The organism is Arthrobacter sp. E44, from assembly GCF_041877125.1.
Taxonomy (GTDB): Bacteria; Actinomycetota; Actinomycetes; order Actinomycetales; family Micrococcaceae; genus Arthrobacter.
This window is the reverse complement of the sequence record NZ_JBHDJA010000010.1, coordinates 1-112,183: the sequence shown is the minus strand read 5'-3', so window position 1 is coordinate 112,183 and position 112,183 is coordinate 1. Positions and strand designations below refer to the sequence as shown.

The window sequence follows — 112,183 nt, the reverse complement described above, 5'->3', positions numbered from 1 at the left end:
GCGGTGGTGACGAGCTTCTCACTGAGCGCGTCGATCTCGCGCAGGAGGTCGGTGGTGTCCTTCTCCGGGAGGTACACGCCCCGGCTAAGGCACTGCTCCACGGCGGGCTGCATGACGCGCATGTGGAAGATCTCCATCAGCAGGCCCGAAAGTGCTCGGCCACGGAAGCGGGGGGAGGAATTGCGGGTTCCGGCCTGCAGCTCATCAAGCTGCTGCCGGTACAGCGCCAGCATCAGGTGCGTGGGCGACGGAAAGTAGCGGTAAAGGGTGCCCAGCGGTACGTCTGCTTTTTCTGCGACCTGGGAGAGTTCCACACCGTCGAGTCCCGTGCGGGCGAACCCTGCAGCTGTATCGAGGATCCGCGTGTAGCGGAGGCGCTGGCGTGGAGCGGAAGGCCGGGCGGCCATGGGCGGATGGTCTGAAAAAGTCTCGGGCATCAGCATTCCGGGGTTGTGTTTTAGCGACTGCGGCCAGGAGCGCCCCCACTTCCGTACCGCCCTGCAGCCGGGTTCAACTATACGGCACGGAACCATGCCCTAATTTGTCAGCCAGCCTTACTATCGGTACCTCCAGGGTTAGCTGACGCCCTTGATTTTCACCACGAAGACGGCGCCCAGCAGCCCAATGACGGCTGCCGTCAGGAACAGTGTCCGGTAGCCGCCCCCGTAGGTCACGGCCAGCAGCGCCAGCGCCGGGGCGACCACCTGCGGCAGGGAGTTGGCCACGTTGATGACGCCCATGTCCCTGCCGCGGCTGACGGCGAAGGGCAGGACCTGGGTGAGCAGTGCGAAGTCCACGGCCAGGTATGCGCCGAAGCCGATGCCGAGCACGGCGGCGCCGGCAAGGGCGCCCGGCCACACAGGGAAGAACGCCATGATGGCGCCGGCCATGGCAATGGTGGCGGAGGAGCCGATGACGAAGGGCTTCCGTCTCCCCATCCGGTCGCTCCAGGGCCCCGCCAACACTGCGGTGATCATCACCATCACGGCATAAATCCCCGTCAGGACCAGCACGCCGGTGGCCGGATCCTGGTATTTGATGATGTCCCGCAGGAAGAAGAGCAGGTACACGATGGTCAGCTGGTTGCCAACGTTCACCAGGAACCGCGTCAGCCAGGCCCAGGCAAAGTCAGGGTAGCGCCGGGGGCTGATCCAGAATCCGCGCAGGAACCGGCCAAGCCCGAACCGTCCGGCAGCGTCCTTCGGCAGTGCGGGGTCGTTGCTACGGAACAGGTATGGCAGCACGGACACCAGCAGCGCCCCGGCGCACAGCCAGTAACCCACCATGAAGTTGCCTGACACCACGGCACCGAAGACGGCTCCGGTGAGGATTCCAAGTGTCTGGCCCATGGCGGCAAGCCCGCCCACTCCCCCGCGCTGGACCACCGGTACCCGGTCGGGGACGGCGGCGGTGATGGCAGCATAAGCGGCATTCGCGCCAAGCTGCACCAGACACCAGAACAGCACCATCAGCGCCACGGCACCGGAGAAGGACATGGCCAGCAGCGCCGCAGTGGCCAGCACCGCACCGGCCAGCACCCATGGCGCGCGCCGCCCGAAGCGGGAGGTGGTCCGGTCCGAGAGCGCACCGAAGAGTGGATTGGCCACCAGGGAGACCGCCGCGCCACAGGCCGTGACCAGCGAAAGGATAGCCTCCTTGCCGGGCGCGTCGATGCTGATCGCCTGCTGGCCGATAAACACGTTGATGGGGCCGAAGAACGCCGCGTTGATGCCCACGTTCACCAGCACCAGGCCGGTGACCCAGCGGGCGGTTACTTTGTGCACCGGTTCGGCGAGCGCCGCCGTCGTACTAACACCTTCGGAGGTGCCACCCGGCGGCACGGGCGTGTGGAACGGACTCATTGGCTTGGCTCCCCCTGCTGCGGCCGGTTGGCGGTGGGATCAGACTATCGTGGGCGGTAGCCGGCCGCCCGGGCAATTGGCGGCCTATCGCCCAAGGAACAACGTTGGCAAGGACAAAGGAGACCCAGATGAGCGCACCCACCCCGGCAGAAGGCACAGCGGTGAACACGGCAGACCTTTACGATGAGCGCGGGGACGAACTGGCGTCCGTCTCCCTGCAGTTCCAGTCCCTGGGCGGCCGCTCGCACTTCAGCGGTCCCGTGCGCACCATCCGCTGCTTCCAGGACAACGCCCTGGTGAAGTCGACGCTCAATTCCCCAGGCAACGGGGCCGTGCTGGTGGTGGACGGCGGCGGTTCGCTGGGCACCGCGCTGATGGGGGACATGATCGCCGAAAGCGCCGTGGCGAACGGGTGGGCCGGCGTCGTCATCAATGGGGCCATCCGCGACCGACTGGCCATCGCGCGGCTGGACCTGGGCGTCAAGGCCCTGGGCAGCAACCCAAGGAAGAGCTTGAAGGCCGGCGCAGGCGAGGTGGACGTGGATGTGGTGATTGACGGCGTGACCTTCCGCCCCGGAGCCACCGTCTGGTGCGACCCGGACGGAATCCTCGTGGAGCCGTAGCGGAAAAGTCCGCAGGGCGGGGAATAGAAAGAGCGGGTAAGATAGTTACTGAAAGCAACTATCGCTGCTTATATCCTTTTCTTTCCCTTGGAGCACCCATGTCCAAATCCACGGCCGCGCCCGGCGCGGGAGAAACCCTGACGCGACGCCAGATCGTCACCGTGATGGTGGGCCTGATGCTGGGCATGTTCCTGGCGTCCCTTGACCAGACCATCGTTTCCACGTCCATCTACACCATCGCCAATGACCTGGACGGGCTCTCGCTGCAGGCGTGGGCCACCACGGCTTACCTCATCACCTCCACTGTCAGCACCCCGCTGTACGGCAAGCTGAGCGACATCTTTGGCCGCCGTCCGCTGTACCTGACCGCGATCGCCGTCTTCCTGGTGGGCTCCATCTACGCCGGGTCCGTGCACTCGATGACCGAGCTTGCCATTGCCCGCGGCATCCAGGGCCTGGGCGCCGGCGGCCTGCTGGCCCTGGCGCTGACCATCATCGGGGACATCGTTTCCTTGAAGGACCGCGCCAAGTACCAGGGCTACTTCATGTCCGTGTTCGGCATCTCCTCGGTCCTGGGCCCGGTGGTGGGCGGCGCGTTCGCCGGCTCCGCCAACATCCTGGGCTTTGACGGCTGGCGCTGGGTCTTCTTCATCAACGTGCCCATCGGACTGGCCGCCCTGGTGGTGGTGTTCCTGTTCCTGCACCTGCCGGCGAAACACCTCAAGCAGAGGATCGACTACTGGGGCGCCGCCGCCATCACGGTGGCCATCGTTCCGCTGCTCCTGGTGGCCGAACAGGGCCGCTCGTGGGGCTGGGCGTCCACCAACTCGTTCCTTTGCTACGGGGTGGGCATCCTGGGCATCGCGTGGTTCCTGCTCGCCGAGAAGCGCGCGGGCGACTATGCCCTGATTCCGCTGCGGCTCTTCAGCAACATCACGTTCGGGCTGTCCTCGCTGCTGAACTTCATCATCGGCATCGGCATGTTCGGTGCCATCGCGATGCTCCCCATGTACCTGCAGCTGGTCAAGGGCCTCACCCCCACGGAGGCCGGCCTGATGATGATCACCTTCACCGTCGGCATCCTCTTTGGCTCCATCACCGCCGGCCGCACCATTTCGGCCTCCGGCACATTCCGCATCTTCCCCATCATGGGCACCGGCATCCTCACCGCCGCCGCCCTGGTGATGGGCTCGGTCCTGAAAGTGGACACAGGGTTGTGGGTTCCCGGCCTGATCGCGGTGTTCTTCGGCGTCGGCCTGGGCTTCTGCATGCAGCCGCTCACCCTGGCCATGCAGACCTCGGTGCCGCCGCGCGACATGGGCGTGGGAACCTCCTCCGCCGCCTTCTTCCGCTCCATGGGCGGCGCCGTGGGCACCGCCGTCTTCATCTCCATGCTGTTCAGCCTGGCCGCTGACAGGATCGCCGAGGGCATGAAGTCCGCCGCCACGGATCCTGCCTATTTGGCCGTCCTCAAGGATCCCGCGGTGGCTTCGGACCCGGCCAACGCCAAGCTGTACGACTTCTTCAAGAACGGCGCCTCCAACGATTCGCTGAACGACACCAGCTGGCTGCACACGGCCAACAGCACGCTGACCCGCCCCATCACCGAAGGGTTCGCCACGTCCATCGACACGGTGATGCTGACGGCTGCGGCGCTCACCGGCCTGGCGTTCCTCATCAGCTTCGCCCTGCCGCGGAAGAAGCTGACAGACCAGAAGGCCTCGCCGCAGGACAAGGACGACATGCAGATCCCGGCACACTAGCCCGGGCACTAAGACCAGACGACGACGGCGGCACGGCCCGCCGTCGTCGTCTTCTTTTTGGCGCGCATCACCGCTTGGGCGGGCCCCCTAAGTGGATCGGGGAGCCATGGCGTGGAACACTACCGTAAGTACACTGGCCATTCGGCCGGTTCTGCAGCCGACGACGTCCGCACCGCTTCCACCCATTCCAGAACCCAGGGAGAACCATGCCCACTGCACAGGAGCAGACCAACACCGGGATACCGCGGCGGGTGATCTGGCTGGCCCTCGCGGGGGCGGTGGGCGGATTCCTCTTCGGGTTCGACTCGTCCGTGGTCAACGGTGCCGTGGACGCCCTGAAGGGAGAATTCGCGCTGTCCGAGGCCGTGACCGGCTTCGCCGTGGCCGTCGCCCTCCTGGGCTGCGCGGCGGGCGCCTTCCTGGCGGGCAGGGTGGCGGACCGCCATGGCCGCATCCCCGCCATGAAGCTGGGCGCACTGCTCTTCCTGGTCAGCGCCCTGGGTACCGGCTTCGCCTTCGGCGTATGGGACCTGGTGTTCTGGCGCTTGGTGGGCGGGCTGGGCATCGGCCTGGCCTCCGTTATCGCCCCCGCCTACATCTCCGAGATTTCACCCCGGAAGGTCCGCGGCCGCCTGGCCTCGCTGCAGCAGCTGGCCATCACCACCGGCATCTTCGCGGCACTGTTGTCGGACGCGCTCCTGGCCACCAGCGCAGGCGGTGCGGACCAGCGCTTCTGGCTGGGCATTGAAGCGTGGCGCTGGATGTTCCTTGCCGCAGCAATCCCCGCCGTCGTCTACGGCTGGATCGCCTTCACCCTGCCCGAATCCCCCCGGTTCCTGGTCTTCAAGGGCAAGGAGGAGGAGGCCCGGAAGGTCTTCGCCTCCATCGCCCCCTCCGAGGACACCGACCGGCACATCCGCGACATCCAGGAAGCCATCGAGGAGGACAAGCTCGCCGGCCAGAAGGGCTCCCTGCGCGGCAAGACCCTGGGCCTGCAGGCCGTGGTCTGGGTGGGCATCACCCTCTCCGTGCTGCAGCAGTTCGTGGGCATTAACGTGATCTTCTACTACTCCACCACGCTGTGGAAGGCAGTGGGCTTCCAGGAGAAGGACTCCCTGGCCATCTCGGTGGCAACGTCCGTCACCAACATCCTGGTCACCCTGGTGGCCATCGCCCTGGTGGACCGGGTGGGCCGCCGCCCCATCCTCCTGACCGGATCCGTGGGCATGGCCGTGTCCCTGGGCGCCATGGCGCTGGCATTCTCGTCCGCAACCGGCAGCGGCGAGGACATCACCCTCCCCGGCGCCTGGGGTCCTGTTGCCCTGGTGGCCGCCAACGTCTTCGTCATCAGCTTCGGCGCCTCCTGGGGCCCGCTGGTGTGGGTCCTCCTGGGTGAGATCTTCCCGTCCAGGATCCGCGCCCGCGCCCTGGGCCTTGCCGCCGCGGCGCAGTGGGTGGCCAACTTCGTGATCACCCTCAGCTTCCCGGCGATGGCCGCCGCCTCGCTGCCGCTGACCTACGCCATGTACGCCCTGTTCGCGGCCGCGTCCTTCTTCTTTGTGATGTTCAAGGTGCCGGAGACCAACGGGATGTCCCTGGAGCAGGCGGAGACCCTGTTCGTGCCGAAGGGGTCGGCGAAGGTGAAGTAACGCCGCCTCCCCTTTCGCAGGAAAACAGCAGACCCTCCATCACGTGGCGTGATGGAGGGTCTGCTGTTTGAAGAGCAGTGGTTAGACGACGTGCGGTTCGTGCGAGGACAGGTACTTGCGTCCGCCGAAGGCGATGGCGATGGCGATCACCATCGCCAGAGCGCCGGCGAAGAACGGAACCTGCGGGCCAAAGTGTTCACCGAGCTGCGCCGCCAGGAACGGTGCCAGCGCGCCGCCCATCCAGCGGACAAAGTTGTAGCCGGAGGACGCCACGGGCCGCGGCGAATCGGACACACCCATGGCCAGTTCGGTGTAGATGGTGTTGTTGATGCCCAGGAGCGCACCGGCCGCGATGACCAGGACGACGACGGCGGGAACCGAGTGCCCGGCTGCCAGTCCCAGCCCGGCGAGGTCCAGCATGAGCAGGAACAGCGTTCCGGTCAGGACCTTGACGGCGCCGAAGCGGTTCTGCAGGGGCGGTGCTACGAAGACGGAGAACACGGCCACGGCAACGCCCCAGCCGAAGAAGACGCCGCCGATTCCATATGCATTCATGCCCAGGATGAACGGGGTGAAAGCCAGGATGGTGAAGAAGCCGTAGTTGTAGAACAGGCCGCTTGCCGCCGTCGTTCGCAGTCCCTTGTGGCCCAGCGCCAGCAGGGGATCGCGCAGGCGCACCTTGCGTTCGGGCAGCGGCGTGTTGGGCAGCAGGGCGATCAAGGCGATGAAGGCGGCGGCCATCAGGACGGCGGTGCCGAAGAAGGGTGCGCGCCACTGCCAACCGCCCAGGAGGGCGCCAAGGAGCGGGCCGAGGGAGATGCCAAGGCCCAGGGCGGCTTCGTAGAGGATGATGGCGGTGCCGGCGCCGCCGCTGGCCACGCCCACGATCACGGCGAGGGCGGTGGCCACGAAGAGGGCGTTGCCCAGCCCCCAGCCGGCGCGGAAGCCCACCAGTTCACCGACGCTTGCCGACAGGCCGGACAGCGAGGAGAAGACTACGATGACGGCCAGGCCGATCAGCAGCGTCTTTTTGCCGCCGATCCGGGAGGAGACGAAGCCGGTAATCAGCATGGCCAGCGCCGTGACCAGGAAGTAGCTGGTGAACAGCAGGGATACCTGGCTGGGGCTGGCGTCCAGGTTGGTGGCGATGGCCGGGAGGATGGGGTCCACCAGCCCGATGCCCATGAAGGCGAACACCGCGGCGAGGGCGGTTGCCCATACCGCCTTGGGCTGCTTCAGGAATGAGGCTTTTTCAGCCTGCAAAGTTGATTCTGGTGCTTGCAGGGATTCTGCGAGCTGGCCGTCCATGGAGGGTACTCCTAAGTTTCAGTACGAATCGGTTCAGTTCTGGAGGGAGGCGTTGATTTTGTCGATGACCGGCAGGGCCTCGGCCAGGGCTTTGCGGTCCTGGTCGGTGAGGGTGCTGAGGATTTCGGCCATCACCTGGTTGCGGCGCCTGTTGGCGGAGTCGACGGCGGCGCGGCCTTCTTCAGTCAGGATCACCCGGACGGCGCGGGAGTCCGCAGGGTCCGGCTCGCGGCGGGCCAGGCCCGCGCGCTCAAGCTTGATGATCTGTTCCGTGGCGCTGGGCACGCGGACCCCCAGGTTCCGGGCGATCTCGCCGACGCGCTGGCCTTCACCGAGCAGCATCTTGAGGGTACTGAGCTGGGCGGCGCTGAGCTCACCGTCGGCGTCGAGGCGCCGGACCAGGTACACACTATGGCGGAGGGCTTCGCGGAACCCGCTGGCAAGTTCCTGCAGCTTGGCATCGTCGGTATTCATCGTTAGGTACCCTAACATTTAGGCACCCTAACGGTCAAGGCGTCAGAGGGCCAGCTTCATGCCGACGTGGCTGGCCTCGAATCCCAGTTGTTCGTAGAACCGGTGTGCCGCCGAGCGGCTTTTGTGGGTGGTCAGCTGCATCAGGGTGCAGCCCCGGCTCCGGGACTCCTGCACAGCCCATCCCACCATCAGCTTGCCGATGCCCTGGCCGCGAAGGGACGCTGCCACCCGGACGCCCTCCAGCTGCGAGCGCCAGGCTCCCTGGCGGGAGATGCCGGGGAGGAAGCTCAGCTGGAACGTGGCAACCACCGGTCCCGCGCTCTTGCCCGGGGGCACTACTTCCCCTACCAGCAGCAGGTGGGCGGGATCAGCCTCAATCGCTTCGAAGGCGCGCCGGTATGGCTCCAGGTCCCGGGCGGCCTCGCGGCCGGCCCCCAAAGCATCGTCAGCCAGCAGCTGCACCATGGCGGGCAGGTCCGCGCGGGCGGCGTGGCGGAGGCGGAACGTGCCGCCGTCGACGTCGGCGGTGAACACTGTGGGCGCGGCATCCGGGGTAAGGGTCACCCGCCCAGCTTGGCACAAACAAAGAACGACGCCGGCACTTGGGTAAGTGCCGGCGTCGTGGTTTCCGCAGTGCGTCGGTAAGTCCCGGGTGACCGGGTCAGGCGGGGGTGCGGGCCATCTCCGCCTGCCGCTCCTCTACCAGGACGGCGACGGCATTGAACAGCGGATGCTCCGGCTCCAGGCCGGTGATCCTTGCCGTGGCCTCGGCGGGGCTGGCCGATCCCAGGATGCCGGCCAGCTCGGTGGCCTCGGCATCGGCGGGATCGGTGAACCGCAGCGCGGCGGCGATCGCGCCCAGCAGCGCCTCGGGCACCACGCCGCGTTCGGCAAGTTCCGCGGCCGGGCCGATGAACCGCTCGTGCCGGCTCAGCTTCCGCAGCGGAGCGCGGCCCACGCGGTTGACGGTGTCCGGCAGGTACGGGTTGGAGAACCTGACCAGGATTTTCTGGACATAAGCTTCCTGCTCGTCGTTGCTGAACCCGTGCTTGGCCACCAGCAGCTGCTTGGTCTCCTCCAGCACCGCCCGCACGTCCTCGGCCACGTCCTGGTCCGCCATGGCGTCGGAGATCTTCTCCAGTCCGGCTTCGAACCCGAAGTAGGCCGCCGAGGCGTGCCCGGTGTTGACCGTGAACAGCTTGCGCTCGATGTAGGGCGAAAGGTCGTCCACGAACGTGGCACCGGGGATCACGGGGGCGGAATCACCGAAGGCCGTGCGGTCGATGACCCACTCGTAAAAGGTCTCCACGGTGACGTCCAGGCCCTGTCCGGCCTCCTGGTTGGGCACGATCCGGTCCACGGCGGTGTTGGCGAAAACTGCCTTGCCGTCCAGCACCGCAGCGGTAACCCCGGGCTGGGATGCCACCTCCTTGGCCAGGATGTCCGTGGCGTTGATCGCGTTCTCGCAGGCCATCACCTGCAGGGGTGCCAGGTCCGGCTCCCGCGCAACGATGCCCTTGGCGATCACGGGCGCCACGAACTTCAGGATGTGCGGACCCACCGCTGTAGTGACGATGTCCGCCGTCGAAATTTCCTGGACCAGTTCCGCTTTCTGGGCATTGGAGTTCAGGGCACGGAAGTTGTCCACGGTGCGCACGGCAGGGTTCTCCCCCACCTCGTGCACCGCGTAGCTGTCCGCCTCCTTGAGCCGGTTGATCAGCTCCTCGGCCACGTCCGCGAACACCACTTCGTACCCGGCATCGTGCAGGAGCAGGCCCACGAACCCGCGGCCGATGTTGCCGGCACCAAAATGTACTGCCTTCACTATGCGTTGACCTTTCCGAAGAGGTCCAGGACTTCATCCACGGAGGTGGCGGCTTCCAGGCGGGCCACCTGCTCCTTGTTGGTGAAGACCTTGGCGATGGAGGACAGGATGTGCAGGTGCTCGTTGTTGATGCCGGCAACGCCCACCACGAACTTCACCTGCTTGCCGTTCCAGTCGATGCCTTCCGGGTAGCGGATGACGGACACGGCCGACTTGCGGATGTGGTCCTTGGCGGCGTTGGTGCCGTGCGGGATGGCCAGGAAGCTGCCCATGTAGGTGGACACCGATTCCTCGCGTTCGTGCATGGCAGCGATGTAGCCCTCGTCCACGGCGCCGCGGGCCAGCAGCAACCGGCCGGCTTCGTCGATGGCGGCGTCGCGGGTGGTGGCCGAACCGGTCAGCACCACGCTCTCGCGGGCCAGGATCTCCGGCGAGCCGGCGGCGGGGGCAGGGGCTGCGTCGGCCGGGGCGTCGGCGGCGTGGGCTCCGTGGGTGGTGCCGGCGTCGGCCGCCGCTGCCACTGCCGGCCCGGAGGCGGAGGCGCCGCCGGGTGTACCTGCTCCCGCGTCCGGCCCTTCGGTTGCCGCAGTACCTTCAGTGTTGCTCTCGCGGACCAGGTCAACGATCTCGTCGTAGCGGGGGCTGTTCATGAAGTTGTCCACCGAGTAGTGCATGGCGCTGGAGGTGACAGGCTTGGCGCGTTCGGTCAGGTCCTGGTGGGTGACCACCACGTCGTAGGTGTCGCTAAGGTTGGCGATGGAGGCGTTGGTGACCTTGACGTCCGGGAAGCCGGCCGCCTTCATCTTGTTCCGCAGCACCGAAGCGCCCATGGCACTGGAGCCCATGCCGGCGTCGCACGCGAACACAATGTTCCGCACAGGACCGGCCAGCACGCCCACTCCGCCGCGGCCCGCCGCTGCGCCCGCAGCCGTTCCGGCACCGGTCAGGTGGGAGGACACGGAACTCTTCTTGCCCTTCATCTCCTCCATGCGGGCGGTGGCATCGCCCAGGTCCGCTTCGTCGCTGTGCTTGGTGGTCTTCAGGATGACCGAAGAGACCAGGAAGGAAACTGCGGCCGCCAGGACCACGGAGAGGATCACGCCGAAGTAGCTGTCGCGGGAGGTCTGTGCCAGCACGGCGAAAATGGAGCCAGGGGCGGCCGGCGCCACCAGGCCGGAGTTGGTAACGGCAAGGGTGGCGATGCCGGTCATGCCGCCGGCGATGGTACCCAGGATCAGCAGCGGGCGCATCAGGACGTACGGGAAGTAGATCTCGTGGATGCCGCCGAGGAACTGGATGATGGCTGCGCCGGGAGCCGATGCCTTGGCGGCACCGCGGCCGAAGAATGTGTACGCAAGCAGGAGGCCCAGGCCGGGGCCGGGGTTGGCTTCCAGCAGGAAGAGGATCGACTTGCCCTGCTCAAGGGACTGCTGCACGCCCAGCGGGGTGAGCACCCCGTGGTTGATGGCGTTGTTGAGGAACAGGACCTTGGCCGGCTCGATGAAGATGCTGGTCAGCGGCAGGAGGCCGTTCTGTACCAGGAACTGCACGAAATTGCCCGCGGCGGTGCTGAAGGCGGTGACCAAAGGCGATATGCCGTAGAACCCCAGCAACGCCAACAGGGCGCCCCAGATGCCGGCGGAGAAGTTGTTGACCAGCATCTCGAAGCCGGGGCGGATCTTGCCGTCCCAGATCGAGTCGATCTTCTTCATGGTCCAGCCGCCAAGGGGGCCCATGATCATGGCGCCGATGAACATCGGGATGCCTGCGCCGACGATCACGCCCATGGTGCCGATTGCTCCCACCACGCCGCCGCGGACGTCGTAGACCATCTTGCCGCCGGTGTAGCCGATGAGCAGCGGCAGCAGGTAGGTGATCATGGGGCCTACCAGGCCGATGTTCGGCTTCCCGCCAGTCTCACCGAAACCACCCAGTTGCGGAACCGGCAGCCACCCCTTCTCGATGAAGAGGGCGGTGATGATGCCCCAGGCGATGAACGCCCCGATATTGGGCATGATCATGCCGGACAGGAATGTCCCGAACTTTTGGACGTGCACGCGCGCGCTGGTGCGGGGTTTTGCAACTGTCTCTGTTGCCATGTGATTTCCTAACCGTCATTTCCTGCTGCTCCGCAGGATTGGTTTCGATGATTACGACGATGTACTGCTGGGTATTACCGGGTTGTGCGGCTAACCTGCCGGGCTGGTGGAGATCCGGTGGAGCCATTCGAGGAAGAGCTTGAGTTCCGAGCTGGAAAGCTGGTCAGAGTGCGAAGCCTGAAGTGCGGCGTTCAGGGCGATCGCTGCCACCACCACCGAGGACTTCCCGGTGCCGCCCGGGGCCGGGCCGCTGGCAGGCTCGGCGGACACCGCGAAGATCATGGCGTCCCGGGTCATGGTGGACAATTCGAGGTTGCGTTCGGTGGCGGGCTCCGCAATCAGCATCAGCGTCACACCCACGTTGGCCGCCAGGATGGACCTGGCCGCCTCCCTTGGCTGGACATTCAGCTGGCCCGCCGCCGCTGCCTTGTTCAGCATCTCCTCCATCAACGCTTCGGCATCGGCCACAATGGCCGGCCGGCTTTCCGGGCGGATATTGCCGAACATCACCAGGTACAGCTCCGGCTGGTTGAGGCCGAACTGGACGTGGTTGTCCCACATTCTCCGGATGTCCTCAAGCGGCTGTCCGGAGGGGGCGAAATCCCTTTCGCCCGCGACATATTCTTCAAACCCTGCGGCGACGACGGCGTCGAACAAACCTTCCTTGTCACCGAAGTGGTGGTACAGCGTGGGAGCCGAAACCCCCGCCAGCTGGGTGATCTGGCGGGTGGAGACCGGGGCTCCCGCGGAATTGGCCAACAGTTCCGCGGCAGCACGAAGCAGCCGCATTTTGGGGGGAAGCTGGCCATCCAAACTCATAACCGCTACCCTAGCACCTATAGCGTTGCTATATGAACTGAATCACATACAATTTTTTCAGGCACGTTTCCTGCCCCTGGACGTAGCAGTCCTCCGGCCGGACCCGGCATGGCGCCGGAGCACTTGGCGGGCCTGTCTACCGGCAGAGAATGAGGACCTTCAGTGCAGAACTTCCCAGGAGTAGGCGTCAGCCCAGGCCGCGTCATCGGCACGATCCGGCAGATGCCCAAGCCGATCAGCGAGCCTCCCGCCGGTGAACAGCTGGCCCCTGACACCACTGCCGAAGAAGCCACCGCAGCGTTGAAGGCTGCAGCCCAGGCCGTGCACGACGAACTGAAGGACCGTGCCGCCCACGCCACCGGCGACGGCAAGGCCGTCCTGGAAGCAACTGCCCTGATGGCCAAGGACACCATGCTGATCAAGGGCGCGGCCAAGCTGGTGGCCCGGGGTGTTTCTGCCGAACGCGCCATCTGGGAATCCGGCTCCTCGGTGTCCGAAATGCTGCACAACCTGGGCGGTTACATGGCCGAACGCGCCACCGATGTCCTCGATGTGCGCGCCCGGATCGTCGCCGAGCTGCGGGGCGTAGCCGCACCCGGCATCCCCGCCTCCAACGCCCCCTTCGTCCTGGTGGCAGAAGACCTGGCCCCCGCGGACACCGCAACCCTGGACCCCAACAAGGTCCTGGCCCTCGTCACCGCCGGCGGCGGCCCCCAGTCCCACACCGCCATCATCGCCCGCTCCCTCGGCCTGCCCGCCGTGGTGGCCGCCGTCGGTGTTGACGAACTGCCCGACGGCACCGAGGTCTACGTGGACGGCGCTGCCGGCCTCATCACCGTCGAGCCGGACGATTCCCTGCGCGCAACGGCGGAAGCCTGGGCTGCCACGGCATCGCTGCTCGCGGAATTCACCGGCACGGGCGCGACGGCGGACGGCCACGAAGTGCCGCTGCTGGCCAACGTGGGCGGCGGCAAGGACGCCGAGGCGGCCGCAAAGCTGGGAGCCCAGGGCGTGGGGCTCTTCCGCACCGAGTTCTGCTTCCTGGAACGGGACACCGAACCCAGCGTCGAGGAACAGGCCGCAGCCTACAAGAGCGTCTTCGACGCCTTCCCCGGCAAGAAGGTGGTCCTGCGGACGCTGGATGCCGGCGCCGACAAGCCGCTGCCCTTCCTGACCGATTCCACCGAACCCAACCCGGCCCTGGGTGTCCGCGGCTACCGCACTGATTTCACCACCCCCGGTGTCCTTGACCGGCAGCTGGAAGCCATCGCCCTGGCCGAGCAGCAGTCCCAGGCCGACGTCTGGGTCATGGCACCCATGATCTCCACGGCGGAAGAAGCCGCCCGCTTCGCCTCCATGTGCGCTGACGCCGGCATCAAGACCCCGGGCGTGATGGTGGAGGTTCCGTCCGCGGCCCTCACCGCCGAATCCATCCTCCGCGAAGTCGGCTTCGCGAGCTTGGGAACCAACGACCTCACGCAGTACGCCATGGCCGCCGACCGCCAGCTCGGCCCGCTGGCCAACCTGAACACCCCGTGGCAGCCCGCGGTCCTGCGCCTCGTTGGGCTGACCGTCGAAGGCTCCCGCGCGGAAGGCCACAACAAGCCCGTGGGCGTCTGTGGTGAGGCTGCCGCCGATCCCGCCCTCGCCGTCGTCCTTACCGGCCTTGGCGTCAGCACCCTGTCCATGACCGCCCGCTCGCTGGCCGCAGTGGCAGCGGTCCTGAAGACGGTCACCCTGTCCGAGGCGCAGGAACTGGCCAAGCTGGCCCTGTCCGCACCGAGCGCCACCGAGGCACGGGCATGGGTCCGGGAGAAGCTGCCGGTCCTGGAGGAGCTGGGGCTCTGACGCCCCCCGCCCGCCTCCGGTACGCCGGCTGCGGCCGGGATAGGCTACATGCATGGCACTGATAGCCCCCCGCGTCACGGCCGGCCTGCCCGCCGGCGATGCGCGCAGCCTTGCGCGCGCCCTTGAGGACAGCAATGACATCACCGTGTTCGTTGACGGCACTGTCCACCGCCTGCCCGGACAGGCGCGGGACGCCGTCGTGGACCTCCTCGCCAGGCTGGGCCGTGGCGAGACGGTGACCGTGAGCAGCGTGGAGGACATGTTGACCACCTCGCAGGCAGCCGAACTGGCGGGGATCTCGCACACCTACCTACGCAACATGACTGACCGCGGCGAGATCCCGGTGGAGTACCGCGGCTCGCACCGCCGCATCCGGACGGCCGACATCATGGCTTGGCTCGAAAAGCAGAAGCTTGCGGAACAGAAGCGCAAGCAGGAAAAGAACGCCGGGGACAACGCCGGCGCGGGCGAGTAGTGCGGACGCGGATGGCTTGGCCGCGGGCCAGGAAAGACATTGCGCTGCAGTCAGCCGACGTGGAAGCGAACGGCTTTCAGGGGCGCATCCTCTGGTCAGACGGAACTCCTGCACCGGGACTGGAGGCTGCGGCCGGTGCGGCAGCACCGGCCTATATCCTCATCCACGGCATCGGTGTTTCGCACCGCTACCTGCGGCGCCTGCATGGCCAACTTGCCGCCGTCGCGCCCACCTATTCGCTGGACCTTCCGGGATTCGCCGCAACGCCCAAGCCCGGCAGGCAGCTGTCCGTGGCGGACTATGGCGCCTTCATCGCGCAGGTGCTGAAGGCCAGCGGCATCAGCTCGTACATCCTGGTGGGGCATTCGATGGGCGTGCAGTTCGCCATCGAGGCCGCCCTCTACGCGCCAGGCCAGGCGCAACGGGTGGTGCTGATGGGCCCGGTGGTGGACTCGCGGCACCGCAGCCTGCGGCGGCAGGGCTTGGCCCTGTTCCTTGATGCGCTCCTCCGCGAGAGCGCCTCCTCCAACTGGCTCGTCGTTTCGGACTACTTCCGCTGCGGCCCGCGCTGGTACTTGACTGAGTTGCCCGTGATGATGTCCTATCCAACCGAGCTGCGGCTCGCGGGGATCAACGTGCCGGTCCTGGTCCTGCGGGGCAGCCACGACCAGGTGGCAGGCGGCGATTGGTCGCTCCGGCTCTCTCGCGTGGTGCAGCAGGGCAGTTTCGTCGAGATAGCGCGAGCGGGGCACGTAGTCCAGCACCTGCGCCCCCGGCTGGTGGCCGACGCCATCAAATCCTGGGCCGCGCGGCCCACCGGCGCATCTTGAGCGCGGCGTGCAGTTCCAGGCGGGGAAGCCCCTTCAGGGGGTCCACGCCCAGCAGTTGGCGGATCCGGCCCAGCCGGTTGTAGATGCTGCTCCGGTGCAGGTGGAGCTTGCCGGCCACGTCCTGGACCGATCCGTCGTTGTCATAGAGCAGTTCCAGCACGGGGATGAGCTCGCCGTTGCGGTCGTGGTCCTCAAGCATTCGGAAGTACACCGATCCGGAGTCCGCCCAGGCCCCCACTCCTCCCCCGGCCGAAGCCAGGAGCTGGTACACGCCGGTGGACCTGCAATCCACCAGCTCGCCCAGCTGCGGATCCACCGCCGCGGCTTGGGCCGCCACGCGGGACTGCCGGTATGCCTCGGCGAGCTGCCTGGTCTTGGCGAAGCCCTCGCTGATGCCCAGGATGATCCGGTGGACCGGACGGCCAGAGCGCTTTGCCAGCTCCAGCTGGTAGTGGACCAGGACCTGCGCATGGTTGGCGCGGCCGGTCGATTCCCGGAACAGCACCACCGAATGGGTCTCCGTGCCGGCACTGAAGAGGGCGGCATCCATGCCCACCGTTGCCTGCAGCGCCGTGGAGCGGTGGATCAGTGTGGACGCGATGGGGTCCGGGCCGCTGGCCCACCCGTCGGCATCAAGTACCGTGACCATCTGCCACGGCCCCCGGCCCTGGACTTCCTTCCATCCCGCCACCGCCGCCACCGCGTTGGGTTCTCCGGAACAGGCCAGCAGGAACTCACGCTCCCGACTCCGCCGGAATTCGGATTCGGCAGTATTGGAGTCGAGCAGGAGGCCGGAAAGCAGCTCCAGCTCATGGTTGACGGCCGGCAGCTGGGTGAGGATCGCCGTCGGGCTTTCCTCCGCCGAGTCCTGCTGCACCCAGAGATACCCCACCCGGAAACCCCGGACCATCAGCGGGACGCAGACCCGTCCCAGCATGCCCAGGTCCGGGTTGGCAGGCACGACGACGGGCCGGACGGCAGTGGCGATCCCATGCGAGAGCTGCCACGCGCTCACATCCGCCGGGACCTTCTTGCTCAGCAGGAAATTCACGCGGACCCGGTCGGCGTGGGACTGGTTGGAGCTGTAGGCGAGCAGCAGGCCGTCCAGGTCCTCCAGGGACAGGCCGCGGCCCAGTTTCTGTGCCACCTGTTCCACGAGCTGTTCCACACCCTGCTGCTGCATGGGCCAACAGTACTGCCTTCAAAGCGCCCGGGACGAACGGACAGGAGGCGACACCTGACGCTTCAGGACTCGACAGATGTCGAGCTGAAGCGGCGAAAAACCGCAGAAATCCGCGGTTTTGAAGTCTGCGCCACCCACCCGTCATGTCGGCTGGCTCACAGCGGGATTTATCGTTGAAACACCAAAATCCTTCCGCATTTCCCGGCCCACCGGCCCCAAAAACTGGAGCAGACGATGATCATCGGCGTCCCCAAAGAGATCAAGAACAACGAATTCCGGGTGGCCATCACCGCCGCCGGCGTCCACGAGTTCCTCACCCACGGACACACCGTCCTGGTGGAGCGTGGGGCGGGCCTGGGCTCGGGCATCACCGACGAGGAATATTCAATTGCCGGCGCCGAGATCGTCAACGAAGCCGATGACGTTTGGGCCCGCGCGGACATGGTGATGAAGGTCAAGGAACCCATCAAGTCCGAGTACCACCGCTTCCGCAAGGGCCTGATCCTCTTCACGTACCTGCACCTGGCCGCCGAACCGGAGCTGACCAAGGAGCTCATCAACTCCGGCGTCACCGCCATCGCCTACGAAACCGTCCAGGAGGGCCGGACCCTCCCGCTGCTGGCCCCGATGTCCGAGGTTGCCGGCCGCCTCTCCGTCCAGGTGGGTGCCACCTCACTGATGGCTCCGGCCGGCGGCAAGGGCGTCCTGCTCGGCGGCGTGCCCGGCGTCCGCCCCGCCAAGGTGGTTGTCCTGGGCGCCGGCGTGGCCGGCACCAATGCCGCAGCCATGGCCCTGGGCCTCGGCGCCGACGTCACCATCCTGGACATCAACATCAACCGCCTCCGTGAACTGGACGCCCAGTACCAGGGCCGGCTGAAGACCGTGGCCTCCAACAAGTACGAAATCGAAAAGTCCGTGGTGGATGCGGACCTGGTGATCGGTTCAGTCCTGATTCCCGGCGCCAAGGCCCCCAAGCTCGTCACCAACGACCTCGTGGCCCGCATGAAGCCCGGTTCGGTCCTGGTGGACATCGCCGTGGACCAGGGTGGCTGCTTCGAGGACACGCACCCCACCACGCACCAGGAACCGACGTACAAAGTGCACGAGACCATCTTCTACTGCGTGGCCAACATGCCCGGCGCCGTGCCCAACACCTCCACCTACGCGCTGACCAACGTCACCCTGCGGTACGCCGTGGCACTGGCCAACCTTGGCGTCAAGGCCGCCTTCGACCGCGATCCGGCCCTCGCCGCCGGCCTCAACATCGCCGCCGGCCACGTGGCACACCACTCCGTGTCCGAGGCCCACGGCCTGCCCCTCGTCGCCGACTGGCACGAGCTCGTTTCGGCCTAGTCCCTCCATCGATTGCTCCGTACTTGTCCTTTTGAACCCTCAAAACGACACCTACGGAGCAATCGATTGGCTTTTAACCAGTTCGCGGGCACTCTCGATAATCTTTAGGACCTCAACGGCGTCCTCTGGGTTCACCGGGAGGGGCAGGGGAGACTCTGCTCCGCCGTCGAGGATCTTGTTCGCCAGCAGGCGGTAGAACTCCGGGTAGTTTCCGCGCTCGGTGGGAAGCCGGTCCAGGTGGCCGTCGCGGCCCAGGAGTCCGGCCCACTCGGGTGCCTCGACGCCGTACTCCGCGTCCAGGGGGCTCCCGCCGGCGGCGATGTACGGTTCCTGCGGGTCCACCCCATGCTTGGTGAAGCCGCCAATCGACCCCAGCACCCGGAAGCGCGGCCCCTGCTGCGCGCACAGCATGTTCATTGTCAGGTGGCTGACCACTCCGGAATTATGCTGCAGGGCCAGGAAGACGTCGTCCTCCGCCCGTTCGTCGGAACGCCGCGCCGTCAGCTCAGCATGCAGCACGGTGGCCGGACCAAAGAACTGCAGCGCCTGGTCGATCAGGTGGCTGCCGAGATCGAAGAGCGTTCCTCCCCCGTCGGCTGCGGTGGCCCTTGCTTTCCAGGCTTTGGCGATGGTGGGCGACCAGCGCTCAAACCGCGACTCGAACCTGGTCACCGTACCCAGGGCCTGGGCGGCCAGCAGCTTTTGCAGGGTGAGGAAGTCGCCGTCCCACCTGCGGTTGTGGAACACCGTCAGGACGCGGCCCCGCTGCCGGGCCAGGTCAACCAGTTCCTGTCCCTGCCCGCTGGTGACGGCGAACGGCTTGTCCACCACCACGTCCAGGCCCGCCTCCAGCGCAGCCTTGGCCAGGGGGTGATGGGTCAGTGGCGGCGTCGCCAGCACCACAAGGTCAAGGTCCGCTGCCCGCTCGAGGACGGCGGCCCCGTCGCGCACCACCTTCACCCCCGGGAGCCGGGATGAGGCAGCCGCCTGCCGCCCGGCGTCGGATGTTGCGATGACGTCAAGCGAGTAGCTGGCGTTGGTGGCCAACAGCGGCGCGTGAAACACGCTGCCGGCGAGTCCATAGCCGACGACGGCGGTGCGGATGGTGCGGGGTTCGCCTTCGGTACCGGTCATGGAAACTACGCTACCGCCGCTGCCGAAGGCACAAAGAAGAAAGCCGGCACCCCTAGTGCCCAGGGATGCCGGCTTCTACGTCAGGTGGCTAAGGCCGCCGAAGTGGTGGTTACTTCTTTTCCCAGCCGAGGGTGGTCCAGTCCGGAACCTGGGAAAGGCTCTGGAACAGGGACGGTCCGTAGTTGGCCAGGCCCTTGCGCACGAAGGAGATCTGCGGGCCGTTGAAGACCACGCCCATGGAGTAGTACTTGGCCATGTGCTCCTTCTCCACGTCCATCGCTGCCTTGTTGCGGGCGGCGTTGTCCTCGATGGAGGCGAGGTCGGCGATCTTCTTGTCCAGCTCGGCGTCGCCCAGCTTGTTCTCGTTGACCTTGGAGTCGTAGTACTGCTTGACCGCATCCGTGGCGTCAGCACCAACCGTGTAGCCGGAGATGCTCAAGTCGAATTCGCGGCTGCCCAGCACCTTTCCGAAGTCGGCGGAGGCGCGCTGGTCAATCCCCACGTCCATACCGCCGGCCTGGAGCTGCTTCTGCAGGGTCTGGGCCACAGCCAGGGTGGTGGGGTCGTCACCGAAGTTGCTGATCTTGAAGGCGGCGGGCTTGCCGTCCTTCTCCATGACGCCGTTGGCGTTGGCCGTGTAGCCGGCATCGGTGAGGACCTTCTTGGCGGCGTCCGGGCCGGTTTCCTTGACCGGGTAGTTGTCCTGGTAGTACTCGGAGAACGGCAGCAGCATCATGGAGCCGGAGCTCGGCTCTTCCCAGTTAAGGCCGTTGAAGCGGACCTTGCGGAGGGCTTCGCGGTCCACGGCGGCGAAGATCGCCTTGCGGACATTGACATCGGTGATGCGCTGGGCGTTCAGGTTCAGGCCACCGGCGAACAGCCGCTGGCCCCGGCGGATATCGGTATCCTTGGTGCCATCCACCTGCTTGTAGAGGGAGATGGTGTTGGCGTTCATGGCATCAATCTCGCCGTTCTTGAACGCGGCAATCTGGGCGCTGGTTTCCAACTGGCGGAAGGTCACGTTGGACAGGACGGGCTTCTGGCCCCACCACTTGTCGTTCGGCACCAGGGTGACGGTCTTGGCGGCGGTGTCGTACTGGTCCAGCTTGAAGGGGCCGGCCATCCACTCGGGGTGCAGGTTGCCGTTGTAGCCCTCGTTGAAGATCTCGGGGGTATTGACGGCGGGGTGGATGAGACCGAAGAAGAGCGAATCCACCGGGAAGACCGGGCGGCTGGTCTTGACGATGACTTCCTTGTCGTTGCTGCCCGCCTCAACCGAATCAACGAACTCGTAGGCGCCGGAGCTGACGATGTCGTAGCCGGCGTCAGGGCTCTTGAGGATGTTCCAGGTGTTTTTGAAGGCCTTGACGTCAATGGGGGTGCCGTCGTTGTAGGTGGCCTTGGGATTCACCTTGATGGTGATGGTTTGCTTGCCGTCCTTGACCTCACTGTCCACCGACTCGCAGAAATCCGTGTTCGGGGTGACCTTGCCCTTGAAGTCCACCTTCCAGCAGCCGCCGATGCCGCCGCTGTTCATTCCCACCGGGTTCATGGGCACCTGGAGCGCCGAGTTGTCCGCACTGTTGCCGTTGTTGGAGAACCCGTTGAAGTCGGGGCCGATGTTACCCAGCGGCAGGGTGACTTTGCCGCCCTGCTGAAGGTCCGCTGCCGGCTTCTCGTTGATGCTGATCAGTTTGGACAGGTCGCTGCCCGATTCCTGCCCCTTCGCGGTTTCGGGGCCGCCGGCACCGCCACCGCCGCCGCAGGCCGTCAGCGCCAGGGCCGCAGCAACTGCTGCAGCTCCGCCGATCCTGTTCAGTTTCCTCATGGTTTTCCCTTCATAGGTGCGAGTGGTGGAGCGTGTGGGTCGAGAAGTCTCAGGGTGCATGGTGGTCCGCGGGTTCATGGACCACCAACATGTCCTCATCCAGTTCCCCGTCCGGGAAGAAGCAGGCGAACCGCTGGTCCCTGGCGGATGCCGCAGCTTCCAGTGGTGGTTCGAGGGTGAGGCACTTTTCCTGCTTGGCCGGCGGCAGCGCCGCGAAGACAGGACAACGGGTGGCGAAGTTGCAGCCCTTGGGTGCCTGCAGCGGCGAGGGCAGGTCACCCTGGAGTATGATGCGTTCGCGGGTTCGTTCCAGGTGCGGGTCCGGCACGGGGATGGCGGAGAGCAGCGCCCGGGTATAGGGGTGGCGGGGGTTGTCGAACACCCGGTCCACGGCCCCGATCTCCACGATCTTGCCGAGGTACATGACGGCCACGCGGTTGGAGATGTGGCGCACTACGGAAAGGTCGTGCGCCACCAGCAGGTAGCTCAGGCCGAGTTCGGCGCGCAGGTGGTCCAGGAGGTTGATGACACCGGCCTGGACCGACACGTCCAGGGCCGACACCGGCTCGTCCAGGACCACCAGCTTGGGGTTCACGGCCAACGCGCGGGCGATCCCGATCCGCTGCCGCTGGCCGCCGGAGAACTGGTTGGGGAAGCGGTTGACGTGGTCCGGTTGCAGACCCACGAGCTTCATCAGCTCCATGATCCGTTTCCTGATGGCGGCGCGGTCCATGCCCGCGTTCTGCAGCGGCTCGGCAAGGACCTCGTAGACCGTGAACCGCGGATCCAGGGCACCGGTGGGGTCCTGGAACACCATCTGGAGTTCGCGGCGCATCTTGCCCTTGGTCTTAGCGTCCGCCGCCTGCTTGTTGCTCAGGCCGCCAATCACCACCTCGCCGTCCTGGTCCGGGTGGAACTCCATGATCTCCAGCAGCGTGGTGGTCTTTCCAGACCCCGATTCGCCCACGATGGAGAAGCACTCGCCTTCACGGATATCGAAGCTCAGGCCATCCACCGCCTTGACAGTGCCGATCCTGCGCTTGATCAGGGCGCCCCTGGTCAGCGGAAAGTGCTTCTTCACGTCCTTGAGTTGCAGCACGGTGGTCCGCTCTGCCCGGGGAATTGCGTCGAAGCGGGACACCGGCACGGGCGGGGCCGCGAACACATCGTGGACGTCCACATCCCCGCCCAGGGCGTCGGACTTGATGCAGGCGGCACGGTGCAGTCCCTGGCCGTCGACGGATTCCAGGGCGGGCTCGCCCTCCAGGCAGGCGTCGGAGGCCAGCGGGCAGCGGGGTGCGAACGAACAACCGGTAGGCGGCTGCAGGAGGTTCGGCGGCATGCCCGCGATGGGAACCAGCGAAGTCTTCTCAGCCATGTCTACGCGCGGGACGGCGCCGAGCAGGCCCAGGGTGTAGGGCATCCGGGGGTTGTAGTAGATATCGTCCACGGCGCCGGTCTCCACGGGCTTGCCCGCATACATGACCATGATGTCGTCCGCCATCCCGGCCACCACGCCCAGGTCGTGCGTGATCATGACGACGGCGGCTCCGGTCTCCTCCTGTGCTGTGTGCAGCACTTCGAGGACCTGCGCCTGGATGGTGACGTCCAGGGCCGTGGTGGGCTCGTCGGCGATCAGGACACGCGGGTTGTTGGCGATGGCGATGGCGATCATCACGCGCTGGCGCATGCCGCCGGAGAACTCGTGCGGGAAGGCTTTCAGCCGTTCCTTGGGGCTGGGAATGCCCACCATGGCCAGGAGTTCGACGGCGCGCGCCTCCTTGGCTTTGTTGCTCATGGTGGGGTGGTGGATGGTGAGCGCTTCGATGATCTGGGTGCCGACCGTGAAGACCGGCGTGAGGGAGGACAGCGGGTCCTGGAACACCATCGCCAGGTCGTTGCCGCGGTACTGGCACATGTCCTTGTCGCTGAGTCCCAGCAGTTCACGGCCCTTGAGCCGGACGGACCCGGAAACCTCTGCTGTTGGCGGGAGGAGTCCCATGATGGCCAGGGAGGTGACGGATTTGCCGGAGCCCGATTCACCCACGATCCCGAGTGTCTTTCCCGGCATCAGGTCAAAGTCGACGCCCCGGACCGCGTGGACCACGCCGTTCTCGGAATTGAAACGGACGTTGAGGTCGCGGACCGACAGGACCGCGTCCGTCGGGGCATGTAGCCCTGCCACGTGCAGGCGCTCGACGTCGGACCGTGCTGGCTGGGTGGCTCCGGTGGTGGTTTCGCTGCTCATGCCGTCTTCTTTTCCGCCGTGATTTTCCGGGCCCTGGCCTTCTTGGCCTTGCCGGTGGAACTGGAGCTGGGGTCAAAGGCGTCACGCAGGCCGTCGTTCATCATGGCCAGGGATCCGGTCAGCAGGAACATGACGGCGAGCGGAACCCAGAACATCCATGGGAAGGTCTGCACCTGCGAGGTTGCGGCGCCGATCAACACGCCGAGGCTCACATCCGGGACCTTGATGCCGATGCCGATGAAGGAGAAGGCCACCTCGGCAAGGATTGCGGCGGTGACGCCGCGGGTGATGTCCAGGATCAGCAGCGAGCCGATGTTCGGCACCAGGTGCCGCCAGACGATCCGGCGCGGCGGGACGCCCATGTACTGGGCCGCCTTGACGAAGTCCCGCTGCATCAACGACATGGACATGGAACGGATCAGGCGTGCGGTGCCCATCCAGCTGAACACCAGCAGGACGATGATGAGCAGCAGCCACGACGGCAGCTCGCGCTTAAGGCCTGCGCCTCCGCCGCTGGTGGCCACTGCCACCACCAGGAGCGCCGGCATCATGATCAGCGCTTCCAGGACGAACAGCATGACCTTGTCCACCTTGCCGCCGAAGTAGGCCATGGTGCAGCCGTAGACCGCGGCGATCAGGACCGAGACAAGTCCCACCACCAGGCCGATCAGGATGGAAATCCTGGTGCCCTCGACGGTCATGGCGTAGAGGTCGATGCCCGCCTGGGACGTGCCGAGGTAGTGGTCGGCTGACGGCGGCATCCCGATGCTGAAGGGGTCGATGGTCTCCTTGTCCCACTGGGTGAAGAACCCGCCGATGAACGAGAAAACCGTCAGGGCCAGGAAGATGGCCAGCCCCGCAACGGCCGTCTTGTTGCGCAGGAACCGGCGGAAGATGATGGTGTTTTTGCCGATGACGACGTCGGCATTGTCCAGGTGCGCGTCCTGCGCCACGGCTGCCGGGTCGACGGCGTTGAGGTTGGTCATGGCTACTGCACCCGCACTCTCGGGTCGACAAGCGTGGTGGCGAAGTCCGCCAGGATGGCGCCAATGGCGAAGATCACGGAGCCGTAGGCCAGGGTGGCCGTGGCGGCGTTGACGTCCTGCAGCGAAATCGCATCAATGCTCCAGGAACCGACGCCGGGCCAGGCGAAGATTTTTTCGGCGAAGAAACCGCCGGCGAAGATGGCCGGGATGGTGAAGGCGATGCTTTGGGCCACCGGAATGAAGGAGACGCGCAGCGCATGCCGCGCGATGGCCTGGTTCCGGCTCAGGCCCTTAGCCCGGGCGGTCCTGACGAAGTCGGCGTTGACGTTGTCCAGCAGGTATTGCCGCTGCGCGATCTGGTAGGCGCCCCAGCCCACCAGGGTGATGGCCACCGTGGGCACAACATAATGGGCCAGCAGGTCAACGAACTGGGGCCAGCCGGGCTCGACACCTGGAGTTGAGATGCCCGTGACAAAGAAGATGCGGTTCCCCGCTGATTCGTTGATGCTGATGGCGGCCAACTGCACAAGGAAGTAGGCGATGGGCGCGGGCACGATGTAGGCAAGGTAGCTGTAGGACGTGATGGCGCGGTCCTGGAACTTGTACTGCCGGGCCGCCGAATAGACGCCCAAGGCAACACCGATGACCAGGGTCAAAATGATCGACGCCAGGAAGAGCCGGGTGGAGATCCAGACGCGGTCCCCGAACTCGGCGTTGACGTAGGCACCGTTGGGGCTCCGGCCCCAGTCCCAGCGGGTGACGATGCCGGTCAGCCAGTCAACGTAGCGCTCCCATGGGCTGAGGTCCGGGTCCAGTCCCTTCAACCGCATGGAGTTGGCGACCTGTTCCGGGGTTGGCCGGGGGATCCGCTCCTGCTCGAGGAGTGCCGGCTTGAGTGAACTGACAGCCAGGAAATAACCGGCGGACGTGGTGAGGAAGATCATCACCACATAGGTGATGCCGCGCTTGGCGAGGTACTTGAGCATGTGCGCTGCTGGATCCTTCCGTCTTCCCCGGACAAGCACAGATTGTGCCGCCTCACCGGGTCCTGCACCAGCGGGTAGCTGGCTTCCCGCAGCCCTGGGGCCGGTCCTGGTGGACTATGTCGCGGGTCACATTCCAGAGGAAACTATCACAAGCCCCAACCCAAAAAGCTCGGTAATCCACGGAAATCGGGCGCGCCGTATCAGATCGTTATGAATAGTTCTGTGAAGTTTGTATGACTGGACGGGCGGAACCTCCAGCACGTAACCTACGCGGCTGTTACAACACGTGTCACAAGATCGCGCCACGAGACGGCAAGACGGTCACGTGTGACTCCGTGGTCGCGGATGAGGTGCAGGAGCCGTTCGGGGTCCAGGGTTGCGGTAAGGGAGCCGGCCATCAACCACGGCTCCGGCGACTGCACTCCGGCTTCACGCAGCAGCATTTCCACGTGCTGGTTCCAGAGGGCGACGGCCGGCACCTCGAACCGTCCCCGGGAGGCATGACCGGCCGCGAGGACCAGGTCCCCGAACTCCACCACGTAGGCAATCCGCTCGGTCCCGAAGGCAATGAGCCGCTCGAGGGGCGCAGCGCCCGGCCCCATGGGCGGCGGACCGAACAGGAAGCGGGCCTGGAAGGCGGTCTCGGAGTCATTCAACAGGGTCAGCATCAGTCCGGCCCTGCTCCCGAAGCGGCGGAAGACGGTGCCTTTGCCCACGCCTGCGTGCTCGGCCAGGCGGTCCATGGTGAGCGCGGCCGCTCCACCCTGCTCGATCAGTTCGCGGGCAGCCAGCAGGAGGCGCTCCCGGTTCCGGGCAGCATCGCTGCGCTCCGCGGCCGTAACCGGAGCCGTTTCCGGCCGCACTGGGATGGAACTCACAAAGACAGTGTAGCCAGAGGGAATAGAAACGGACCGCCGGTCCGTTTACTCTGTTGAAAGGCTCGAAGCCTGAAGTTCGACCGAAGGCGGCCTGCGGCCGCGCCCCCCAAACCAGGAGTTTCCATGACCAAGAGCACCGTACTGACCCTTGTCGGCAGCCTCCGCGCCGGATCCACGAACCAGAAGCTGGCGGAAGCCATCCAGCTCAACGCGCCGGAGCAGGTGGACGTGGTGATCCACGAAAGCCTGGGCAACATCCCGTTCTACAACGAGGACATCGACGTCGAAGGCCAGGTCCCGGCCGCGGCGGCAGCACTGCGTGCTGCCGCTGAAGAGGCTGACAGCGTCCTGCTGGTCACCCCCGAGTACAACGGCACCGTTCCCGCCACCCTGAAGAATGCCATCGACTGGCTGTCCCGCCCCTTCGGCGCCGGCGCCCTGGCAGGCAAGCCGACCGCCGTCGTCGGCACCGCTTTTGGCCAGTACGGCGGCGTGTGGGCCCAGGATGAGGCCCGCAAGGCCGCCGGCATCGCAGGCGCCAAGGTCCTGGAAGACGTCAAGCTTGCCGTCCCCGGCTCCATGGTGCGCTTCGCCGAGGTCCACCCCAAGGACGACGCCGAGGTAGTGGAGCAGATCAAGGGCATCTTCGACGCCCTGGCCGCATCCGCACCCGCAGCCTAGCCCGTCACGCACCCCGCAGTGTCCGGTACGCCCCGTGCGTCCCGGACACTGCCGCGTTTAAGGGCAGGCGCAGGCACCGTGACCAACTCTTGTCCCAACCGGTACCGTCCGGACATCCCCGGCGGGAAGACCGGCCTTAGCGTTAATCCACTGGAACTACCGGATCGGATTGCGGCCCCATGGCAGGAAAAAGACGCTGGGACAGCTGTGGGCGTGCCGCCATGGCTGCCGCCGGATGCCTGGCCCTGCTGCTCACCGCTTGCAGCGCCCCGCTCCCCCGCCCGGAGGGGCAATCCCCCGCTCCAGCGGGAAGCACCGGACCAAGTGCCGCCCCACTGGCCTTCCTTCCCGCCACAATTGCCGGCACTGAATCCGGACGCGGGGCGCCCGCGGCCTCGCCCGCCCCTGGCAGCGGCACCGAGGCTACGGCCCCGCCGGTCAGGGCCTACTTCGTGCTGATGGACGACGGCGGCAGGCACGGCGTCCGCTTTGGCTGCAACGACAGCCTGGTTGGCGCTGCCCTGGCCGGCGGCGCGGGGGACGACAGGCTTAAGGCAGCTGTCAACGCCATCCTGGGCGGTGGACAGCAGCCGGAAAATCTGTACAACGCGCTGGGCAGCTCCCGGCTAAGGTTCCTGTCCGGCAGCTTCGACGGCACCACTGTCACGGTCTACCTGGCAGGAACCCTCAACCCGGGCGGGACCTGCGACCTTCCCCGCATTGAGGCCCAGCTCACCCAGACGGCACTTGAAGCCGTCGGCGCCGTCAAAGCCGCCATCTACGTCAACGGCGAGACCTTGGCGGACTACCTGAAGTTGAAGTAGCGCGCCCCCCGGTGCCGAACCTCGCGCCGGTAAATCAGGGATAAACAGCTGTTGCTTTCGAAGCAACAGCGGGCTGTATCCTGACTCTGTGAGCCACGAGACACTTGACGCTGCGGCCGGCACGCTTCCGGCAGAGGCCATTGACGCCATCGAACGCGCCGCCACCTCGGCGCACCGGCATGAGGAACTCTTCTCCGAGCGTGCGGCAAACATCCGCCAGTCGGCCGTGCGCGACGTCTTCGACATCTCCATGCGGCCCGGCCTGGTGTCCCTGGCCGGTGGAAGCCCCTACCTGCAGTCGCTGCCGCTCGACCGCCTGGCAGCGACGGCCGCCAAGATCATCGCCGAGGACGGCCTCACAGCCCTGCAGTACGGCGCCGGGCAGGGAACCGCTGAACTGCGGGCCCAGATCTGCGAGGTGATGGCCACCGAAGGCATCCTCGATGCCAAACCGGAGAACGTGGTGATCACCGCCGGCTCCCAGTCCGCACAGGACGTGGCCACCAAGCTTTTCTGCAATCCCGGCGACGTGGTGCTGGTGGAGGACCCCACCTACGTGGGCGCGTTGAACACTTTTGAGGCGTACCAGGTCCAGGTGGAGACAGTGGAAATGGACCAGTACGGCCTGGTTCCGGAACTGCTGGAGGCCCGCATCGCAGCCCTGCAGCTGGCCGGGAGGAGCATCAAGTTCCTGTACACCATCCCCAACTTCAACAACCCCTCCGGCATCACCCTGGCCAAGGAACGCCGGCAGCAGGTGGTGGATATATGTCGCCGTGCCAATATCCTGGTGCTGGAGGACAACCCCTATGGCCTGCTCCGTTTCGAGGGGGAATCCCTGGCTCCCCTCCGGGCCGCCAACCCGGACGACGTGATCTACCTGGGCTCCTTTTCCAAGATCTTCGCTCCCGGCCTCCGCATCGGCTGGGCCCTGGTACCGGAGCACCTGCAGCGCCGCTATTACCTTGCCGCGGAGTCCGTGACGCTCTGCCCACCTGCCCTGAACCAGATGCTGGTCTCGGCCTATCTGCGCGGGTACGACTGGAAGGGGCAGATCGAGACCTACCGGGGGCTTTACGCCGAAAGGTGCCGGGCCATGCTGGCCGCCCTCAAGGAATTCATGCCGGCCGGAACATCCTGGACCAGTCCGCAGGGCGGCTTCTTCGTCTGGGTGACTTTGCCCGAAGGCGTCGATACCTACCCTCTGCTGCACAAGGCGATCGACGCCGGGGTGGTGTTTATCCCGGGAGCCGCCTTCACGCCGTCGGACGAGCCGTCCAACAAACTGAGGCTCGCCTTCAGCGCCGTGCCTCCCGACGCGATCGCCGAAGGAGTGCGCCGCCTGGCGCCGGTGCTGCAGGAAGCCATCGCCGCGCTGTAGCGTAAGCCACACGAAAGCCGTAAACCGAGCAAAGGAGCATGCATATGGGTGGAATCATCGTTGTAGGGGTTGACGGCAGTGAGACCGCAAAGAAGGCGGCCGAGTCGGCCAAGGGCCTGGCAGCAGCCATGGGCGCTTCGCTGCACGTCGTATCCGCCTTCGACAGCGACCGGACCGAGGTTTTCGGCAGCGGCAGCGACCGGTGGATCGTCTCCGATGCGGACGCTGCAGAGCAGGTGGCGCGCACTGTGGCGGAATCGCTGGGCCGCGACATCACCGTGACGTACTCGGCAGCACGCGGACGGCCCGCCGACGCCTTGATCAAGGAAGCGGTCCGAATGGACGCACAGATCATCGTGGTGGGAAACCGGCGCATGCACGGCATCGGCCGGGTACTTGGCAGCGTGGCCAACAGCGTGGCCCACAACGCACCGTGCGACGTCTACATCGCCAACACCTACGACGCCGACTAGGCCCTCCAGCCCCCGGGAGTAACCCGGGACACTCCCCGTGGTGGCGGACATCGCTGCGGGGGGTGTCCGTTCTCACCGCTGTATCACCGTTTCAGCTGGGGGCGCAACGATAAAATTGTAGAGGCCCCCAAAGGCGTGGACACTGACGATTCCACCCCCAGCGAAGGGCTCCTCCTTGATTACTCTGCAGCGCCGCCAGCTCGTTGGCCACGACATCCTCCTGGCCCGCCACGGCAACCACATCAGCTCCATGCGGGTGGACCGCGGCAACGACAGGGTGGTTGCGCTGCTGGACGACGGCAGCCTGGACAGCGCGCCCAACCTCATCACTCCCGGGCTTCAGCTTCCGCAGACCGTCCGCAGTGTCCTGCGCGAGGACTGGAAGCTGCTGAGCGCCTGGGCCGGCATGGCCGCCCTGATGGGCGTCAGCATGACCGGCGCTGCGGTCGCCCTGGGAGCCACTGCCGATCCGGCGGTCATTGACGCCCTGACTGCCTACAACGCGTACTAAAGCCCCGGCGCTGCGCGTGCTCCCCGGGGCTTCATCCCACCAGCCAGCCCCGCAACAGCCACCAGATTCCGGCCATCACCACGCCGCCGAAGAGCGAACCGGCCACCACCTGCGCCGGCGTGTGCGCCCTTAGGACCACCCTTGACCAGCTGACCGCCGGGACCAGGAGCAGCAGCGGCGCCCACGCCGGGCCCAGCATCAGCACGGATACGACGGCGGCACAGGACATCGCCGCGGCGTGGCCGCTCATTTTCCAAAACGGGCTGACCGCTGCCAGGACGGCGACTCCGCCCACCACCGCAAGGACCATGGCCACCACACTCGGCGGCGCGTCCACGGCGTTGAGCACCAGCAAGCCGACAGCGATGCAGGCCAGTGCCATCAGGAGCACGGGCGCACGCTGCTTCCGGTCGCTGACGTGGTGGTCCGTCACCTTCCCCATTCGGACCAGGACAAGCAGCACCACCAGCGGAAGCACGCACACAAAGACCGCCGCCAGTGCGCCGTACCCGATGGACCCGGGAAACCCCGCCTCCGCCAGCGGGCTGATCAGCAGCTGGAGGGAAACCACCACCGGTGGCTGGAAAACCTCAGTCAGCCATCTGGCGGTCCGGTTCTTGACCCGGATTGACCCGCCACTTACCGTCACCTGCTAGTCCAGGAGGAGCGCGGGCTCTTCCAGGATGGCCGCGACGTCGGCCATGAAGCGGGCGGACAAATCACCATCCACCACGCGATGGTCGAAGGACCCTCCAAGCGTGGTGATCCAGCGGGGAATCACCTCTCCGTCCAGGACCCAGGGCTTCTGCTTGATGGTCCCGAAGGCCACGATGGCCACCTCGCCCGGGTTGATGATGGGCGTACCCGTATCGATGCCCAGGGCGCCGATGTTGGTGATGGTGAGCGTGCCGCCCTGCATTTCAGCTGGCTGCGTCTTCCCGGCCCTTGCGGTGGTGGCCAAGCTGTTCAGGGCCAGGGCGAGTTCCTTGAGCGACAGGTCCTGGGCGTTCTTGATGTTGGGCACCATGAGGCCGCGGGGCGTTGCTGCGGCGATGCCCAGGTTCATAAAGTGCTTGACCTGGATCTCGGCGGACCCGTCCTGGTTGTCCACCCAGGACGCGTTCACGCTGGGGTTGCGGGCTGCTGCCCAGATGACGGCCTTGGCCAGGATGAGCAGCGGCGACACCTTGACGCCCTCGAAGTCCCGGGAGGCCTTGAGCCGCTTGACGAACTCCATGGTGCGGCTGGCGTCAACGTCCACGAAGATGCTGACGTGTGGCGCCGCGAAGGCCGATTCCACCATCGCCTTCGCCGTGGCCTTGCGGACGCCCTTGACCTGGATCCGCTCCACCCGCTGGTCCTGCGGCTTTCCTGCCTTGCCCCAGAAGCCGTCCGCCTTGTCCAGTTCGGCGTCGCGCTGGGCCTGGTAGCTCACCAGGTCCTCCCGCGTCACCTCGCCCCGGGAGCCGGTGGCCACGACGTCCGCCAGGTCGATGCCCAGGTCACGGGCGATCTTGCGGACCGGGGGCTTGGCCAGGACCCGGTTGACCAGGCCGGTGATGGTGCCGCCCAGGGTTGGGCGGTTGTCGACGACGGCGGGTGCGCCGGCGGACACCTCAGCGGGGGTGCGCGGCTGCACAGGCTCAACCTCGGGTGCGTTGACCGTCACGGCAGCGGCTGGTGAGGTCTTGCGCGGGCGCCGTTTGACGGCGTCAGCCTTCGGGCCGGAACCTACCAGCGGACCGCCGGCCGGGGCACCGGCGCCAGTGCCGCCGTCGTCCGTCCCCTCCGGCGCCTCATCCTGGGGGAGCTTGCCGTAGAGCGGTTGCGCCGCTTGTTGCGGCTGTGCGGGTGCTTCGGGTGCGCGCACGTCCGCGGGGGTGGGGTCGCCGGCAACCTCGTCGCTGACGCTGATGATGGCAGTCCCGACGTCGACCGTCACCCCTTCCTGCACCAGCAGTTCGGTGACGGTCCCGGCAAACGGGGACGGCAGTTCCACGATGGACTTGGCGGTCTCGATCTCGCACAGGACGTCATTGATGGCCACGGCGTCGCCGGGCTTGACCTTCCAGGAGACGATTTCCGCTTCGGTGAGGCCCTCGCCGACGTCGGGCAGGTTGAACTTGTTCAGGGTCATGGTGTCCTCAGTAGGAGAGGGCGCGGTCCAGCGCCTCCAGGATGCGGTCGATGTCCGGAAGGTAGTCTTCCTCCACCTTGGCAACGGGGTACGGCATGTGGAATCCGCCCACACGGATCACCGGGGATTCGAGCGAGTGGAAGGCCCGTTCGCTGATGCGGGCGGCGATTTCGCCGCCGATTCCGCCGAACGTGGGTGCCTCGTGCGCCACGATCAGCCGGCCGGTCTTTTGCACGGACGCGGTGACGGTGTCGAAGTCGATCGGCGAAATGGAGCGCAGGTCGATGACCTCAACGCTGCGGCCGTCCTCTTCTGCTGCGTTGGCGGCGGCCAGGGCCACGGGAACCAGGGGGCCGTAGGCCACGACGGTGGCGTCGGTCCCTTCACGGAGCACATGTGCCTTGAACGGGTCTTCGGCGGGGCCGGGCGCCTGGACATCCACGTCCCCCTTGAGCCAGTAGCGGCGCTTGGGTTCGAAGATGATCACCGGGTCCTGGCACTGCACGGCCTGCTGGACCATCCAGTAGGCGTCATGCGGGTTGGAGGGGGTGATGATCCGCAGTCCCGCCGTGTGGGCGAACAGGGCCTCGGGGGACTCCGAGTGGTGCTCCACCGAGCCGATGCCACCGCCGTAGGGAATGCGGATGACCACCGGAACGGTGAGGCTGCCGTTGCTGCGGGCGTGCATCTTGGCCAGCTGCGTGGTGATCTGGTTGAAGCCGGGGAATACGAAGCCGTCGAACTGGATCTCGCAGACGGGGCTGTAGCCGCGCAGGGCCAGGCCGATGGCGGTGCCGATGATGCCGGACTCCGCCAGCGGGGTGTCCACCACGCGGTCCGGGCCGAACTCGCCGATCAGCCCGTCGGTGACCCGGTAGACGCCGCCCAGGGGGCCGATGTCCTCGCCCATGAGCAGTGATTTGGGGTTGGCGGCGAGGGTGGCGCGAAGGCCCTCGTTGATGGCCTTCGCGATGGTCATGGTGGTCATCAGTGGCCTGCCTTTGCTGCCTGCCCGGCGGATTCTTCCTCGCCGGCAAATCCTGCGCTGTATTCCTCGAACCACGCCAGTTCCTCCGCCACCAGCGGGTGCGCTTCGGCGTAGACGTTGGCGAAGGCCGTCCGGATGTCCGGGTTTTCAAGATCATGGGCGGTGCGTCGGACATACGCAGCCAGCTCGTCGCCGTCGGACTTCACCTTTGCGAAGTAGGCGTCGTCGGCCAGGCCTTCGGCGCGCAGGTACTTTTCGAGCCGGGCCAGCGGGTCCTTGGCGCGCCAGGCGTCCTCTTCGTCGGAGTGCCGGTACTTGGTGGGATCGTCCGCGGTGGTGTGCGCACCCACCCGGTAGGTGAAGGCCTCGATCAGGACCGGGCCCTTGCCCTGGCGTGCGTGCTCAAGTGCCCACTCGGTGACCGCGTGTACAGCGACCACGTCATTGCCGTCCACCCGGATGCCGGGAAAACCGTAGCCCTTGGCACGGTTGGAGAGCGGCACGCGAGTCTGGACGTTGGTGGGCACGGAGATGGCCCAGTGGTTGTTCTGGCAGAAGAACACCACGGGAGCCTTGTAGGAGGAGGCGAACACCATCGATTCGTGGACATCGCCCTCGGAGCTGGCACCGTCGCCGAAGTAAGCGATGACGGCCGCATCCGGCTGCCTTCCTGCGCGGTCTGACGCCGCGAGCTTCTGGTCCCGCTGGATCCCCATGGCGTAGCCGACGGCATGCAGGGTCTGCGCGGCCAGGACCAGGGTGTACAGGTGGAAGTTGGTGTCCCTGGGATTCCAGCCACCGTTGGAAACCCCGCGGAACTGGCGCAGGAGTTCTGCCAGGTCCACGTTGCGGGTGAGCGCTACGCCGTGTTCCCGGTAGGTGGGAAAGATGTAGTCCTGCGGCTGGCTGGCCCTGCCCGAGCCGATCTGTGCTGCCTCCTGGCCGGTAAGCGGGACCCACAATGCCAGCTGCCCTTGGCGCTGGAGGGCGGTGGCTTCGACGTCGAACCTGCGGATGGCGGCCATGTCTGCGTAGAGGCCGCGGAGGTCCTCCGGGGTGAGTTTGTCCGCGTACTCACTGAAGACCGGATCGGCGCCCAGCTTTCCGTCGGGGCCCAGCAACTGCACCATCTGGGCAGGGGGCTCTCCCATGACGGCCTCAGCATCGGCCTCGCGCTGGTCGTCTACCGCTGTTCCGTCGAACTCGGTGGAAGGCAGATGAGTGCCCATACCGTCTCCTTGCCTGCCGCATCCGGATGCAATGCGATGTCGTGAGGATATATGCCTTACAAGGAATACATTCCTCTGACGGCATATACATTGGCTTACTGATCCTAACTTTATCTGCGGTAAGTAGCTGGAGGGCTACTTGTTAAGCGCTAGGAACTTGCTGGCGCCTTTGTATAGTCGGCACACAATTGGAGGAACCGGGAGTTTGCCTCGGGCTCCCCGATGCTGACCCTGACGCCTTCCCCGGCGAATGCCCGCACGGACAGGGCCCGGGTGCCCGCGAACTCCGCAAAGGCTGTGCTTTCAGCGCCAAGGGCAAGCCACACAAAGTTGCCCTGGGCATCGGGAACCGCCCATCCCAGCTCCCGGAGGCCGGCCAGGACCCGTGTCCGCTCGGCCACGAGCTTTTGTACCCTTTCCACAACCTGGGAGTAATTCTCCAGGGAAACAATTGCCGCTTTTTCGGCAATTTGGGACACGGCAAAGGGTGTGGCGGCGACCCGAAGGTACTGGGTCAGTTCCGGATGGGAGACGCTGTAGCCAACGCGAAGTCCGGCCAGGCCATGTGCCTTGGAGAACGTCCGGAGCACCACAACGTTGGGGTATTTGCGGTAAAGCGCGATCCCGTCCACTGCATCCTCCGCCCGCACGAACTCCTGGTAGGCCTCATCGATAACCACCACGACGTCGGCCGGGACGGACCGGATGAAGGCCTCCGTTTCAGCCGCGGTAAGGGCGGGGCCGGTGGGGTTGTTGGGCGTGCAGAGCAGGATCACCTTGGTGCGGGCACTCACGGCGGCCGCCATGGCTGCGAGGTCGTGCCGTCCGTCGGCTGTCACGGGGATCCTTACGCTCTCGGCGCCTGCCAGGCCCACGCTGATGGGGTACGCCTCAAAGGAGCGCCACGCGTAAATGACTTCGTCCGCCTTGCCGTCATCGTTCTGGCCGGCAAAGGCGGCCAGGATCTGGTTCAACGCGCCCAGGCTTCCAGCTCCGGTCACGATGTCCTCGGCAGGCACATCAAGGAACTCTGCGAGCGCGGCACGGAGCTTGCTGCTCAGGGGATCCGGGTAGCGGTTGACGTCCTTCTGGTTGGCGATGGCGTCCAGCACGGCCGGAATCGGCGGGAGCGGGTTTTCGTTGGAGGACAGCTTGTAGCTGGCCAGTCCGCTGACCGCGGCCGGCGGCTTTCCGGCGGCGTAGCGGGGCAGCCGGTCCAGCACCGGGCGCGGCGTGATTCCGCCCGCCCTGGTCTCAGATGAAGTCATGGCCCCTAGCCTACTTCGAGGCCCTCAAGGGTTCCGGGGAACGAACGGCAGAAATTAAGGCCGCTGCCAGTCGCCCGGAGGGACCGTATGGAAGCATGGTGCCATGGGTTCCTTCATCCTTCGGATCGTGGTTAATGCTGCCGGCCTCTGGATCGCCAACTGGATCCTGCCGGGCATGGACATCACCAGCACCGGGGCGTCCGCTGCGGTGGCCAGAACCGGCATCTCCCAGGACCCCGGAATCATCGGGATTGTCCTCGCCTACCTCTTCATCGGCCTCATCTTCGGCCTGGTGAACGCTTTTGTCCGGCCGCTGGTCAGCCTTCTTGCACTGCCCATCACCATCCTGACGCTTGGCCTGTTCGCCATCGTCATCAATGCCGCCATGCTCTACCTGACGGCATGGATCAGCAGCTATACGTCCGTGCAACTCACCATCGATTCCTTCTTCTGGACCGCGGTGTTCGCCGTGATCATCATCTCCCTGGTCTCGCTGGTGGCAGGGCTGCTGCCCGGCGGACGGCGCTGACGTCCTGCAGGATGACCTGCCGCCCTGGCGGCGCCCGCGGACCGGCCGGGATTCATCCACCCAAGTAGGAGTGCCCCCGAACCAGGTACCTAACAGTGCCTTCCCCCGTGCCAGGTTCCCAAAAGACCAGTACCAGCCACCCATGACCCCCGTGGCGCCGGCCTTTTAGGCTGCGAACCGGGCCGCAAGAAGGCCCGGTGGTGTCAGTTCCGGAACATGGGGGCCAAAGATGAAGCCCATAAGAATCCTGCTCGCTGCGTGCCTGCTTTTCGCCTGGCAGGCCGGTCCCGCTTACGCGGACGCCGAATCGGGGCCTGTACCCAGTCCCGCAGGGCTGGGCAACGACATCTCCTGGCCCCAATGCGGCACAGATCTTCCTTCACCCCCTGCGTTTGCGATCGTCGGCGTGAACGGTGGCCGGCCGGATACGGCCAACCCGTGCCTGTCGGACCAGCTGGCCTGGGCGGACCAAAGCGCGGCCTCGGCAGGAGGGACACCGGCGGCCGTGTATGTGAACACCGCCGCAACCGGTCCTGTGGACACTCTGTGGTGGCCCGCAGGCAACACCTATCGCGACGCTGTTGTCGGCAACCCCTACGGGACATGTGACGGCACCGGCTCGCCGGCCTGCGCCTACGTCCACGGCTACGCCATGGCCGCCAACGCGGCCGACATCCTGCAGCATGCCGGGCACAACGTGCCCCACCGGATGTGGTGGCTCGATGTCGAATTCGGGAACAGCTGGCTATGGGACAAGGCGGTCAATGCGGCCGAGCTGGAAGGCATGACGGCTTTCCTGCAGGGTGCCGGGGCAGAAGTCGGGATTTACTCCACGGGGTACCAGTTCGGCGAGATCGGGGGCGATGTCAGTCCCGACAGCAACCTCTACAAACTTCAGAACTGGCTGGCGGGCGCCTACTCCGCTGAGTCGGCAGAGGAATACTGCGAGGCCGCCCCGTTGACGCCCGGCGGGACTGTAACCACGACCCAGTTCACGGAGAACGACCTCGACTACAACTACCGGTGCCCTGGCGCAGTTCCGCCCCCGGTTTCACAGCCAGCTCCGCAGCCCGCGCCACCATCCGCTCCGGAGCCTGCCCCCAAGCCGGAGAAGACACGGCCAAACCTGTCCGCTGAGCTGCATGCCGCGCAGATCTCTTGACTGGCCCCGCTTCTACTGACTCCACCTCCGGGACCAGGCGGCGCCCTACCGGGCACCCGGTTGCGGCCTCCCGGAAAAGGGGTCCCTGCGGTCCTTGGGAACAGGGGGCGGCGGAGTCTTGGACAACACAAAGCGGGTGGCAGTCGCAGCACCTCCGGCGCCGAGGACACTGCCAAGCACCGCCGTGGACTGGACCAGTGAGGGGTCTTTGCTGGCGCCCACCTGCCGGGCCGCCTCCTGATAGCCCGTGAGGCTGTGTCCGGGACCCAGCCCGGCATCTTCTCCGCCCCGCACGTAAAGGTCATTGGTCATGGTTACCGTGACCTGGTTCCTGGCGTCGCGGTTCGGCAAGCCGTCGCTGCCGGGCACCCAGTCTGTTCGGTGCTCCAGGTGCAGGGTGCTGACATCGGGGGAAGGCATGATGCGTGAAACGGGCGACCCGGCGGTCAGGACGTATTTGAGCCGGTACTCCTTCAAGAAGGCCTCGTCTGCCGCCAGGTTCATGGCATGAATGCCGCCTTGGCTGTACCCAACGGCAACAACATCCGCTCCCGGTTCCGCGCCCGCCGCCCGCAGCGACTGGATCACGGCGGCATTCACGCGTTCGGACCGGCCGCCCATGCCATCGGCGATGCCCCCCAGATCGAAAGGATTGGTGCCGCCATCGGATTCGTTGACCTGGGTTCCGGGAACCACCACAACGTAGGCCTTCCTGCCTCCGGCGTCCACCTCGATAACCTCGATGTAGCCGCTGCCGCGTGCCTCAATCAGCCGTACCCGTTCAAGCAGCCCGCCCGGGCTGGCGTCGAAATCGATGGGCAGACTTTCTTCCTGTGTGGCCGTTACCGGGCCTGTGCGCAGTGAGGGGATATTTTCTTCAACCGCGGGCTTGATCGCGGGGAGGAGGATGACGGCGTCTGCCACGAGCATTTCCGTGGCATCCCCGTTCAGGAATCCCGTCCGCCAGAAGTCCACGTGCTTCTGGAGCTCCACGTCGGGATCCGACAGACCCAGCCTCCACTTCAGGTGGGCAGCAGATTCGGCAATCTCATACTCCCGCCTGCAGCTGCGCACTTGGCCGCTGATCCGCTGCAGTTCCAGGCAGACTTCCTGGACGGCATCCTTCGCTTCCCACACGGCAATGAGGGCGGCAGTTCCCGTAGTGCGCGGGCGGTTCTGGTGCGCACCGAGTTCCTGCCATGCGGTGAAAAGCCCGGATTCGATGGCGGCAAGACGCTCGGCGAGCCGATCGAGCTTTCGGGCTCCCACCTCCAACTCCTCCAGCTGGACCGTAATGCCGCCCACCCCGCCGGAGACTGTAAGGTTGCCGTCCGGAAGTGGCGGCAAAACCCGGATAGGTCCTCCCGTTCCGGATGGCGTTGCGTCAGCCATCAGAACCGGCCGTCAGGCGAACATTCTGAGGTCAGTGCAGCGCGGGCATGTGCTGCCACCGCGGCAGAAGCCTCCCGGATCCGGTCCAGCGCCCTTCGCACCGCCACCGCCTGCAAGGCGACAGAATCCCGGTAGGCCTGTCCCGCTGGCGACTGCCAGTCCAACAGCTGGATGTCCTGGAATCCCGAGAGCACCCCTTCAGCACTTTCCGAGCACTGCGCCACCCTCCTGCCCACCTCTTGGACTTCCAGGCTGACACCCAGCCCGCTGCCCCAGATCCCGTCCATCAGTTCGTTCCCCATGCTGCTTCCCGTCCCGGTCTCCCTGGCCAGATGATCCCGCCCCAACCTTGCCGCTTCCAACGCTAGGGACGCTTGCCTGCCCGGGTAAGCGCCGCCGTCGGCTATGTGGACAAGTAACGTGAGGAACGCGCTTAAGGCGGCGCCGGACTTCGTGAAAGAATCAGCACATGCCTGAAACTGCCGCCACAGCTGATACCCGCACGCCCTCAGGACGCCTGGCCCTCGCCGCGTCACCGGAAAAAATCGCGCTCGGTCCCCTGGACGGCCGCTACCAGTCCGCCGTCGCACCCCTCGTTGACTACCTGTCCGAGGCCGCGCTGAACCGCGACCGCGTGGCCGTCGAAGTGGAATGGCTCATCCACCTGACCAGCAACAATGTGCTTCCCGGCGCGGGACCCCTGAGCGCGGAACAGCAACAGCAGCTCCGTGCCATCGTCACCGAATTTGATGCCGCGTCCGTGGCAGAGCTGGCCGAGATCGAGGCCGTCACCGTGCACGATGTGAAGGCCGTGGAGTACTACATCGGACGCCGCCTCCCCGCGATCGGCATCGAAAACCTGACCGCCATGGTCCACTTCGGCTGCACATCCGAGGACATCAACAACCTCTCCTATGCCCTGGGAGTCAAGGGTGCTGTGGAGGACGTGTGGCTGCCGGCCGCACGCGCCCTGGTGGGCCAGATCAGCAAGATGGCCGAAGACAACCGTGCCGTGCCCATGCTGTCCCGTACGCACGGCCAGCCCGCCACGCCCACCACCTTGGGCAAGGAACTGGCCGTCATCGCACACCGCCTGACCCGGCAGCTGGACCGGATCGCCAAGACCGAATACCTGGGCAAGATCAACGGCGCCACCGGCACCTATGCAGCCCATGTGGCCTCGGTTCCCGGCGCCGACTGGCAGCAGGTATCCAAGTCGTTCGTCGAGGGACTTGGCCTCACCTGGAACCCGCTGACCACGCAGATCGAGAGCCACGACTGGCAGGCAGAGCTGTACGCCGACGTTGCGCGCTTCAACCGCATCCTGCACAACGTCTGCACGGACATCTGGAGCTACATCTCCATTGGTTACTTCGCGCAGATCCCGGTGGCCGGCGCAACGGGTTCGTCCACCATGCCGCACAAGGTCAACCCCATCCGCTTCGAAAACGCCGAGGCCAACCTGGAGATCTCCTCCGGCCTGCTGGATGTCCTGGGCTCCACCCTGGTGACCTCCCGCTGGCAGCGCGACCTCACCGACTCCTCCAGCCAGCGCAACATCGGCGTGGCCTTCGGCCACTCCCTGCTGGCCATCTCCAACGTCGCCAAGGGCCTTGACCGGCTGGACGTGGCCGGGGATGTCCTCGCCGCGGACCTCGACACGAACTGGGAGGTCCTGGGCGAGGCAATCCAGATGGTCATGCGCGCCGAGGCGATTGCCGGCGTCGAAGGCATGGAGAACCCGTACGAGCGCCTCAAGGACCTGACCCGCGGCCACCGTGTGGATGCCGCCCGCATGCAGGAGTTTGTACAGGGCCTGGGCCTCTCCCCCGAGGCTGAGGCACGCCTCCTGGCCCTCACTCCCGGCAAGTACACCGGCATCGCGGACCAGCTGGTGGACCACCTGAAATAAGCCCGCACGCAGGGCAGGAACGTACGACGGCGGCGCCGGGCTTCGACGAGGCCCGGCGCCTTCTTCCTTGCACCCGGCAGGGCAACACCGCTGCCGCCGCACGTCCGGAAGGGTTCAGGTGGGAAACTGGGAAACATGAAGTTGCTCCTGATCCGCCATGGCGAAACCCCCGGCAATGTGCTGGGCCAACTGGATACCGACCACCCCGGGCCCGGTCTGACCGAACTGGGCGAACGCCAGGCGGAAGCCATGGCGCAGGCCCTGGCCAACGAACGCATCGGGGCACTCTACGCCTCCACCCTGGTCAGGACGCAGATCACCGCCGCCCCGCTGGCCCGGCTGCACACCCTCGATGTGGAGGTCCTGGACGGGCTGCACGAAATTGAGGCCGGCTCACTGGAGAAGCTGACCGACCACGAAGCCCACAAACGCTATATGGGGACGGTGATCTCCTGGGCCGCCGGTGACCTGGACCGCCGCATGCCTGCCGGCCCGGACGGCCATGCCTTCTTCGAGCGGTTCGACGCTGCCATCGCGCAGGTGGTGGAACGGGCGGAGCGGCAGCAGCACGGCACGGTCGCCGTGGTCAGCCACGGAGCTGCCATCCGCACCTGGGCGGGACGTCGGGCCGAGGGCGCAGACCACGAGTTCGCAGCACGGCATGTCCTGGCCAACACCGGGATCGTTGCCCTGGAGGGTGACTTGGCTGCCGGCTGGACCCTGATCCATTGGGACGGAAGTCCGGTGGGCGGTCTTGCCTTGGCAGACCCAACGGCCGGGGATCCCACCGGCCGGGACGTAGCGGCTCCCTAGGCCTGCTGCCGGTGGCGCCGGACAGGGAACGGGCGCGTCGCCGGGCACGTCCCCGCAACTGCCTCGCCGCGCCGGCCCCACTGACTCTTTGGGCTGTGCAGCGTGCGCTGGAAACCTTGGCTGGAAGGCGATGCCGACGGAATCAACCGGGACGCCATCGCCGCGGCGACTGCCGCCGTCGGGCGTTCACTGGGATCCATCGCCGTCAGGGAACGCAGCAGGACAGCCCAGTCACCCAAGGAATCCGGCATCTCGGGCGAGCGCAAGGTGCGGGCCACGAGGGATTCGATGGCGGTACCGGGAAACGCCTTGGTGCCGGTGAGCAGTTCCAGCAGGACCAGCCCCATGGCATACACGTCCCAGGACGGCTCCGCTGCCCCGCCGGCTGCTTGCTCCGGGCTCATGTAATGCACGGTTCCGGAGGAAATCCCGGGCTCGGGAGCCGCCCCGGCCGCCGCTGCGATCCCAAAGTCAACGATCCGGACGGGACTTCTCCGCAGGCCGCTCAGCATCAGGTTTGCCGGTTTGATGTCACGGTGCACAAGGCCGCTGGTGTGAAGGTGGGCGAGCGCTTCGAAAAGGCCGCGCGCCCAACGTGCTACGTCACCTGATTGCGGGCTCTGCAGCCGTATGGTTTCGGCCATGTTTGTTCCCAGAGCCAGCTCCTCCACCAGGAAGGGACGCCCGGCGTAGGTACCACCCTGGGACATAACACCCTGGGCAAGAAGCCGCACAATGGACGGGTGGTTGAGCCCAGCCAGGACGGTGGCTTCGTTCTGGATGCGCTGGTGCTGCTTCCGGCCGTTGGCAGCGGCGATCTTGACTGCAACATCGGGACCGCCTTCCGGGTCTACGGCCCGGAAAACTTCGGCAGCGGACCCGCGGCCCAGGCGTTCCCGAAGCTGCCAGCGCCCGGCAACGACACCCTCGGCACGAACAGGGAGCGGCGCAGCAAGTTCTGTGTCCAGGAGCCTCATACGGGGGAAACCACTGACGCGTGTCCCCGGCGGGGACCGGCGGACCAGGCATCGAGCTGAAACCCACAGCCGCAGCGCCAAACGGGCGGAAGCTCAGTACCGACGGCGTCGGCGGGTGCGAAGGTATAGCTCGCTGCTTCCAAGCCAACTGCCGGCGTCACGAGCTGCATGGGAGTGCCGCAGTGGACCACGCGTCCGCCCTGCGGCGCAGTGGTGCCGTCCAGGGTAGATCGGGTCAGGTCCGTGTGGCTGTCCGGGAGGCCGGCGTGGTTGTCAGGGATTAGAGGGCCCAGGCGAGGCTCAGGCGGTGAAACTTCGGTGTAGGTAACCAAGACACTCACGACTCCGTTGGAAGCAACTTCAGGAACATTCGTAAGCATACATATAACTAGCTGAACTAGCTAGTCAGCCTAGTGAACTTTTAATTCCTCGTTTTCATGCACCTGAAGGGACTCGGTCATGCGCTGGAGGAAATCCACGACAACACGCGCTTCGTCCGCAGTGAGGCTCTCCGCCACGGACATCATCCGCTGATGCATGGCGCCGAGGGTTTCGCGCACCTCTTTGTCGGACTCGACCGTCGGCACGACCACCACCGAGCGGCGGTCGGAGGGATGCGGCTCGCGGCGGACATGCCCACTGGCCACCAGCCTGTCGATGAGCGAGGTGGTGGAGGCGCTAGTAATATTGAGGAACTGGCTGAGATCCTTCGGGACAACCTGCTTGCCCGACGCCTGGACCCTCAGCAGGTACCGCAGGGCAAGGATGTCCGTTTCCCCCATGCCCATGGAGTCCCTGGTGCTGCGGCGGATTTCCGTTTCGGCCGCCCGGTAGTCCCGGAGTGACTTCAACACCGCTGCACTGTAGTCCAGCTGGCCGTCGGGCCCATACCAGTAGCCGGATCCTTCGTTGCCCGTAGAAACCATGCCATCATTCTAGACCAGCTGATAACTAGCCTGCCAAGTAAAGTGCAGTGCCGCCTCCCACACCCGTTATCCAGGCCCTAACCGGCAGGAAACACCCGCGTAACCGCGCCCGCCTAGCCTTATCAGGCATACCCCTCCGGCGAATCGAGGCAGTTATGCAGACCAACCCCCGGCTGAACATCCGTCAGGTCCCCTGGTCCAACCCCGTAGGTGCGGACCTGCGCCGTGCCCAGCAGGCCGAACTGGATGCCCGCTTTGGCCGCCCTGACCACGAACCCGGCCTGCCGCCGTCGGGCGCCGACTGCGCAGTGTTCCTCGTGGCGTATGACAAAGGTTCAGGTCAACCCGTCGGCTGCGGCGGTTTGCGGCTCCTGGATGCATCTACGGCCGAAATCAAGCGCCTTTATGTACTGCCGTACACCCGCGGTTCCGGGGTTGCCAGCTCAATCCTGGCCGCACTTGAGGCGGAGGCTTACAGGCAAGGCATCACGCGGATCAAGGCGGAGGCTGGCTCCGCCCAGCCGGACGGCCGCAACTTCTACCGGAACTCCGGCTTCGAGGCGATCCCGAACTTCGGACCCTACGTCGGGGTGGAACACTCTTCCTGCTACGCCAAAACCATCAACGCCCACAGCGCCGCCCAGACCGCCATGGCCTAACTGCCGGTGTACCGCGCGGCTCCGTCACAGGACTAAGTTCGCCCTCAGTTCACCCTCACGGACCCCACTGTTTCCCTGACTGGTTCAAAGTGAGCAGCCGGGCTGTTTATCGAATCGATAGCTATAAGAGCCCGGTTTTCGTCATGCCCGGCTATAGGCTGTGCGGACATGCTCCGATTCCAGTCCAGAAATGAGTCCTGATCGTGCGTAAAATGCAGACTTTGGTTGCCGCCGCCGTCGCCGCCACCCTTCTCGCCGGATGCGGTGGTGCTTCCACCCAGCCGGCATCAACCGGTGAAGCTTCCGGAACGCAGGCAGGTGCGTCCGGTGACACCCTGGTCATCTACACCAACTCCAACGGCGAAGGCCGGGGGGACTGGCTGGCCGCCAAGGCTGCCGAGGCCGGGTTCAAGATCGAGATCGTGGGGGCCGGGGGCGCCGATGCCACCAACAAGCTCATTGCCGAAAAGAACAATCCCATCGCGGACGTCGCCTTCGGCCTAAACAACATGTACTTCTCGCAGATCAAGAACGAAGGCGCGCTGGAGAGCTACCAGCCCACATGGGCCGGTGACGTGGACAAGGGCCTGGGTGACGGTGAGACGTACTGGCCCCTGGTGAAGCAGGCCATCCTCCTTGGCTACAACTCGGACAAGATCGCCAAGGACGCCGCACCCAAGGACTGGACGGATCTCTGGTCCAAGGACGAATTCAAGAGCCGTTATGAACGGGTCACCGGCATGGGCACGGCCACCGCGCAACTGGTCTTCGCCGGCATTCTCTCCCGGTACCGGGACGACTCCGGCGATCTGGGGATTTCCGACGACGGGTGGAAGCAGGTTGAGCAGTACTTCAAGAACGGCAGCCCCGCCGTCGCCAAGACCGACCTCTTTGCCCGCATAGCTTCGGGCGAGGTGGACATGGGCCAGATGCCGTCCTCGATCATCGCCGACCGTGAAAAGTCCTTCAAAGTGAACGTGGACACGGTCATCCCTTCCGTGGGTGTTCCGCTTGCCGTGGAGCAGATAGCTCTGGTGAAGGGGACCAAGAAAAAGGAACAGGCGCAGAAATTCATTGACTGGTTCGGGAGCGCTGAGGTCCAGGGCGAGTTCGCGCAGAAGTTCAACGCCATGCCGGTCAATAAGGGCGCCCAAGCAAAGGCCAACCCTGAGGTTGTGAACTTCTTTGCAGGCCTCAAACAGCAGGACATCGACTGGGGCTTCGTCCAGAAAAACATGGGCGCCTGGGTGGAGAAGATCGAACTTGAGTACATGACGTAACACGATCTACCAGCCGCCGTCCCCGCGTTCCATCAGACAGGTTTGCCATGATCCGCTTGGAAAACATCGAAGTTACCTTTGGCGATTTCACCGCCATTCCGCACCTGGACCTGCATGTCCGCCCCGGCGAGTTCTTCACCCTCCTGGGGCCCTCCGGTTGCGGAAAGACGACCGCGCTGCGCACCCTGGCCGGCTTCATCCAGCCGGCCAGGGGTACCGTCCGGGTGGACGGGAAGGACGTGACCCGCCTCCCAAGCGACAAGCGGCAGGTAGGCATGGTGTTCCAGAACTATGCCCTGTTCCCCAGCATGAGCGTGTGGGAGAACATCGCCTTCGGGCTCCGGGTGCGGAAGGAAAAATCGGCGGACAGTGACCGCCTTGTCCGGGATATTGCACGGCGGGTGGAGCTCAGCGACGAGCAGCTCACGAAAAATGTATCCGAACTTTCCGGAGGCCAGCAGCAGCGGGTGGCCGTTGCGCGTGCCCTGGTGCTGCGACCAAAGATCCTGCTGCTGGACGAGCCTCTGTCCAACCTGGACGCCAAACTCCGCCACCAGTTGCGCCAGCAGCTCAAGGACCTGCAGAGCGAGTTCGGAATCACCACTGTCTACGTCACCCATGACCAGGACGAGGCGCTGGCCATGAGTGACCGCGTCGCCGTGTTCAATAAGGGCGTCGTGGAGCAGGTCGGCACCCCTCAGGAAATCTACGACCATGCCGCCACCGAGTTCGTCTGCAACTTCATCGGCGACAGCTCCACGCTGACGCCGGAATTTGTCGCAGAAGTGAACCGGCACTCGGGAGCCGCCCTTAGCACGGACGCCAGGTCGTACCTGCGCGTGGAAAAAGCCTCACTGGACCGGCCCGGGGACGGAGGAATCGCCGTCGGACTTCCCGCCACCGTGGTCTCACGCACCTACCACGGCCTGCACAGCCGCTATGTGGTCCGCAGCCACGGCGCGGACATACGCCTCCTGGTCCGGGAAGACGGCGGCGCCCACTCCGACGCCGGTACCAGTACAACCATTTACCTCCGGCCGGAGCACATCCTCCAGTACCAACCAGACACTGGTGTTTCGCTGGAACAGGACCAGGCGGTTGCCCTGCCATGAGCGGCAGCACCACAGTCCGCGGCATGGTTCGTTCCCCCTTCGTCCTGGTGGTTGGAGTAGTCCTCACGTGGTTTATTGCCGCGTTCCTGGTATGGCCCAACGTCAACATCCTGATGGCCACGTTCTTTCCTGACGGCAGTTTTTCCGGCCGCGCGGCGGAAAAGCTGTTTTCCTCCCAGCGGGCAATGAAGGCACTGGGCAACAGCTTTCTCCTGGCCGTAGCTCTGTCCATCACCGTCAACGCGGTGGGGGTCTTCATCGTCCTGGTCACGCACTACTTCCGGATCCGCGGCTCCAGGATCCTCTTCCTGGGGTATGCCTCCACCTTCATCTACGGCGGCATAGTGCTGGCGGCGGGCTACAAGTTCATCTACGGGGACAAGGGCATCGTCACCTCGCTGCTGGTCAGGCTGATCCCCGGGATGGACCCGAACTGGTTCTCCGGGTTCTTCGCCGTCCTGGTGGTCATGACCTTTGCAACCACCACCAACCACATGCTATTCGTGGCCAACGCGCTCAAGGGCATCGACTACCAGACCATCGAGGCGGCGCGGAATCTTGGCGCCTCGACGTGGACCATCCTGCGGCGCATCGTCCTGCCGATGCTCAAACCTACGTTGTTCGCCGTCACCATCCTGTCGTTCCTCACGGGCCTGGGCGCGTTGAGCGCTCCACAAGTGCTGGGCGGCCGTGACTTCCAGACCATCACGCCGATGATCCTGACATTCACCAACAGCCCCACCTCGCGCGACCTGGCGGCGCTGCTGGCCGTGATCCTGGGTCTGGCCACCATGCTGATGCTCGCCGTGATGTCCCGCCTCGAAAAGGGCGGCACCTACTTTTCCGTGTCGAAGGTGTCTTCCGAGCTCCAGAAGCAGGAGATCACCAATCGCACAGCCAACCTGGCCGTGCACGGCGTGGCCTACCTCCTCTTTGCCGTCTACACGCTCCCGGTCGTGCTGATCGTGCTGTACTCGTTTGCCGACGGCGCTGCCATCCAGACGGGACAACTCTCGCTGGCAAGCCTGACACTGGACAACTACGGCCGCGTCCTTACCCAGCAGTCGGGCATCCGTCCGTTCATCGTCAGCGTGGTGTACAGCGCCCTGGCGGCGGTCATCGCCGTCGGTGGACTCCTTTTCGTGGCCCGGCTGCTGCAAAAATACAAAAACTGGCTGGCGTCAACCTTCGAATATCTGCTGCACATCCCGTGGATCCTTCCCTCCGCCCTTCTGGCCCTGGGCCTGATTATCAGTTACGACCATCCCAGTCCGCTGGTGGGAGGTACGGTCCTGACCGGAACGACGGTGATTCTGCTCATCGCCTTCGTCACGGTGAAGATCCCGTTCACCCTCCGGATGCTCAAGGCATCCTTTGCCTCCGTGAACTCCTCGCTGGAGGAGGCCGCAGCCATCATGGGCGCCAAGACCCTGTACGTTTTCAGGCGGATCCTCCTGCCGCTGGTGCTCCCGGCAGCGGCAGCCATCACAGCCTTGAACTTCAACAGCCTGCTCGACGACTACGACACCGCCATCTTCCTGGCCCACCCGCTGGTGCAGCCATTGGGCCTGGTCATCAAGGCCAATACCGACGGCGCCGAGGGCACCGAGGGAATCGCCAACACCTTCGTTTACACGGTGCTCCTCATGGTCATCACGGGCGTGACCATGTACCTGGTGTACGGCAGGGCCGGGCGGCGCAGGACCAGAAAACCCCTGCCAACGCTGCCTTCCGCATCGCAAGCCCCCGGCCCGGGAGCCCCGGGCACCCAAGCGCCGGGTGAAGATGACGCTACGCGTCCGGCCGCTGCCGTTCGCTGATCAACCGCCGGAGGTGCTGCCGACGGCGGCCCGTGCGGTCCGCCGTCGGGCGAGGTTGAGCACCCGGTCCCGCAGCGGCTGGGCACGGTCGGCGAGCGCAATCCGTCCCAGCGCTGACGAGGCCACGCTCACGGCACGGGTGCGCAGCCTCCGCTGCCGGTTATAGGCCCGCAGCGTCTGGTCCTCGGGCAGGGTGTTGAGGAGGTCTGCAAGCGTGACCGCGTCCACCAGCGATTCGCAGGCCCCGCGGCCCAGCGTGGGCATCATGGCGTGCGCGGCGTCTCCAATGAGCACCCTCCTGCCGCTGACGTAGGAGCCAAGGCGCGGAACCGTCCACAGGCGCTGGACCAGGCATTCCTCCGGCGTAGCTGCGGCAAGCGTGCGCCGGACGGCAGGGGCGTGGTTGGTGAAGCGAGCCCTTGCCTGCTCGAGGACTAACGCGGGATCTATCCCGTAGGGGCCAAGTTCGGACCGGTAACTCGCATACCAAAAGGAGCCTCCCCGGGCGGCGGCCATCCCGAACAGGTCGCCGCGGCCCCAGTATTCGCCTACCTCATCCGGTTCGACTGGAGTGGGAAGGGTGCCGCGGAGGGCAAGGTACGGCGTGAGGCGTGCTTGGGTGGCCCCGCCCCAAGCCGCACGTCGGACGATGCTGTGGACACCGTCGGCGCCTACCACCAGGCTGCCGTCCGCGGGGACTGCCTGCACCGTGTCCGTGACCCTGCGGACGGTTGCGGGCACGGCTGCATCCAGCAGCCGGATCAGGTCAATCCGGGAAATGCCGAACATCCCGCCCGCATCGACGGTCACCCACGGCTCCCCCTGGGCGTTGCGGACCGAGCCGCTGCCGAGCACAGGGCTGACCGCCCGTGCCTCATCCAGGATTCCGAGCCGGGCCAGCGCCCGCTGGGCGTTTGGCCACATGCCCAGCGCGTTGCCCACGGCGGGCAGTTCCGGGCGTTTCTCATGGACGGTCACCTGGAAACGGCTGGTATCCAACGCCGCGGCGAGGGCGAGCCCGGCGATTCCGCCACCAACGATCGTGATCGTTTCCATGCACCATATTTTACTACTTTTGTAGTGGATGGGAAGGGCGTCCCGCTACACTGAACGCATGCCGGACCGCCGCAACCAACTGCTTGATGCCGCCCTGGCCGTGGTGGCGGACAGGGGGATGAAGGGCCTCACCCACCGGGCCGTTGACGCCGCAGCCCGGGTGGCCGAGGGAACCACCTCGAACTACTACCGGAGCCGCGCCACACTGGTTGCGGCAGTGCTGGAGCGGCTGCTGGAACTGGACGCAGCGCTCCTGGCCGAGCAGGGGCCGGCCGGCCCGCCCCGCAGCGTTGAGGAACTGGCAAACCAGTTGGCCTCGCTGGTCCTGGCACTTGCCGGACGGCATGCGGGGCTGACCCGCGCCCGGCTGGCCCTCTCCCTGGACAAGCCCGAATCGGTGACCGCCGGCCATTTCCGGCTGGTGGGCGGGCTGGAGCAGGCCCTGGCCGCGCTGGGAGTACAGGACGCGGGGGCCAGGGCCCGGGATGTGGCCGACTACGGCGACGGCGTCCTGCTCCATCTGCTGACCGTCCGGCGGGACGATGCTCCGGACGCTGCGGTGATCGCTTCGGCGGTCCGGCGGCTGCTGGCGCCGTAAGACTAACTGGCAGCCCCGCCGTCGGAATTCTCCCCTGGCTTAGGAAGCGGCGGTGGGCCAGCCTGTATAGGCTTCGGCGAGGTAGGCCCTGCCGTGCCGGGAGGAGACCACGGAGTTCAGTTCCCCGAGCTGGCGGGCGCGGGAGAAGTCGTCGGCGTCGGCGGGGGTGTGCAGCATGGTGGTCATCCAGTAGGAGAACTGCTGCGCCTTCCACACCCGGTCCAGGGCGCGGTCGCTGTAGGTCTCCAGGAGCGCATCAGAGCCGGAGTTGTAATGGCTGTCGAGGCCTTCGAAGAGGACCTTGACGTCGTTGATGGCCAGGTTGAGGCCCTTGGCACCGGTGGGCGGGACGGTGTGTGCGGCGTCGCCGGCCAGGAACAGGTTGCCGTGCCGCATGGGGGTTTGAACGAAGCTGCGGAACGGCAGGACCATCTTTTCCAGGACGGGCCCTTCCTTGAGCTCGAAGCCGTTGCCGTTGACCCGGCTGCGGAACTCGGCCCAGATCCGGCCGTCATCCCAGTCGGCCACGTTTTCCTTGGGGTCGCACTGGAAGTACATCCGCTGCACAGTCTCGGTGCGCTGGCTGATCAGCGCGAAGCCGTTGGCCGAGTTGGCGTAGATCAGTTCATCCGAGCTGCGCGGCGCCTCGGCCAGGATGCCAAACCAGGCGAAGGGGTATTCATGGAAGTACCGCTTGCGCTTGGCTTCCGGGATCTGGGTGCGGCAGTGGCTGCGGGAACCGTCCGCGCCGACCAGGAAGTCGGCCTGGATTTCGAACTCGGCGCCGTCCGCGTCGGTGAACCAGACCTTCGGCTTGCCCTCGAGGTCGTGCACCGAGGTGTCGCTGACGCTGTAGCGGACGTCGCCGCCGTCGTCCTTCCGGCGCGCGGCGAGGTCCAGGAACACATCCGTTTGCGGGTACAGCCACACGGACTCCCCCACCAGGTCCTTGAAGTCGATGCGGTGGCTCTCGCCATTGAAGCGCAGCTCAATCCCGTCGTGCCGGTCCCCGTCGCGCAGCACACGGTCCGAGACACCGCTGTCCACCAGCAGGTTGACGGTGCCGTGCTCCAGGATGCCGGCCCTGACCGTGTGGGCGATTTGCTCGTGGCTGCGGATCTCGACCACGGTGGAGTCGATGCCTGCCTTATACAGCAGGTGGGAGAGCATGAGTCCGGCGGGACCGCCGCCCATGATGGCCACCTGGGTGGTGATGATTTTTCGTGCCATGTTCTGTCCTCGCTTCATTGCGGGCCCCGCCTGGGCGGCACCGGGTCGGTTCTTCTGCCAACCAGTGTGGGCGCCGGGTGGTGAGCCCCGTTACACCTATTCCGTTGAATGGATCAGGAGTCTGCCATGTGCCGGGCGATGCCACGTGCGGCGGTCTGCAGCGCGGGCACCAGCGCCTGCAGGCGCATCTCACGGAGGGGAACCACGACGCCGAGCGACGCCACAGCGCGCTGCCTGCGGTTCAGGACCGGGACGGCTATGCCCCAGGTATCCGGATCCACCACGCCCTTGAGCTGGGCGAAGCCCTGGCGGGAAGTTTCGGCCAACAGTGCCCGGACGGTATCCGCGGCGACTTTTCCTTCCGGGTCGGTAAAGCGCCCGAGATACTCCTCCTGCACCATCTTGTCCTGGTGGGCCATCAGCGCCAGCCCCGCGGACGAGATGTGCACCGGCATCCTTCCTGCCACCTGGGCGCGGTTGGCCACCGAGCCCCGCCTGGACAGCCGCTCCACGAACAGCGCCTCCCAGCCGTCCAGCACGGCCAGGTTCACATTTTGGTGCAGGACCTGCTGGATGTCCTCCATGAACGGCATGGCCGCCTGGCGCAGGGCGAGGGTGGGGGAAGTACGGTTCACCAGTTCCCACAACCGGACCCCGGGCCGGACCATGCCGCCCGGCGCCGCCTCAAGCAGCCCGTGGGCGGCAAGCTGGCCCACCAGGCGGTGCGTGGTGGTGAGCGGCAGGCCGGCGCGCTGGGCGAGGTCGCTCAGCTGCAGGGCACTGACGTCCTGCGGGAACGCGGAAATCAGCCGCACGATCCGGTCCACTACCGAGTCGCCCGATTTCGAGTTGGCCAGCGCAAGCACCTTCTTCCGTTCAATGGGAAAAGTTGTCCCAGATTACACCTCCTAGTGATACAAACCTCACTGGGGATGTGGGCGATGCTGCCCGATCCTCCCCGGCGAAGCCTGCCGCTCAACTCCTGGAAGATACACCGAGGTATTTCTATGTCACTTGCGCCCACTCAGCACCGATCAAAGTGGCCAGTCTGGCTCTGCTGGCTGGCGATGGTCCTTGACGGCTTTGACCTGGTGGTTTTGGGTACCGTCATCCCCACGCTGATCAAGACCCATGAGCTTGGCTTCGATGCGGTGGGAGCCACGTGGGCCGCCACCATCTCGCTGGTCGGCGTTGGCGCCGGTGCCCTGTTCATTGCCCCGCTGTCTGACCGCTTTGGCCGGCGCCGCCTCCTGGTGGCCTGCGTCCTGTGGTTTTCGATCTTCACCATCGCCGTGGTGTTCGCGCCCAACGTTGCGGTGTTCTGCGCCTTCCGCCTCCTTGCCGGGCTGGGGCTGGGCGCCTGCCTTCCGGCCGCCCTGGCCTACATGAACGACTACGCTCCGGCAGGCACCGCCGGAAAATCGACCACCCGGACCATGACCGGCTACCACGTAGGCGCTGTGGCCACGGCCTTCCTTGCCCTGATGCTGATTCCGGACTGGCGGATGATGTTCATCGTGGGCGGCCTGGCGGGCATTGCCCTGGCACCCTTCCTGTGGTTCAAGCTCCCGGAGACCCTTCCCTCAGCGGCTGCCTCAGGGGCGGAAGGAAAAGAACCGGCCGCAGCCCGCACAGGCTTCCGCGACCTTGCCCGGAAGCCCTACCCCCTGGTGGCGCTGGCCATCGCGGCGGCTTCCTTCATGGGCCTGCTCCTGGTCTACGGCCTGAACACCTGGCTCCCGCAGCTGATGGCCGGCGCCGGGTACACCGTCAGCACCGGCCTGGTCCTCCTGCTGGTCCTGAATGTGGGCGCCGTGGTGGGCCTGGTCATCGCGGGAATCCTGGCCGACAAGCACGGCACCAAGAAGGTGGTGCTGCTGTGGTTCGGGCTCTCCGCGCTCTTCCTGGCGGTCCTGAGCGTCAAGATCCAAAGTGAACTGCTGCTCAACCTGGCAGTCTTTGTCACCGGCGTGTTCGTGTTCAGCGCGCAGGTGCTGGTTTATGCATGGGTCAGCCAGCTGTTCCCGGCAGTCCTCCGAGCCACCGCGTTGGGTTTCGCCGCCGGCGTGGGCCGGCTGGGTGCCATCATGGGCCCCGCCGTCACCGGAACGCTGGTAGCTGCCAACATTGCCTACCCCTGGGGCTTTTACGTCTTTGCGGCCGCTGCCGCCATCGCCGTGCTGGCGCTGATAGCAGTGCCGCACACCATCCGGGCAGTCCGGGAAGAAGCAGCCGCGGAACGCCCATGACCGGCCTCCGGCCGGCCCGCCCCAGGTGCCGCTCGGGGGCGGGCCGGGCGGAAAAGGCGGTCAGGCCGCCGTCGCAACCCGTCCCTGCCTGCGCCGCACACGGCGCCATACGGCAGGTGCCAGCACCACCGCTATGCCGACGGCGGCACCAATGACGGTCTCGACGATGCGGTCGCGCAGGAGGTAAGCAGGCGAGGCGGGTACCACCAGGAGCGTGGAGATCAGCGCCAGGGGTGTGACGAACACCTGGGCCAGCAGGTACTGGCGGATGATGAACATTTCGGCACCAAACTGGCACAGCGCCATGACCAGCACTGTCTGCCAGGGCTGAAGGCCCAGCAACAGGATCGCCGCCAGGACCAACAGGCCCAGGACAGTGCCGATGATTCTTTGGATGCCGCGGCGCACGCGGTGCTGGGTGGTGTGGCCCACCAGGGGGACAACGGCGGCCACCATGGCCCAGTAGTTATGCCCGAATCCCAGGCGGGACCCGGCCCAGGTGGCCAGCGTGCCGGCGAGGCCTGCGGCCACCAGGTAGCCGGACCCTTCAAGCCACGCCGCGCGCTTCTCCGCGGGCGTGCGACGGATCCGCGGAGGCCTGGTCCACGGGGTGCGGTGGCTGGGAAGGATCCGGGACGAGAAGCCGACAAGCAGGGCGAACAGCGTGGTGAGGACGGCAACCAGCATGCCCTGCCACAGGGGCGGCTGGTTCGGAATGGACGCAATGGCGGCGAACGCGAAGATGTGGAAGAGCGATCCCGCCGGGCGCAGCCGCAGCCAGGAGATGGCGACGGAACAGGCGCCTGCCACCAGCGTGGTGGCCAGGACCAGGAGCCAGGTGTGGGTGGCGGTGTCCAGGCCCCATGCGGGACCGATGCGGGCCGCGAGCGCCGCCAGGAACATCACCAGCAGCATCAGCAGCCCGGCCCGCAGCTGCAGCACAAAGCGGACGGCATGCGGTTCGCCGCGGCCGTAGATTCCGGTGAAGGCGCCGAAGGACGCGAAGATTGCCAGGTCCAGCCGGCCCAGCAGCACCAGCGTAGTGAGGGGAACGAAGACGCCCACCGCGCATCGAAGCGCCGGGTGGTGGTCCTTGTTGCCGGGGCCGATGGTGAACATCTCGGCAAACATCTTCACGGGCAGCGCCTTCCTTGGGGTGGATCCTGACGGGCGGCCGCGCTGACGTTCCTCATAAATCCTACGGCCCGGCCCCCTCCCGGTGCCCGCTGCGTTCCCCTGAATGGAATCGGAAGGCAATGCGGGGGAAACAACGCGAGGCAATGCTGGAGCCATGAAGCACACCCCGCCCCACCCGTCCACCCAAGAACTGCGCTGCGAGGTCTGCGGCCAGATGCCGGAGCCGCCCAAAGCCAGGCTGACCGTGGCGAACGTGGCCGTGATGCTGCCCATCGAGCTGCTGGTCCACGCCCTGGTGGTGGAAGCCCATCTACCTTATGTAGCCAAGGTGCTGGTGCTGGCCCTCACGGCCACGGTCCTGGTGATCTGGGTGGCCGAGCCGTCAGCTGCCAGGATCCTGCTCCGCTGGCTGCATGCGCCGGCCCTGCGGCACCGCCGGCAACTGGTGGCAGCCCCGTCGCTCTGGCGGGCGCGGACACTGCTGCGGGACCAGCCCGGCGCACTGCAGCGGATCACGCGGGCGCTGGCACGGCTGGACAGCAACATCCTCAGCATCCACGTCCACCCGGTCCCGGGCGGCGTCCTGGACGAGTTTGTCCTCTCGGTCCCGGGCCACGTGGGCGAACGTGAGCTTTTGGATGCACTGCACGACGGCGGCGGCGGCAGTCCGCACGTCTGGCCCACCACCGCGCTGGCCATGGCGGACGGACAGACCAAGGCGTTAAGCCTCGCGGCGCGCATCGCTGCCGCCCCCGACGAACTGCCCCTGGCGGTGGCCGAGCTGCTGCACGCAAGGATCCTGCCGCCGTCGGACGCCGGCAGCAAAGGGCCCGACGACGGGACGCACCTTAAGATCCCCACGGCATGGCACGGTCCCGTCACCTTTTCCCGGCCAGGCGAACCGTTCACGCCGGCGGAGTCTGCGCGGGCCCACCGGCTGGCCGAACTGGCCGAGATTACGTCTTATCGGCCGGCCGCGTCCCCAACAGAACGTTGAGCCCCCACCCCACCACCGTGATCAGGATGATGGCCCCTGCCATGGACGCCAGCTGGACCGGAGCGGACAGGATGCCGAGGCTGACGATCAGGGTGGTTGCCCCGGCGGGCGGGTGGGGCAGGCCCAGCCAGGTCAGCACCAGGGTGGTGAGCCCCACCGAGAGCACGCCACTGAGGACGTGCAGCGGGGTCAGTCCGCCCACCGTAGCGGACGGCTGGTCCTGCAGGCCCAGGGCATACAGGCAGAGTGCCCCGGCCAACAGCCCCACCCCATGCCCCACCAGGGTGTTGACCGGCCTGGAAGCCTTCTGTTCGGGAGACTCGAAGAACAGCATCACCGTGGGGCCGAGGCTGGGAAACAGCCAGGGCAGATGGAACAGGAGGCCCGCCGCGCCGCTGACGGCGAGGACGACAATACCCAGGACACCCGCGTACAGCCCGGCGCCCAGCTTGTTCCAGTTCTTCTTGGCCCGTTCCAGCATGGGTGTGTTCATTCCTTGCCCCTACCCGCCCGCCGCCGGTCACAATCGGTTGGGAAGGCGGTCACGCGGCATGCGCGCGCAAAACCCTTGACAGTGGCGCGTGTCACTCCTACCTTTGTTTTTGGGATCCCAAATTGGGATCCCAAAAATGAAAAGCTTCCGCTCGGCGCTCCGGATCGTCCGGCGGACCCTCTCCACCGGCAACGGCCCAACGGGCACGCACCGCACCGTTCGCATCCCCCATCCGTAAACTTCCCCGTGAAGGAGAAGCTGTGTCCATCCCAAACACTGAAACAACGGCCACATCCCTTGAGGCCGCTCCCGGCACCGCCGACAAACCCGAAAAGGACGGCACGCAACGACGCACTGCCGTCCGCTGGAAGCTCTTCCTGCTGCTCCTGGTCCTGGTCTCCGTCAATTACATCGACCGCGGTTCCATCTCCGTCGCCCTGCCCATCATCCAAAAGGAATTCAACCTGCCTCCCGAACTGGTGGGCCTGCTCCTTTCCGCCTTCTTCTGGACCTACGCCCTCATGCAGGTGCCGGTGGGCTGGCTGATCGACAAGTTCGGTCCCCGCAAGGTCATGACGGCTTCCTGCATCGGCTGGGGTGCTGCCACAGCGGCCTCCGGCATGGCGGGCGGCTTCCTCAGCATGTTCATCGCCCGGCTCGGCATCGGCGTAACAGAGGCAGGTGTGATGCCCGCCGGCGGCAAGCTCAATGCCATCTGGATGCACAAGTCCGAACGCGGCCGCGGCGCCACCATCCTGGACGCCGGCGCTCCCCTGGGAGCCGGCCTGGGCGGCATCATCATTGCCGGCCTCATCGCCTCCACGGGCAGCTGGCGCTGGGCCTTCGTCATCGCCGGCGCCGCCACCGTCCTCATGGGCCTGGCCGTCTGGTGGTACGTCCGGGACAACCCCCGCCAGCACCGCGGCGTCAATGAGGCCGAGGCCTCCTACATCGAAGCGTCGCACGCCGCCGAGGACGCCGAAGCAGCCATGGACGGCAGCAAGGGCAAGCGCGGCCTGCTTCCCTACCTCAAATTCCGCTCCTTCTGGGCCATGTGCCTGGGCTGGCTCGGCTTCAACGGCGTGTTCTACGGCTTGCTGACCTGGGGCCCGCTGTACCTGGCCCAGGCCAAGGGCTTCGACCTGAAGACCATCGGCTGGTCCACGCTGGTGATCTTCGGTGCCGGCTTCGTCGGCGAGATCATCGGCGGCACCGTCGCCGACAAGTGGCGCGCATCCGGCGCCTCCGCCAACCTGGTGATGCGGACCCTCCTCGGCATCTCCAGCGCCATCGTCGTGGCGGGCCTGGTGGGCGTGACCGTGGTCCCCGACGCCACCACCGCCGTGGTCCTGCTCTCCGTGGTCCTGTTCTTCCTGCGCTGGGTGGGCCTGTTTTGGAGCATCCCCTCCATCCTGGGCGGGCGCACCAACGCCGGCGTCCTGGGCGGAGCAATGAACCTCAGTGGCAACATCTCCGGCTTCGTCACCCCCATCGTCGTCGGCCTCATCGTGGGTGCCACCGGCTCCTACACCTGGGCGCTGCTGTACTTCGTGGGTTCCGCGGTGATCATGGGCGTCTCCGTCCTCACCCTGAACTACAACAAGCGGCTTCCTGTCTAAGCTGACCCTCGCAGGGAAACTTGCAATTGACGCCCCCGCAAGCCGGGAGCAGTGCCGTACGAGAATCCGAAATGGAGCACCATGCTGACCGCAGAAGAGACCCAGGACAAGGACCGCCCCCTCCGCGAAACCGTCCGGGACACCCTCCGCACCCGGATTTTCGAAGGACACTACGCTCCCGGCACGCGGCTGGTGGAACGCGAGCTGGCCGCCGAGTTCTCCGTATCCCGGCTGCCGGTCCGCGAGGCCCTGCGCATGCTCCGCCAGGAAGGCCTGATCAGCGACCGCGGGGCCCGCGGGGCCGAAGTGAGCAGCCTCAGCCCCAAGGACGTCGAGGACCTTTTCGACGTCCGCCAGTCCCTGGAGGTGCTGGCCTGTCGGCTCGCCGCCAAGCGGGCCACCAGGGAGCACCTCGACTACCTCAAGGGCCTGCTGGACAACGCAGAGGCCTTCCTGGCCAAGGGGTCAGTGATGGAGGCACACCGTTCCAACAGCGAATTCCACGACGCCATCACGCGCATCGCGGACAACAACTTCCTCAAGTCCGCCCTGGAACCCCTCCAGGGGCGGATGCACTGGCTGTTCCGGCACGTCAGCGACCTGCCCGAACTCATCCGCGAACACCGCGAACTCTACGCAGCCATCGCCAGCGGCGACCCGGACAGGGCAGCCGCCCAGTCCGCTTCCCACATTGGCAAGTACCGGGACCAGTTCCCTGAGGACTTCCAAAAAACCGAACCAGAATTCCACCGGAAGAGAAAATGAAACTCCTGGTCATCAACCCCAACATCAGTGCCGATGTCACCGCACTGATCGAATCCGAAGCGCTGCGGTCCGCCTCCCCCGGCAGCGACCTGCTGGTCCGGACGGCCGGCCACGGCGTGGAGTACATCGAAACCCGCTTCGAATCCCTCGTCGCCGCCGGCGCCGTGGCGGAAATCATCGCCGAACACACCCGCCCCGGAGCAGACCCGGTGGACGCCGTGGTGGTCGCAGCGTTCGGCGATCCCGGCATGCCGGCCCTCAAGGAACTGGCTGACGTTCCCGTCATCGGCATCACCGAGGCCGCCCTGTGCGCGGCAGCCCTGCAGGGCCACCGCTTCTCCATCATCGCCATCTCGGACCGGATCAAACCCTGGTACCGGGAATGCGTGGAGCAGTTCGGTCTGGCCGGCCGGCTGGCCTCCATCCGTTCCATCAACGACTCCCTGACCAGCATCGCCTCGGTCCAGCAGGACTTCCGGGAAACCCTGCTGGCACTGAGTCGGCAGGCCGTGGCGGAGGATGGTGCCGACGTCGTCATCCTTGCCGGCGCCCCCCTGGCAGGCCTGGCCCGCGAACTCAAGGGACAGATTCCCGTGCCCGTGGTTGACGGCATTTCCGCCGGCATCCGCATGGCGGAGGCCGTGGCTGCCCTGCAGTCCGGAACCCACCGCGCCGGCGCCTTCGCCCCGCCCCCGGCCAAGGACCGCAAAGGCCTGTCCGGCAACCTGGACGCGGCCCTCGCCGCCCGCCAAGAGCACGCCGGCACCCCGCAGCCCGCCGCCTAACCCCGACTTCACCAACCCAGGAGGACACCGATGTCCCACCAGCCAGACCTCGTCATTGCCAACGCCACCGTGGTGAACAGCTACGGCCGCCAGGACGCCCACATCGTGGTGCACCAAGGAAAGATTGCCGAACTCGTCGACGCCGCCCAGCCGGTGCCCGCGGCGGACCGCACCGTCGACGCCACGGGCAAACTCGTGATCCCCGGCGGCGTGGACGGACACTGCCACGTGGCCCAGGTGACCGGACGCTTCCGCACCCTGGACGACTACCGCACCACCTCCACAGCCGCCCTGTGGGGCGGAACCACCACCATCATCGACTTCGGAATTCCGCGGGACGCCCAGGAAACCCCCCTGGCCGCCGTCCTGCACAAAAAGGAACTCGCCACACAGTCCCGCTGCGACGTGGCCCTGCACGGCGCCGTGATCAGCTGGGACGAAACGGTGCCATGGCAGCTGGAGCAGCTGGCCGCCGAGGGCGTCCGCTCAGTGAAGATGTACACCACCAACCGGGGCACCACCATGGCCGACGGCGACACCATCGTCAAGGTCATGCGGGAAATGGTGCGGCTGGACGGCCTGGCCTACATCCACGCCGAACACGACCCCATCATTGCCGACTGCACCGAACAGCACGCCCAGGACGGCCGGATCGGCATCGAACACCTGCACCGGACCCGGCCCGAGCTGGCCGAGGAGATCTCCGTGAAGGAGACCCTGGCCATGGCCGAATACACGGGAGCGCCGGTGTACTTCGTGCACCAGTCCACGCCCGGAGCGGTGGATCTGGTCTCGCAGGCGCGGGACCACGGGCTTGAGGCCTACTCCGAAACCTGCCCGCACTACGTCACCCTGGACGACTCCGTCTATGCCTCCACCTTCCCGGAGTGGTTCGCCTGCTGCCCGCCCATGCGCAGCGCCGAAACGGTGGCTGCCCTCAAGGAGCGGCTGGTGTCCGGTGCCATCCACACCATGTCCTCGGATCATTCCTGCTACGACCTGTCCCAGAAGCGCGAGCGGACCGATGACGTGCGCGCCATGCCGCACGGACTGCCCGGGGTGGAGACGCGGATGCCGGTCACCTTCACCGCGATGACCTCCGCAGGGGCCACCGTTGAACAATTCGTCAACGCCTTCGCCGCCGAACCTGCACGGATCAACGCCGTTCCCGGCAAGGGCCGCATCGCCGATGGGTTCGACGCCGACCTGGTGGTCTTCGATCCCGCAGAGGAACGCACGGTGGACGGCGCAGCCCTGCACATGGGCACCGACTTCTCACCCTTCGACGGGAAGGCACTGACCGGCTGGCCCGCCGTCGTGGTTTCCAACGGACGCGTGGTGCTGGACGCGGACGGCTTCCACGATCCCGGCGCCGCAGGCCGCTTCATCCACCGCAACGGCTTCCGCCAGCACCAGTCAGCCGCCGCCGACGCCGCCCAACTTCCCGCCCCCGCGCTCTAGGAGCCACCATGCCTGCAACCACCCGCCCGCACAGGATCGGCATGATCGTGCCGTCCTCCAACACCTGCCTGGAACCCCAGACGTACCGCATCCTGGGCAGCCGCACCGACGTCACGGTGCACTTCACCCGGATCCCGGTGACCCGCATCGCCCTGGACGATTCCTCGGACCGGCAGTTCGACCCCGCCGTCATGCGCCAGGCGTCGCAGCTGCTGGCGACGGCGGACGTGGACGTGATTGCCTGGAACGGCACGTCAGGTTCCTGGCTCGGTTCGGGCCACGACCAGGAACTGGCCGGTGAAATCACCGCCGCCACCGGGGTCCCGGCGACCACCTCCACGCTGGCTTACCTCGAGGCGTTCCGGGCCTTCGGGACGGAACGGATCGGCCTGTTCACGCCGTACACGGAAGACGTGAACCACCAGGTCATCGCATCCTACGAGCGTGAAGGCATCAAGACCGTGGACCACCGGGCGCTGGGCCTGAGCGACAACGAGTCCTTTGCCCGGGTGACCGACGACGAGATGCGGCCCGGCTCCCGGGAACTCGCCGCCGCGGCCCCGGATGCCCTGGTCTACTTGTGCACCAACCTTTACGGAGCCAACATCACTGCAGAGATCGAGGAAACCACCGGGGTCCCGGTGCTGGACTCCGTGGCGGTCACGCTGTGGCACGCCCTGAAACTGGCCGGCGCACCGCTGCTGGAGCGGCGCTGGGGGCGGCTGCTGGGCTGACCGCCCCTACATCGGCAGGAAGGTTACATCCGCAGGGTCAGGGCACCGGGCTCCATGGTCATGAGCACGTGCTTGCCCTGGCCCTCGTGGTCGCCGTCCAGCTGGTAGTCGTCCTTGTGCTCCAGCGTGATCTCCACGCTCTTGCCCTGGAAGTACTCCACGGCGGTGTCCTTGTTCTTGCCCTTGCCGATGATGCCGGCGAGCACGGAGAGCCAGCCCAGCTTGCCGTGGTGCGGCGCCAGGACGGCGATGTCCAGCAGGCCGTCGTCGATCTTGGCGTCGGGGAAGATCTCCAGCCCGCCCTGGACCTTGCCGCAGTTGCCCACCATCACGCTGCGCACGCCGCGGTGGACAACCCGTTTGCCGTCGATCGCAACGGTTGCCTTGACCGGTTTCCCGGGAAGGTTGCGGATCCCGGCGTCCACGTAGGCCAGCCAGCCCACCTTGTGCTTCAGTTCCTGGTTGGTGTCCGCCATGATGGTGGCGTCGTAGCCCAGGCCGGCCATGACCAGGAACAGCTGCTCCTCGTCGGGGTCGTTCCGGCGGGCGCGGACCACGTCGATTTTCCGCTCGGTGCCCACCAGCGCCCCGGACAGGGCACCGTCGTAGTCGGTCACGTCGATGCCCAGGTTGCGGGCCAGCAGGTTCCCGGTGCCCAGCGGCAGCAGGCCCATGGGGACGTCGCCGCCGGCAAGGACCTCGGCCACGCAGCGGACTGTTCCGTCGCCGCCTGCCGCGATGACGAGGTCCGCGCCCTGGGCCAGGGCTTCCTTCGCCTGACCGACGCCGGGGTCCTCCTCCGTTGTCTCAAACCAGAGGGTTTCGCCCCAGCCGTTCTCCTCGCAGTGCTTGGCCATCAGCTCGCGCACGTCAATGTCCACCGTCTTGGCCGGGTTAATGACGACGGCGGCTCGTTTGGGCGAAGGGGTGGAGCTGGTCTCAGTCATGACGTCCTCAGATGGCGGAATGTAAAGCAGGCTTCTCAAAGAAGGGTAACCCGGCGCGGGGCATGTTCCGCGCCTACAGGGCCTTAACCGCGCCCAGCACCTGTGCCAGCGAGTCCTTGGCGTCCCCGAACAGCAGCGACGTCTGCGGCTCATACAGCAGATCGTTTTCGATGCCGGCGAAACCCGGGCGCATGGACCTCTTCAGGAACACCACCTGCCGCGCCTCCGCCACTTCCAGGATGGGCATCCCGTAGATCGGTGAGCCTGAGGAGGTCTTGGCGGCCGGGTTCACCACATCGTTGGCACCCACCACCAATACCACGTCCGTGGTCTTGAACTCCGGGTTGATGTCGCCCATCTCCTTGAGCGACTCGTACGGCACGTTGGCCTCGGCCAGAAGAACGTTCATGTGCCCGGGCATGCGGCCGGCCACCGGATGGATGGCGAAATCCACTTCAATCCCCCGCGCTTCCAGGGCCTGGGCCAGTTCGGCGGCCGTGTGCTGGCCCTGGGCCACCGCCAGGCCGTAGCCGGGGACGATGATCACCCGCTGGGCGTACCCCAACAGAACCGCCACGTCCTCCGGCGAGGACGAGCGGACCGGACGCCCGCTCACGGCGGTGGATCCCGCCGTCGAACCTCCCCTGAAGGCGCCGAACAGAATACCTGCCACGCTGCGGCCCATGGCCGCCGCCATGGCACGGGTGAGGATGGTGCCCGAGGCGCCCACCAGCGTGCCGGCCACCACCAGCAGGACGTTGCCCAGCACCAGGCCGGAGGCGGCGACGGCCAGACCGGTGAAGGCGTTCAGCAGCGAGATGACAATGGGCACGTCGGCGCCGCCTACCGGCAGCACCAGCAGCACGGCCCAGGACCAGCAGCAGGACCGCAAGGGGCAGCGCCGCGGTGAGGACCACGGCAACCGCGGCGGCCACCGCGGCGAGCAGGACCACGGCCATCACCACCGGCAGGCCCGGGAACACCACCGGCCGGGTGGTCATGAGTTCCTGCAGCTTGGCGAACGTGACGCCCGAGCCGGCAAAGGACACCGCGCCCACCAGGAGCGTGAACACGATGGCCACCCGCACCCACGGATCCTCCGCGTGCGCCAGTTCCAGGAGGGCCACCAGGGCGGCGGCACCGCCGCCCACACCATTGAACAGCGCCACGAGCTGCGGCATCTGCGTCATCTTCACGCGCCGGGCCACCGGCGCCGCCACCGCGGAACCCACGGCGATGGCGGCCAGGATCCAGGGGATGTTCTCCAGCCGGGCGGACAGGAAGACGGTGACGACGGCGATCAGCGCCCCGAGTGCGCCCACCAGGTTTCCACGGCGGGCCGTGCGCGGTGAGCTCAGCCCCCGCAGCGCCAGGATGAAGCAGACCGCCGCAGTGAGGTAAAGGACGGAGGTCCAGACCGGATCGAGGAGGCTCATTTGCTGCCCGCCTTGGGTTGCACCGCGTCCTTTTTGGCGTGGAACATGTGCAGCATCCGGTCCGTCACCACGAAGCCGCCCACCAGGTTGGCAGTGGCAAGGACGACGGCGAGCAGCGCCACCGCGAGCACCCAGGGGTCGGTTGCCTGGCCGGCCACGATGATGGCACCCACCAGGATGATGCCGTGGATGGCATTGGCGCCGGACATCAGGGGCGTGTGCAGGGTGCTGGAAACCTTGGACACCACTTCGAAGCCGACGAACACCGCCAGCACCGTGATGGTCAGCAGGGCAATCCCGTCCATCAGAGCCCTCCTTCCTGCCGGGCTGCGGCGGCGCCGGCTGTTGAAGCACGTGCCTTCAGCAACTCCGCAGTGGGTTGGTGCCGCACCTCCCCGGCGTGGGTGAGGCAGGCACCTGCCACCACTTCGTCGTCGAAATCCAGCATGAGCGCGCCGTCGTGGACCAGCAGCGCCAGCAGGTTGGCTACGTTCTTGGCATAGAGGCGGGAGGCGTCGGAGGCCATCGCGGAGGCCGCGTCCTTCAGCCCCACCAGGGTGATCTGTCCTGTTCCGTCGGCGGTGGGAATGGGAATTTCCTGACCAGGTACGGAGCCCTCCACATTGCCGCCCGACTCGGCGGCGAGGTCGACGACGACCGATCCCGGGCGCATGCCCTGCACCATCTCGCGGGTCACCAAGAGGGGCGCGGGGCGTCCGGGAACTGCCGCCGTCGTGATCAGAACGTCCGATTGCGCCACGTGGGGCGCCAGCAGCTGCCGCTGCCGGGTGCCGGCGTCGGAGCTCAACTGCCGGGCATAGCCGCCTGCCGCCTCGGCCGTTTCCAGATCCAGACGGATGAAGGTGCCGCCCATGGACGCTACCTCGTCGGCGGAGGCGGGGCGGATGTCGTTGGCGAAGACGCGGGCGCCCAGGCGCTTGGCGGTGCCGATGGCCTGCAGCCCGGCCACGCCGGCGCCGAGCACCAGGACGCGGGCGGGCGGGATGGTTCCGGCGGCGGTCATGTACAGCGGGAAGAACCGGGGCAGCCTGATGGCGGCCTCAAGGACGCAGCGGTACCCGGCCACCAGCGCCTGCGACGTCAGCGCGTCCATGGACTGGGCCCGGGAAATACGCGGCACCAGTTCCAGGGCGAAGGAGGTGACGCCGCTGTCCGCGAGCGCCTGCACTACCGGCAGCTCGGACGACGGCGAGGCGAGCCCCACCGTGACGGCTCCCTTTTTGAGATGCGCAGCGGCGTTCGGGTCAAGGGGACGGACGTGGGCCAGGATGTCGAGGGCGGCCAAGTCCAGTTGGGGAACGATGGCGGCCCCGGCGTTTTGGTAGGCGGGGTCTGCGTGCCCGGCACCGTCCCCGGCCCCCGCTTCAACCAGGACCTCAAGCCCCATCCCAGCCAGTTGCCTGACGGTATCCGGGGTGGCGGCCACACGCCGCTCGCCCTCCCGGCGTTCCCGCGGAATCCCCAGTCTCACCCGCCAACTCCTCTTCCTGACGAGCAGTGCAGCCTCTCTGCTGCACGCAGTTGGCATGAGTCTAGAACGCCCTGCGCTGCGGCGGGAGTGGGGGCTGGAGGGTAAGTGGTAACAATTAGCCTGTCAGCCCGCCACCGCCATGCCCGGGCGGTTGCCTGGCTGAAGGACTGCCGTTACTTGTTGCTGGCGCGGATGGCGTCCGCCACGCTTTCGAGATGGAGCCGCATGGCTTCTGCCGCCGCGTCCGGATCATGGGCACAGACGGCATCAATGATGGCCAGGTGCTGCGGCAGGGAAACTGCCGGGCGGCCAGGCTGGCGGGCAAGGCGGAACTGGAACCGGACCGCCTGTCCCCGGAGCCGCTGGATGGTTGCTGCGGCCGTCTGCTGCGCGCTCATGGCGATGATCTTTTCGTGCATCGCCTGGTTGCCTTCGGAGTAGGACTCACGGTCTCCCCGGTCCACGGCGTCCTTCATACGGGCGGCCAGGTCCTGCAGCTCAGCGATGTCCTCATCGGTGGCCCGTTCGGCAGCCTTACGGGCACAGAGGCCCTCCAGGGCGGCCCTCACCTCGGTGATCTCCACCGCTTCCTCTACCGAGACCGCACGCACCCGCGCTCCCCGGTTTTGGACGCGCTCCACGAGGCCTTCGACGCTCAGCTCCGAGAGGGCAACCCGGATGTTTCCCCGGCTCGCCCCGTACTCGGCGGCCAGGTCCCCTTCGACGAGGCGCTGGTTAGGCACCAGCTCTCCGCTGACAATAGCGGTGCGCAGCAGCTCTGCAAGCTCAACGGCGGTAAGGGTCCGGCCCGCTCTATTCACGGTGTCCACAGCCAACCTTCTCCCTGTCCCTTTCGGTTGCCAATTTTGCTGACAATTTCCGAACTCAGCGTACTCCAGCTCCCGCGGGCAGGTGCCAAATACCCACCGTTGATTGTTAGCTATATCGCTGACAAAATTTGCTTGAGCGGTTTGTTCGTCAATTTGGCGTCGTCCCGGGCCCGGCCAGGAGCGTCTATCCAGGCCTTGACGCCCCTACTCAAGGACGCTGACCCCGCCTGGGAAGGGAACCACCATGCAGGAACTCGGTATTGTCCACACCAACATCACCCGCGCGGCTGAAGAGAGCGTCAAGGCCTTGTCCGCCTTCGGCGTCAGCACCGTCCATGAGGCCATGGGCCGGCTGGGCCTGATGCGCCCCTACATCCGGCCGGCGTACCCGGGCGCGGCAATGTGCGGCACTGCCATCACCGTCCTGCTGCAGCCCGGGGACAACTGGATGCTGCATGTGGCCGCCGAGCAGGTCCGGCCCGGAGACGTGGTGGTTGCCGGCTGCACCACGGAATGCGAAGACGGCTTTTTCGGCGAGCTGCTGGCCACATCACTCCGGGCACAGGGCGCAGCGGGGCTGGTCATCGACGGCGGCTGCCGGGACGTCGCCGCCCTCCAGGCCATGGACTTTCCCGTCTTCAGCCGCGCGATCAATTCCAAGGGCACCGTCAAGGCCACCCTGGGCTCCGTCAATGTCCCGGTAGTCTGCGCCAACGCCCTGGTCACGCCTGGCGACGTGGTGATTGCCGACGTCGATGGGGTGGTGGTGGTGCCCGCCGCCAGGGCAGCCGACGTGGCGGCAGCAGCACGGGCCCGGGAAGACAACGAAAAAGCCAAGCGTGAGCGCTTTGCCAGCGGGGAACTTGGACTGGACATTTACAGCATGCGGGGGCCGCTCGAAGCCGCGGGACTGCGCTACGTGGATTGAGGCGCTACGTGGATTGAACGGCACGAACGGCGGGACCGCCGTAGTCAAGCGCTATACGGCGCGCGGCTTCCATCAGCTGTGGCAGGACGGCCGCTTCAATGTCCTGCGCCGCCGCCCGGTGCGTTTGCAGCGAAACGTTGGCCGCGGCCACAACCTCATGTCCACGCCGGACCGGGACGGCCACGCCCCGGAGGCCTTCCTCCAGCTCCTGTGAAACCATGCACCAGCCCCTGGCCCTGGCCGCTTCCACTTCGGCACGCAGGTCCTCCACACTGCCGATGGAGCGGTCAGTGAAGCGTTGCAGCCGGACCGAGTGGAGGTATTCCTCCAGCTGCGGCGCAGGCAGCCCGGCCAGGAGGACGCGGCCCATGGAGGTGGCCCAGGCCGGGAAGCGGGTACCCACCGTGATGGAAACGCTCAGCAGGCGGGGAGAAGGAACGCAGGCCACATAGACCACGTCGCCGCCGTCGAGGATGCACAGGGACGTTGTCTCGTTAAGCTCCGCCGCCAAGTCCCTCAGGTGCGGCTCGGCCACCTTGGGCAAGGTCAGCGCGGCAAGATAGGACCTGCCCACGTCCAGGGACCGCGCGGTCAACTCGAAGGCCGGCCCGACAGCCCGGAGGTAGCCAAGGTCAGCGAGGGTGAGCAGGAAGCGCCGGGCCGAAGCCCGGGTCATGTCCGTCCGGGCTGCAACCTGCGAGACGGTGAGCCGGGGCTGGTCCGGGGTAAAGGCAAGCAGGACGTCAAAAGCCTTCTCAACCGACTTAACGAAGTAGCCCGACTGCTCCTCCACTATCCTGTTCCCTTCCGAACCAACCGTGCGCACGGCACGGAATTGCCGGGCTTTTCACACCTGTTCGATCATATCGGGCGCCGGCGGGGAGCAAGCCTGGCCAAGTCGCCCTAGTGCGTAGCCCGAAGACGGACGAGGGTTTCCTGCAACAACACGCCTGTTTCCTCGTCCAGTCCCAGGAGGGGCACCATGGCCACCGCCTGCTCCCGAAGGTGGTCCCATCCATCGATGCACCGAATGCCCATGGCCTCTGCGCAGGCCACGCTGGCGGTGGTGTGGCGGGCGTATACGAAGTCGTACAGGACAGCGTCGGGTGCCAGGGCAGCACCACCCCAGGCCGCCGGATCGGAGGTGCTCTTTCCGATGGGCGTGGCGTTGACGATCAGGGAGGCATCAGCGGCGGCATCACGGGCTTGCTCCCATGTGATGGCGTGCGCGTCGAGGCCCAGTTGGCACGCAAGTTCCAGCAGTTCGGCGGAAGCGCGGGGATCGCGGTCCGTGATGGACACGGTCCCCACGTTTTCCCGGATGGAAATGAGGGCTGCGCGGGCGGCTCCCCCGGCCCCGAGCAGGAGGGCGTGGCGCTGGTAGGCGGTCCCCAGCAGTTCGCGGGCAGCGGTGATGTCGGTGTTGTGGGCCTCCAACCTTTCGCCTGCCCGCACCAGCAGGTTGCAGGCACCGCTCAGCCTCACGGACCCGTCGGCAACATCAGCGGATTCCGCCGCCCAGTGCTTATGCGGCATGGTCACGTTCGCCGCCACCAGGTCCGGGTCCAAGAGCTCTCTGCGGACCTGCGCCAGGTCGCCATCCGGTGGCACATCCCATGCCTCATACCTCCAGCCGTTGCCCAGCCGGGCCAGGACGGGATTCCAAAGCGCGGGGGACATGGCCTGGGAAGCAGCTGACCCGATCAGGACCAGGCGGGAAGCGTGAGCGCGCGGTTCCATACGTGGCTCCACCTTTCGCAGAGATTGGCGTTGTGATTGGCGTCACCGGCTAGTATCCTCTTTTTAGGCGCATTTCGCACACTTGTTCGCTATGCGTACAGACTAGAAAAAGATTCCCACCTTCAGCGTGGAAGGAACCCCACAATGACCAACATCGCAACAGGAGCCCAGGCGACGCCCGAGGCGCAGCGCCGTCTCAAGCGCGCAAAGAAGGCAGCGTTGGCAGCCTTCCTCGGCGGCGCGCTGGAGTACTACGACTTCTTCATCTATGCCACTGCCGCCTCCCTCGTCTTCTCGAAGATCTTCTTCCCCGCGGGCGACCCCACCGTGGCGCTTATCGCGTCCTTCGCCACGTTCGGTGTCGCCTACGTCGCGAGGCCGTTCGGCGCAGTGGTGTTCGGCCACCTGGGTGACAAGATCGGCCGCAAGAACACCCTCGTTCTCACCCTGGTCCTGATGGGCAGCGCCACGTTCCTGATCGGCGCGCTGCCGGACTTCAGCGTGGCGGGCTACTGGGCCCCGGCACTGCTGGTGGTGCTTCGCCTGATGCAGGGCCTGTCCGCCGGCGCCGAGACGGCCGGCGCCTCGGCATTGTCCACCGAGGAAGCCCCTGAAGGCCGCCGCGGTTTCTTCGCCAGCTTCGCCATGAGCGGCATCTCGGCCGGCATCGTGCTGGCATCCCTGGCCTTCCTTCCTGTTGCCGCCATGAGCGAGGCGGACCGCCTTGCCTGGGGATGGCGGATCCCCTTCTGGCTCTCCCTCGTAGTCCTGATCGTGGCCTACCTGGTGCGCCGCTCCCTGGAGGAGCCGGAGGTTTTCGAGGAAAAGCATGACCACGGCGAACTGGTAAAGCTGCCCTTCGCCAAGATGTTCCAGACCCACCCCGCCCAGTTCTTCCAGGTGGCGCTGATGTCCTTCGAGACCGTCACCAACACGTTCATGCAGTCCTTTGGCCTCGCCTACGCGGTTTCGGTGGGCGTCCCGGCCTCCACCATGCTTTGGGTGAGCATCCTCGGCAACGTCCTTGCGATCGGCAGCCAGCCCCTGATGGCACGATGGTCCGACAGCCTTGGCCGGCGTCCCATCTTCATCGGGGGCGTGCTCGGTTCCGGCGCCATGATCTTCGTCTACTTCTGGGTGATCTCCACCGGGAACATCCCCATGATCTTCCTGACCAGCACGCTGATCACGGCCGGAACCTACGCCATGTCCAATGCCATCTACCCGGCCTGGTTCTCGGAGCTGTTCAACGTGAAGGTCCGCTACTCGGGCATGGCGATCGGACTCCAGATCGGAATCCTGTGCGCCGGTTTCACCCCGCTGCTGGGCACCGCCCTGGTGGGAGCGGACAAGGCCAACTGGGGACCGGCAGCCTGGATCGTGGCAGGTTCTTCGGTCCTCGCCGTGGCGGGTGCCTGGTGGGCCCGCGAGACAGCCAAGACCCCGCTCCGGGAGCTGGGCAACCACGTGCGGTAGGGGCCCTACCAGCCACGCAGCAAACAGGAAGAGCAGTTCCGCCAGAAGCGCCGCGTCAATGCGTTCCATGCGGACCAGCACCAGCAGGGGTGAGCGTTCGTGGTGCGCAGTCCAGAAGTAGGTCTCCGGCTCGGTCCCTGCCAGCGCGTGGCGCTCCCCTGTCTTGACGGTGAGGACGCCGGGCTCCCAGATTCGGGCCACCAGGGTTCTGGCAAACCACGCCGGCTGTCCCCAACTGGACCGTTCCGTCACGCCCGGCAGGGCAAGGGCAGCCTGCCTGACCTCGTCCTCGCTGACCATGCATCCGAGTCTGCCCCCGGGTAGGGCGGCGGGACAAGGTCACATACCGCTGGCGGCGGACTATCCCCTGGCGGTGAGGTCTGCCGAGATGAGTTTGGCGGTGGCCACGATCTCTCGCGTGACCGATGCCAGGTAGGCGTCCGGGTCCGGCTTGGCCTCCACGGACTGGGCCTGCAGGGAGACGTTTACGGCCGCCACCACCTTGGTTCCGTCGTACACGGGCGCCGCAACGGACATCAGCCCCAGTTCCAGTTCCTGGTTCAGCAGGCACCACCCCTGCGCCCGCACGGTTTCCAGCACCCCCAGCAACTCCGGGACGCTTCCCAGGGCGCGGGGAGTCAACGGCTTCACCTCGGCCGCCGCCAGGTAAGCCTTGAGCTCCGCAGGGGGCAGGTGTGCGAGCAGTACCCTGCCCATGGATGTGGCATAAGCCGGGAAACGGGTGCCCACGGTGATCCCGATGGTCATGATCCGGCGGGTGGTCACGCGGGCAACGTACGCAATGTCCGTGCCGTCCAGCACCGCAGCGGAGGTGGATTCGCCCAGCTTGAGGGACAGCTCCTCCAGATGCGGCTGGGCCAGCTGCGGCAGGGACAGGCCGGAGAGGTACGCGTACCCCAACTGCAGGACCTTGGCCGTCAGCGCGAACGTCTTGCCGTCAGTCCGCACGTACCCGAGCTCCACGAGGGTATGCAGGAACCGGCGGGCGGTGGCGCGGGTCAGCCCGGTGCGGGACGCCACCTCCGTGAGCGTCATGACGGGGCGGTCGGCGTCGAAGGCCCGGATCACGGCCAGGCCCCGCGCCAGCGACTGGACATACTGGTCGCTGGCCTGCGGCGGCTGGGTGTCCGTGCGGACGGCGTCGGTCATGGTTACCAATCCTAGGTGGCGCTTCCGACGGCGGCGGCCTTGAGCGGGACGGGCACCAGTTCCTGGAGTTCTTCGAGGGTGCGGCCGAAGGTTTCCCGCACGGTAATGCCCTCGGGCCCCGTCAGGAACACGGCCTTGTCCGTGTAAACGCGGGTCACGCACCCCACGCCGGTGACGGGGTAGGTGCAGGACTCCACGATCTTGGAGGCGCCTTCGCGGGTCAGGAGGGTCATCATGACGAAGACGTCCTTGGCGCCGGTGGCCAGGTCCATGGCACCACCGACGGCGGGAATGGCACCCGGTGCCCCGGTGTGCCAGTTGGCGAGGTCGCCAGTGACCGATACCTGGAACGCACCGAGCACGCAGATGTCCAGGTGCCCGCCGCGCATCATCGCGAAGGAGTCGGCGTGGTGGAAGTACGAGGCGCCGGGGAGTTCGGTGACGGGGATCTTTCCGGCGTTGATGAGGTCCTCGTCGATCTCATCGCCCTGGGCTTCGGGACCCATCCCGAGCATGCCGTTCTCCGTGTGGAGGGTGATGTTCTGTTCCTCGGTGAGGTAGTTGGACACCAGCGTGGGCTGCCCGATGCCGAGGTTCACAAAGGACCCGGGCGCGATGTCCCTGGCCACGAGCCGGGCCAGGTCATCCCGGCCCAGGGGCGTCGCCGAGGTCTGGAGGGACGTTTCGGTCAGGCTCATCTCAGGCCACCTTCGGGTTTGTGCTTGCAGCGGGGTTGCCGCTGCCGGCAACTTTGACGATGGTGTCGACGTAGATTCCCGGAGTCACCACGTTCTCGGGGTCCAGCCCGCCGGTGGGGACGATCTCCGAGACCTGGGCGATGGTGTGCTTAGCGGCCGCGGCCATGATCGGACCGAAGTTCCGGGCCGTCTTTCGGTAGACGAGGTTGCCCTTGCCGTCCGCCTTCAACGCCTTGATGAGGGCGACGTCGGCGTGGATGGGGGTCTCGAAGACCTGCCACTTGCCGTCCAGGAAGCGGGTTTCCTTGCCCTCGGCGAGCATGGTGCCGTAGCCGGTGGGGGTGAAGAAGCCACCGATCCCGGCTCCGGCGGCGCGGATCCGTTCGGCCAGGTTGCCCTGGGGCACCAGTTCGAGCTCAATCTCACCGGCTTTGTACTTGGTGTCGAAGTGCCAGGAATCGGACTGCCGGGGGAAGGAGCAGATCATCTTCTTCACCCGGCCCTCCTTGATCAGCAGGGCCAGGCCCTGGTCGCCCTGGCCTGCGTTGTTGTTCACCACGGTCAGGTCGGTGGCACCGCATTCGAGCAGCGCATCGATCAGTTCGAACGGCTGGCCGGCGTTGCCGAACCCGCCGATCATCACGGTGGATCCGTCCTTGATTTCGGCCACGGCGGCCTGGACCGAGTCGACAAAGTTCAGCATTACTGGTCCTTTCCAGCGGTATTTCCGGAAGCAGTCACGTTTTCAAGCACCACGGCCAGGCCCTGGCCCACACCGATGCAGATCGCGGCCACGCCCCAACGTTCGCCGGAGGCCTGCAGCGACCGGGCCAGGGTGCCCAGGATCCGGGTGCCGGACGCGCCCAGCGGGTGGCCCATGGCGATGGCGCCGCCGTGGCGGTTCACGATGGCGGGGTCGATGCCCCAGGCGTTGATGCAGGCCAGCGACTGCGCGGCGAACGCTTCGTTAAGTTCGACGGCGCCCACCTGGTCCCAGCCGATGCCCGCCTTAGCCAGGGCCTTGTTCGCCGCCTCGACCGGGGCGTAGCCGAAGTACTGGGGATCGTTGGCGTGTGCGCCGCGTCCGGCGATCCGGGCCAGCGGCTCCAGCCCCAGCAGCCCAGCGGCAGCCTCACTGCCGATCCAGGCCGCGGAGGCGCCGTCGGACAGCGGCGATGCGTTACCCGCAGTGACCGTCCCGCCAACCTCGGCGCCCTCGGGCTCCTTGCGGAACACCGTCTTCAACGCGGCCAGCTTCTCGGCAGTGGAGCCAGGGCGGATGCCCTCATCACGGACCAGGTCCGTGCCCGGGACCGGGGCCACCAGGTTGTCGTAGAACCCCTCGTCCCAGGCCGCAGCGGCACGGTTGTGCGAGTCGGCCGCGAACTCGTCCTGCGCCTGCCGGGTCACGCCGTACTTCTCACGCAGCCGCTCGGTGGCCTCGCCCAGGGAAATGGTCCACTCCTTGGGCATCGCCTTGTTCACCAGGCGCCAGCCCAGCGTGGTGGAGGCCAGGGTCATGTCCCCGGCTGGGTACGGCTTCTCGGTCTTGGGCAGCACCCACGGGGCCCGGGACATGGACTCCACACCGCCCACGAGCATCAGGTCGGCGTCGCCGGCGTTGATCTGGCGGGAGGCGATGATCGCCGCGTCCAGCGACGAGCCGCACAGCCGGTTGACCGTAGTGCCGGGGATGGACACTGGAAGACCGGCCAGAAGGGTGCCCATCCGGGCCACGTTGCGGTTCTCCTCACCGGCGCCGTTGGCGTTGCCGAACACCACCTCATCAATCCGCTCCGGATCAAGCGAAGGGGCCCGCCTCACGGACTCCCTGATCACATGCGCGGCAAGGTCATCCGGACGCACGGCGGCAAGGCCGGAGCCGAACTTGCCGAACGGGGTGCGCACGGCGTCGTACACAAAAGCCTGGTTCATGATTCCTCTGGTTCTCTGGGCCCAACTGACTGGCACTTGTTGTCGTTTTGGGGGTCCAAAACGACAACTGCTGCGAGCTAGTTGGGAGGGGTGGGGTTGGTGTCGGGGACCGCAGGTTCTTCATGCGTGGTGTCGATCTCGCGAAAGACCTGCTGGGCGGTCTTGAAGGCAGTATTGGCGGAGGGGACGCCGCAGTAGATGGCGGTCTGGAGCAGGATTTCCTTGATCTCGTCCCGGCTCAGGCCGTTGTGGAGGGCGGCGCGGATATGCATGGCCAGTTCCTCCCAGTGCCCGTGCGCCACCATGGCGGTGATGGTCACGGCCGAGCGCATCTGGCGCGGGAGCCCCGGACGGGTCCAGATGCCACCCCAGGCAATGCGGGTGATCATGTCCTGGAAGTCCTCGGTGAACTCATCCTTGTTGGCGTTGGCCCGGTCCACGTGCGCGTCGCCCAGGACTTCGCGCCGGACTGCCATGCCGCCGTCGTAAATCTCCTGGCTGGTGGCGCCTGGCTGGACCACACCGTGACGCTCCAGGCCCGGACGTTCGGCGCCGCTCACTTGGCTGCCGCCCGGGATTCGGCCCAGCTGATCAGGCTGCGCATGAGGTCCGCCACGTGCGCGGGCGCCTCGGCGGGCGCCAGGTGGGAGATGCCCTCGATTGTCACGGCGGTGGCGGTGCCGCCGCCGGCAGTGATTCCCGAGGCCACTTCCTCCGCCATGGCGGGCGTGGCCACGCCGTCCAGCGCGCCGGCGATGACCTGGGTCGGAACGGTGATGCTGCCGAGCTCGTTCCGGACGTCAAAGGCGGCCAGGGCTTCACAGCAGAAGGCGTAGCTGAAGCGGTCGGCGTCGCGCAGGGCGTGCAGGAGCCGGCTGCTGAACTCGGGTTCGCGGTCCATGAAGCCCGGCGCGAACCAGCGTTGCGCGGAGCCCTGGATCATCACCGGCGTGCCCTGGGTGCGGACCGTTTCGGCGCGCTCCAGCCAACCCTCCGGCGTGCCGATCTTGGCACCACTGTTTTGCACGGACAGGCTCTTGAGCCGCTCCCCGTGCTTGATGCCCAACTGCAGGCCGGTGGCCCCGCCCAGGGAAACGCCGGCGTAGTGGAAATTTTCACCGGGAGCGATGGAGTCGACCAGATCCACCACGGCGTCTGCAAGGTCCGCGACGCCAAAGGTTTCGGTGGCGGCGGGCGAGACGCCGTGGCCCGGAAGGTCCCAGGCCACTACGTCGTAGTCGTTGCCAAGCAGGGACGCCACCCTGTTCCACAGGATCGTGGACGTGCCCAGGGACGGGCCCGCCACCAGCAGGGGGTGGTCGCCAAGGGGGCGCTGGGGGGACAGCAGCGCTGCCTTCAAAGCCGGTCTAGCCACGGGAAGCTCCATTCGCGTCGGGGGAAACAAAGTCGGGGAAGGTGGCCAGGATGCGGCGCGCGATCTCCGCCGCCTGGCCCAGGTAGCTGGCCGGATCCAGGAGTTCCTCCAGCCGTGCGTCGGCGACGACGGCGGTGGGGACAGCTTCACGGAGCAGCTTCCGGTACGCGGCCCCCTGCTCAGCGGGGGGCGCCTGCAGCGTCTGGTCCACCACGTCCTGCAGTTGCTGCTTGCCGCTGCGGCCGTCCTTCTCCTCGAGCAGCGGTGCCACCGCTGCGCTGACGCCCTCGGCCAGCAGCAGCGGCCCGGCAAGGTCAAGGTTGCGGCGCATGGCGTCCGGGAATAGCCGCAGCCCCTCGGCGAGTTCGCGGAGGTGCCCGGCGGCCCCGAGGGCGAGGGCCAGCAGCTGCCGGAGAGCCGGCCACTCCGCATGCCAGGCACCGTCCGGGCGCTCATCGTTGAAGTTGGCGGCGGCCACGTGCAGCTGCGCTGCCAGCTGCGGTGCCTGCAGTGCGGCGCTGCGGACCAGGACGGACAGCACGGGGTTCTGTTTCTGGGGCATGGCGGAGGAGACGCCGCGGCCGGCAGCGCGCGGTTCGGCGAGTTCTGCCACCTCGGGCCGGCTGAGGAACAGTACGTCCGCGGCGATTTTGCCAAAGGCGTCCAGCACGGAAGCCAGTGCATGGCCCAGGGACGTGATGGCCAGCCTGTTGGTGTGCCAGGGAGCGGCCGCCGGGGCCAGGCCCAGCTGGGCAGCCAGGCTGTCCGCCAGGCTGAACGGGGTGGCGGAGGAGCCCTCCGTCAGCACGGTGCCCGCAGCGAGCGTTCCAGCAGCCCCGCCGAATTGGACCGGGAACTCCAGTGCCTCCAGCTGGCGGCCCGCGGCGGCGACGCCCTGGAACCATTGCGCCGCCCGCAGCCCAAAGGTGAAGGGAAGGGAATGCTGGGTCAGGCTCCTGCCCACGCACAGTGTGTCCGCATGCTGGCCGGCCAGGGCGGCGAGTGCCGTCGTCGTACCCCTTATGTCTGCCAGCACGGCGTGGACGGTGTTGCGGGCCAGCAGCATGAGTGCGGTGTCGAGCACGTCCTGGCTGGTCAGGGACGTGTGCACGGCCTTTCCGGCTCCCACGCCGGCGATGTCCAGGGCCGCCACGTTTTTCCGGAGATCGGCCAGGAGGGGAATCACCGGGTTGCCGCCGCCCTGGGCGCGCAGCGCGATACCGGCCAGGTCGTAGCGCCCCGCCTCTGCGGCGGAAGCGACGACGGCGGCCGAACCGGCGGGTGCCAGGCCGGCCCGTTGCAGCACGGCTGCCCAGCCGGACTCGACGGCGAGGATGGCCGCCAGCACTGCCCGGTCCCCCGTCAGCGCCGCCACCAAAGGTGAGGCTGAGACGGGACTGAGCAGGCCGGCGTCGGCCTCTTCTGCGAAGGCGCGCAAGTCTCCCAAGGCGCCGGCGTGGGTCACTGGAAGTCCAGGAAGACCGTCTCGTCCTCACCTTGGAGACGGATGTCCCAGGTGAGGCCCCCGTCGGCGTCCCGGCGTGCGATGAGCGTCTTGCGGCGCTCCGGGTCCAGGGAGCTCAGCAGGGGGTCGTTGGCCAGGGCCTCGGTGTCCTCCGGCAGGTAGATGCGGGTGAACAGCCGGTTGGTGAGGCCACGGGCAAAGAGCGCCACGGAAATAAAGGGCGCTGCACCCGGCTTGGTGGGGCCGGGGTTGACGGTGGTGAATGTGAACACGCCGGAGTTGCCCACGGCGCCGCGTCCCCAGCCGGTGAAGGTGTAGCCGTCGCGGACCAGGGAGCCGGTGCGCTGGACGATTTTGCCGTCGGCATCCGGCTGCCAGATCTCAAGGATGGCGTCCGGGATGGTGTGGCCGGCGCCGTCGTAGACCGTACCCTGCAGGCGGATGGAGCCCGGGAACCCGGGAGGGAGCAGCTCGTTATCCTTCTCGAACGGGAGGGCGTAGCCGTAGAACGGTCCCACGGTCTGCCCGGGGGTGGGTACCAGTTTGGTGCTCATGTCTACTCCTCGTCGCCTTCGGTGCCGAATGCTTCATTCTCGGTCCAGGTCCGCTTGGGGCCGGTCAGGACAATGTCCCAGTTGTACCCCAGCGCCCACTCCGGCTCGGTGAGGCTGTGGTCGTAGGTGGCCACCAGGCGGTCGCGGGCGTCCTGGTCCACGATGGTCTGGTAGATCGGGTCCAGCGGGAAGAGCTGGTCACCCGGGAAGTACATCTGGGTGATGATCCGCTGGGTAAACTCGCTGCCGAACAACGAGAAATGGATGTGCGCCGGCCGCCACGCGTTCAGGTGGTTCTTCCACGGGTACGCACCGGGCTTGATGGTGATGAACCGGTAGGAACCGTCGGGGCCGGTGATGCAGCGGCCGATGCCGGTGAAGTTGGGATCAATGGGGGCCGGATGCTGGTCGCGCTTGTGGATGTAGCGGCCGGAGGAGTTGGCCTGCCAGATCTCCACGAGCTGGCCCGCCACGGGGCGGCCGTCGCCGTCCAGGACCTTGCCGGACACGATGATCCGCTCACCCAGCGGTTCGCCGTTGTGCTGGATGGTGAGGTCCGACTCCAGCGCGTGCACGTCCTGGTGCCCGAACGCCGGCGAGAACAGCTCGATGGTCTCCGGGTCCGCATGCTGCAGGCTCTTGGTGGGGTGGCGCAGGATGCTGCTGCGGTAGGGCGGGTAGTCCAGCCGCGGCTGCGTTTCCTGCTGGGCGCCGTCCTTGAGGGCCCGCTGGTAGGCCTCGCCGATGGCGGTGATCTCTGCACTGAGGTCTGCCTGCGATTCGATGGCCTTGTCCAGCTGGTGGGCGGCCTTGGGTTCGGCCGGGGGCACGAGTTCCTCCGACTCCAGCTCCTCGGTGATGTTTTCCGGCACGGCTGGCTCCTTTCTGTTTTGTTCGTTTCCTGCTCTGGTCTAAGTGGTGCGGTGTGGCGTGCTGCGGTGCAGCGAGTCGTACTGGACCGCGTGGCGCACCGGCGCGTTGGGGGCGCCGTAGCCGTCGTAGTTGCCGCGGCGTTCCACCATTTCGAAGAACACGCTGCCCACCGTGGCGGTGTAGAAGTGCAGGAATTCTCCGTCAGCGTCCCGGTCGAACAGCAGGTTGAGCTCCTGCAGGGTGGCCAGGAAGTCCGGCTCGAGGTCGAACCGGGCGTCCAGGTCCTCGTAGTAGTTGGCCGGGATCTCCAGGAATTCAAGGCCGCGGTCGCGGGCGGAGCGGGCGGTTGCCACGAGGTCGTCCACGGCGAAGGCGATGTGTTCCTGGTAGGTCTTGCGGGCTTCGTTCCGTGCCTGCTGGATGGGGGCCAGGTTCAGCACCAGCCGCACCGCGCCGTCGGAGGTCTGCATCACCTGTGAGCGCACCAGGCCGCTGGGGCTGGGCACCTCGGCGAAGGGCTGGGGCTCCAGGGCCAGGGCACTGGTGTAGAAGAGGACGGCCTCATCAAAGTGCTGCCAGGGCTGGGCAAGGTTGACGTGGTCGATCACGGCACTGGACCCGGCTGATGGGTGTTCGAGCCCTTCCCCGAACTCATGCGTCCACGCTGCGGTGCCGTCCGGACTGCCCTGGCAGAGGAAGATCTCGGTGGAGTCCGGCGCGGAGATACCCTGGAACACTTCCTCGTCCGCCTGCACCTTGCGGGCCACCACGGGCGCCTTGAGCTGCTGGGCCCGGGCGGAGGCAATCACGGGGGAATCGACGTCGAACCCCAGCGCGGCGATGGCCGGTTCCGCGTGCTGCGCGGCCTGCTCGTTGATGATCACCCGCGCCTGGCCCATGGTCCACAGCTGGACGTCCTTGGTGCGGTGCCGGCCCTCGAACGCAAAACCCAGCTGGCCCAGCAACTTCTCCAGCTGCGCGGTATCGTCCGCCTTCACCTCGGCAAAGTTGAAGCCGGCGGGCTCGTTCACCTTGGGCAGCGTGGCCAGTTCCATGGGATAACGACGGCGGACCACGCCGCTGTTCTCCGCCGCACCTTCGGCTGGGGTACCGGCCAGCCACTTGGCGCTCTGCTCCTCCAGCCAGATGAGCGAGCGCATGGCGTCCACGGCCGTACGCTCAACGTCGGACTGGCGGAAGACATCGTTGAAGACCTCGAGGGAGACGGGACCGGAGTAGCCTGCCCGGACCACGTGGCCCATGAACTTGGCCAGCTCGAACTGCCCCTCGCCGGGGAATACGCGGTAGTGGCGGCTCCAGGAGAGGACATCCATGGAGAGCTTGGGGGCATCCGCCACCTGGACAAAGAAGATCTTTTCCGGGTCAAAGGCCTCGATGTGGAAGGTCTCCCAGTCCCGGCTCAGGATGTGGAACGAGTCCAGGCAGGTGCCCAGGTTGGGGTGGTCCACCATCTCCACCAGGCGGTAGGCGTGCTCGTAGTCGTTGACGTACTTACCCCAGGCCAGTGCCTCGTAGGCCACCTTGACGCCGTGGTCCCCGGCGAGGTTGGCAAGCTGCGCCAGCTGTTCGGCGCGGACGGCATCGTCGTCGATGGTGGCGGTGGCGACGTTGGAGCAGACAAGGATCGTGTCCATGCCAAGGCGCGCCATGAGCTTGAACTTGGCCTCGGCCCGCCGGAGGTTGGCCTTGAGCAGGTCCGGCGAGACGCCGTCGAAGTCCCTGAACGGCTGGTACAGGTCCAGGCCAAGGCCCAGGTCCGCCGCCATCTTCCGCACGTCCTCGGGGCTGAGCGGGGACGTGACCAGGTCCTGTTCAAAGATCTCGATCCCGTCGAAGCCGGCGATGGCGCAGGCCTTAATCTTTTCCTTCAGGGTGCCGGAGAGGCAGACGGTGGCGATTCCGGTGCGCATCAGGCGGCCACCTCCTCGGCGGCCACGAGTTCCAGGAAGTGTGAGCGCATCCGGTCCGGATCCGCCTCCAGCCCGGTGAAGATCCGGAAGGCGTCGGCGGCCTGGCCTACCGCCATGCGGCCACCGTCCAGCACCTCGCAGCCCTTGGCGCGGGCGCCGCGGACCAGTTCGGTGTCGATGGGGCGGTAGACGATGTCCGCCACCCAGTGCCGGGGCTCCAGCAGGTCCAGGTCCAGCGGGACGCCGGGGTGGGCGGCCATGCCCACCGGGGTGCAGTGCACCAAACCGTCGGCCAGGGGCATGAGCTGCGGCAGCTCCGCCGTCGTGCCTGCCGTGACGGTGCTGTCCGGGAAAAAGGCCTGCAGCTCGGCAGCCCGTGCGGCGGCCCGGGCGGGGTCCATGTCCACCAGGTCCAGCGTCCGCACGCCTGCGGTTAGCAGGGCGTAGGCCACGGCCGATCCGGCGCCGCCGGCACCAAGCTGCACCACACGGTCCAGGCTGGCGGCGGGAAGTCCGGCGGCGAGCGCCGCGGCGAAACCGGAGAAATCGGTGTTGTGGCCGATGAACCTGCCGTCCCGGATCACCACGGTGTTGACGGCGCCCAGGCGGCGGGCGTCGGGGCTCACCTCGTCCAGGTGCTGCAGGACCAGCTGCTTGCAGGGGTGGGTGATGTTCAGGCCGTTGAAGCCCAGGGTGCGGGCGCAGTTCAGGATGTCACCCACGGATTCCCCGGTGAGCCCCAGTTCAAGCAGGTCAATGGGCCGGTAGAGGTAGCGCAGGCCCTGCACATCACCTTCCCGTTCATGCATGGGCGGCGTGAGCGATGGCATCACACCATCACCAACCAGTCCCACCAGGTAGGACTCAGTTCGATTGCTCATGCGTGCAGCTCCTTTGGTACGGCACCGGGCAGCAGCGGAACTTGGGCCGCGCTGCGGGGTGATAGCGATTACGGTACACCAAATGTTCACTTATCGCACCATTGTTCTAGATACGAACATCGGCGGGTCAAGAGGGCGTAATGAAGCAGCCCGCTAGCGCTGCGGAAGCCGTGCTGCGAGCTCCGCAGCCGCCTCCTGCAGCAGGGGTACATGGGCAACCAGCTCATCCAGGCCCAGTCGGAAGACGGGCACGGCGGTGGCCAGGGAGGCAAAGGCATGTCCCTGGCTGTTGAGCAGCGGGACAGCCACGGCCCGCATGCCGGCCTCGTTTTCCTCATCCATCACGGCGTAGCCCTGCCTGCGGACCTTGTCGATTTCCGCCCGGAAGGCGTCGCGGTCGGTGATGGACTTCCCGGTGAGCGCTTCCAGCGGCAGTTCGTCCAGCAGTTTTTCCCGTTCGGCGTCCTCGGCGAACGCCACAAGAGCTTTGCCGACGGCGGTGGCGGACAGGGAGCCCAAGTGGCCGGGGTCGCTGGTCACCCGGAAAGTCTGCGGGCCGTCCACCTTGCTCACGGTCAGGTGATGCAGGCCGTCGCGGACACTCAGGATGGTCGCTTCGCCGGTTTCGGCCGTCACCCGGCGGAGGACCGGCATGGCAGTGCCGGCAAAGCCGTGGTGGTTGGAGACCCGCTGCCCCAGCTGGAAGATCCGCAGGCCCAGGTGGTAGCGGCGGCCGTCCGGCTCGTAGTCCACGAAACCGTCGCGGGTCAGGGAGCCGAGCAGGCGGTAGGTGGTGCTGAACGGAAGTTCCGCCCGGCGGGAGATGTCTGCGGCGGTGGCGCCCCGCGGTTCCTCGCCCAGCAGGACGAGCAGGCCAAGGGCCTTGCCCACCATGTCTGTGCGGTCGGCGGGACGGGCAGCAACCCTTCCCTCCGGAGGCATGGCGTTGACAGGTTCCGCAGTAGGGGCGGCTACAGCGGAGTCGTCGTTGATCGCTGTGGTTTGGTTCACACTCATGGCTCCATGTTGCCACAATGTGAGAGCTGCTTCTAGATGGTGATTATTTTTCTTGACAGGTGACAGCCCTCACAGTCATAGTTTCTGTATCGCACAAGTAGCTCCCACCATGTGGCTATTTATGCCGGGTCTTTTCCGGACTCCAGCCGCATCGCGCCCCGCCCGCACCAAGGCAGCGGCGGCTGCGACCACCAGATCCATCCGCGACAATGTCGTCACACCAAAGGAACACCATGAGCAAGACACTTCCGTCCGCAGAGGCGGGTGCCCTCACGCATGCCGGGACGCCCAGGAAGGCCGCCCTCGCCAGCTTCCTCGGCAGCGCCGTCGAGTACTACGACTTCTTTATCTTCGGCTCCGCCGCGGCGCTGATTTTCCCCACGGTCTTCTTCCCCAGTGCCGATGCCAACGCCGCCATCATGTCCTTCGCCACCTTCGGCTTCGCCTACGTGGCGCGCCCCGTCGGCGCCATCATCCTGGGCCACTTCGGTGACCGGGTGGGCCGCCAGAAGGTCCTGATGTTCACGTTGGTGCTCATGGGTGCGTCCACCTTCGTCATCGGCTGCCTCCCGGACTTCCGGACTGTGGGCTGGTGGGCTCCGGCCCTGCTGGTGCTGGCCCGGCTGTGCCAGGGCCTCTCCGCCGCCGGTGAGCAGGCCGGCGCCTCCTCCATGACCCTTGAGCACGCCCCGGACAACCGCCGCTCCTTCTTCACCTCCTGGACGCTCACGGGAACGCAGGGCGGCCAGATCCTCGCCGCCCTGGTGTTCATTCCCGTCCTGGCCCTGCCGGATGAGATCAAATTCGGCATCGGCTGGCGCATCCCGTTCTGGCTGAGCGCCGCGGTGGTTGTGGTGGCATTCCTCATCCGCCGCACGCTCCACGAGCCGCCCGCCTTCGAAGAGGCCCGGAAGACCGCGCAGATCGCCAAGCTCCCGGTCGCTGACCTGCTCAAGGGCCACTGGCGCGACGTCCTCCGCGTGATCTGCTGCGCCTTCATCGCCGCCGTCTCCACCGTGTTCGGCACCCTGGCCATCAGCTATGCCAAGACCGTGGCCGGCGTTGACGGGACCACCACCCTGTGGCTGGTGGTGGCCGCCAACATCGTGGCCCTGGGCACCCAGCCGCTGTTCGGAATGCTCGCTGACAAGATCGGCCGCAAGCCCGTCTTCATCTACGGCGCCGTGGCCAGCGCGCTCCTGACCCCCGTGTTCCTGCTCAGCCTGGAGTCCGGCAGCGTCCCGCTGATGTTCCTGGCCGCCATCGGCTACTTCTCCGGTGGCTACGCGGCCGCCAACGCCGTATGGCCGTCCTTCTACGCCGAGATGTTCAGCACCAAGGTCCGCTTCTCTGGTCTGGCCATCGGCACCCAGCTGGGCTTCCTGATGGCAGGGTTCGCGCCGGCCATCGTGGCTGCCATGGGCGGCATCAAGGCCGGCGGCTGGGTGCAGATCACCATCTTCACGGCCATCATCTGCGCCATCGCCGCAGTGTCAGCGCTGACCGCCAAGGAGTCCTTCCGGACACCCACCAAGCAGCTCGGCCTGAAGTAGGCGCCCGCGCGCGTTCCTGCCCGGTTACTTAACGCAGAAAGCCCGCCGCCTCCTGGAAAACCCAGGGGCGGCGGGCTTTTCCGTGGCGCCGCAACAGGCTGGACACCGGTAACCGGGCAGGAATGCACGACGACGGAGCCCGCCCGGGTGCCCGGCAGGGGGCCGCTACCCCCGGCCGGTCTCCAGCACCGAGGCTAGGTCAAAGTTCACCGGCTCCTCCAGTTGCTCATACGTGCAGGATTCCGGGTCCCGGTCCGGCCGCCAGCGGTTGAACTGCGCCGTGTGGCGGAAACGGTCGCCCTCCATGTGGTCGTAGCGGACCTCCACCACCAGTTCGGGCCGAAGCGGAACGAAGGAGAGGTCCTTCCCGGCGCTCCACCTGCTGCCTTCGGCGTTCCGCGGCGTCCGCTCGCCCTCCTCCTGCTTGCCCCACGCCCAGGGGTGGCCCTCGAAGTCGGTGACCAGCGGCTGGAGCTGTTCGAACAATTCCTGCCGCTTCTTCATGGGGAAGGCGCCGATCACCCCCACACTGGCCAGGCCGCCGTCGTCCTTGTACAGGCCCAGCAGCAGGGAACCGATGGCGTTCGGGCCACTCTTGTGGAGCCGGTAGCCGGCCACCACGCAGTCCGCGGTGCGCTCGTGCTTGACCTTGAACATCACCCGCTTGTCCGGCTCATACCTGCCGTCCAGTCGTTTGGCGACGATGCCGTCCAGCCCGGCCCCCTCGAACTGCTCGAACCACTGCGCGGCCGTGTCCCTGTCCGTGGTTGCGGCTGTCAGGTGGACGGGTGCCTTGCTGGCCGCGAGGGCTTTCTCCAGCGCCGCCCGCCGCTCGGAAAAGGGCCTGCCGGTGTAGTCGTCATCATCGAGGGCAAGGAGGTCGAAGGCCACGAAGGAGGCGGGTGTCTGCTGTGCCAGCAGCTTCACGCGGCTGGCGGCGGGATGGATCCGCTGCTGCAGGGCGTCGAAATCAAGGCGGTCGCCCGAAGTCCCCACCAGGATGATCTCGCCGTCCACCACGCACCGCGGCGGCAGGTTCTCCTTGAGCGCGGCGACGAGTTCCGGGAAGTAGCGGGTCATGGGTTTTTCGTTGCGGCTGCCGATCTCAAGGTCGTCACCATCGCGGAAGATGATTGAGCGGAAGCCGTCCCATTTGGGCTCATAGCTGAGGTCCCCGCTGCCTGGAATGCCGCTGACGGCCTTGGCGAGCATGGGCGGGACGGGCGGCATCACGGGAAGTTCCATGTGCCCATTCTTGCCCGGCCGGCCCGCTTGGCGGTAGGGCGGCACGCCCGGCGTCAGCCCGCCAGCAGCCAGACGATCAGCACCAGCACCGGTGCTGCGGCCGCGGTGGAAAGCAGGATGGTTTCCCGGGCGACAGCCACCCCGCGTCCGTACTTGCTGGCGAACAGGAAGACGTTTTGGGCCGAGGGAAGTGCCGCCATGAGCACCACGCCCAGGAGCATCCGGTGGTCCAGGTTGAACAGGAAGCGTCCGACGACGAACGCCACCGCCGGCATCACCGCGGACTTGAGTGCCGTGGCAGTGAGGATCTCGGCCGTGTGGCCGCCGCTCCGAAGCATCCTGGTCCCGCGCAGCGACATGCCGAACGCCAGGAGCACCACAGGGACGGCGGCGCCGCCCAGCAGGGTCAGCGGTGCCATCACAGGTTCCGGCAGCTGCACATGGAATGCGGCCAGGACCACGCCCAGCAGCGAGGCGATGATCATGGGGTTGCGGAAGGGCTGGGTCAGCATCAGCCGGGGCGAGAACCGGCCGGCCGCCGAAAGGTCCAGCAGGGTTAGTACCAGCGGGGCGAACAGGAGCAGCTGGACCAGCAGGACCGGGGCGACCGGGGTGGCGTCACCCAGGGCGTAGAGGGTGATGGGGATGCCGATGTTGTTGGCGTTGACGTAGGACCCGGCCATGGCGCCAAGGGCTGTTTCGGCCGCCGGCCGCCGGAACCAGATGCGGCTGGCGGCGACATAGAGCAGTGCCGTTACCCCTGCAGTGATGATGGCAAGCGGAACGTAGGCGGAAAAGACCACTGACAAATCCGATTTCAGTACCACCGTGAAGAGGAGCACCGGGTTGGTGATGAAGAAGGCGGTCCGCGTCAGCGCCGAAATGGTGGGCTCATCCCCCAGCCCGCAGCGCGCGGCGATATAGCCGACGGCGATGACCACGCCGATCACCGCCAGTCCGATGAGCACACCGCCCACGTGGGTACTTCCTTCCGCTTCCACCATGCACCACCGCAGGAAGGCAGTACTACAAGTCCCAAACTTATCGAATAAGGAGCGCTGCGCCAGAAGCGTCCACAGAATGGCCCACCGCCGTGCCGCCGGCCCCTCGACACGGCGCTTCCGGGGCGGTACAGGTTAACGATGGTTACCGTCGGCTTCCACGCTTCGCACGAACAGATCAGCCCCGGCCAGCTGCTCAAGGACGTCCAGCACGCAGAGCGCGCAGGCTTCGACGCGGCCATGTGTTCAGACCATATCGAACCATGGTCCCAACGGCAGGGGCACGCCGGCTTCGCGTGGTCCTGGCTGGGCGCGGCGCTTGCCACCACCAGCCTGCGGTTCGGGGTGGTGACCGCGCCGGGTCAGCGTTACCACCCGGCCATCACCGCCCATGCCACGGCGACGCTGGCCAGCATGTTCCCCGGCAGGTTCTGGTTCGCCCCAGGCAGTGGCGAGAACATGAACGAACACATCACTGGGGACGCGTGGCCCGCCAAGGACATCAGGCAGCGCCGGCTGGAGGAATGCGTGGACGTAATCCGCCGCCTGCACCGCGGCGGGGAGGTGACCCACCGGGGCTTGGTCACGGTGGAGCAGGCGCGGATCTGGGACGTTCCGGACACACCGCCGCCGCTCATCGCACCCGCCGTCAGCGTGGAAACGGCACACCGCGCGGCCACCTGGGCGGACGGCCTGGTCACCATAAACCAGCCGGCGCCAAAGCTCCGGGACATGCTGTCCGCCTACCGGGACAACGGCGGCAAGGGAAAGGCGGTACTGCAGGTCCACCTGTCGTGGGCGGGCACGGACAAGGAAGCCGCGGCCATTGCCCTGGACCAGTGGCGGACCAACACCTTCGCCCCGCCCATCCCCTGGGACCTGCCCACCGCCCGGCACTTCGACACCGCGGGGGCGCATGTGCCCGAAGATCAGGTCCGCAGCGCCGTCAATGTCTCCGCGGATCTTCAGCAGCACGTGGAGTGGCTGGCCGGGTACGCGGACCTTGGCTTCGACGAGCTGTACCTGCACTTCGTGGGGCAGGAGCAGGCAGCCTTCATCGACGCCTTCGCCGCGGAGGTGCTCCCCCAACTGCGCACCCCCGCAGGCACCCCCGCCGAACCGCAACTGGCCGCGGCAGCCGGCAAACCGGCGTCGGACGCTTCCGCATGAGGATCGCCGAGACCTCCGACCTTTGGTGGAAGAACGCCGTCATCTACTGCCTGGACGTGGAGACGTTCCATGACGACGACGGCGACGGCACGGGGGACTTCGCCGGCCTCACCCAGCGGGTTGACTACCTGGCTGCCCTGGGCGTGACCTGCATTTGGTTGATGCCGTTCTACCCGTCCCCCGACCGCGACGACGGCTACGACGTGACGGATTTCTTCAATGTGGACCCGCGGCTGGGCACGCTGGGCGACCTGGTGGAATTCATCCGCGCCGCAAAGGACCGGGGGATGCGGGTGATCGCGGACTTCGTGGTGAACCACACCTCCAGCCAGCATCCGTGGTTCGTGGAGGCCAGGAAGTCCACGGACAACCCGTACCGCGATTTCTACGTCTGGCGGAAGGACACACCCCCTGACACCTCCGCCGAGGTGGTGTTTCCCGGGGAGGAGAACTCGCTGTGGACCCGGGACGAGGCCACGGGCGAGTGGTACCTCCACATGTTCGCCAAGTACCAGCCGGACCTGAACGTCACCAATCCGCAGGTCCGGGACCAGATCGCCAAGGCCATGGGACTGTGGCTGGAACTGGGACTGGACGGGTTCCGGCTGGACGCCGTGCCGTTCTTCCTGGAGACCAGGGGCGAGCCCAAGGACCAGGCAGCCAGGATCAACCCGCACGGCTACCTCAGGGCACTGCGCAGCTTCCTGAACCGGCGCAACGGCAGCGCGGTGCTGCTGGGCGAGGTGAACCTGTCCTACAAGGAGCAGCTGGAGTACTTCGGTGGAATGGAAGGCAACGAGCTGAACATGCAGTTCGATTTCCTGTCCATGCAGCACCTCTACCTGTCCCTGGCCAGGCAGGATGCACGTCACCTGGCGGAAACGCTGAAGGGCCGGCCGCAAATCAACCCGGACAACCAGTGGGCCATGTTCGTCCGGAACCACGACGAACTCACGCTGGACAAGCTCAGTGAGGGCGAGCGCCAGGAGGTCTTTGCAGCTTTCGGGCCGGAGAAGAACATGCAGATCTACGGGCGCGGACTGCGGCGGAGGCTGCCGCCAATGCTCGGCGGGGACCCGGACCGCCTGCGGATGGTGTACTCCCTGATGTTCTCCCTGCCCGGTACCCCGGTGCTGTTCTACGGCGAGGAGCTCGGCATGGGCGAAGACCTCCGGCAGAAGGGCCGCGCTGCCGTCCGTACCCCCATGCAGTGGAACAACGAGAAGAACGGCGGCTTCTCAAGCGCCAAAACAATGGACCTGGTGGCACCCCTGGTGCGCGGGGAGTACGGTCCGGACCGGGTCAACGCCGCCGCGGCCAAGCGGGACCCGGAGTCGCTGTTTAACTTCATGGCCACCTTGATCGCGCGGTACCGTGAGGCCGCCGAGCTGGGCTGGGGCAGCTTCGGGGTCATCGACCAGGGTGAGCCCGCGGTGTTCGCCCACACCTGCAGTTCCGAGGGCGGGACGCTGGTACTGCTGCACAACTTCGGCGAAGATTCCGTGAAGGTCAGCGGGAGACTGGAGCCGGATGACGGTCCCCGGGGCTTCCGGGACGCCATGCTGCTGGACCTGTTCGACGGCGACAGCGTCGGGTTGGCGCCCGACGGCGGCTTCACGGTGGAGCTGGGGCGCTACGGCTGCCGCTGGTTCCGTGTGCACCGCAAAGGTGACCGGCTGGCGCCGTAACCGGCCGTCCGCCGTCGTGGTTTGTGAAAAAATCAACCATGCACGCCATGCAGCACTCCAGCAAACTCCAGAACGTCCGGTACGAACTCCGGGGACCCATCCTCCAGGCAGCCAAGAACATGGAGGCTGAAGGGCACCGGATCCTGAAGATGAACCTCGGGGACACCGCGCCGTTCGGACTGGAAGCGCCCGAGTCCGTGGTGGTGGACATGATCCACCACCTGCGCGGCGCCCAGGGCTACAGCGACTCAAAGGGCATCTTCACCGCGCGGACGGCCATCTCGCAGTACTACCAGACCCGCGGCCTGATGAATATCGGCGTCGAGGACATCGTGATCGGCAACGGCGTCAGCGAACTGATCTCCATGTGCCTGCAGGCATTCATGGAAAACGGCGACCAGATCCTGGTCCCCGCACCGGACTACCCCCTCTGGACCGCTGCCGTGACCCTTACCGGCGGCAAGCCCGTGCACTACCTCTGCGACGAGGCGGAGAACTGGTGGCCGGACATGGCGGAGGTGGAAGCAAAAATCACCAGCCGCACCAAGGGCATCGTCATCATCAACCCGAACAACCCCACCGGGGCCGTCTATCCGCGGCACATCCTGGAGCAGTTCGCGGCCCTGGCGCGGAAGCACAACCTGGTCCTGTTCTCCGACGAGATCTACGAGAAGGTGCTCTACGAAGACGCCAAGCACATCCACACCGCCGCCGTGGCCGAAGACGTCTGCTGCCTGACCTTCAGCGGCCTGTCCAAGGCTTACCGGATGCCCGGCTACCGGGCGGGATGGGTGGCCATCACCGGGCCCCTGGCCGCCACCGCCGCCTACCGCGAGGGCCTGGAACTGCTGGCCTCGCTGCGGCTGTGCGCAAACGTCCCGGCGCAGCACGCCATCCAGACCTGCCTGGGCGGATACCAAAGCATCGAGGCCCTGGTGCAGCCGGGCGGCCGCCTGCGCGAGCAGCGGGACCTGGCCCACAAGCTCCTCACTGCCATTCCAGGCGTAACGTGCGTGCCGGCGTCGGGTGCCATGTACCTGTTCCCGCGCCTGGACCCGGAGCTTTACCCGATCGACAGCGACGAACAGTTTGTCCTGGATCTTCTGAAGGACCAGAAAATCCTGGTCTCGCACGGCTCGGCCTTCAATTGGCCCACACCGGACCACTTCCGCTTCGTCATCCTTCCCTCGGTGCGCGAGATCGAGGAAGCGGTCCGCCGGATCTCCACGTTCCTTGCCGCCTACCGCAACCGTGAGGCGGCCTTCGAAGTTGAAACAGTGACGGAGTGAAGAACTAACCGGCCCCTAACAGCGGGGAAACCGGTACGCAACATTGCACGGCCACACTGGTGAGTGCAGGCAAGAGCCGGCACCAGCTCCAGCCAGGAGGCCCCGATGTTGAAGAAAGCGACCCCGCATGTAACCAGAATCCGCGCCCTGGACCAGCTCCACCGCGGTGACGAAATTGAAGCCCGCCTCTCAGTGGGGCCGTCCTACGACGACGTGGTGATCCGCCGCGGCAGCGTCCAGGAAACCGCCCCCGGCATCGGCGTCGTCTGGATCCTGGACCGGCTCACCGGCCTCCGCAAGGCGATCAATACGGACGAGTGCAGCGTCTGGCGGGTGGCTTAGGACTTCCGGGCGGCGGGAGGCGGACGTAGTCAGGAAGGACTGTCCGCAATCCGCCCCTGGTCCATATGCGCCAGCGACTGCAGCCACGCGATGGCGGCATCGGTCACCGGATGCGGGGTTCCCAACGACTCGAGGAATGCCCGCACATCCAACATCTCCGCTTCCCGTCGCACAGCGTGCAGGCCCGTACCTTCAAGCATCCGGGCCACAAGCGCCGGACCGGAGGGACCCAGCTCTCCCGCGATCTGGCCGATCATCCACTCTTTCGCGCCTGCCGCTTCGGCGGCAGTGACCGACTCCAGGATGACCGCCGCCAGCCCTTTCATGAACACGCTGCGGAGCAGCTTGAGGCCCGCTGCCGCCCCCGCTTCAATTCCTGCGGTGGTGGCCGGGATGCCCCAACCGCCGAAGAGGGATGCCAGGGCATCCGCCCCCGTGCCGCTTATCAGCAGGGGCGAATCGATCCGGCTGCGGGGTACAGGCGCCAGAACGGCCACGTCCGCGAAAAGGACGTTCCTGCGGGCTGCCTGTTCAGCGAGCCGCCGCTTTTGGTCCGGTCCGGAGGTGTTCAGGTCCGCGAAGAGAGCCCCCGGTTCCATGGCGGGCAGCGCCTCCTGGAGGACATGTTCCGCAGCACGTCCTCCCACCAGGCTGAGCACCAGGCCTGCACCGGTCACCGCTTCGCTGATGGAGCCGGCGGGCACGACGCCCAGCGGGACAGCCTCGACGGCGGGGTCTGTCGCGGTGACCTTCAGCCCGCGGGCAGCAAGGTCCTGCGCATAGATGCTTCCGGCTTCCCCGAGGCCCAGGACGGCGATCCAGATACCGTCCGTCCCCCGCCTGCTACCGCGCACCGGCGGCCGCGGTTCGCCAGCCCCCGTGGTATTCGGTCCTGGCAGTGACGGCATAAGGGGCGGGACTGACCACGGCACGGACGCTGATCTGTTCGTGCGGCTCCACCGTTGTCTTGCGGGACCCGCCATCGGGCTCCCCCCAGATAACCCTGACTTCCGTTCCCAGCTCTACGTTTGGATCAACCGTTGCCAGCGAAAGGCCGCGGCGTTCGTTGGCCGTGACCCCGGTGAAGAGCGAGAGGCCGACGCCCGTGCCGTCGGCGTCCACCACGGAATCGTAGTTGGACGAGCCGTAGTTGGCGTTGGGGATGTCGAAGAATTGGTAGCCCGGGGTGTCACGGTCCAGGAACGATGCCCAGATCCGGGCGAGGTCCTCGTCGTTCCAGGCAAGGGTCACCTTTTTCCGTTGCCTGGCTGGATCGATCTGCTGGAGGGCGTCGCGGCCAATGAAGTCGTGGTCGAATTTCACGAAAGATCCGTAGCCGAGCTCCCAGGGCGTGAGGTAATAGTCTTCGATGTCGTTGGAGACGAACGAGCCGGCGAGCGCATTGACCGCTTCGTAGCTTGTTGCCGGCAGCCACTCACGGTAGGCCCGTTCGGCGTCACTGCTGTAGATCGCCGGCAGCGGCGACGGGATCCAGCCCGATTCCAGCGTGTTCGAGGAGTAGGCGCGGGACCCGCACGGTTCGATTCCGAATTCAGCCCCCGCCTCGAGTACGGCATCCCGGATTTTGCCGTGCTGTTCGTAGGGTCCCCAGATTTCCAGCCCCGGGGCCCCGGCCATGCCATGGCGCAAGGTGCGCACCTGCTCCCCGGCGATGTTCAAGTGGCCCATGTGGAAGAACTTCACTTGCTCAAGGGTTCCGCCGTTGAGCTTTTCGATGATCTGCCAGGCGTTGGGACCCTGGATCTGGAAGCGGAAGTACTTCCGGGTGACCGCCTGGCCGTAGGGGCGGGACGGCGACCGGTCATCGTAGGTGCATTCCACGCGGTACCCGCCGGTTTCGGCGTGGAACTGGAGCCAGTTCGCCGCCGGTGCCCGGCCCACGTAGACGAACTCCTGGTCGGCCAGGTGGAACAGGATGCCGTCACCGATCACACCGCCGTTGGACGCCGTCGGTACAAACTGCTTGGCGGTGTTCACCGGGAAATTGGCGAAGCTGTTGATGCCAGTGTCAGAAAGAAGCTTCAGGGCGTCGGGGCCGTTCATGAAGAAGTTGACCATGTGGTGGGACTGATCGTAAAGGACTGCTGTCTCCCGCCAGGCACGCTGCTCGCGGCGCCAGTTGGTGAACTCTGCGGGCACCACCGGATAGATATAGGTGCCGAGCTGGGAATTGCGCAGGAGATCAACGGTGTTGCCTGCTGCATCAAGCAATTCCTGGAGGGACTTCGGGGCCATGGCTTTCTCCTTCGGTTCAGTGGGCACTGCCGAAACGCACCCCTGAAAGGGCTGGCGCGCGATTGCTAACAAAATTGTATGGGATGTATTGACCAAAGTTCCAGAGCGTGATTCTCTGGCAATGTTCGCCGGAAAGGACTGACCGTGGGCCGTAAGGCACTATGGTGACCCACTCCATGGCATCGGACGGCACGAGATTTTCCCGCGTCCCGCCTCAACGCCGGAACACCCCCCCTTAGAGAGGAAGCTCCATGACCGGGTATACCTCGTTCGACGTTGCCCATCTGGGGAACGTCGAACTGCTGACCCCCGCCTTCGATGAAAGCCTCTGGTTCTTCCGGGACCTGCTCGCCATGCGCGTCGTTGCGGAGACCAGCAGCGACGGCAGGAAGTCCGCCTATCTGAGGACGTGGGACGAATACCAGCTCTACACCCTGAAGCTCACCGCCTCGGAGGATGCCGGCGTCGGCCGCACCACCTTCCGGACCACCAGCCAGGAGGCGCTGCAGCGCAGGGTCGCCGCGATTGAAGCCACCGGCCTGGGCATCGGCTGGGAGGAAGGCGAGGTGGGGACCGGGCCCACGTACTCCTTCCGTGACCCGGACGGGCACCTTATGGGCGTCTACTACGAAACCGAACGGTATGTGGCAACGGACGACAAACCCGCGCTGAAGAACCAAGCCTCGGCTTTCCCCGGCAGGGGCGTCAACGCGCGGCGGCTGGACCACATCAATTTCCTCGCGAAGGACGTGGTGGCCAACGGGGAGTTCGTGGCCCATGCGCTGTGCGGGCGGGAGAGTGAGCGCATCCGGCTCGACGACGGGGGCTACGCGGCCTGGTGGTTCCACTTCAACAACAAGTCCTACGACATCGTGTACTCCGACGACTGGCTGAAACACGGCAACAGGCTCCACCATGTGGCGTTCGCCCCCGATACCCGCGAGGACATTTTGAAGGCCGCGGACATCTTCCTTGAAAACGGCATCCACATCGAATCCGGGCCGCACAAGCACGCCATCAACCAGACATTCTTCCTCTACGTCTGGGAACCCGGCGGCAACCGCATCGAACTGGCCAACGCCGGGGCCCGCCTGCTGCTGGACCCGGACTCACCGGTAGTGGAGTGGAGCCAGGAGGAGCGCAAAAAGGGCCAGGCCTGGGGCATGAAGACCATCGAGACGTTCCATACGCACGGAACGCCAAACATCCGCCAGTGACAAAATTAAAAGATCCCGGCAGTACCGCACAGAGAGGTGCAACATCATGACCAACACAGTGGACACGTCCGCCCCGGTGACCACGGGGCTGTACATCGGTGGCGCCGAACGCCAGGCCGCGGCCACCATGGACATTGCCGATCCGGGCAAGCCCGGCACCATCGTGGGCCACGCGGCGGCAGCGGGCCCGGCCGACGTCCAGGACGCCATCGCTGCGGCAAAGGCCGCCTACCCCGGGTGGGCTGCCCTGAGCGCACGGGAGCGCGCCGACCAAATGCGGCAGGCATTGGAGGGCATTGCCGACTTCCGTGATGAGGATGCCGCCATCCTGTCCCAGGAAAATGGCAAGATCCGAATGGAAGCCTGGGTGGACTCCCTGGTGTTCGAAATCAGGTGGAACCTCGCCCTGGAACTGGCTCCCGACGTCGACACTGCCAAGGTGCTGCCGCCCGCGCCAGGAATTCCCGTCTCCACCTCGGTCACGGTCCAGCCGCTGGGCGTGGTGACGGTCATCGTGCCATTCAACTGGCCCATTGCCATCCTCGCGGCATCACTGCCGCACGCGCTGCTCGCCGGGAACACAGCCATCGTGAAGCCGCCACCCACGGCCCCGCTGGCCACCACCCGCGTGGTCCAGCGGATTGCCGAAAAACTGCCGCCCGGGGTACTTAACGTGGTTACCGGCAAGGACGCAGACATGGCCGCGCTCATCACCAGCCCGGACATCGCCAAGGTCTGCTTCACGGGAAGTGTGGGCGGCGGCAAGCGCATCATGGAAATGGCCGCGAAGTCACTCACCCGGGTGACGCTGGAGCTTGGCGGAAACGACGCCGCCGTCATCCTCGCGGACGCGATCCTCGATGACACCCACCTGGACCGGCTTTACGCCGCCATTTTCGATACCACTGGCCAGATCTGCATGAACGCGAAGAGGATCTACGTCCACCGTTCGCGCCTGGACGAGGTGGTGGCGGGTCTCACGCAGCGGCTTGAAAAAGCAGTCATCGGCTACGGGCTGGACGAGGGGACCACCATGGGTCCGCTGCACTCCCCCGTGCAGAAGGCATTCGTGGCCGAGCTCATCGAGGAAGCCAAGGAAGCAGGTGCCGACGTCAGGGAGTTCGGCACCCTTCCCTCTGACCCTGAATTGCGGGGCGGGAACTTCCTGCGTCCGGCGCTGGTGATCGATCCGGACCCCTCACTGCGGGTTGTCACCCAGGAACAGTTCGGACCCGTCATCCCCCTGATCCCGTTCGATACGGAGGAGGAGGCAGTGCAGGCGGCGAACGCGACCTGGGCGGGACTGTGCGGCTCGGTGTGGACCGCCGATCCGGCAGCGGCCGACCGCGTGGGCGGGCGCCTGGTCTGCGGCTACGTCTGGGTTAACGACCACGGTGCAACGCGGCTGGACCTGCGGGCGCCCTTTGGCGGAATGAAGCAGTCCGGCATGGGCAGGGAACAGGGCATCGAAGGGGTCCGGGCCTTCCAGGACACCCGCGCCATCGCCCATCTGGAGCCGGAGGCAGCAGAAGGCTAGGAGCGGGCGGGCAGCAGGAGGGTCAAAATTGGGTAGATAACTATCGAAATTACCTATGGACATAGGTAATGTCGGAGGCGGGTGCACCGTTGCACCCGCCGAAAGGATGAGCTGATGGCGACCCGAATCATGCCCGCCCCCAACCGCGCAGCATCACTGGAACTCATCAAGAACTTCTCGGTGGAAATGACCGGCAAGGACATTGCCGCCCTCATCGAGGCAAAGGACAAGATTCCGCCGGGCACCCGTATCAACGTCACCTTCCTTGGCAACGAGGACCTGGAGATGCGGGTAGCAGCGGCCAAGGCTGTCCGCGACCTCGGGTTCGTCCCCGTGCCGCACATTTCAGCGCGCCGGTTGGCATCAAGGGGCGATCTTGAAAAGTTCCTCCAGCGCCTCCAGGAGGTGGGCGCCGCCGAGCACGTGTTCGTGGTGGGCGGCGACCCCGCAGAACCCGAGGGCCCGTACGGGGACTCACTCGCGCTGATCAACACCGGGCTCTTGCCGCAGTTCGGCGTCCGGGAGGTGGGAATTGGCGGTTACCCGGAAGGCCACCCCGATATCCCCAAGGACACTCTTTGGCGGGCGGTGGAAGACAAAACCGCAGCCCTCGCCGCACAGGACCTCGGCGCCTTCATCATTACGCAGTTTGCCTTCGACACCGGCCCAGTCGCCGGCTGGATCGAGGAGGTCAGGGCCAGGGGCATCAAGGCACCTATCCGGGTCGGAACGCCCGGACCGGCAGGGGTCAAGCGGCTCCTCAGCTTTGCGCGCCGGTTCGGGGTGGGAGCCAACGCGATGATCGTCAAGAAATACGGCTTCTCACTGACCAACCTCATGGGAGACGCGGGACCTGACCGGTTCGTCAACGACCTGGCTGCCGTGCTTGCGCAGCATGCACCCGGGCAGGACCAGCACCTGCCCCCGCAGCTCGGCCTGCACTTCTACACGTTCGGCGGCCTGCTGGCGACGGCAAACTGGGTCCGGCACTTGACGGCCGAAGATCGCTAGGGACGGGAATCAATGGTCCTGCATACAGAGTCCCGGAAGGACCAGTCCTGCCTGATTGTCCACGGGCCGGACCGGCCGGGCATCGTGGCTGCCGTGGCCGCGCTGGTGACCCGGAACAAGGGGAACATCGTCTCCTTGGACCAGTACTCAAGCGATCCTTCGTCCGGTGACTTTTTCCAGCGGGTTGTATTCAACCGTCCGGACCTGACGGCGGCGCTGCCCGAAATCGAGGCCGACGTAGCCAAGACCCTCGCCCCGCTGGGCCTGTCCTGGACGCTGACGGACCGCTCCATACCCAAGCGCATGGCCATACTGGTATCCACCTCCGACCACTGCCTGCTGGAACTGCTCTGGCGGCACCGGAGGGGCGAACTACCCGTGACCATACCCATGGTGATCTCCAACCACACGAATACCGCGGAGGACGTGCGCTCCTTTGGCGTCCCGTTCTTCCACGTCCCTTCAGCAGGGCCGGACAAGTCGGTGGCCGAGGCACAGATCCTGCAGCTGCTGGACGGCAACGTGGACTTCGTGGTGCTGGCCCGCTACATGCAGATCCTGTCACCCGATTTCCTGGACGCGGCAGCCGTTCCGCTGATCAACATCCATCACTCATTCCTGCCCGCATTCGTGGGCGCAGCGCCCTACCGCAAGGCCAAGGAGCGGGGGGTGAAGCTGATCGGCGCCACGTCGCACTACGTGACCAAGGACCTGGATGAGGGGCCCATCATCGAGCAGGACGTGGCCCGCGTGACGCACGCGCACTCGGCCCTGGACCTTCAGGCCAGAGGAGCCTACGTAGAGCGGGCAGTGCTCTCACGCGCTGTCCAGTGGCATGCCGAGGACCGCGTCATCCGGCACGGCAACCAAACCATCGTCTTCTGATACCCACCAACAATCCAACACAGAACAAGAGGTTCATCGTGGCACCGAAAAATCTGCAGGAAGTCCTGGACGCGTCCAAAGGGGCGGTGGACCTCCTCCGCAACTCCCAGATCGGCTCCTACATCTATCCTGTGGTCCCGGCCGATTTCCAGAACTGGATCAAGGAGCAGACCGCGTGGCGGCAGACTGCCGTTCTCTACGACCAGTCCCACCACATGGACAACCTGTTCATGAAAGGCCCGGATGCCATCAAGCTGATCACCGCCACCGCCATCAATTCCACCGCCGTATTCCCCGTGAACAAGGCCAAGCAATATGTGCCCACCACGGAGTCCGGCCACGTCATCGGTGATGGCATCCTGTTCCACGAGGCGGAGGACGAGTACGTATATGTCGGCCGCTCACCCGCAGCAAACTGGCTGCTCTATCACGGCGAGACAGGCGGCTACCGGGACCTGGACATCACCGTGGACCGGCGGTCCCCGTCACGGCCGTACGGGCATCCCGTGACCCGCCAGTACTACCGGTTCCAAATCCAGGGCCCCAATGCCTGGCAGGTCATCGAAAAGCTCAACGGGGGCGCACTGGAGCAGCTCAAGTTCTTCAACATGTCCACCATGACCATCGCCGGGACCACGGTCCGCACCCTGCGGCACGGCATGGCCGGCGCTCCGGGCCTGGAGGTCTGGGGCCCGTACGCGGACCACGACCGCATCCGGGATGCAATCGTAGAGGCAGGTGCCGAGTTCGGGCTGGTGCCCGTGGGTTCCCGCGCCTACCCGTCCAATACCCTGGAGTCCGGCTGGATCCCGTCGCCGCTGCCGGCCATCTACGGCGGCGAAGCCGAGCGCGGCTACCGCGAATGGCTGCCCGCGGACGGATATGAAGCCACCGGAACCCTGGCGGGCTCGTTCGTGTCCGGGAACATCGAGGACTACTACCTCACTCCGTGGGAGCTGGGCTACGGCTCGTTCGTCAAATTCGATCACGACTTCATCGGCCGTGACGCACTCGAACGGATCGATCCGGCCATGCAGCGCAAGAAGGTCACCCTGGCCTGGGACGCAGAAGATGTCACCTCCATCTTCGCGTCGCTGTTCAACGTGGGGGGGCCCAGCTACAAGTTCTTTGACCTGCCCCTGGCCAACTACGGCTCAGCCAACTACGACTCAGTGGTGGACGCCGACGGAACGGTGGTGGGGTACTCCATGTTCACCGGCTACAGCGCAAACGAACGGCGCGCACTCTCGCTGGCAACCATCGATCCCAACGTTCCCGAAGGCACGGAACTGAAGGTCGTTTGGGGCGAGCCGAACGGCGGTACCGCCAAGGCCGCCGTCGAACCCCATGTGCAGACTGAAGTGCGGGCCGTAGTGAGCCCCGTCCCCTACTCCACCGTGGCACGCGCCACCTACCACGGCGGGTGGCGGACGAACTACCAGTCGGCCTAGGCTGGGGACCCTGAAGTGCGGGGGTGCAGCCGCCCCCGCACTTTCCTTGAGCCCTTGGAGGAGTACCGCATGAGCCTTCGGTACGCGCTGCTGGCCCTGCTGCGCGTCGGCCCGCTGTCAGGTTACGAACTGCAGAAACAGTTCTCCATGTCCGTGGGGCACGTCTGGCACGCCCCGGACTCGCAGATCTACCCTGAGCTGCGCAAGATGGAGGAAGAGCACCTCATCGAAGGTGAGGAGCAGCCCAGGGGCCAGCGCGCCACCCGGCGGGTTTACCATGTGACGGCAGCCGGGAACCAGGCCTTCCTGGATTGGATGCAGACCCCGCTGGAATACGCGCGGGTCCGCGACCCTGCGCACCTGCGTGCCGCCTACCTTGAGGCGGCATCGCCGGAGACGGCGCGCGCGTTTTTTCGGCGGCATCAGGAACAGTGGGAGGCCGAGCTTGCCCAGTGGGAGGGTGAACTCCAGCGCATCGCCCAGGTGGACAATCCGATGCTGGTGCGCCGCCTGGCCGTAACGGACCCCGCGGACCGGGAACGCACCATCGCCTTCAAGCGGTTCACATACGAAGGCCTGGTGGACCGGGCCCACGCTGAGATAGCGTGGGCGCGGCGGGGGCTCGAGCTCATCGACACCCTGGAATCCCCGGGACGCGCCACGCCGGTGCCCAGCGCGTCCCCGGCCTAGTCAGCCAACGTTTTCAACAGTCGCATACCCCTTGCCGTTGTACTTCTGCACCACCACGGAGGACACCGCCGGCTGGCCATCGACTGTGGTGTCCACCGACGTCCCTTCGAGCATCAGCGGCGCCTTCAGGTCCTTGATGTCCCGCAGCGCCGTCATGAAGCTGTCCCGCGTGGGCACCTTCATGTTCTGGAACGCCTTCTCAAGGGTGGCCCCCACCATGTAGCTCCACATGCAGTGCGGGAACGCCGGCATGTCCGGGTAGTTCCCGTACTTCTTCAGTTCGTCAAGGAATTTCACGACGTCGGAGTCCTTGGCGAATGCCGGACTCTGCGGGGCCTTGGCAAATGACACGGAGTAGATGCCAGGGTAGGCGGAGCCGCCGCCGGGTTCCAGGATGGCGGTTGGGCTTGAGGTGTTGGAGGGCAGGAACCAGCTGGGCTTCCAGCCGATCTGCTGCGCCTTCTGGAGGGCCGCGATGGTGAGCGGCGTGATGGACATGGCGTTGAAGAAGACGTCCGCCCCGGAGGAAGCGAGCTGGGTAAGCTGCGCATCCACCGAAGTGTCAGTCGCCTCGTACGTCTGCTCGCCCACCACGGAGATGTTGGACGCGCCCTTGATTGCGTCCTTGAAGCCCGCGACGTAGCCCTTGCCGTAGTCATCGTTCTGCGACAGGATGGCAACTTTGTGCTGCGCACCCGACTTCGCCAGGAGCTTCCCGAACGCCGCGCCCTCGTTCTGGTAGATGGGCACGAAGCCCAATTGCCAGGGGCTCTGCTTCCGGTCGCTGAACAGCGGGTCGCCGGTCATCACCAGCACTTGCGGGACCTTCTGGCTGATGGCGGCGTCGCGGAACGCCCGGTTGGTGGGCGTTCCCAGGCCGGCGGTGGCAGCAAACACATTGTCAGAGACCATTTGCTGGAAGTTGGCCAGGGACTTTTGGGGATCGTAGGCGTCGTCGTAGGACTTGATGTTCACGGTCCGGGTCTTGCCGTCGCCGAACTTCACCCCGCCCGCGGCATTCACCGCTCCGAAGTAAGCCGAGACCCCGGCGACGGTGCACTTGCCCGGCCCGGCGATTGCGCCGCTGAGCGGGGTGGTGATCCCCAGCGTGATCGCCGAGTCAGTGATCCCCGGAGAGGACGCGGAGCCGCCTCCCTGGCCCCCGCTGTCGCCCCTGCAACCGGACAGGGAGAGCGCGACGGCGGCCGTCAAGGCCACAATGCCAAGTACTCCGCCCGGCTTCTTTCTCATCTTCATGGTCCATCCTGCCTCTCTGTTTGTTCACGTTCCTCCGGCGCAGCATCCGGTACCGGACGATGTGCGGGAGTGGTCTGCTGGGAATTCTCCGCCGCAGGGCGGGATGTGGAACGCCGGGCGGGAGGACGGCGGGTGAGCCTGCGGACCACTCTGGGCAGGCTGACCAGGCCCCCTGGCAACAGGAACAGCACTGCGAGGAGGATCGCGCCCTGGCTGACGGTGGTGAGGTTGGGGTCTATGGCGTTGGTCAACTGCGGAACGAAGACGTAGTAGGCCCCGCCCAGAAGCGAACCTGCAATGCTTCCCGCACCACCGATGACCATGGCGGCCAGGAGGCTGATGGAATGCCCGAAGCTGAGGGTCTCCGGAGACGTGTACTGCACCGCTGCGAGGTACAGGAAACCACTTGCACCGCCGAATACGGAGGCAATGGTGAAGGCCAGGACCTTGGTTCGGTAGGGCGAAATGCCCATCGAGGCGGCAACAGCCTCATTTTCACGGACCGCCGCGAAGGCCCGCCCGTACTTGCCGTGGACCAGGCTCCGGGCCAGCAGGAATGCTCCGGCTACCACCACCAGCACAATGTAGAACTGCCATTGGTCGTTTGCCAGCCCCGACCAGTCGGGGGCATCAGTGAACCGCGCGGAGACTCCCTGGGAGCCGCCCGTGAAATCGGCGAGCCGTTTGGCCAGGGGGACGCCGACGATCGGCAGGGCGATGGTGACCATCGCAATGGCCAGGCCGCCAAGGCGCGCAGCAGCGAGCGCCACCAGCAGCCCCACCACGCCGGCGATGGCACAGGCTGCAACGAACACCAGCAGGATGTTCCAGCCATGGTTGACGCCGTACGCGGTGACGTAGGCGCCCAGGCCCACAAAGAAGATCTGTCCGAGGTTGACCTGGCCCGTGTATCCCATGATGATGTTCAGCCCCAGCACCGCCACCGCATAGACCCCAATGCGGACCAGTGTCTGGTTTGCAAACGCCGGCAGGATCAGTGGCGCGGCGACCAGCAGAACCGCCACAACGGCAACAAGGACAAGCCGGACCCGCCGGCGGCGTACGGTGGCAGCAGCTGTACTCATCAGACCCTCACCACGACCTTCCTGCCAAACAGGCCCTGTGGGCGGAGGATGAGGATGACAAAGATCAGCACGAAAGGCACCGCAATCTTGAGGTCGTGGCCAATCAGGGGAACGTAGACGGCCACCAGGTTCTCCAGGACACCGATCGCGGAGGCCGCCACCACGCAGCCGATGGGGCTGTTCAGGCCGCCCAGGATGACGGCGGCGAGCGCATAGACCAGGGCGGTGTCCAGCATGCCCGGGGTCAGCGTCAGCTGCGGTGCCACCAGGACGCCGGCGATGGCTCCGAGGGTGGCCGCGAGCCCCCAACCCACCATGAGCAGCCGGCCCACGGGAAGCCCGGAGAAAGCGGCCGACGACGGGTTGTCGGCGACGGCGCGGAGGGCCAGTCCCAGCTTGGTTCGGAGGAAGAGCAGTTGCAGGACCACCATGATGACCACGATGGTCACCGCGGTGGCAAGCGACCTGACGCTTACCACCGCCCCAAGGATCTCCACGCTGGTCAGGGGAAAGAGCGACGGAAACGCGAGATTGTTGTAGCCCCACAGCACCGCCGAGATGCCGGTGACGAGGGTGAGCAGTCCAATCGTGACCACCACCGCGGTGTCCGGGTCGCCGCGTTCAAACCGCCGGACCAGGAAACGCTCCACCAGCGCGCCGAAGACGAAGGAAAGCACCACGGCGATGAGGATGGCGACGATGATGGGCAGGCCGAGTTGGACGAAGACGTAGGCAATGTAGGCGGAGAGCACGGCCATGCCGCCCTGGGCGAAGTTGATCAGGCCCGTGGCCTGGTTGACCAGCACGATCGCCAGGGCCAGGGCGGCGTAGATGGAACCGGTGGCGAGGCCGTCGACCACGAGTTGGATAAAGGTTTCCATGCCGATTCAACCCCCCAGGTAGGCGCGGCGGATCTCGTCCATGCCCTTGAGCTGCGCCGATGTGCCGGTAAGCACGTTTCGGCCTGTTTCCAACACGGTGGCGGTATCGACGAGTGAGAACGCGAGGTTCGCGTTCTGCTCCACCACCAGCATGGCTATGCCGGATTCGAGCCGCAGCCGGCGGATGGCCTGGTACACAGTCTTGGCCGTGCCGGGCGCAAGCCCCAGCGATGCCTCGTCCAGCAGCAGCAGCTTGGGCTTGGCCATAAAGGCCCTGCCCACGGCCAGCATCTGCTGCTCCCCGCCGGACAGTGCCGCAGCCCGGGAGCCCACCCGGTCCTGCAGTTGCGGGAACAGATCGAGGCAGTACTCAATGTCCGTTTCAATGGCCTTCCGGTCCCTGCGGAGATAGGCGCCCACCAACAGGTTTTCCCGGACGCTCAGCTGCCCCAGGGTGCCACGGCCTTCCGGAACGTGGGCAATTCCCAGGGCCGCCACCTGGTCCGACCGGAGGCCACGGATGTCACGGCCGTCGAACCTGATGGTCCCGCCGGTCCTGACCGTGCCGCTAATGGCCCGCAGGGTTGTGGTCTTGCCGGCACCGTTTGCGCCCAGGATCCCCACCGACCCGCCTTCCGGAACACTCAGCGAGACCCCGTCCAGCACCTGCACAGGCCCGTATGACGCGGTGACGTCCTTGAGCTCAAGCAGCGTCATCCGCGGCGTCCTTTCCGATGTAGGCCTCGACCACGCGGGGATCGGACTGCGCCTCGGCCGCGGTGCCCGACATCAGCTTGCGTCCGTGGTCCAGCACCACAACCTGGTCGGTGAGCGCGGAGATCAGTCCCATGTGGTGCTCCACGATGATGATGGTGATGTCCTGCTCCGAGCGGAGGCGCTTGACCGTCGCGATGAGCTGTTCCACTTCGCCGTGGGAAAGTCCGGCCGCAGGCTCGTCGAGCAGGAGCAACGCGGGCCGTGAAAGAAGCGCCCGCCACAGCTCGATGCCTTTGTGCAGACCGTGCGAGAGTTCATCGGCCGGCAGCTCTGCTGCCCAGCCGAGCCCTCCCCGGCTGAGGAGTTCCAGTGCTTCGGTGCGGACTGCCCGCTCCGCCTGGACGGTGCGCGGCAGCCGCAGCGCCCAGGATATGGGACCGCCGGGCAGCCGGGTGTGGGCGCCAAGGAGCACATTCTGCAGGACTGTTGCGTTCAACTGCAGGGCTGGATGCTGGAAGGTGCGGGCCAGGCCCAGGTGGGCCAGCCGGGATGGAGTGCTGCCCGAGACCTCTGTCCCGTCGATGGAAATCGCCCCGGAGCTGGGCTTGTAGTGGCCGCTGATGCAGTTGAACAGGGACGTCTTGCCTGCACCATTGGGGCCCACCAGGCCTAAAATGACGCCGGGCTCGACGTCGAAGCTGACGTCCTGCAGCACTTTGACCCCGCCGAAGTGCAGGTTGACGTCCTTGAGGCTCAGGCTCGCAGCCACCCTGTACCTTCCTGTCGCATCATCGCTAGGAATGGATGCAGCCGATCAGTACTGCACGAAACTGACGCTACGGATGGCGGACGAAATTGTCAACGATTTTGGCTTGAACTCGCTGCGTCCGATGAAGCGCGAATTTCCCGTGTAGGGGTGGTACTTCAGCCGCCGGCGACGGACTGGATCACCAGGACTTCCTGGCCAGGCAGCACCTCGGTGTCCAGGCCCTGCAGCCGCCGCACCTCATCGCCGTCGACATATATGTTCACGAACCTTCGCAGTGCGCCCGTCTCGTCACGCAGCCGCCGGCCCAGCACGGCATAGTCAGAGGCAACCGCATCAAGCAGGCTTGCCACCGTCACCGGCCCGTCAGCGGGCGCAACCAGCACGGACTGCCCGCCGGCCAAGGGCTGCAGGACGCTGGGAAGCAGCAGCGCAATCTCAGGCACCGGCCACCACTGCCGCCCGGACGCACAGGACATCAGGCAGGTGGGATGCCACCTCCCTGAACGTCTCCCCTTCATCCGCGCTCGCGTAGACGGCGCCGCCCCGTGTGCCGAAGTACACCCCGGCTGGTTCGGCGGCGTCCACCGACGCCGCGTCCCGGAGCACGCTGTTGTATTCGTGCTCCGGGAGGCCGGCGCTGAGGCGCTTCCAGGTGTTCCCGGCGTCGTCGGTGCGGTGGACGGCGAGCCTGCCGTCCGGAGGGATGCGTTCGCCGTCGGCCTTCAGCGGGACCACCCAGGCGGTGCCGTCGCGGCGGGGATGGGTCAGCATGACGAAGCCGAAGTCTGCGGGCAGTCCCCCGGAGATGGAGTTCCAGCTGTCCGCGTTGTCGTCCGTCCGGTAGACGCCGTGGTGGTTCTGCGCGTAGAGGCGGCCTTCGACGGCGGCATCCGCGGCGATCTTGTGCACGCATTGGCCGAACTCCGGATTGGGATCCGGCATGAAGTAGGCCGAGATCCCCTTGTTGCGCGCTTCCCAGGAGGTTCCGCCGTCGTCCGAGCGGTAGACGCCGCCGGTGCTCATGGCGACATGGACGGTCTCACCCGAGGGGTCAACCACGATGGAATGCGCCGCCGCCCCGCCGTAGCCGGCTCCCCATTCACTGCGGTGCGGGTGGTCCCACAGGCCGCGGTTCAGCTCGAAGTGCTCCCCGCCGTCCGTGGACTTCCAGAGGGAGATGGGTTCGGCCCCCGCCCAGACCACTCCCGGCCGGGACCCGGCGTCCGGGTAGATCTGCCATACGCGCTCCACCGCCGCGCCGGTATCTTCGGGAAATTTGATGGCGCCCTGCTCCGGCTCGGTCCAGGTTGTACCGAGGTCATCGGAGTGGGCAACCGTGGGGCCCCAGTGCGGGCTGCGGACGCCGACCAGAATCCGGGTGCGGCCTTCCCTGGTATCGATTCCAATGCTGGGAATCTCCGACATCAGGAAATGCGGGCCTGTGAGGGACCACTCCTGCCTGTCCCGGCTGGTGGCAAGCCACAGCCCTTTTTTGGTACCGATTGCCAGGACAAATGATTCTGCCTCCGTTGCCATGCGGACCATGCAACCACCGGATCGGTTGGCGCGCAACGGTTTTCAGCCCCTCGGTTCCCCTCCCGGGCGGGAGGGGTCAGTCCACGAACTCAGACTGGGTCTCGATGAAGTCCCAGTCGGCGGCGGTCAGCACGGCGGCGGGATTGCCCGGATGGGGACCTCCCGCCTCGGCGATTCCCTGAAGCACGGGAAGCGGCAGCTCCTCCGCACGGAGGTTTTGCCGCAGCCACTCCTTGCTGGCGAGGTCCAGGTCCAGCCACCACATGAAGATTTCCACGATTCCCCCTCCCTAACACTTAAAACGTTAGGCACGGCCAGAGGGACCGACAAGATGCCGGCACTTAAGCAGGTGGAACGTGGCAGCGTTTTGGGTACCGGCAAGTAACTTGACCTGCCAGGGGCCGGAAAAGACGAGTACCCCCTACTCGCGACTGGCTCCTGCGGCCTCCCTAGCCTGAAATCTCAAAGCAAGCTGACCGTGCCGCTGGGGCATACGGCGCAACCGCTGGCCTGTCCTTGCCATGGTCCGTTTCACAAACAGATGGGGAAAAAGATGAAACGCACCTTAGCCACACTGGGGGTGGTGGGGCTCGGCCTCATCAGCCTCACAGCACCTGCCTTGGCCGCCGGAGACAAAGTCATCGTCTGCCACAGCGACGGCAGCACCTGGGAGCCGTTGGAGTTCAGCATCAATGCGCTGGGCGGCCACGACCATCATCCGCTGGACATCATCCCGCCGACGTCGAAATCGGAGGGCAAGAACTGGACCGCCGCCGGAAAGGAACTTTACGCCGCCCAGTGCGCGCCGCTGCCGCCCGGCGAGGTGCCCGCTCCTGTGGTGACGCCGCCTGCCGAGCAGCCGCCCGTCGTCGTCGTTACTCCCGTGACGCCGCCGCCCACGGAGGAACCCACCGTGACGCCGCCGCCCAAGGAGGAACCCACGGTGACGCCGCCGCCCACCGAGGTGCCGATCACCGTTGACCAACCTGTGGTGCAGCCACCCGCTGTCGTCGTCCCGCCCGCAGTGGAACAGCCCGCTGCGGAAACCCCTGCGGTGCAATCGCCTGAGGTGAAGTCGCCGGTCGTGGCGGCCCAGGTCCCGGCACAGCCCGCGCCTGCCAAGCAGGCTGCCGCGGCAGCGAAGGCAGCACCTAAGGCCGCGCCCGCACCAGTCAGCGTGGGAACCAACCAGGGCTACAACGCCCAGACCGCAGTGGGAGCTTCCGACGGCGGCCAGGGCTGGCTGGCAGGGGTGGGAGCACTTGCTGCGGCAGGCGCAGCCGTGGCAGCCCGCCGCCGGTCGCGTCCGTTGAACAACGCCGGCTAACCGCAATCCGCCACGAACCCGTGGCCCCTGACAAGGAAGGCGTCCTGCCAGTGCCCGGCAGGGCGCCTTCCTTCCAATCCAGCCAATGCCACTAACCAACGAGGAGTGCCATGCCACAGGACCGGAGCCGGCACGCAGCGCCCAGGCGGCACACTTGGCAGCGTGCCTGGGGAACATCGAACCGTGGGGACCTGGCCATCCTGTTCTGCGGCATCCTCGCGTTCCTGTCATTCACCCTTGGTGCTCCGCTTTTCCACCCGGCGCCGCCGCTGTCCGTTGGGAATGGTCCTGCGGCTGCCGTGGTCATCGCTGGTGGCGGGGCACCGGGTGGCCCGGCTCCCATCGCCGGGACGGGCATTCCTGCTGCAATTGCCGCACAGGATCCAGCCTCAGCCTCCCAGACCGCCCGCACGATGCCCACGGAAGTTGCGGCAGCACCTGTCCTTCCCGCAGCTGCCCAGCCCCTCCGCATCAGGTATCCATCCGCAGAGTTCGACGTAGCCGTCCACCCCCTGGACCTGGACGGTGAAGCGCAGTCCAGCCGGACCATCGAACCCCCCGCCACCAAGGACGGATACTGGCTGACGCCGTTCGGCATCCCGGGCAGTGGTTCCAGCAACACCACCTACGTGATCGGCCACAGCTGGGAAGGCGCAGACGCCCCCTTCAACCACCTCAGCTCAGCCGCAGCCGTCGGGGAACGCTTCGATGTCGAAACCACAGCCGGGACCATCAGCTACCAGGTGGAAAGCATCAAGACTTACCTGAAGTCCGGCCTCAAGGACAGCCCCGTGTGGGACATGGTGCCCAACCGGCTGGTCCTCATCAGCTGCTACACCGAGGACCCTTGGGGCAAGAATGTTGTGGTCACGGCGTACCCTGCCGCTTCCTAGCCGCTCCGCGCCCGGCACCGGAGGTTTCCGCGACCTCCAGGCCCTTCCGGGCCGAACGTACCTGTTCACACCCCTTCGCCGGACGGACAATGGGCCCCATGACAGGGGAATACTTCAACGGCACCCCGCTACTGGTGGGAATCATGCCCAAACAGCACCCGGAAGTCCTGCAAACCGCGGCGACCCTGGCTGCCCGGCTGGGCACACCCTTGGTCTGCGCCTACGTGGATGAAGCAAGCTACCTAGTGGAATGGGATCCTGCCCGCTCCGCACACCGGCTTTCGCGCGACCCGCACGCCAATGACGACATGCTGGCCCTGGCAACAGAACTGAAAGAACATGTCCAGGCCGTCGTGGACAAACTGGCATCAGAGGGTGCCTCCCTGGACTGGTCCTTCCGCACCCTCACCGGGGATCCGGCCCGCGCCTTGGGCCAGGTGGCAGCCGAACTCGACGCCCCCATCATCATCGTGGGCACCTCCGAACGCGGATTTTCGCACCGGCTCTCAGAGGCCCTCAACGGGTCCGTCGGCGCGTGGCTCAGCCACCACCAAAGCCGGCCGGTGCTGGTGGTCCCCTACCGGAAGCCGGCCCACGAAGACCGTCCCTAGGCGCTCATCGGCACGGAAATCCGCGCCGATGCAGGGGAGCTTAAAGTAAAGCGAAAGTAGTTATTCGGGATGCTGGCGCAGCGCCACTACCAGCCAGTAAGCTGATTCAAGCAAGGCCGCTCCACCTCGGTGGAAGCCGGAATTGCCCAAAAGCTGCTCCGGAGTGCGTATCCCCCAATAACGCACTCCGGAGCTTTTTTGTGCCCCCGCAGCGCAGCCCGCAGCCCCCCGTAGGCGCCGGGGAGGCGCCGAGGACACGATTGATACCCCCTGGGGGTACTTGCGGTTATACCCTACCGGGGTATACGTTGATCTCATGAAGGCTATCGAAGAAGCCGTCGCCGCCGCGGCAGCTGATCAAGCTCCCGAAGAGGCGCATGTTGCCCCGCAGCACGGGTACACGGGCAACAAAGACGCGTACCTCCGCCGCCTCAAGCGCATCGAGGGCCAGGTCCGGGGCATTGCCCGAATGGTGGATGAAGACAAGTACTGCATCGACATCCTCACCCAGGTTGCCGCCGTCACCAAGGCCCTGCACGCAGTAAGCCTTGGTCTGGTCGAAGAGCACATCGGCCACTGCGTGGTGGGTGCAGCCTCCGAGCCGGACCCGGACGCCCGCGCTGAAGCCATCGACGCCAAGGTCAAGGAAGCCGCCGACGCCATCGGTCGGCTGCTTCGCTGACACCACCCCACAATCCCCCGGCCACCGCCGGAACCTACAGAAGGAGCAAGCCATGAGCACCACCTCCCCCACCACCACAACCATCAGCGTCTCCGGCATGACCTGCGGGCACTGCGTATCGGCTGTCAGCGAAGAACTCGAAGCCATCGAAGGCGTCGAAGAAGTAAAGGTCGACTTGAACGCCGGCGGTATCTCCACCGTGACCATCAGCGCAAACAAGGAACTCTCACCCACTGACATCGGGGAAGCCGTGGCCGAGGCAGGCTACCTGGTGGTCGCCAACGAAGCCTAAGAACCATTCCGACACCGGAAAGCTGATATGAGCCACCAAGAACTGCTGCACCCGCCGGGAACCCGGATCGTCGAACTGGACATCCAGGGGATGACCTGCGCTTCCTGCGTCAACCGGGTGGAAAAGAAGCTCGGCAAGCTTGAGGGCGTCGCAGCAACGGTCAACCTGCCCCTGGAGTCAGCCCACGTCACGGTCCCGGCGGGAATAACCGACGAACAGCTGGTGGATACGGTCAACGCCGCAGGCTACAAGGCCACACTTCGGCCGCAGCACACAGTGGCTCCTGAGGCGGGACCAGCGGACCAGGTCGCTGCGATCCCGGCTTCCCGGCTCCGGCCCCGCCTCATCCTGGCGGCTGTCCTGACCGTCCCGGTGTTCATGATCAGCATGATCCCCGCCTTCCAGTTCGCTAACTGGGGCTGGGCGGCCGCGGCCCTGGCGCTGCCGGTGGTCACGTGGGCGGCCTGGCCCTTTCACCGGGCGGCCGCCATCAATGCCCGGCACTTTGCTTCCACCATGGACACGCTGGTGTCGCTCGGGGTGGCGGCGGCCTACCTCTTCTCGGCCTGGCAGCTGCTGGCAGACCCGCGAATGACGGAGCACCCCGGGATGGAGGGCATGCCCGGCGGCCTGTACTTCGAAGTTGCATCGGTAGTCACCACCTTCCTGCTCTTGGGCCGGTACTTGGAGGCGAACGCCAAGCAGAAGGCCGGCGATGCCCTGCAGGCCCTGTTGAACCTGGGCGCCAAGGATGCCACTGTCCTGCGCAACGGCAGCGAACAGAAGATCCCGGCGGACCGGCTGCAGGTGGGCGATGTCCTGGTGGTCCGCCCGGGCGAGAAGATCGCCACCGACGGCGTGGTGGTGGACGGTGCGTCCGCCGTCGACGCTTCGCTGGTGACCGGCGAGTCCGTACCGGTCGAGGTGGGCCCGGACAGCCGCGTCACAGGTGCCACCATCAACACGTCCGGCCGCCTCCTGGTGCGGGCAACCCGGGTTGGCTCGGAGACCACCCTTGCCCAGATGGCCCGGCTCGTGTCGCAGGCCCAGACCGGTAAAGCCCCGATCGCGCGGCTCGCGGACCGCATCAGCTCCGTCTTCGTGCCGGTGGTCCTTGGCATTGCCGTCCTGACCTTCGTGCTCTGGCTCCTGGCGGCCGGCCCCGACGCTGACGGCGGGCACCTGCGCCAGGCGTTCACCGCCGCCGTCGCCGTCATGGTGATTGCCTGCCCGTGCGCCCTGGGACTGGCCACCCCGGTGGGTCTGCTCACGGGCACCGGCCGGGGTGCCCAGCTGGGCATCCTGATCAAGGGCCCGCAGGTTCTGGAGGACACCCGCACCGTAGACACCATCCTGCTGGACAAGACAGGGACAGTGACCACCGGCATCCTGGCCGTAGACACCACCTCCGCGTTCCCCGGCTTCACGGATCAGGACGTCCTCCGACTCGCCGGGGCAGTGGAGGCCGCCTCCGAGCACCCCGTGGCCCGCGCCATCGCGGCTGCAGCGTCCGGGGCACGTTCCGCACCTGCAGCGAACGACGCCGGCACCTTGCCGCCGGTGCAGGGCTTCAGTTCCGCCCCGGGCGGCGGAGTGTCGGGAACCGTTGAAGGCAGGCAGGTCATGGCCGGGCGCAGCGGCTGGCTGGAGCAGCGTGGTGTTGTCCTGGATGCAGGCCAGCGGGCCCAGCTGGCCGGCGCTGAAGAAGGGGGTGCCACGGCCATCTGCGTGGCGGTGGACGGCACGCCGGCCGGAATCATCAGCCTGCGGGACAGCGTCAAGGTAGGCTCCCCCGCCGCCGTCACCCGGCTGAAGGCGCTGGGCCTGCGGCCCATCCTGCTGACCGGGGACAACGCCGCGGTCGCCGCCCGGGTGGCTGCCGCCGTCGGCATTGCGCCAGGCGATGTCTACGCCGGCGTCCTGCCCGAAGGAAAAGTGGAAGCGGTGAAACAGCTGCAGTCCCGGGGTGCCACGGTGGCCATGGCCGGCGATGGCGTGAACGACGCCGCGGCCTTGGCGCAGGCCGACCTGGGCATTGCCATGGGGTCGGGAACGGACGTGGCCATCGAAGCCGCGGACCTGACGGTGATGGGCAATGACCTCCACCAGGTGGCCCAAGCCATCGAACTGTCACGGAAGACCCTGGGCACCATCAAGACCAACCTTTTCTGGGCGTTCTTCTACAACGCGGTGGGGATCCCGGTGGCTGCACTGGGACTGCTCAACCCGATGATCGCCGGCGCCGCCATGGCCGCCAGTTCCGTCCTGGTGGTGGCCAACTCACTGCGCCTGCGCAGCTTCGGCAAGTAGCGGCAGGCAGCGGAGGCTGGGTCAGGCCGCGCCGTACCGTACTGCGGCGCGGGCTTTGGCCTTGGCAGCCTCTTCCTCCCGGTCCTTGGGCGGCGCCTGCGTCACCAGGGAGTTCAGCAGGTGCTGCGTGATGTGCGCGATCTGGTGCACGGCCTCGTCGAAGGCGTCCTGGTTGGCCTTGGAAGGCTTAGTGCTCCCGCTGATCTTGCGGACATACTGCAGCGCCGCCGCGTGCACTTCCTCGGACGTGTGTCAATGGCCATTACGTTCTGCCCATGGGCGGCCAGTTGATGTGCCCGCTGGTGGCCAGTAAAACTGCCCGGTTATGGCCAACAGATCTGCCCACTGATTCGTTTCGGCGGGGTCGGCCA

Annotated in this window: 107 protein-coding genes and 1 pseudogene (1 of these 108 cut by a window edge); 47 read left to right on the top strand and 61 right to left on the bottom strand. The window is 66.4% G+C overall.

Annotated elements, in window-relative coordinates:
* Positions 1-437 carry the 5' portion of a TetR/AcrR family transcriptional regulator gene (locus ACETK3_RS11035; RefSeq protein WP_237429232.1) on the bottom strand. It extends 172 nt beyond the left edge of the window, so the window shows 437 of its 609 coding nt (coding positions 1-437); the start codon lies at positions 435-437; its stop codon lies off the left edge, out of view.
* A 138-nt stretch (positions 438-575) separates the two neighbouring features.
* Positions 576-1,862, bottom strand: coding sequence for an MFS transporter (locus tag ACETK3_RS11030; RefSeq protein ID WP_237429233.1), 1,287 nt, complete (start codon positions 1,860-1,862; stop codon positions 576-578).
* Positions 1,863-1,990: 128 nt separating this feature from the next.
* Here ACETK3_RS11030 and rraA point away from each other — a divergent pair, with 128 nt between their 5' ends.
* The 3 genes from rraA to ACETK3_RS11015 all read left to right on the top strand — a co-directional run bounded on the left by rraA (position 1,991) and on the right by ACETK3_RS11015 (position 5,897).
* A complete protein-coding gene (rraA, locus tag ACETK3_RS11025; RefSeq protein WP_236800238.1) occupies positions 1,991-2,485 on the top strand; it encodes a ribonuclease E activity regulator RraA in 495 nt (164 codons plus the stop codon).
* Between the two features lie 98 nt (positions 2,486-2,583).
* Positions 2,584-4,248, top strand: a complete 1,665-nt coding sequence (locus ACETK3_RS11020; protein ID WP_236800239.1) for an MDR family MFS transporter — start codon at positions 2,584-2,586, stop codon at positions 4,246-4,248.
* Positions 4,249-4,454: 206 nt separating this feature from the next.
* Complete coding sequence (locus ACETK3_RS11015) at positions 4,455-5,897, top strand: sugar porter family MFS transporter (protein ID WP_237429234.1); 1,443 nt, start codon at positions 4,455-4,457, stop codon at positions 5,895-5,897.
* 81 nt (positions 5,898-5,978) lie between these two features.
* On the opposite strand, the gene ACETK3_RS11010 is transcribed toward ACETK3_RS11015, so the two are convergent.
* The 6 genes from ACETK3_RS11010 to ACETK3_RS10985 all read right to left on the bottom strand — a co-directional run bounded on the left by ACETK3_RS11010 (position 5,979) and on the right by ACETK3_RS10985 (position 12,422).
* Complete coding sequence (locus ACETK3_RS11010; RefSeq protein WP_236800241.1) at positions 5,979-7,205, bottom strand: MFS transporter; 1,227 nt, start codon at positions 7,203-7,205, stop codon at positions 5,979-5,981.
* A gap of 33 nt (positions 7,206-7,238) precedes the next feature.
* Positions 7,239-7,679 carry a MarR family winged helix-turn-helix transcriptional regulator gene (locus ACETK3_RS11005; RefSeq protein WP_236820804.1) on the bottom strand — a complete coding sequence of 147 codons (441 nt, stop codon included), beginning with the start codon at positions 7,677-7,679 and terminating at the stop codon, positions 7,239-7,241.
* 42 nt (positions 7,680-7,721) lie between these two features.
* A complete protein-coding gene (locus ACETK3_RS11000; RefSeq protein ID WP_237430567.1) occupies positions 7,722-8,213 on the bottom strand; it encodes a GNAT family N-acetyltransferase in 492 nt (163 codons plus the stop codon).
* 127 nt (positions 8,214-8,340) lie between these two features.
* Complete coding sequence (locus ACETK3_RS10995) at positions 8,341-9,504, bottom strand: mannitol-1-phosphate 5-dehydrogenase (protein WP_237429235.1); 1,164 nt, start codon at positions 9,502-9,504, stop codon at positions 8,341-8,343.
* Positions 9,504-11,603 carry a PTS mannitol transporter subunit IICBA gene (locus tag ACETK3_RS10990; protein WP_237429236.1) on the bottom strand — a complete coding sequence of 700 codons (2,100 nt, stop codon included), beginning with the start codon at positions 11,601-11,603 and terminating at the stop codon, positions 9,504-9,506. Before ACETK3_RS10990 ends, ACETK3_RS10995 begins: the two co-directional genes overlap by 1 nt.
* A 90-nt stretch (positions 11,604-11,693) precedes the next feature.
* Entirely contained in the window at positions 11,694-12,422 is a 729-nt protein-coding gene (locus ACETK3_RS10985) for a TetR/AcrR family transcriptional regulator (protein WP_159629673.1), read from the bottom strand.
* Between the two features lie 162 nt (positions 12,423-12,584).
* On the opposite strand from ACETK3_RS10985, the gene ptsP reads away from it, so the two are divergent.
* From ptsP to ACETK3_RS10970, 3 genes are read left to right on the top strand one after another with little or no spacing between them, the layout of a single operon-like run.
* Positions 12,585-14,270 (top strand): phosphoenolpyruvate--protein phosphotransferase, encoded by a 1,686-nt coding sequence (gene ptsP, locus ACETK3_RS10980; protein WP_236800245.1) that lies wholly within the window; start codon positions 12,585-12,587, stop codon positions 14,268-14,270.
* A gap of 52 nt (positions 14,271-14,322) precedes the next feature.
* Complete coding sequence (locus ACETK3_RS10975) at positions 14,323-14,745, top strand: helix-turn-helix domain-containing protein (RefSeq protein WP_236800246.1); 423 nt, start codon at positions 14,323-14,325, stop codon at positions 14,743-14,745.
* Positions 14,746-14,756: 11 nt separating this feature from the next.
* Entirely contained in the window at positions 14,757-15,575 is an 819-nt protein-coding gene (locus ACETK3_RS10970) for an alpha/beta fold hydrolase (protein WP_236800247.1), read from the top strand.
* Here ACETK3_RS10970 and ACETK3_RS10965 read toward each other — a convergent pair.
* Complete coding sequence (locus tag ACETK3_RS10965) at positions 15,538-16,758, bottom strand: PucR family transcriptional regulator (protein WP_373462133.1); 1,221 nt, start codon at positions 16,756-16,758, stop codon at positions 15,538-15,540. The genes ACETK3_RS10970 and ACETK3_RS10965 overlap by 38 nt on opposite strands.
* A 234-nt stretch (positions 16,759-16,992) precedes the next feature.
* Here ACETK3_RS10965 and ald point away from each other — a divergent pair, with 234 nt between their 5' ends.
* Positions 16,993-18,111 (top strand): alanine dehydrogenase, encoded by a 1,119-nt coding sequence (gene ald, locus ACETK3_RS10960; protein ID WP_236800248.1) that lies wholly within the window; start codon positions 16,993-16,995, stop codon positions 18,109-18,111.
* A 51-nt stretch (positions 18,112-18,162) separates the two neighbouring features.
* Here the strand turns inward: ald and ACETK3_RS10955 are convergent, their stop codons facing one another.
* The 6 genes from ACETK3_RS10955 to ACETK3_RS10930 all read right to left on the bottom strand — a co-directional run bounded on the left by ACETK3_RS10955 (position 18,163) and on the right by ACETK3_RS10930 (position 26,171).
* Positions 18,163-19,245, bottom strand: a complete 1,083-nt coding sequence (locus ACETK3_RS10955) for a Gfo/Idh/MocA family oxidoreductase (protein ID WP_236800249.1) — start codon at positions 19,243-19,245, stop codon at positions 18,163-18,165.
* A gap of 109 nt (positions 19,246-19,354) precedes the next feature.
* Entirely contained in the window at positions 19,355-21,073 is a 1,719-nt protein-coding gene (locus ACETK3_RS10950; RefSeq protein ID WP_236800250.1) for an ABC transporter family substrate-binding protein, read from the bottom strand.
* A 49-nt stretch (positions 21,074-21,122) separates the two neighbouring features.
* Complete coding sequence (locus tag ACETK3_RS10945) at positions 21,123-23,321, bottom strand: dipeptide ABC transporter ATP-binding protein (protein ID WP_373992883.1); 2,199 nt, start codon at positions 23,319-23,321, stop codon at positions 21,123-21,125.
* Positions 23,318-24,307 carry an ABC transporter permease gene (locus ACETK3_RS10940; protein ID WP_236800252.1) on the bottom strand — a complete coding sequence of 330 codons (990 nt, stop codon included), beginning with the start codon at positions 24,305-24,307 and terminating at the stop codon, positions 23,318-23,320. Before ACETK3_RS10940 ends, ACETK3_RS10945 begins: the two co-directional genes overlap by 4 nt.
* Positions 24,308-24,309: 2 nt before the next feature.
* Complete coding sequence (locus ACETK3_RS10935) at positions 24,310-25,293, bottom strand: ABC transporter permease (RefSeq protein WP_373992882.1); 984 nt, start codon at positions 25,291-25,293, stop codon at positions 24,310-24,312.
* A gap of 266 nt (positions 25,294-25,559) precedes the next feature.
* Positions 25,560-26,171: a TetR/AcrR family transcriptional regulator gene (locus ACETK3_RS10930; RefSeq protein WP_373992881.1), complete on the bottom strand. Its 612-nt coding sequence runs from the start codon at positions 26,169-26,171 to the stop codon at positions 25,560-25,562.
* A gap of 123 nt (positions 26,172-26,294) precedes the next feature.
* Between ACETK3_RS10930 and ACETK3_RS10925 the strand changes: the two genes are divergently transcribed.
* The 5 genes from ACETK3_RS10925 to ACETK3_RS10905 all read left to right on the top strand — a co-directional run bounded on the left by ACETK3_RS10925 (position 26,295) and on the right by ACETK3_RS10905 (position 30,041).
* A complete protein-coding gene (locus tag ACETK3_RS10925; protein WP_236820812.1) occupies positions 26,295-26,852 on the top strand; it encodes an NAD(P)H-dependent oxidoreductase in 558 nt (185 codons plus the stop codon).
* Between the two features lie 179 nt (positions 26,853-27,031).
* Complete coding sequence (locus ACETK3_RS10920; RefSeq protein ID WP_373992880.1) at positions 27,032-27,676, top strand: hypothetical protein; 645 nt, start codon at positions 27,032-27,034, stop codon at positions 27,674-27,676.
* Positions 27,677-27,764: 88 nt separating this feature from the next.
* A complete protein-coding gene (locus tag ACETK3_RS10915) occupies positions 27,765-29,057 on the top strand; it encodes a PLP-dependent aminotransferase family protein (protein WP_236800257.1) in 1,293 nt (430 codons plus the stop codon).
* 44 nt (positions 29,058-29,101) lie between these two features.
* Positions 29,102-29,530, top strand: coding sequence for a universal stress protein (locus tag ACETK3_RS10910; RefSeq protein WP_236800258.1), 429 nt, complete (start codon positions 29,102-29,104; stop codon positions 29,528-29,530).
* Positions 29,531-29,705: 175 nt separating this feature from the next.
* A complete protein-coding gene (locus ACETK3_RS10905; protein WP_306968198.1) occupies positions 29,706-30,041 on the top strand; it encodes a hypothetical protein in 336 nt (111 codons plus the stop codon).
* A gap of 31 nt (positions 30,042-30,072) precedes the next feature.
* On the opposite strand, the gene ACETK3_RS10900 is transcribed toward ACETK3_RS10905, so the two are convergent.
* The 5 genes from ACETK3_RS10900 to ACETK3_RS10880 form a co-directional block, all read right to left on the bottom strand.
* On the bottom strand, positions 30,073-30,690 hold the full coding sequence (locus ACETK3_RS10900) for a phosphatase PAP2 family protein (RefSeq protein WP_236800260.1): 618 nt from the start codon (positions 30,688-30,690) through the stop codon (positions 30,073-30,075).
* Positions 30,691-30,693: 3 nt separating this feature from the next.
* Positions 30,694-32,178, bottom strand: coding sequence for a dihydrolipoamide acetyltransferase family protein (locus ACETK3_RS10895; protein WP_306968201.1), 1,485 nt, complete (start codon positions 32,176-32,178; stop codon positions 30,694-30,696).
* A 7-nt stretch (positions 32,179-32,185) separates the two neighbouring features.
* Positions 32,186-33,166 (bottom strand): alpha-ketoacid dehydrogenase subunit beta, encoded by a 981-nt coding sequence (locus tag ACETK3_RS10890; protein WP_306968203.1) that lies wholly within the window; start codon positions 33,164-33,166, stop codon positions 32,186-32,188.
* Positions 33,166-34,395 (bottom strand): pyruvate dehydrogenase (acetyl-transferring) E1 component subunit alpha, encoded by a 1,230-nt coding sequence (pdhA, locus tag ACETK3_RS10885; protein WP_306968204.1) that lies wholly within the window; start codon positions 34,393-34,395, stop codon positions 33,166-33,168. Before pdhA ends, ACETK3_RS10890 begins: the two co-directional genes overlap by 1 nt.
* Before the next feature lie 149 nt (positions 34,396-34,544).
* Positions 34,545-35,663: a histidinol-phosphate transaminase gene (locus tag ACETK3_RS10880; RefSeq protein WP_306968205.1), complete on the bottom strand. Its 1,119-nt coding sequence runs from the start codon at positions 35,661-35,663 to the stop codon at positions 34,545-34,547.
* 103 nt (positions 35,664-35,766) lie between these two features.
* Between ACETK3_RS10880 and ACETK3_RS10875 the strand changes: the two genes are divergently transcribed.
* Together ACETK3_RS10875 and ACETK3_RS10870 are read left to right on the top strand one after the other, a co-directional pair.
* Positions 35,767-36,192 (top strand): phage holin family protein, encoded by a 426-nt coding sequence (locus ACETK3_RS10875; protein ID WP_236800265.1) that lies wholly within the window; start codon positions 35,767-35,769, stop codon positions 36,190-36,192.
* 229 nt (positions 36,193-36,421) lie between these two features.
* Complete coding sequence (locus tag ACETK3_RS10870) at positions 36,422-37,354, top strand: hypothetical protein (RefSeq protein ID WP_306968207.1); 933 nt, start codon at positions 36,422-36,424, stop codon at positions 37,352-37,354.
* A gap of 45 nt (positions 37,355-37,399) precedes the next feature.
* Here the strand turns inward: ACETK3_RS10870 and ACETK3_RS10865 are convergent, their stop codons facing one another.
* Together ACETK3_RS10865 and ACETK3_RS10860 are read right to left on the bottom strand one after the other, a co-directional pair.
* Complete coding sequence (locus tag ACETK3_RS10865) at positions 37,400-38,701, bottom strand: hypothetical protein (protein ID WP_306968210.1); 1,302 nt, start codon at positions 38,699-38,701, stop codon at positions 37,400-37,402.
* Between the two features lie 44 nt (positions 38,702-38,745).
* Positions 38,746-39,048 (bottom strand): hypothetical protein, encoded by a 303-nt coding sequence (locus ACETK3_RS10860; RefSeq protein ID WP_236800268.1) that lies wholly within the window; start codon positions 39,046-39,048, stop codon positions 38,746-38,748.
* A 167-nt stretch (positions 39,049-39,215) separates the two neighbouring features.
* Here ACETK3_RS10860 and purB point away from each other — a divergent pair, with 167 nt between their 5' ends.
* Together purB and ACETK3_RS10850 are read left to right on the top strand one after the other, a co-directional pair.
* Complete coding sequence (gene purB, locus ACETK3_RS10855) at positions 39,216-40,658, top strand: adenylosuccinate lyase (RefSeq protein WP_236800269.1); 1,443 nt, start codon at positions 39,216-39,218, stop codon at positions 40,656-40,658.
* 135 nt (positions 40,659-40,793) lie between these two features.
* Positions 40,794-41,471, top strand: a complete 678-nt coding sequence (locus ACETK3_RS10850) for a histidine phosphatase family protein (protein WP_236800270.1) — start codon at positions 40,794-40,796, stop codon at positions 41,469-41,471.
* Here the strand turns inward: ACETK3_RS10850 and ACETK3_RS10845 are convergent.
* Together ACETK3_RS10845 and ACETK3_RS10840 are read right to left on the bottom strand one after the other, a co-directional pair.
* On the bottom strand, positions 41,468-42,448 hold the full coding sequence (locus tag ACETK3_RS10845) for a serine/threonine-protein kinase (protein WP_306968213.1): 981 nt from the start codon (positions 42,446-42,448) through the stop codon (positions 41,468-41,470). The genes ACETK3_RS10850 and ACETK3_RS10845 overlap by 4 nt on opposite strands.
* Positions 42,449-42,858: 410 nt before the next feature.
* A complete protein-coding gene (locus ACETK3_RS10840; protein ID WP_236800272.1) occupies positions 42,859-43,374 on the bottom strand; it encodes a MarR family winged helix-turn-helix transcriptional regulator in 516 nt (171 codons plus the stop codon).
* A gap of 155 nt (positions 43,375-43,529) precedes the next feature.
* Between ACETK3_RS10840 and ACETK3_RS10835 the strand changes: the two genes are divergently transcribed.
* The 4 genes from ACETK3_RS10835 to ACETK3_RS10820 all read left to right on the top strand — a co-directional run bounded on the left by ACETK3_RS10835 (position 43,530) and on the right by ACETK3_RS10820 (position 48,245).
* The gene (locus tag ACETK3_RS10835) at positions 43,530-44,033 is read left to right on the top strand and encodes a GNAT family N-acetyltransferase (protein WP_236800273.1); all 504 of its coding nucleotides are present in this window, start codon (positions 43,530-43,532) and stop codon (positions 44,031-44,033) included.
* Between the two features lie 203 nt (positions 44,034-44,236).
* Positions 44,237-45,313 carry an extracellular solute-binding protein gene (locus tag ACETK3_RS10830; RefSeq protein WP_306968216.1) on the top strand — a complete coding sequence of 359 codons (1,077 nt, stop codon included), beginning with the start codon at positions 44,237-44,239 and terminating at the stop codon, positions 45,311-45,313.
* Between the two features lie 47 nt (positions 45,314-45,360).
* Positions 45,361-46,425 (top strand): ABC transporter ATP-binding protein, encoded by a 1,065-nt coding sequence (locus tag ACETK3_RS10825; protein WP_373992879.1) that lies wholly within the window; start codon positions 45,361-45,363, stop codon positions 46,423-46,425.
* Positions 46,422-48,245 (top strand): ABC transporter permease, encoded by a 1,824-nt coding sequence (locus ACETK3_RS10820; protein WP_373992878.1) that lies wholly within the window; start codon positions 46,422-46,424, stop codon positions 48,243-48,245. The genes ACETK3_RS10825 and ACETK3_RS10820 overlap by 4 nt, the downstream gene beginning before the upstream one ends.
* Here ACETK3_RS10820 and ACETK3_RS10815 read toward each other — a convergent pair whose 3' ends face one another.
* Complete coding sequence (locus ACETK3_RS10815; protein ID WP_373992877.1) at positions 48,246-49,301, bottom strand: FAD-dependent monooxygenase; 1,056 nt, start codon at positions 49,299-49,301, stop codon at positions 48,246-48,248.
* 58 nt (positions 49,302-49,359) lie between these two features.
* Here ACETK3_RS10815 and ACETK3_RS10810 point away from each other — a divergent pair, with 58 nt between their 5' ends.
* Positions 49,360-49,899, top strand: coding sequence for a TetR/AcrR family transcriptional regulator (locus ACETK3_RS10810; protein WP_236820828.1), 540 nt, complete (start codon positions 49,360-49,362; stop codon positions 49,897-49,899).
* 39 nt (positions 49,900-49,938) lie between these two features.
* Here the strand turns inward: ACETK3_RS10810 and ACETK3_RS10805 are convergent, their stop codons facing one another.
* Together ACETK3_RS10805 and ACETK3_RS10800 are read right to left on the bottom strand one after the other, a co-directional pair.
* Positions 49,939-51,129 (bottom strand): 4-hydroxybenzoate 3-monooxygenase, encoded by a 1,191-nt coding sequence (locus tag ACETK3_RS10805; protein ID WP_373992876.1) that lies wholly within the window; start codon positions 51,127-51,129, stop codon positions 49,939-49,941.
* Positions 51,130-51,242: 113 nt separating this feature from the next.
* Positions 51,243-51,986: an IclR family transcriptional regulator gene (locus tag ACETK3_RS10800; protein WP_236802965.1), complete on the bottom strand. Its 744-nt coding sequence runs from the start codon at positions 51,984-51,986 to the stop codon at positions 51,243-51,245.
* 150 nt (positions 51,987-52,136) lie between these two features.
* Between ACETK3_RS10800 and ACETK3_RS10795 the strand changes: the two genes are divergently transcribed.
* Positions 52,137-53,378, top strand: coding sequence for an aromatic acid/H+ symport family MFS transporter (locus tag ACETK3_RS10795; RefSeq protein WP_236820830.1), 1,242 nt, complete (start codon positions 52,137-52,139; stop codon positions 53,376-53,378).
* A gap of 60 nt (positions 53,379-53,438) precedes the next feature.
* Here the strand turns inward: ACETK3_RS10795 and ACETK3_RS10790 are convergent, their stop codons facing one another.
* Positions 53,439-54,515, bottom strand: coding sequence for an FUSC family protein (locus ACETK3_RS10790; RefSeq protein WP_236820831.1), 1,077 nt, complete (start codon positions 54,513-54,515; stop codon positions 53,439-53,441).
* 154 nt (positions 54,516-54,669) lie between these two features.
* On the opposite strand from ACETK3_RS10790, the gene ACETK3_RS10785 reads away from it, so the two are divergent.
* Positions 54,670-55,512, top strand: a complete 843-nt coding sequence (locus tag ACETK3_RS10785) for an ACT domain-containing protein (RefSeq protein WP_306968231.1) — start codon at positions 54,670-54,672, stop codon at positions 55,510-55,512.
* Here the strand turns inward: ACETK3_RS10785 and ACETK3_RS10780 are convergent.
* A complete protein-coding gene (locus ACETK3_RS10780; protein WP_236800282.1) occupies positions 55,472-56,005 on the bottom strand; it encodes an HPP family protein in 534 nt (177 codons plus the stop codon). The genes ACETK3_RS10785 and ACETK3_RS10780 overlap by 41 nt on opposite strands.
* 260 nt (positions 56,006-56,265) lie before the next feature.
* Between ACETK3_RS10780 and ACETK3_RS10775 the strand changes: the two genes are divergently transcribed.
* From ACETK3_RS10775 to ACETK3_RS10755, 5 genes are all read left to right on the top strand, one after another.
* The gene (locus ACETK3_RS10775; protein WP_373992875.1) at positions 56,266-57,624 is read left to right on the top strand and encodes an MFS transporter; all 1,359 of its coding nucleotides are present in this window, start codon (positions 56,266-56,268) and stop codon (positions 57,622-57,624) included.
* 81 nt (positions 57,625-57,705) lie between these two features.
* Complete coding sequence (locus ACETK3_RS10770; RefSeq protein WP_373992874.1) at positions 57,706-58,389, top strand: GntR family transcriptional regulator; 684 nt, start codon at positions 57,706-57,708, stop codon at positions 58,387-58,389.
* Entirely contained in the window at positions 58,386-59,174 is a 789-nt protein-coding gene (locus ACETK3_RS10765; RefSeq protein WP_236820835.1) for an aspartate/glutamate racemase family protein, read from the top strand. The genes ACETK3_RS10770 and ACETK3_RS10765 overlap by 4 nt, the downstream gene beginning before the upstream one ends.
* 30 nt (positions 59,175-59,204) lie before the next feature.
* The gene (locus tag ACETK3_RS10760) at positions 59,205-60,635 is read left to right on the top strand and encodes an amidohydrolase family protein (protein ID WP_373992873.1); all 1,431 of its coding nucleotides are present in this window, start codon (positions 59,205-59,207) and stop codon (positions 60,633-60,635) included.
* 8 nt (positions 60,636-60,643) lie between these two features.
* On the top strand, positions 60,644-61,369 hold the full coding sequence (locus ACETK3_RS10755) for an aspartate/glutamate racemase family protein (RefSeq protein ID WP_236800287.1): 726 nt from the start codon (positions 60,644-60,646) through the stop codon (positions 61,367-61,369).
* A gap of 23 nt (positions 61,370-61,392) precedes the next feature.
* Here ACETK3_RS10755 and ACETK3_RS10750 read toward each other — a convergent pair whose 3' ends face one another.
* From ACETK3_RS10750 to ACETK3_RS10730, 5 genes and pseudogenes are all read right to left on the bottom strand, one after another.
* Positions 61,393-62,316 carry a diacylglycerol kinase family protein gene (locus ACETK3_RS10750; protein ID WP_373992872.1) on the bottom strand — a complete coding sequence of 308 codons (924 nt, stop codon included), beginning with the start codon at positions 62,314-62,316 and terminating at the stop codon, positions 61,393-61,395.
* Between the two features lie 73 nt (positions 62,317-62,389).
* Positions 62,390-63,752 (bottom strand): annotated as a pseudogene (locus tag ACETK3_RS10745) (NAD(P)(+) transhydrogenase (Re/Si-specific) subunit beta).
* Positions 63,749-64,057, bottom strand: coding sequence for an NAD(P) transhydrogenase subunit alpha (locus tag ACETK3_RS10740; protein WP_236820839.1), 309 nt, complete (start codon positions 64,055-64,057; stop codon positions 63,749-63,751). Before ACETK3_RS10740 ends, ACETK3_RS10745 begins: the two are co-directional and overlap by 4 nt.
* The gene (locus ACETK3_RS10735) at positions 64,057-65,244 is read right to left on the bottom strand and encodes a Re/Si-specific NAD(P)(+) transhydrogenase subunit alpha (RefSeq protein WP_373992871.1); all 1,188 of its coding nucleotides are present in this window, start codon (positions 65,242-65,244) and stop codon (positions 64,057-64,059) included. Before ACETK3_RS10735 ends, ACETK3_RS10740 begins: the two co-directional genes overlap by 1 nt.
* Positions 65,245-65,417: 173 nt before the next feature.
* Positions 65,418-66,074: a GntR family transcriptional regulator gene (locus ACETK3_RS10730; RefSeq protein ID WP_237429260.1), complete on the bottom strand. Its 657-nt coding sequence runs from the start codon at positions 66,072-66,074 to the stop codon at positions 65,418-65,420.
* 244 nt (positions 66,075-66,318) lie between these two features.
* Here ACETK3_RS10730 and ligK point away from each other — a divergent pair, with 244 nt between their 5' ends.
* Positions 66,319-67,002: a 4-carboxy-4-hydroxy-2-oxoadipate aldolase/oxaloacetate decarboxylase gene (gene ligK / locus ACETK3_RS10725; protein WP_373992870.1), complete on the top strand. Its 684-nt coding sequence runs from the start codon at positions 66,319-66,321 to the stop codon at positions 67,000-67,002.
* Between the two features lie 4 nt (positions 67,003-67,006).
* On the opposite strand, the gene ACETK3_RS10720 is transcribed toward ligK, so the two are convergent.
* Positions 67,007-67,795, bottom strand: coding sequence for an IclR family transcriptional regulator C-terminal domain-containing protein (locus ACETK3_RS10720; protein WP_237429261.1), 789 nt, complete (start codon positions 67,793-67,795; stop codon positions 67,007-67,009).
* A gap of 110 nt (positions 67,796-67,905) precedes the next feature.
* The gene (locus ACETK3_RS10715) at positions 67,906-68,742 is read right to left on the bottom strand and encodes a shikimate dehydrogenase (protein ID WP_373992869.1); all 837 of its coding nucleotides are present in this window, start codon (positions 68,740-68,742) and stop codon (positions 67,906-67,908) included.
* Between the two features lie 144 nt (positions 68,743-68,886).
* Between ACETK3_RS10715 and ACETK3_RS10710 the strand changes: the two genes are divergently transcribed.
* Positions 68,887-70,218, top strand: coding sequence for an MFS transporter (locus ACETK3_RS10710; RefSeq protein ID WP_236800296.1), 1,332 nt, complete (start codon positions 68,887-68,889; stop codon positions 70,216-70,218).
* Positions 70,219-70,578: 360 nt separating this feature from the next.
* Here ACETK3_RS10710 and ACETK3_RS10705 read toward each other — a convergent pair whose 3' ends face one another.
* From ACETK3_RS10705 to ACETK3_RS10650, 12 genes are all read right to left on the bottom strand, one after another.
* On the bottom strand, positions 70,579-71,388 hold the full coding sequence (locus tag ACETK3_RS10705) for an IclR family transcriptional regulator C-terminal domain-containing protein (RefSeq protein WP_237429264.1): 810 nt from the start codon (positions 71,386-71,388) through the stop codon (positions 70,579-70,581).
* A gap of 11 nt (positions 71,389-71,399) precedes the next feature.
* Positions 71,400-72,086, bottom strand: a complete 687-nt coding sequence (locus tag ACETK3_RS10700) for a 3-oxoacid CoA-transferase subunit B (protein WP_373992868.1) — start codon at positions 72,084-72,086, stop codon at positions 71,400-71,402.
* 1 nt (position 72,087) lies between these two features.
* The gene (locus ACETK3_RS10695; RefSeq protein ID WP_237429266.1) at positions 72,088-72,789 is read right to left on the bottom strand and encodes a 3-oxoacid CoA-transferase subunit A; all 702 of its coding nucleotides are present in this window, start codon (positions 72,787-72,789) and stop codon (positions 72,088-72,090) included.
* Positions 72,789-74,021 carry a thiolase family protein gene (locus tag ACETK3_RS10690; RefSeq protein WP_237429267.1) on the bottom strand — a complete coding sequence of 411 codons (1,233 nt, stop codon included), beginning with the start codon at positions 74,019-74,021 and terminating at the stop codon, positions 72,789-72,791. The genes ACETK3_RS10695 and ACETK3_RS10690 overlap by 1 nt, the downstream gene beginning before the upstream one ends.
* A 77-nt stretch (positions 74,022-74,098) precedes the next feature.
* A complete protein-coding gene (pcaC, locus tag ACETK3_RS10685; RefSeq protein WP_236800302.1) occupies positions 74,099-74,581 on the bottom strand; it encodes a 4-carboxymuconolactone decarboxylase in 483 nt (160 codons plus the stop codon).
* Positions 74,578-75,396: an alpha/beta fold hydrolase gene (locus tag ACETK3_RS10680; RefSeq protein WP_373992867.1), complete on the bottom strand. Its 819-nt coding sequence runs from the start codon at positions 75,394-75,396 to the stop codon at positions 74,578-74,580. The genes pcaC and ACETK3_RS10680 overlap by 4 nt, the downstream gene beginning before the upstream one ends.
* Positions 75,389-76,861, bottom strand: coding sequence for a lyase family protein (locus tag ACETK3_RS10675; protein ID WP_373992866.1), 1,473 nt, complete (start codon positions 76,859-76,861; stop codon positions 75,389-75,391). The genes ACETK3_RS10680 and ACETK3_RS10675 overlap by 8 nt, the downstream gene beginning before the upstream one ends.
* Entirely contained in the window at positions 76,858-77,415 is a 558-nt protein-coding gene (pcaG, locus tag ACETK3_RS10670) for a protocatechuate 3,4-dioxygenase subunit alpha (RefSeq protein WP_237429270.1), read from the bottom strand. Before pcaG ends, ACETK3_RS10675 begins: the two co-directional genes overlap by 4 nt.
* 2 nt (positions 77,416-77,417) lie before the next feature.
* Positions 77,418-78,287, bottom strand: coding sequence for a protocatechuate 3,4-dioxygenase subunit beta (gene pcaH / locus ACETK3_RS10665; RefSeq protein ID WP_236800306.1), 870 nt, complete (start codon positions 78,285-78,287; stop codon positions 77,418-77,420).
* A gap of 39 nt (positions 78,288-78,326) precedes the next feature.
* Positions 78,327-80,219 (bottom strand): bifunctional sugar phosphate isomerase/epimerase/4-hydroxyphenylpyruvate dioxygenase family protein, encoded by a 1,893-nt coding sequence (locus tag ACETK3_RS10660; protein WP_373992865.1) that lies wholly within the window; start codon positions 80,217-80,219, stop codon positions 78,327-78,329.
* Positions 80,219-81,100 (bottom strand): shikimate dehydrogenase, encoded by an 882-nt coding sequence (locus ACETK3_RS10655; protein ID WP_237429272.1) that lies wholly within the window; start codon positions 81,098-81,100, stop codon positions 80,219-80,221. The genes ACETK3_RS10660 and ACETK3_RS10655 overlap by 1 nt, the downstream gene beginning before the upstream one ends.
* A 153-nt stretch (positions 81,101-81,253) precedes the next feature.
* Positions 81,254-82,117 (bottom strand): IclR family transcriptional regulator, encoded by an 864-nt coding sequence (locus tag ACETK3_RS10650; protein ID WP_236820855.1) that lies wholly within the window; start codon positions 82,115-82,117, stop codon positions 81,254-81,256.
* Positions 82,118-82,350: 233 nt separating this feature from the next.
* Here ACETK3_RS10650 and ACETK3_RS10645 point away from each other — a divergent pair, with 233 nt between their 5' ends.
* Positions 82,351-83,670, top strand: a complete 1,320-nt coding sequence (locus ACETK3_RS10645; RefSeq protein ID WP_236800310.1) for an MFS transporter — start codon at positions 82,351-82,353, stop codon at positions 83,668-83,670.
* Positions 83,671-83,835: 165 nt separating this feature from the next.
* Here ACETK3_RS10645 and ACETK3_RS10640 read toward each other — a convergent pair whose 3' ends face one another.
* Both ACETK3_RS10640 and ACETK3_RS10635 read right to left on the bottom strand, forming a co-directional pair.
* Positions 83,836-84,915: an ATP-dependent DNA ligase gene (locus tag ACETK3_RS10640; protein ID WP_373992864.1), complete on the bottom strand. Its 1,080-nt coding sequence runs from the start codon at positions 84,913-84,915 to the stop codon at positions 83,836-83,838.
* Positions 84,916-84,968: 53 nt separating this feature from the next.
* Positions 84,969-85,892: an AEC family transporter gene (locus tag ACETK3_RS10635; protein WP_236800312.1), complete on the bottom strand. Its 924-nt coding sequence runs from the start codon at positions 85,890-85,892 to the stop codon at positions 84,969-84,971.
* Between the two features lie 165 nt (positions 85,893-86,057).
* Between ACETK3_RS10635 and ACETK3_RS10630 the strand changes: the two genes are divergently transcribed.
* From ACETK3_RS10630 to ACETK3_RS10615, 4 genes are all read left to right on the top strand, one after another.
* Positions 86,058-87,086 (top strand): TIGR03885 family FMN-dependent LLM class oxidoreductase, encoded by a 1,029-nt coding sequence (locus ACETK3_RS10630; RefSeq protein WP_306968273.1) that lies wholly within the window; start codon positions 86,058-86,060, stop codon positions 87,084-87,086.
* A complete protein-coding gene (locus ACETK3_RS10625) occupies positions 87,083-88,774 on the top strand; it encodes an alpha-amylase family protein (protein ID WP_373992863.1) in 1,692 nt (563 codons plus the stop codon). The genes ACETK3_RS10630 and ACETK3_RS10625 overlap by 4 nt, the downstream gene beginning before the upstream one ends.
* A gap of 38 nt (positions 88,775-88,812) precedes the next feature.
* The gene (locus ACETK3_RS10620; RefSeq protein WP_373992862.1) at positions 88,813-90,063 is read left to right on the top strand and encodes a pyridoxal phosphate-dependent aminotransferase; all 1,251 of its coding nucleotides are present in this window, start codon (positions 88,813-88,815) and stop codon (positions 90,061-90,063) included.
* Positions 90,064-90,168: 105 nt separating this feature from the next.
* Positions 90,169-90,405 (top strand): hypothetical protein, encoded by a 237-nt coding sequence (locus ACETK3_RS10615; protein WP_236800316.1) that lies wholly within the window; start codon positions 90,169-90,171, stop codon positions 90,403-90,405.
* Between the two features lie 29 nt (positions 90,406-90,434).
* On the opposite strand, the gene ACETK3_RS10610 is transcribed toward ACETK3_RS10615, so the two are convergent.
* Together ACETK3_RS10610 and ACETK3_RS10605 are read right to left on the bottom strand one after the other, a co-directional pair.
* Complete coding sequence (locus ACETK3_RS10610) at positions 90,435-91,259, bottom strand: NAD(P)-binding domain-containing protein (protein ID WP_236820860.1); 825 nt, start codon at positions 91,257-91,259, stop codon at positions 90,435-90,437.
* Entirely contained in the window at positions 91,249-92,661 is a 1,413-nt protein-coding gene (locus ACETK3_RS10605; protein ID WP_373992861.1) for an aminomethyl transferase family protein, read from the bottom strand. The genes ACETK3_RS10610 and ACETK3_RS10605 overlap by 11 nt, the downstream gene beginning before the upstream one ends.
* A 251-nt stretch (positions 92,662-92,912) precedes the next feature.
* Here ACETK3_RS10605 and ACETK3_RS10600 point away from each other — a divergent pair, with 251 nt between their 5' ends.
* The 6 genes from ACETK3_RS10600 to ACETK3_RS10575 all read left to right on the top strand — a co-directional run bounded on the left by ACETK3_RS10600 (position 92,913) and on the right by ACETK3_RS10575 (position 99,452).
* Complete coding sequence (locus ACETK3_RS10600; RefSeq protein WP_236800319.1) at positions 92,913-93,878, top strand: VOC family protein; 966 nt, start codon at positions 92,913-92,915, stop codon at positions 93,876-93,878.
* A 46-nt stretch (positions 93,879-93,924) separates the two neighbouring features.
* Positions 93,925-95,415 carry an aldehyde dehydrogenase family protein gene (locus tag ACETK3_RS10595; protein ID WP_373992860.1) on the top strand — a complete coding sequence of 497 codons (1,491 nt, stop codon included), beginning with the start codon at positions 93,925-93,927 and terminating at the stop codon, positions 95,413-95,415.
* A gap of 114 nt (positions 95,416-95,529) precedes the next feature.
* Complete coding sequence (locus tag ACETK3_RS10590) at positions 95,530-96,426, top strand: methylenetetrahydrofolate reductase (RefSeq protein ID WP_373992859.1); 897 nt, start codon at positions 95,530-95,532, stop codon at positions 96,424-96,426.
* Between the two features lie 12 nt (positions 96,427-96,438).
* Positions 96,439-97,311: a formyltetrahydrofolate deformylase gene (purU, locus tag ACETK3_RS10585; RefSeq protein ID WP_236800322.1), complete on the top strand. Its 873-nt coding sequence runs from the start codon at positions 96,439-96,441 to the stop codon at positions 97,309-97,311.
* Between the two features lie 38 nt (positions 97,312-97,349).
* Positions 97,350-98,762, top strand: a complete 1,413-nt coding sequence (locus tag ACETK3_RS10580) for an aminomethyl transferase family protein (protein ID WP_373992858.1) — start codon at positions 97,350-97,352, stop codon at positions 98,760-98,762.
* Positions 98,763-98,831: 69 nt separating this feature from the next.
* Positions 98,832-99,452, top strand: a complete 621-nt coding sequence (locus tag ACETK3_RS10575; RefSeq protein ID WP_236800324.1) for a PadR family transcriptional regulator — start codon at positions 98,832-98,834, stop codon at positions 99,450-99,452.
* Here the strand turns inward: ACETK3_RS10575 and ACETK3_RS10570 are convergent, their stop codons facing one another.
* The 8 genes from ACETK3_RS10570 to ACETK3_RS10535 form a co-directional block, all read right to left on the bottom strand.
* Positions 99,453-100,709: an ABC transporter substrate-binding protein gene (locus ACETK3_RS10570; RefSeq protein ID WP_373992857.1), complete on the bottom strand. Its 1,257-nt coding sequence runs from the start codon at positions 100,707-100,709 to the stop codon at positions 99,453-99,455.
* Positions 100,706-101,794, bottom strand: coding sequence for a branched-chain amino acid ABC transporter permease (locus tag ACETK3_RS10565; protein WP_373992856.1), 1,089 nt, complete (start codon positions 101,792-101,794; stop codon positions 100,706-100,708). Before ACETK3_RS10565 ends, ACETK3_RS10570 begins: the two co-directional genes overlap by 4 nt.
* A complete protein-coding gene (locus ACETK3_RS10560) occupies positions 101,794-102,675 on the bottom strand; it encodes a branched-chain amino acid ABC transporter permease (protein ID WP_236820865.1) in 882 nt (293 codons plus the stop codon). The genes ACETK3_RS10565 and ACETK3_RS10560 overlap by 1 nt, the downstream gene beginning before the upstream one ends.
* 6 nt (positions 102,676-102,681) lie before the next feature.
* On the bottom strand, positions 102,682-103,392 hold the full coding sequence (locus ACETK3_RS10555) for an ABC transporter ATP-binding protein (protein WP_306968293.1): 711 nt from the start codon (positions 103,390-103,392) through the stop codon (positions 102,682-102,684).
* Complete coding sequence (locus tag ACETK3_RS10550) at positions 103,379-104,161, bottom strand: ABC transporter ATP-binding protein (RefSeq protein WP_236800329.1); 783 nt, start codon at positions 104,159-104,161, stop codon at positions 103,379-103,381. Before ACETK3_RS10550 ends, ACETK3_RS10555 begins: the two co-directional genes overlap by 14 nt.
* A gap of 155 nt (positions 104,162-104,316) precedes the next feature.
* The gene (locus ACETK3_RS10545; protein ID WP_373462134.1) at positions 104,317-104,637 is read right to left on the bottom strand and encodes a MoaD/ThiS family protein; all 321 of its coding nucleotides are present in this window, start codon (positions 104,635-104,637) and stop codon (positions 104,317-104,319) included.
* Positions 104,597-105,706, bottom strand: a complete 1,110-nt coding sequence (locus ACETK3_RS10540; RefSeq protein WP_373992855.1) for a WD40/YVTN/BNR-like repeat-containing protein — start codon at positions 105,704-105,706, stop codon at positions 104,597-104,599. Before ACETK3_RS10540 ends, ACETK3_RS10545 begins: the two co-directional genes overlap by 41 nt.
* A gap of 67 nt (positions 105,707-105,773) precedes the next feature.
* Positions 105,774-105,974: a hypothetical protein gene (locus ACETK3_RS10535; protein ID WP_236800332.1), complete on the bottom strand. Its 201-nt coding sequence runs from the start codon at positions 105,972-105,974 to the stop codon at positions 105,774-105,776.
* Positions 105,975-106,250: 276 nt separating this feature from the next.
* On the opposite strand from ACETK3_RS10535, the gene ACETK3_RS10530 reads away from it, so the two are divergent.
* The 6 genes from ACETK3_RS10530 (at position 106,251) to ACETK3_RS10505 (ending at position 111,812) form a co-directional block, all read left to right on the top strand.
* Positions 106,251-107,024 (top strand): hypothetical protein, encoded by a 774-nt coding sequence (locus ACETK3_RS10530; protein WP_373992854.1) that lies wholly within the window; start codon positions 106,251-106,253, stop codon positions 107,022-107,024.
* A 110-nt stretch (positions 107,025-107,134) separates the two neighbouring features.
* Entirely contained in the window at positions 107,135-107,917 is a 783-nt protein-coding gene (locus ACETK3_RS10525) for a class F sortase (protein ID WP_236820869.1), read from the top strand.
* A 98-nt stretch (positions 107,918-108,015) separates the two neighbouring features.
* The gene (locus ACETK3_RS10520; RefSeq protein ID WP_236800335.1) at positions 108,016-108,528 is read left to right on the top strand and encodes a universal stress protein; all 513 of its coding nucleotides are present in this window, start codon (positions 108,016-108,018) and stop codon (positions 108,526-108,528) included.
* A 316-nt stretch (positions 108,529-108,844) separates the two neighbouring features.
* On the top strand, positions 108,845-109,210 hold the full coding sequence (locus ACETK3_RS10515; RefSeq protein WP_236800336.1) for a metal-sensitive transcriptional regulator: 366 nt from the start codon (positions 108,845-108,847) through the stop codon (positions 109,208-109,210).
* Between the two features lie 52 nt (positions 109,211-109,262).
* Positions 109,263-109,502 carry a heavy-metal-associated domain-containing protein gene (locus tag ACETK3_RS10510; protein WP_236800337.1) on the top strand — a complete coding sequence of 80 codons (240 nt, stop codon included), beginning with the start codon at positions 109,263-109,265 and terminating at the stop codon, positions 109,500-109,502.
* A 27-nt stretch (positions 109,503-109,529) separates the two neighbouring features.
* Positions 109,530-111,812, top strand: coding sequence for a heavy metal translocating P-type ATPase (locus tag ACETK3_RS10505; RefSeq protein ID WP_373992853.1), 2,283 nt, complete (start codon positions 109,530-109,532; stop codon positions 111,810-111,812).
* A 21-nt stretch (positions 111,813-111,833) separates the two neighbouring features.
* Here ACETK3_RS10505 and ACETK3_RS10500 read toward each other — a convergent pair whose 3' ends face one another.
* The gene (locus tag ACETK3_RS10500; protein WP_373992852.1) at positions 111,834-112,049 is read right to left on the bottom strand and encodes a DUF2277 domain-containing protein; all 216 of its coding nucleotides are present in this window, start codon (positions 112,047-112,049) and stop codon (positions 111,834-111,836) included.
* Positions 112,050-112,183 lie beyond the last annotated feature (134 nt).

What these genes read in the sequence shown, in the direction of transcription:
- ACETK3_RS10755 (WP_236800287.1), top strand. Translation starts at nt 60,644, where the DNA reads ATGCCTGCAACCACCCGCCCGCACAGGATCGGCATGATCGTGCCGTCC.
- ald (WP_236800248.1), top strand. Translation starts at nt 16,993, where the DNA reads ATGATCATCGGCGTCCCCAAAGAGATCAAGAACAACGAATTCCGGGTG.
- ACETK3_RS10785 (WP_306968231.1), top strand. Translation starts at nt 54,670, where the DNA reads ATGAAGCACACCCCGCCCCACCCGTCCACCCAAGAACTGCGCTGCGAG.
- ACETK3_RS10530 (WP_373992854.1), top strand. Translation starts at nt 106,251, where the DNA reads ATGAAACGCACCTTAGCCACACTGGGGGTGGTGGGGCTCGGCCTCATC.
- ACETK3_RS10860 (WP_236800268.1), bottom strand. Translation starts at nt 39,048, where the DNA reads ATGGGGAACGAACTGATGGACGGGATCTGGGGCAGCGGGCTGGGTGTC.
- ACETK3_RS10765 (WP_236820835.1), top strand. Translation starts at nt 58,386, where the DNA reads ATGAAACTCCTGGTCATCAACCCCAACATCAGTGCCGATGTCACCGCA.
- ACETK3_RS10955 (WP_236800249.1), bottom strand. Translation starts at nt 19,245, where the DNA reads ATGACCGGTACCGAAGGCGAACCCCGCACCATCCGCACCGCCGTCGTC.
- ACETK3_RS10890 (WP_306968203.1), bottom strand. Translation starts at nt 33,166, where the DNA reads ATGACCACCATGACCATCGCGAAGGCCATCAACGAGGGCCTTCGCGCC.
- ACETK3_RS10945 (WP_373992883.1), bottom strand. Translation starts at nt 23,321, where the DNA reads ATGAGCAGCGAAACCACCACCGGAGCCACCCAGCCAGCACGGTCCGAC.
- ACETK3_RS10840 (WP_236800272.1), bottom strand. Translation starts at nt 43,374, where the DNA reads ATGGTTTCTACGGGCAACGAAGGATCCGGCTACTGGTATGGGCCCGAC.
- ACETK3_RS11015 (WP_237429234.1), top strand. Translation starts at nt 4,455, where the DNA reads ATGCCCACTGCACAGGAGCAGACCAACACCGGGATACCGCGGCGGGTG.
- ACETK3_RS11030 (WP_237429233.1), bottom strand. Translation starts at nt 1,862, where the DNA reads ATGAGTCCGTTCCACACGCCCGTGCCGCCGGGTGGCACCTCCGAAGGT.
- ACETK3_RS10760 (WP_373992873.1), top strand. Translation starts at nt 59,205, where the DNA reads ATGTCCCACCAGCCAGACCTCGTCATTGCCAACGCCACCGTGGTGAAC.
- ACETK3_RS10515 (WP_236800336.1), top strand. Translation starts at nt 108,845, where the DNA reads ATGAAGGCTATCGAAGAAGCCGTCGCCGCCGCGGCAGCTGATCAAGCT.
- ACETK3_RS10780 (WP_236800282.1), bottom strand. Translation starts at nt 56,005, where the DNA reads ATGAACACACCCATGCTGGAACGGGCCAAGAAGAACTGGAACAAGCTG.
- ACETK3_RS10640 (WP_373992864.1), bottom strand. Translation starts at nt 84,915, where the DNA reads ATGGAACTTCCCGTGATGCCGCCCGTCCCGCCCATGCTCGCCAAGGCC.
- ACETK3_RS10540 (WP_373992855.1), bottom strand. Translation starts at nt 105,706, where the DNA reads ATGGTCCGCATGGCAACGGAGGCAGAATCATTTGTCCTGGCAATCGGT.
- ACETK3_RS10565 (WP_373992856.1), bottom strand. Translation starts at nt 101,794, where the DNA reads ATGAGTACAGCTGCTGCCACCGTACGCCGCCGGCGGGTCCGGCTTGTC.
- ACETK3_RS10600 (WP_236800319.1), top strand. Translation starts at nt 92,913, where the DNA reads ATGACCGGGTATACCTCGTTCGACGTTGCCCATCTGGGGAACGTCGAA.
- ACETK3_RS10815 (WP_373992877.1), bottom strand. Translation starts at nt 49,301, where the DNA reads ATGGAAACGATCACGATCGTTGGTGGCGGAATCGCCGGGCTCGCCCTC.
- ACETK3_RS10920 (WP_373992880.1), top strand. Translation starts at nt 27,032, where the DNA reads ATGGCAGGAAAAAGACGCTGGGACAGCTGTGGGCGTGCCGCCATGGCT.
- ACETK3_RS10805 (WP_373992876.1), bottom strand. Translation starts at nt 51,129, where the DNA reads ATGGCACGAAAAATCATCACCACCCAGGTGGCCATCATGGGCGGCGGT.
- ACETK3_RS10705 (WP_237429264.1), bottom strand. Translation starts at nt 71,388, where the DNA reads ATGACCGACGCCGTCCGCACGGACACCCAGCCGCCGCAGGCCAGCGAC.
- ACETK3_RS10560 (WP_236820865.1), bottom strand. Translation starts at nt 102,675, where the DNA reads ATGGAAACCTTTATCCAACTCGTGGTCGACGGCCTCGCCACCGGTTCC.
- ACETK3_RS10555 (WP_306968293.1), bottom strand. Translation starts at nt 103,392, where the DNA reads ATGACGCTGCTTGAGCTCAAGGACGTCACCGCGTCATACGGGCCTGTG.
- ACETK3_RS10595 (WP_373992860.1), top strand. Translation starts at nt 93,925, where the DNA reads ATGACCAACACAGTGGACACGTCCGCCCCGGTGACCACGGGGCTGTAC.
- ACETK3_RS10880 (WP_306968205.1), bottom strand. Translation starts at nt 35,663, where the DNA reads ATGACTTCATCTGAGACCAGGGCGGGCGGAATCACGCCGCGCCCGGTG.
- ACETK3_RS10825 (WP_373992879.1), top strand. Translation starts at nt 45,361, where the DNA reads ATGATCCGCTTGGAAAACATCGAAGTTACCTTTGGCGATTTCACCGCC.
- ACETK3_RS10510 (WP_236800337.1), top strand. Translation starts at nt 109,263, where the DNA reads ATGAGCACCACCTCCCCCACCACCACAACCATCAGCGTCTCCGGCATG.
- ACETK3_RS10570 (WP_373992857.1), bottom strand. Translation starts at nt 100,709, where the DNA reads ATGAAGATGAGAAAGAAGCCGGGCGGAGTACTTGGCATTGTGGCCTTG.
- ACETK3_RS10590 (WP_373992859.1), top strand. Translation starts at nt 95,530, where the DNA reads ATGGCGACCCGAATCATGCCCGCCCCCAACCGCGCAGCATCACTGGAA.
- ACETK3_RS10895 (WP_306968201.1), bottom strand. Translation starts at nt 32,178, where the DNA reads ATGACCCTGAACAAGTTCAACCTGCCCGACGTCGGCGAGGGCCTCACC.
- ACETK3_RS10850 (WP_236800270.1), top strand. Translation starts at nt 40,794, where the DNA reads ATGAAGTTGCTCCTGATCCGCCATGGCGAAACCCCCGGCAATGTGCTG.
- ACETK3_RS10660 (WP_373992865.1), bottom strand. Translation starts at nt 80,219, where the DNA reads ATGCGCACCGGAATCGCCACCGTCTGCCTCTCCGGCACCCTGAAGGAA.
- ACETK3_RS10575 (WP_236800324.1), top strand. Translation starts at nt 98,832, where the DNA reads ATGAGCCTTCGGTACGCGCTGCTGGCCCTGCTGCGCGTCGGCCCGCTG.
- ACETK3_RS10545 (WP_373462134.1), bottom strand. Translation starts at nt 104,637, where the DNA reads ATGTCCTGTGCGTCCGGGCGGCAGTGGTGGCCGGTGCCTGAGATTGCG.
- ACETK3_RS10820 (WP_373992878.1), top strand. Translation starts at nt 46,422, where the DNA reads ATGAGCGGCAGCACCACAGTCCGCGGCATGGTTCGTTCCCCCTTCGTC.
- ligK (WP_373992870.1), top strand. Translation starts at nt 66,319, where the DNA reads ATGCAGGAACTCGGTATTGTCCACACCAACATCACCCGCGCGGCTGAA.
- ACETK3_RS10750 (WP_373992872.1), bottom strand. Translation starts at nt 62,316, where the DNA reads ATGACTGAGACCAGCTCCACCCCTTCGCCCAAACGAGCCGCCGTCGTC.
- ACETK3_RS10835 (WP_236800273.1), top strand. Translation starts at nt 43,530, where the DNA reads ATGCAGACCAACCCCCGGCTGAACATCCGTCAGGTCCCCTGGTCCAAC.
- ACETK3_RS10620 (WP_373992862.1), top strand. Translation starts at nt 88,813, where the DNA reads ATGCACGCCATGCAGCACTCCAGCAAACTCCAGAACGTCCGGTACGAA.
- ACETK3_RS10605 (WP_373992861.1), bottom strand. Translation starts at nt 92,661, where the DNA reads ATGGCCCCGAAGTCCCTCCAGGAATTGCTTGATGCAGCAGGCAACACC.
- ACETK3_RS10715 (WP_373992869.1), bottom strand. Translation starts at nt 68,742, where the DNA reads ATGGAACCGCGCGCTCACGCTTCCCGCCTGGTCCTGATCGGGTCAGCT.
- ACETK3_RS10965 (WP_373462133.1), bottom strand. Translation starts at nt 16,758, where the DNA reads ATGCAGCAGCAGGGTGTGGAACAGCTCGTGGAACAGGTGGCACAGAAA.
- ACETK3_RS10645 (WP_236800310.1), top strand. Translation starts at nt 82,351, where the DNA reads ATGAGCAAGACACTTCCGTCCGCAGAGGCGGGTGCCCTCACGCATGCC.
- ACETK3_RS11010 (WP_236800241.1), bottom strand. Translation starts at nt 7,205, where the DNA reads ATGGACGGCCAGCTCGCAGAATCCCTGCAAGCACCAGAATCAACTTTG.
- purB (WP_236800269.1), top strand. Translation starts at nt 39,216, where the DNA reads ATGCCTGAAACTGCCGCCACAGCTGATACCCGCACGCCCTCAGGACGC.
- ACETK3_RS10525 (WP_236820869.1), top strand. Translation starts at nt 107,135, where the DNA reads ATGCCACAGGACCGGAGCCGGCACGCAGCGCCCAGGCGGCACACTTGG.
- ACETK3_RS10950 (WP_236800250.1), bottom strand. Translation starts at nt 21,073, where the DNA reads ATGAGGAAACTGAACAGGATCGGCGGAGCTGCAGCAGTTGCTGCGGCC.
- ACETK3_RS10870 (WP_306968207.1), top strand. Translation starts at nt 36,422, where the DNA reads ATGAAGCCCATAAGAATCCTGCTCGCTGCGTGCCTGCTTTTCGCCTGG.
- ACETK3_RS10520 (WP_236800335.1), top strand. Translation starts at nt 108,016, where the DNA reads ATGACAGGGGAATACTTCAACGGCACCCCGCTACTGGTGGGAATCATG.
- ACETK3_RS10925 (WP_236820812.1), top strand. Translation starts at nt 26,295, where the DNA reads ATGACCAAGAGCACCGTACTGACCCTTGTCGGCAGCCTCCGCGCCGGA.
- ACETK3_RS10875 (WP_236800265.1), top strand. Translation starts at nt 35,767, where the DNA reads ATGGGTTCCTTCATCCTTCGGATCGTGGTTAATGCTGCCGGCCTCTGG.
- ACETK3_RS10970 (WP_236800247.1), top strand. Translation starts at nt 14,757, where the DNA reads ATGGCTTGGCCGCGGGCCAGGAAAGACATTGCGCTGCAGTCAGCCGAC.
- ACETK3_RS10935 (WP_373992882.1), bottom strand. Translation starts at nt 25,293, where the DNA reads ATGCTCAAGTACCTCGCCAAGCGCGGCATCACCTATGTGGTGATGATC.
- purU (WP_236800322.1), top strand. Translation starts at nt 96,439, where the DNA reads ATGGTCCTGCATACAGAGTCCCGGAAGGACCAGTCCTGCCTGATTGTC.
- ACETK3_RS10795 (WP_236820830.1), top strand. Translation starts at nt 52,137, where the DNA reads ATGTCACTTGCGCCCACTCAGCACCGATCAAAGTGGCCAGTCTGGCTC.
- ACETK3_RS10655 (WP_237429272.1), bottom strand. Translation starts at nt 81,100, where the DNA reads ATGAGCAATCGAACTGAGTCCTACCTGGTGGGACTGGTTGGTGATGGT.
- rraA (WP_236800238.1), top strand. Translation starts at nt 1,991, where the DNA reads ATGAGCGCACCCACCCCGGCAGAAGGCACAGCGGTGAACACGGCAGAC.
- ACETK3_RS10625 (WP_373992863.1), top strand. Translation starts at nt 87,083, where the DNA reads ATGAGGATCGCCGAGACCTCCGACCTTTGGTGGAAGAACGCCGTCATC.
- ACETK3_RS11020 (WP_236800239.1), top strand. Translation starts at nt 2,584, where the DNA reads ATGTCCAAATCCACGGCCGCGCCCGGCGCGGGAGAAACCCTGACGCGA.
- ACETK3_RS10990 (WP_237429236.1), bottom strand. Translation starts at nt 11,603, where the DNA reads ATGGCAACAGAGACAGTTGCAAAACCCCGCACCAGCGCGCGCGTGCAC.
- ACETK3_RS10975 (WP_236800246.1), top strand. Translation starts at nt 14,323, where the DNA reads ATGGCACTGATAGCCCCCCGCGTCACGGCCGGCCTGCCCGCCGGCGAT.
- ACETK3_RS10910 (WP_236800258.1), top strand. Translation starts at nt 29,102, where the DNA reads ATGGGTGGAATCATCGTTGTAGGGGTTGACGGCAGTGAGACCGCAAAG.
- ACETK3_RS11005 (WP_236820804.1), bottom strand. Translation starts at nt 7,679, where the DNA reads ATGAATACCGACGATGCCAAGCTGCAGGAACTTGCCAGCGGGTTCCGC.
- ACETK3_RS10985 (WP_159629673.1), bottom strand. Translation starts at nt 12,422, where the DNA reads ATGAGTTTGGATGGCCAGCTTCCCCCCAAAATGCGGCTGCTTCGTGCT.
- ACETK3_RS10505 (WP_373992853.1), top strand. Translation starts at nt 109,530, where the DNA reads ATGAGCCACCAAGAACTGCTGCACCCGCCGGGAACCCGGATCGTCGAA.
- ACETK3_RS10770 (WP_373992874.1), top strand. Translation starts at nt 57,706, where the DNA reads ATGCTGACCGCAGAAGAGACCCAGGACAAGGACCGCCCCCTCCGCGAA.
- pcaG (WP_237429270.1), bottom strand. Translation starts at nt 77,415, where the DNA reads ATGAGCACCAAACTGGTACCCACCCCCGGGCAGACCGTGGGACCGTTC.
- ACETK3_RS10700 (WP_373992868.1), bottom strand. Translation starts at nt 72,086, where the DNA reads ATGAGCCTGACCGAAACGTCCCTCCAGACCTCGGCGACGCCCCTGGGC.
- ACETK3_RS10845 (WP_306968213.1), bottom strand. Translation starts at nt 42,448, where the DNA reads ATGAGGCTCCTGGACACAGAACTTGCTGCGCCGCTCCCTGTTCGTGCC.
- pdhA (WP_306968204.1), bottom strand. Translation starts at nt 34,395, where the DNA reads ATGGGCACTCATCTGCCTTCCACCGAGTTCGACGGAACAGCGGTAGAC.
- ACETK3_RS10615 (WP_236800316.1), top strand. Translation starts at nt 90,169, where the DNA reads ATGTTGAAGAAAGCGACCCCGCATGTAACCAGAATCCGCGCCCTGGAC.
- ACETK3_RS10810 (WP_236820828.1), top strand. Translation starts at nt 49,360, where the DNA reads ATGCCGGACCGCCGCAACCAACTGCTTGATGCCGCCCTGGCCGTGGTG.
- ACETK3_RS10710 (WP_236800296.1), top strand. Translation starts at nt 68,887, where the DNA reads ATGACCAACATCGCAACAGGAGCCCAGGCGACGCCCGAGGCGCAGCGC.
- ACETK3_RS10695 (WP_237429266.1), bottom strand. Translation starts at nt 72,789, where the DNA reads ATGCTGAACTTTGTCGACTCGGTCCAGGCCGCCGTGGCCGAAATCAAG.
- ACETK3_RS10940 (WP_236800252.1), bottom strand. Translation starts at nt 24,307, where the DNA reads ATGACCAACCTCAACGCCGTCGACCCGGCAGCCGTGGCGCAGGACGCG.
- ACETK3_RS10650 (WP_236820855.1), bottom strand. Translation starts at nt 82,117, where the DNA reads ATGAGTGTGAACCAAACCACAGCGATCAACGACGACTCCGCTGTAGCC.
- ACETK3_RS10690 (WP_237429267.1), bottom strand. Translation starts at nt 74,021, where the DNA reads ATGAACCAGGCTTTTGTGTACGACGCCGTGCGCACCCCGTTCGGCAAG.
- ACETK3_RS10630 (WP_306968273.1), top strand. Translation starts at nt 86,058, where the DNA reads ATGGTTACCGTCGGCTTCCACGCTTCGCACGAACAGATCAGCCCCGGC.
- ACETK3_RS10740 (WP_236820839.1), bottom strand. Translation starts at nt 64,057, where the DNA reads ATGGACGGGATTGCCCTGCTGACCATCACGGTGCTGGCGGTGTTCGTC.